The organism is Corynebacterium curieae (assembly GCF_027570035.1).
GTDB classification, from domain to species: Bacteria; Actinomycetota; Actinomycetes; order Mycobacteriales; family Mycobacteriaceae; genus Corynebacterium; species Corynebacterium curieae.
Genome location: NZ_JAKMUU010000003.1, coordinates 1 through 115,343, shown reverse-complemented (window position 1 = coordinate 115,343; position 115,343 = coordinate 1). Strand labels below are relative to the sequence as shown.

Below are 115,343 nucleotides of genomic sequence, written 5' to 3'. Positions count from 1 at the left end.
GGCGTAGGATTCGTCCGCTACCTGGGTGTGCAGGGCACCAGCGTCCGCTTCGGAGTAAATGGCGATGGACTTAATGCCTAGGTCACGAGCGACGCGGGCGATACGCACGGCAATCTCGCCGCGGTTAGCAATGAGGACGGTTTTAATCTGCATTCTGTTCTCCAGTGTTTAAGGCTTGGGGTGCTACGAGTTCAAAATTCACGCGTGCGCCGGGTGGCAGCTGCGCGGCAATATCAATATCTTCTTCCAAGACGGTGGCGATAACGGGGTAGCCGCCGGTCACGGCATGATCGCGCAGGAAGACCACGGGCTTGCCATTGGGTGGGATTTGGATGGAGCCGGCGACCATACCCTCGGAGGGAAGCTCGCCGTCTTTAACGCGCTCAATCGGCTCTTCGCTATCGAGGCGCAGGCCCACGCGGTTGGAATCCGAGGTGACGGTCCACTCGGTATCCAGGAAGGCGGAGACATTATCGCCAAACCAGTTGTCGCGGGGGCCGAGCACGCAGCGCAGGGTGGCGCGGGTTTTCCCATCGGAGCTTTCAGAAACGCGCAGTGGGTTAGACAGCTGGGCGTCGGTCATGCCGGTGGAGCGCGGTAGGACGCCGATGACATCGCCGGTAGTGACTGGGTCTGGGCCTAAGCCGGAAAGGACGTCGGTGGCGGCCGAACCGAGTTCGGATTCGGCGATAATGCCGCCGCGGATGGCCACGTAATTGCGCATGCCTACCGTCGCAGGATCTACCGTGACGGTTTGCCCAGCCGTGACAAGCACGGGGCGGGCGAGGTGGACCGGCATTTCGCCTAGGCACACACGGGCGGTCGCGCCGGTGACGCAAATGACGGTATCGGTGAGCGCGTGGAGCTTGATGCCGCCAATATTTTCCAGCACCGTTGCCCCGCGCGGGTTGCCCACGGCCACATTGGCGGTAGCGGCGGCTGCGCGGTCGGCGGCACCGGACGGGGTTACGCCGAGGTCGCCCACGCCTGGGCGGCCCAAGTCTTGATAGAGGGTGAGCAAGCCGGCGTCGATAACCTCCATGCGAGGAAGCCGCGCAGGAGAGCGCTTCGATCGGGCAGAATGATCCACTAGATCCGGCAGCTTATCCACGCTGCGGTAGCGCACGCGGTCACCGGGCTGCACCAAAGCCGGCGGGTTGGCATTGGAATCCCACATCGGCGTATTGGTGGTGCCCAGCAGCTGCCAGCCGCCTGGGGAAACACGTGGGTAGACGGCAGAAAACTCACCTGCAATGCCCACAGCACCGGCCGGCACCGCGGTGCGGGGGCTGGAGCGGCGCGGTACGGCGCGGGCATGGGCGGGATCCGAAGGCGCGCAGTAGGTAAAGCCTGGGGCAAAGCCACCGAACGCTGCTGTCCACTCGGTGGAGGTATGCCAGCTAATGAGTGCCTCGCGCGAGAGGCCAAGCAGATCTGCAGCCTCGTCCACATCCTCGCCGTCATAGAGCACATCGATTTCTACCGTGCGCGCCTCCGCAGCCGTCGCGGTGGCAGGGGAGAAGTCGTGCAAAAATTCTGCCGCATCGCGGGCCGAATCGGGCGCTTCAAAGGTCAGCAGCAAGGTGGTGGCGGCCGCGATGCAGTCCACCTGATTCTTCAATGGCTTGGCAGAAAGCGCTGCGTGCCAGTCCATGACTTGGTTTAATCCATCCAAGTCAATCAGCAACGCGCGCGTGCCCACAAAGTTGATGTGCATTAGATAAAGCTCCGAATCTCGATGCCTTCTGCGCGCAGGCGCTCCACCACGCCGCGCAGCAGTTTCACCGCGCCGGGCGAATCACCGTGGGTGCATACGGATTGCGCATCTACTTCGAGCTTTGTTCCATCTACGGCCGTAATCGAACCGGTCTGTGCTACCTCCAGTACTCGCTGCACCACCTCATCAGCGCTGCCTAGAACCGCATTGGCCTCCTTGCGTGAGACTAGCGTGCCATCGGGGTTGTAATTGCGGTCCGCAAAGGCCTCACGGATGACGGTAAGCCCGCTGTGCTTAGCGACGTCCACCGCAACGCCCCCAGGCAGCAACATCACCGGCAAGTCCCCAAAGGCCTTAATGCCCTTGATGACGCCCTCTGCCTGCGCCTTATCCTTTACAATTGCGTTGTACATTGCACCGTGCGGTTTTACATAGGCGACCTTGGTGCCATTGGCGCGAGCCAAAGCGTCGAGCGCGCCAATTTGGTAGGTCACCTCGTCAGCGAGTTCGTCCGGGTTGTAATCGATAAAGCGGCGGCCGAATCCTGCGGCGTCGTTATAACCCACATGTGCGCCCACGGTCACGCCTGCCTCCGCGGCCGCTTTAAGCGTGCCAGCAATGGAGTGGGGATCGCCTGCGTGGAAGCCGGTAGCCACGTTTGCCGAGGACACCATTTCCAGCATTGCTGCGTCATCTGCGACCGGATTGCCCGTAGTCGTCTCTCCCAAGTCCGCGTTCAAATCAATATGGAGCGAGGACATTCAACACCGTCCTTTAAGATTGTTGAACAATTCGAATGCCCTCAAGTGTAACCCTCGCCACTGCCATTTGTGAAGCTGGTTACGTTTGTATTACCCGCGTGTACACCCCCACCCCGTATGCGACGGGCTGTTCCTCTCTGGAAGCAGACCAAGCGTATCGGCTAGGCGGGGCTCTGGGGCGTGGCGTTCTACGCGTTTAGCGGCCGTAGTTTTGGACAGCGTAGAGCTTGCCTTCAGAGTTAATGGCAACGCCGACTCCGATGGTCTTGGCGCGTGGGTCCAGCATAATCTTGCGGTGGCCCGGGGATTCGTACCAAAGCTTGACTAGGAGGGCATCGGAATAGTCGCTCCACGCCTGCAGGACATTCTCGCCACCAGCTGGGATATTGGCGGGATAGTGGTTCCAGTGCTGCGGGCGGTGGCTGAGCTTATCGGCGCGCACCAGCTGGTCGGCCCAATCTTGAGCTAGTCCATTGAGTGCGGCATTAGCGCGAACCGGGCGCAGTCCATGCGCCTGGCGGTACTCGTTGGTGTGGTTGATGATGTTCTGCACGCGATTGGAAACTGGAGCGGTGGGTTTTGCTGCTGTAGCCGGCGCGGCGGGAAGGTTTAGTGTCGGTACCGGAAGGTTCGCGCCTTTAAAGTTGCTCGAGGAACTTAGGGAGCTGGAGGCTTCGGCAGGTGCAACGCAAATTCCCAAAGCGATGGCTGCCGCAAGGGTGGGGGCTACAAATTTTTTGGTGGAGAAGCGAACAGTGGGGGTGAACATGAGCGGAACCTTTCTTTTGGAACCTGGCGGAGAATCAGGCGGGAAATTCGGAGCGTCAACAGCAAAACTCCGTTCCCCTTGTTTAAAAGTTAATCAATTCCAGGGAATAAAATCGACTTGAACAGAAATTATTAGAATATTTGAAGTTGATGTCCCGTATAACTAATTACTTCTTAGTTATTTCTCGAATTGAGCTAGGAAACTCCTAAAATCCCTCAGTTGGTTGCGCATTTCCCCCTCCCCAACGGGGTGGTTTCTAGTCAGCGTCTTAGATTCTCGGAGAAGCAGTAAGTACTTGAGTCGTGAGGGTGGAGTTTTAAGTCAGGCGTAGGGAAACTCGTCCGTTTCTTGGTAGAACCTATAAAGATCGTGAGATTTACTAGGTTGCCTGACCTCTCCCTGCCCTTTGCTTCTATGGGTGTTGCCCAGCAGTTGTTTCTCGGCGTCGTTGTGTGCTCGGTGAGCGGGGTTTAGAAAGGTATAAGAAAAGCGCCCGGCGATGAATCGCCGAGCGCCACATTGAACGAAGTATTATGCCTTTGCGGGCGTCGCTGTTCCTTGAGAAGCTGGGGCTGGAGAAAGGGCCGAGGAAATGATCTCGGCCGCTTCCTTGCGGGTTTGTGCGCCATAAAGCTGGTTGCGGAAGTCTTCCTTCATAATGCTGCGCGCCAGCTTGGAGAGCAGCTTGAGGTGTTGCTTGCCGGCATTATCAGGCACAGCGATAAGGAAGGCAAGGTTAGTCGGTTCCTCGCCTTCTCCCCATGTAATGCCTTCGGGTAGGCGGGCAAAGGCAAGGGTGGGCACTTTCACGCCGGCCGAGCGTGCGTGTGGAATGGCTACGCCGTGGCCTACTCCGGTAGAATGGGTCGACTCGCGCTTTAAGGCAGCCTCAATTACCGCTTCCATATCGGACATGCGGGAAGAAGTAAGCTTCACCATGGAGCGGATTACCTCCTCACTGGTAGAGCCCAAATCCTTATCCAAGCTGATGGTATCGACAGCAACCAGTGGCTTTTCTTTGCGCTGGGTGAGGCCCACCAACAGGAGGATAAGGCCGGCACAGACTGCGACGCCGGCAAGCATGGCGATAAAGAATCCTGCGACATTGTCTACCGCGCCGAGCACCGCGACGATGGGGCCGCCGTGCATGACGTGATCCTGAGCCCCAAATGCGCCAGCAAGTGCGCCGGCTACTGCGCCTCCAGCAACATTGGCAGGGATAACTTGCAGAGGGCGTGCGGCCGCGAGTGGAATGGCACCCTCGGTGATGCCGAAGAATCCCATAAACAGCGCCGCGATGCCGGCATCATTTTCCGCCTTGGTAAACCAGCTGCGGCGCAGCACCGTAGCTATGCCCACGGCGAGGGGAGGTACGGCAATGGCACACGCCGCCATGCCCATCGGTGCTGCGTTGCCGGCCGCGATCATGCCGCCGCCAAAGAGAAAGGCCGTCTTATTGAAGGGGCCACCCATGTCGAAGGCAATCATTGCACCAATGATTAGACCTAACACGATAACAGAGGAGCCTTGCATGCCGGCGAGGTACTCGGTCATAGTCTCGAAAGCAGCCGAGACCGGCGCACCAATGAGCAAGATGAAAATCAGGCCGACGATGAGCGTGGTGAAAATCGGAATGACGATGATGGGCCAAATGGGTGCAATGAATTTATGCACCGGGATCTTTTTAATGGCTAGTGCTACGTAACCGGACAAAATACCGGTGACAATGCCGCCTAGGAATCCGGCGCCAGCCTCCGAACCGTAGAGCGAGCCGGTGGTGGCAATAAGACCGGTGATAAGGCCGGGCGCGAGGCCTGGTCGGTCCGCGATGCCTACCGCGATGTAGCCAGAGAGAACCGGAACCATCAATGAGAACGCCAAAGCGCCGAGTTCATTGACTGTATTCCAGAAGCTATCTTCTGGAATTGCCATGCCTTCAGGCGTAGGGGTGCCGCCAATGGACAGTGCCACCGCAATGAGCAGGCCACCGGTGACCACGAACGGAATCATGTGCGAGACGCCGTTCATCAGGGCTTTATACAAGGTCTGGCCAAAACTATCTTTACGGGGCGCTTCTTCTTCCTTGCTGTCTGCGGAGCCTTCCCAGCGCGAGGCGCTCAAGGATCTGCTCAGCAGTTCCTTCGGATGCTTGATGGCCTCGTCCACGCCGGTGGCTTCGAGGCGTTTGCCGTGGAAGCGGTCTTTAGAAATTACCGTATCAGCGCCAATGACGATAGCATTGGCTTCTTCGATATCTTGCTTGCTAAAGGTTCCCTCGACGCCGATGGAACCGTGAGTTTCAATCTTGATGCGATAGCCCAACTCTTGGGCTGCGGCTTCAAGGTTCTCGGCCGCCATGTAGGTATGCGCGATGCCCGTCGGACACGCCGTGATGGCGAGAATGAGGGGCGATGACTCTGAAGTACTCATGACTCTCATTAAACGGCAATCGTTTGCGTGTGCACAAGAGGGAGTGGCCTCCCTTATGACCTGTAGGCTGGAAGCACTCAACTACAGAAAGGGAAAGCCATCTCGTGAGCGCAGCATCGCCGGATAATATCCTGCTCTACCTGCCGGAAAAGCAGGAGGATCAGGTACGCGAGATCTTTGCGGGGCTTGCTGAGCGCGGCTTTCCTATCCAGCATCAACGACCGCACATCACGATCACTTTCTCCCCAGAAATGCGGCCTGAGGTTGTGGACTTGGCCGCGCAGTTGCTGCCGCCTGTTATTCCAGCGGATTTCCAGCGAGTAGGAAACGTCATTTTTGGTACCAAGCGCAAGCAGACCGTGGCTTGGCTCCTTGAGACCACTGATGAGTTAGAAATCGCTGCGAGAAAAATTAGTGCCGCCAACCCAGACGGGCGAGGGCCGCGGTGGACCCCGCACCTGACTATGGGCTTGCGCCTGCCGCGCGAGGAGATCCCCGGCTATATCCAAGCGATGGACGAGCTCACCTCAGCGCACTTTAAGGAGTTTACTGCCATTGAAGCCGCCTACTGGCGGCCGCGTACCCAAGAAAAGACCGTGCTAGCAGGGATCTAGGTCCACACTGGGCTTAGAGCAGGGCCTGCAGCGCGTGGGCAACGCGCAGGACGGTCAGGTCTTCGCCCGGCTTGCCGACGACTTGCACAGCATCACCCACTCCTTCTTCCTCTTCGCCGCGTAGCGGCACGGTAATAGCTGGCCATCCGAGCACGTTGAAAGGCTCGGTCCACCGCCGCAGGCTCGCAGCCGATTCCGCGGCATTGTCTGGTGTGATATCGGACCACTTGAGGGGGCCGGAATCGAGGGTAGGGGTGAGGATAATGGAGGCATCGCCAAGCAGAGCAAGCGCTTCCTCGCGCAGCTTCTCTACGCCCTGTGCGGCCGCATCATAGCTTTCCTGGCTGATATCTTCTCCACCCAGAACGCGCTGCAAGATAACGTCTTGGTACTTATCGCGCTGATCTAGCAGCGGCCGGTGAACGTCATAGACTTCCTTCAAACGCATCGGCTCATAGAGCTTCGCCGTAGCGGCGATGGTTTCTTCCAAATCCACGTCCTCGCTGAGTCCAAAGTCCGAGTTTTCCAGCTTCGCCAATAGCTCAGCAAAGCGTTCGCCTTTGGCCTTAAGCGCGGTGACATCGATAGATGAAATGTCCTGTGCCGCGGCTGGTTCCTCATCTACAGTGGCGATAAAAGCCTGCTCAATCAGGTCAACGGAGCTGGCAAAGAAACCAATGCAATCGAAGCTGGGGGCAAAGGGGAAGACCCCTTCTACCGGAATCAGCCCGAAGGTGGGCTTGAAACCCAAGACTCCTTGGCAAGCGGCCGGTACGCGCACCGAGCCAGCGCTATCGGTACCGACTGTCAGATCGAGCGCGCCGCATGCCACCAAGGCGGCGGACCCGGAGCTAGACCCACCGCCGCATACTTCAGGATCGCGCGGGTTGATAACGCGTCCATACGCGGAGGCATCGCCCAAAATGCCATAGGAAAATTCCTGTAGATTCGCCTTCGCCACCGGCAGCGCGCCCTGGGCCGTGAGACGCTGTACCACCGGCGCGTCCTTTACCGGTGTGCGGACAGCTTTGACGTTGGAGCCACAGGTGGTTGCTACGTACGCCACATCCACAATGTCCTTGAACGCCACCGGCAGTCCCTTGAGGGTCGGCGAAAGATCCACCGCGTGTTCATCAAACGGGATGATGGTAATCACCGCATTATGATTCTGCTGGGCGCGGTTTAGGCGATCAGAAACAGTAGGCATAAGGGAGCTAAGTCCTTTCAGCATCGAAGACTAGCGATGCTAGCGAGGTAGATAGAAAATGCAGATGTTACTACCGTACATCAGAAACTGGTGAACAATTTTCCAAGTCTAGGCAAAACACCGTCTGCGTGGTGTCACTTAGCAAATATCCCCAGTGCATCCCACGCCAGCCAGCCTCCTTCGCGGAGGGTGAAGACCAGCTGGTTTTCTCCTTCCTTTAGGGTATCTTCGGCGAGATCAAACTCGATTGCTGCGGGGCGCAGGGGGGTCGGATCCCCGCTGGCATCGCCTTGGCGCGAACCTTGCGTTGCGCCCTGTGGGAGCTCTATTTGTTTATGAAAGTCATTAATCGTGACGTCGAGAATGCCGCCGAGCTTGGTGGTATCAATGAGCCACAGTGCCAGTGCCGCCTTCCCGGTGGGCCTATCCAATTTCACCGTCCACTTCAGCGTGTAGGCCTTGCTTCCCGCCCACTTATCGCCGGGGCCGGGGAGGAGATAGGGGACGTCGGAAGGCTTAGCATCCGGTCCAACAGTGATTGTCTGGTCTGGGTGCGCGGTGACGATCTTCTTATAGTCCTTTGGGGAGTACTGAAACTCCGTGCCCTTTCGGTCAAAGGAACCAATCGTGGCTAGCGCTGTGCCTGCAGTGACCGAAGGCAGGGAGGTGGACGTCGCCTTGCCAGAAGGAGAGGATTCAGCACCGGCAGCATTAACCACCTTGACATAATAAGACCACTTTTCACCGGCAACATCGCGCCGGGAGTGGCGGAAGAAGGGGAAGATGGGCTTGCCCAACAGCACGTCTACACCATTGGGATCGATTCCGATGACGCGGTAGTGATCCAAAACGACGTCCCAGGAAGCAGGCTCCCAGGTGACGTAATTTTCCATGAGCTGCGGCTCTGCCTGAACACCGGTTACGGCTGGCGGAGCAGCAACCGCACCAGGAGCTGGGGTAGAGGAATCCTGGTTAGAAGAACTCTTGCGGGAAGAACTGCGGCGAGAGGAAGAAGAGGAAAGCGAGCTAAAAAGTCCCATGATGAATTGTCCTTTCGAGGTTTAGAGGGAGCGCAGCGTGTGCTCGCCGGCATTGGTGCGGAAGGAGAAAGCAGTCTCACGCGGGGCGGTATCATCGCGCTCGATCCAGGGCACGACGACGAATTCGGAATCGAGGTGCTCGCGGGTAGCGCGCACCTTGATATAGCCACGGCGCTTATCCATGGCCTTCACATATGGCTTTTCCAGCCACTCGGTGCTCTTGGAACCAGCGAAGCCATCGCCATCGGAAGCAATGGAGGTCGCGACCAATTCCACGCCTACGGGCTGGCCGGCTTCGGATTGGATCTCCGCAGCGCAGTGTTGGTGAATATCGCCGGTGAAGACAATAGGGTCGCTGACCTTGGAGAGGGATTCGATTAGCCGGCGACGTGCAGCGGGGAAGCCGTCCCATTGGTCGGTGCTATCTGCGATCGGTACGACAACCACGCTGTTGACCACCACGTTCCACTGTGCCGGGGAAGTGGCGAGCTTATCGTTGAGCCACTGCTCCTGCTCCGCGCCCAAGATGCTGGCGTCTTCTGCAGATTCTTCGCGGTATTGGCGGGTATCGACCAGATTGAAACGCATTAGCGTGCCCACGTCGAAGGAATCATAGATGCGGTTATTGGGGCCTTCGGGAAGCGCGGGCGGGGCCACCGGAAGATTCTCATAGAAGGCACGGTAGGCTGCTGCGCGCTGGTAGAGGAAGTGTTCGGCCTTGGTGCCAATCTCGGACCAATTACCAGCGTAGTTATTTTCTACTTCGTGGTCATCCCACACAATCGCCATCGCGGCGCGCGCGTGGGCGGCCTGCAGGTGCTCATCGGACTTAAAGAGCGAGTAGCGCAGGCGATATTGCTCCAGAGTTTCCACCTTTGCCTTGAAAACATCGGGCACGCTTGCGCCTTGGCGCCAGAGATTATCGCCTTCCACAATGCCGTATTCGTAGATGTAGTCACCCACGAAAATCGTCATATCCAGGTCCGGTTCCTGCGCAATGTGCTTCCACGGGGTGAAATAGCCGTGGTACCACGCCTGACACGAAGCCACGGTGAAGGTGAAATTATCCACCTTTGTGTCTGGTGCGGGCAGAGTCTTAAACCGACCTACTGGGCTCACCTTGCCATCCACGCGGAAGCGATAAAAATACTCAGTTGCAGGCTCCAGCCCAGTCACCTGCGGGTGCACCGAGTGCGCCAGCTCGGGTTGGGCTAGTGCTTCGCCTTGCTTGACGACGTCCCCAAACCCCTCATCCTTCGCAACTTCCCAACCCACGCGAACATCGCCGCCGGTCATGCCACCATGGCCATCCTCGGCCAGCGGTTCTGGAGCCAGGCGAGTCCACAAGATCATCGAATCGTGCCGCGGTGTGCCCGCCGCTACACCTAGGCCAAAAAGCTCCGAGTCCTGCGGCAGGTCACCGCCTTGCGACGATCCCCATGAACTCAGGCTCGACTGTGCACCCGCCTTGGCCGGCGCATTAATTCCCGCGGCCACCGCTGCGGCCGAAACACCAGCAATCTGCAGGAAATTACGACGATTAAAAGAAGGACGACTATTTGAATCAGACATACAAAGCTCCACTAATGGTTTAAAAGGAACTTTTCCAGCCTAAGTAGCCGCGGTGAATCGCTGGTTAAATCTAAAAGAATTATGGAGAAAGGGGGCATGCACTAAATTGGTAGCCATGACTTCCACCACCTCCGAGCCCCCAAGGCTCCAGCCCAGCTCCTATATTCCATTGATGTTCGCACTGCTTACGGCCGTGTTCGCTTTCCAGCTCAATGCGTCGATGCTCTCGCCTGCCTTGGCGACGATGGAGGATGAGTTAGGCGCTACCACCGCACAGATCGGTTTGACACAAACTGCGTTCTTTACGGCCGCGGCATTGTTCTCGCTCTTCCTTCCACGCTGGGGCGACCTTATCGGTCGCAGGAAGGTTCTTGTTGGCATGATGGCGGTTGCTGCGCTGGGCTGCGTGGCTTCCGCCATCGCACCGAACGTCGCTGTGCTGCTTATCGGCCGCATCATCCAGGGCGTGGCTGGGCCGACCGTCCCGCTCTGCCTCATCATGCTGCGCCAGCAGGTGCTCAATGAGAAGCAATACGCACTGCTGCTGGGCATTGTGACCTCGGTAAATGGTGGTATTGCGGGCGTGGACGCCCTAGCTGGCGGCTGGCTGGCGGGCAACTTTGGCTACCGCTCGGTCTTTTGGACCATGGCAGTACTATGCGCCATCGCGGTTGTAGCGGTCCAGGTATTTACCAAAGAGTCCACGGCCACCGAAACCCCGCGCATGGACTGGGCGGGAGTTGTGCCACTGGCCGTGGCGCTGGGTTGCGTTCTCACCGCGTTCAACGAGGCCGGCAAGCTTGCCGAGGCCAATTGGTTCCTCGTCATCATCCTCATCCTCATTGGCGCCGCCGGCTTCTGGGCCTTCTGGAACGTGGAGAAGAAGGTCGCCGACCCGCTCGTTCCGGTGGCTTACCTCAAGCAGCGCCGCACGTGGGCACTGCTTTCTACCACGCTGTTGACCATGACCGGTGTCTTCGCCGTGATGAACGGGCTCATCCCTAACCTCGGCCAGGACGCAGACGCCGGCGCCGGCATTTCTGCCAGTACCATTTCTTGGGTCACACTGACCCCGTACGCCCTCGCTGGCCTGGTCTTTGGTCCGATAGCTGGTTGGATGGCCTCCAAGCTGGGCTATAAATACGTCCTGCAAACCGGCCTCATCGGCACCGTCGTAGGCCTGGTTAGCTCCATTTTCGTGGTGGGCGTTCCGAACGCGTGGACCTTGCTTTTCGTCTCTATTTTCTTGGGCGTGACCTACGCGGGCATTGCCAATATCATGCTCAACGGCTTGGGTATTGTGCTTTCGCCAGCCGATAACCAGGGCTACCTGCCCGGTATGAACGCGGGCGCCTTCAACCTAGGCGCGGGCCTGTCCTTCGCCGTGCTCTTTGCGGTTTCCGGTTCCTTCGAGCACGGCTACCGCGCGGGCATGGTCGCCGGCGTCATTATCCTGCTTGCGGCCCTTGCCCTGTCCTTCCTCATTCCGCGCCCGGAGTCCATCGATGACACCGTGGCGGCCGTCAACGCCCGAAAGTAGGCTCGTGGCATGACGCGAAAAATCATTCTGGACTGCGACCCCGGCCACGATGATGCGGTGGCCCTGCTCCTAGCCATGGGAAACCCGACCATTGACCTGCTGGGCATTACCACCGTCGGCGGCAACCAGACCTTGGATAAGGTTTCCCGCAATGCCCTGGTGGTCAAGGAAATCGCTGGACACCCGGAGGTTCCGGTTTATGCCGGCTGCGATCGCCCGCTCGTGCGCCCAGTCGAGGTCGCCGAGGCCATCCACGGCTCCACCGGCATGGACGTCGAGGGCGTCCAACTTCCGGAGCCAAGCACCGCGCTTGCCGACGCCCACGCCGTCGACTTCATCATCGACACCGTCATGTCCCACGAGCCCGGCACCATCACCCTGGTTCCCACCGGCCCGCTTACCAATATCGCGATGGCCGCGCGCAAAGAGCCGCGCATCGTCGAGCGCGTTAAGGAAGTAGTCCTCATGGGTGGCGGCTATCACGAGGGCAATTGGTCCCCAGTCGCCGAATTCAATATCAAGATCGATCCCGAGGCCGCGCACATCGTCTTCGAAGAGCCTTGGCCCGTCACCATGGTGGGCCTCGATCTCACTCACCAGGCGCTTGCCACCCCAGAAGTCGAAGCTGAGATCAAGGCTCTGGGTACCCCAGTTTCCGAGTTCGTCATCGGTCTCTTCGGTTTCTTCCGCAAGGCCTATCAGGCCAATCAGGGGTTTGATAATCCACCGGTCCACGACCCGTGCACTATTGCCTACCTCATCGATCCGGACATCGTCCAGACCCGCAAGGCTCCCGTGCACGTCGAACTCGCCGGTGCACTGACCACCGGCATGACAGTCACGGATCTGCGCGAGCCTGCCGACGCCTCCTGCCACACCCAAGTCGCCACCACTCTCGACCACGCCGGCTTCTGGCGCCTTGTCGCCGACGCCCTCAAGAACCTCGCCTAGGCCACCTTCGCCTCGCGAGCAACCCAACTTTCAGCCACGTTATCGCCCTTGAACCACCAGTTTGAGGCAATAACGTGGCTGTTTTCTATCTTGAGAGAAATTTCGGTTTCGACACTAGGCGCGTAACCTAACCCGCGCTCATGGGACTCAGCCTAAACTCGAGGGGGAGAACCCCAACCCCAAGGAGCCACCATGAACCAGCACAGTTTCCGCCACATCGTCGTCATGGGAGTATCCGGCTCGGGTAAGACAACGGTGGGGGAGGCGCTGTCTCCGTTAGTAGGGCTGGAGTATCGCGATGGCGATGATATGCATCCGCAGGCCAATATCGACAAGATGGCTGCGGGTATACCGCTCAATGATGCGGACCGGGAACCGTGGCTGAAACAGATTGGTCAGTGGCTTGCAGATAGGCCAGCAGGCGCGATGGTGGGGTGCAGCGCGCTGAAGCGCAAGTATCGGGATTTGATTCGCGAGTACTGCCCGGCCGTGGTGTTTGTACATGTGCATGGCGACTTTGATGTGTTGCATGAGCGGATGCAGCACCGGCCGGGGCATTTTATGCCGGCGTCATTATTGCAGTCGCAGTTCGATACCTTGGAGCCGCTGGAAGAAGACGAAACTGGCCGCGTCTTTGATGTGACGCGGCCAGTCGAAGAGATTGCCGAAGAAGCAGCTGCCTGGATAAAGGCAGGCGCCTAAAAGACTGCAGCTACTGCGTAGAGCACCAAAACTAGGACAAAGCCGATAACGGAGATCAGCATCTGGTTGACGGTCCAGGTCTTCAGCGTGGTGACCGTATCCATGCCCATGAGGCGGCCGACGAGCCAGAAGCCGGAGTCGTTGACGTGGGAACCGAAAACCGAGCCGGCGGCGGTAGCCACGACGATAAGTGCGAGCTGCAGCTCATTGAACCCACCGGTTTCCACGGCGGGAACCATGAGGGCGGCGGCCGTGGTCAGCGCCACGGTGGCCGAGCCTTGGGCTAGGCGCAGCGCCACGGCGATGAGGTAGCAGGCAAGGATGACGGGGATGCCGAGGCCAGAGAGGGAGTCGGCCAGGGCGTCGCCAATGCCGGAGGTACGCAAAACACCGCCGAACATACCGCCGGCACCGGTGATCAGCACGACGGAGCAGATGGGGCCGAGCGAGGAATCAATGAGTTTTTCCAGTGCGGTCTTGTCCACGCCGCGGCGACGCCCCAAGACCACCAGTGCGACGAGCACGGTAATAAGCAACGCGATAGGTGTTTGGCCAAGCATGACGAAGAACCGCACCCATGCGGCGTCGGCATCGATGGTGCCATAGGACGCCAGCGCATTAAGACCGGTATTGAAGAAGATGAGCACCATCGGGATGAGCAGGAGGGAAATCACCGTTGGGGCAGAAGCCGGTTTTAATGGCAGTTCCTCCTCCGGCACCACCGGTCCGGCGATGGCATCAGTAACCTTGAGCGGGAATTTCTTTCCGGCAAATAGCCCAAAGCGGTAGCCGGAGATATACCAGGTAGGCAGTGCAAGCAGCAGGCCGACGAGCAGGACGAGGCCTAGGTCGGCGCCGTAGAACTCGCTCGCCGCGACGGGGCCCGGGTGCGGCGGCAGGTAGACGTGCATAACAGAAAACGCACCAGCGGCCGGCAGGCCAAAGGCCAAGACCGGACCGTCCAAGCGGCGAGCAACGGCGAAGATAACCGGCAGCATCACAATCAGGCCGGCGTCGAAGAAGATAGGAAAGCCCATGATCAGCGAAGCCAGGCCGAGCGCAAGGGGTGCTTTGGACTCACCGAAGCGGTGAACCATGGCGTCGGCAAGCGATTTGGCGCCGCCGGAAGCCTCCACGAGCCGGCCGATCATGGCGCCTAGGCCCACCAGCAGCGCCACCGAGCCTAGGGTGGAGCTAAAGCTTTCGGTCATGGTGGGGACGATGCCCTCGAGCGGAATGCCTGCGGCTAGCGCCGTAAGGGCCGACACCACCAGCAGGGTGAGAAAAGCGTGGAGCTTGAAATAGATGACCAGCACCAAAATTACGGCGATGGCGGCAACCGCAATGCCTAGTAGCGGGCCGGTCGACAGGGTGGGTTCCCACGTATCCATAGAGCAGGGTCCTTTTCTATCGCAAACCTTTGAATATCGGCAACGTTAGCAGTAGCCCTGCTTGCCGACGCCCCCTTCTCCCAAATGCGACCAACCCGACACCCCTGATGGCGGATTCTAGGGGTCGTTGCAACGATGATGGTTAGTTTGGTTTGATGCTACCGGTTTGTGTGAGGGCGTTGGTCATGACTTCGGCTGGGGTGCGCCAGTTGAGTGCTTTGCGTGGTTTGTGGTTGTGAATGTTGGCGATCATTTCTAGGTCCTCGGCGCTGTAGATGGACAGGTCGCTGTTTTTGGGAAGGTTTCTTCTGAGCCTGCCGTTGGTGTTTTCGTTGCTGCCGCGTTCCCATGGTGATCCTGGATGGCAGAAGTAGATGGGAATGTCAGTGGCCATGGTAAAAGCTTTATGACCAGCCATTTCGCTTCCTTGGTCCCAGGTAATTGATGACCAGATAGCTTTATCGATTCCTGTAACTGCCTTGTGCAGGGCTGTGAATACTTCTTTGCTGGTATGCCTTCCCGGTAAGTGGCCAAGGACAACAAATCGGCTGACGCGTTCTACTAGCGTGATTACCGCTGATTGGTTGTTTTTACCGAGGATGAGGTCGCCTTCCCAGTGGCCTGGCAAAATACGTTCACTTACCTCATCTGGCCGGTCGTCTATGAGGATCATGTCGTCGACGAAGCGTTGCTGGGCAGGTGTGCTGGAGCGGGTTTGGCGTTTCTTGCGTTTCTTTCTACCGGTCGGCAAGTCCAGGCCAAGGTCTTTGAGTCTTCCTTTGGCCTGCAGGTAAAAGGCGTCATAAATCGTTTCGTGACTAATGCGCATGTCCTTATCAGTGGGGTAGTCGATGGGCAGGCGATTAGAAATCTCCTCAGGTGACCATTGTGCCCGCAATTGTGCGCATACATAGTCCCATAGTCTTTTGTTGGCTAGTAGTTTCGGTATTTTCGGCCGCAACCTCCGCGCACAGGCCTTTAACTGGGCTGTTTCTGCACGATACGGGCCTTCCGCACTGTGGTTTCTGCGTACTTCACGCTGAATTGACGATGCACTTCGCCCTAAACGGCGCCCAATCTCACGCAGTGGCACATCTTCGCGGAGAAGATCGGCGATGATGACGCGTTCTTCGAAGCAAATGTAGCGATTGCTGATGCGTTTATACGGATCTACCCCGCTAGGTAAGGCGGGAGGGGCAAGCCTTCCGGATTCGATGACATCATGGCGTTGGCGCAGCGCTTTCATAAGTCTGTTATACGTGCTGGCGTCTTCGCCGACGGGTATGAACTCTTCTCGTCGACCCTGGGATTTGGTGAGTCCTTTTTCGAAATCTAAACGCAGTCGACGATCAATTCCTACTGCCGTGCCAGCATCACCACCAGGCAGGCTCGCCAGCCGAAGGCGCAGGTATTCCACTCTTAACTGCGTCTGGCGGACTTTCCGAGCATACTGACTTAACCGGATATGGCACCCAGCTTCCGTAGCTACGGCATACGCAGCGGTAAGATGCATCCCACATCTTTTAGCAGCTTGGCGTACCGACAGTCCGCTTCGGACTAGCTCTACAAGCTGGACAGCCTGGCTGCCGCGGCGATCAACTCGTTTGGCTTTATACACGACTGGCAATCCAAAGGCATGGCAAAAATTCAAAGCATGCCCGTAATGACAGCCAAGCTCACCAGCCGCCGAACGGACACTACGCCCACTGCCAACCAAGGCAACTAAGCCACGACGATCCGATTCAGACAACGAATGAAACGGGCCAACAACCCCAGACACAACAACACCCTCCTAAGGGAAAGTGTTGCAACGACCCTCTGAACTCAAGGATGGGGTTGGCATATAAAAATCCCCTGGGTGCCAATGATGGACCCAGGGGAAGGGACAAGGGACTTAGTCGAACTGGCCCTGGACGATAGCTGCCGCATCCAGCGGGGTTACGTGATAGGAGATGGGGTTCTGGTTGGCGCCGGCCATAAGCGCGCCGGCACAGGAGTGGCCCGCGCCCATCATGTGGCCTAGCTCGTGGGCGATGGTGCCCTGGAGTGCCTCTGGGTACATCGCGTTAGGCATCTTGATGAAGACCATCTTGTGGTCTGGGTAGGCAGAGCCCTGCACGTAGCCGTTTGGGTCGGGCTTGTAGATGATGGCGATGGTGTCGTTATCGGCCTCAGAAGGCTTAACTTCCTTCAGCGAAGCCTTGCCCTTGAGCGCCTTGTTCCACTCGGCAACGGCAGCGTCAAGCTGCTTGCGGTATGGGAAGTTATCGGCCACTTTGTACTTCAGTACGCCATCTTTGAAATAGGGCTTTACGGAGTCTTCATCGTGGAGGATGGACGGATCCGGAACCGGCTTTCCTTCATTGGCCAGCTTGGTGATGGACTTGCACGTGCCCGGAGAGATAATGGAACGAACTGGGTCGCTCTTGGCGCTGGCGGCAGGTGCGGCAATGGTGCCGAGGATTGCGGCAGCAGCCACAGCGGTGGCGGACAGCTTCTTGAAGGAAGGCATGGGCAGTTAGTTACCTTTCAATTGATTTTAAGGTTCTCAGTGTGCATTTTTGCCAACAATGACCGTGGTTAGCGGCATTGTGTGAGCATCTTATGCGAGCGAGCATATATCAGGTTCTTATTATCCGCAAAGGGAAAAATAAGAATTGAAGGGACTAACTGCCTTCTTATCGTTTTAGTTCAGGCGTTCACCGGTGGTGGTGCTAAATAGATGCACTCGTTCTGGATCCGGGGAAACATAGAAAGAATCGCCCACCGCATAGCGGCTGCGGGCATTGACAAGGATTCCGGTCTGCCCACCCATGCGGGTTGAGGATTTGAGCACGCCGTCGGCGGAGCTCTTTCCCGTGGCGTCGCTAAGATCGCCGTAAACGTAGGTCTGATTGCCTAGCTCCTCGATGTGGGCGATTGTGAACTTCGCTCCGCTATTGCCGGTATCGCTTAGCCGCCAATCTTCAGGACGTATGCCCACGGTAACGGTTTCGACGCCATCGAAGTTGTAGTTGGACAGATTGATGCGGGTAGAACCGATGGTCAGCTCGGAGGAGTTATGAGTCAGGTCGTAGATATTCATCGCCGGGGAGCCAATGAAACCGGCCACGAAGACGTTCTGCGGGCGGTCATAAATGGCGCGAGTGGTATCCACCTGTTGCAGAACGCCAGCATTGAGGACGGCGACGCGGTCGCCCATGGTCATCGCCTCAGTCTGGTCGTGGGTGACATAAACAGTGGTGGTACCGAGTCGGCGCTGCAGGTTAGATATCTGCGCGCGGGTGGATACGCGCAGCTTGGCATCCAAATTAGAAAGCGGCTCGTCCATACAGAAAACTGCCGGCTCGCGGACGATGGCGCGTCCCATAGCTACGCGCTGGCGCTGGCCACCGGATAAATTTGCTGGTTTGCGGTCAAGTAGGTCTTCCATCTGCAAGATTTTTGCTGCTTCCTGCACGCGCGTCTTGATCTCGTTCTTGGGGACCTTTCGGTTTTCCAGCGCAAAGGACATATTCTGAGCCACGGACATATTGGGGTAGAGCGCATAGTTCTGAAAGACCATGGCCACGTCGCGGTCCGATGGGCTTACCCCAGTGACGTCCTTACCGCCGATGCGAATGGAGCCGCGGTCGGTGGGCTCGAGGCCCGCTAGCATGCGCAGGCTGGTGGACTTGCCACAGCCGGAAGGACCGACGAGAACCAAAAATTCGCCATCTGCAATATCCAGATTGAGGCGGTCAACGGCGGGACGTTCCGCGTCCTTGGAATAGATGCGGCTTGCGCCATCAAAAGTGACAGTAGCCATGGTTACCTTTCAGAATCTTTAGGGGAGTGGGGCGGCTGCGAGAGCCTACTTATTGATGACTGGCTTGACCTGGTTGTCGTAAATAGACTGCAGAGTCTTTTGCAGATCGGTAAGCACCTTGGTGACGTCATCGCGGTTGGTCACGATCTTTTCAAAAGCACCGCCGATTTCCTGGTCCGCGCCGGGGAGGAATACGCGGGCATTATCCTGCGGCCGGGTTTCTGGAAGCTGCTTGATAGCCGTTTCGAAGTTCGGGTTGTCCTTCATGAACTTCTTCTGGTCCTCGTTGTCCACCGCGGTGGAGCGCACCGGCATGTAGCCCACGTTCTGGGACCAGTAGCAGGTGTTTTCCTCATTGGTGATGAAGTCAATGAGCTTGATAGCAGCCAGCTGGCGGTTCTTGCTAATGCCGGCTGGGATTGCCAAACCTGCACCACCGGTGGGGCAGGCCCCGTCACCAGTCGGGTTAGGCAGGAAAGCGGTGCCGAGCTCGAATTTGGCGGTATCGGTAAGACCTGCTAGGTCACCGGTGGAGAGAACAGTGGCGGCAGCGCGGCCGGTGCCGAACTCCATGGCCATATCGTTGCCCACGTAGGAGTAGCCCTTCTTTTCATCGGTGATGTTCTTGAGCCACTCGACGGCCTTGATCGTCTTGTCATCGGTGAACTTCAGGTCCCACTCATCGGAATAAGCGCCGCCCTTGGACCATAGTGGGCCCTGGAAGATCCACCCCAGGTAGTCCACGGCATCGCCCCAGCCAAAGGGCTTCATCTTGGAATCCGCCTCGGCTAGCTTCTTGGACCACTCATCCATCTCGTCCCAGGACTTCGGGCCGCGGTCCGGCAGACCGGCCTTCTTCCAAGCATCCTTGTTGTAGTAAAACAGCGGCGTGGAGCGGGCGAAGGGGAGAGCAAAGTGGCCGCCATCGTAGTTGTAGTCCTCGTAGAGCGGCTGCACATAGGTAGACAGGTCGATGCCTGCTTCCTTCGCAAGGTCATCCACGTTGGCGATCTGGTCGTTGATGGCAAAGTTGTACCACCAGACGTCGGAAAGCACCACGATGTCCGGTAGATCTTGGCCGGTGAGCGCGGCATTGAACTTCTGTGCCGCCTCTTCGTAGTTCTTGCCGGCATCAACGAGATTTACCTTGATGTCCGGGTTCTCCTTTTCAAAGCGGGAGATGATTTCTTTTTCAATGTCCTTAGAGGTGCCCGGATGGTTGGACCACCAGGTCAGCTCGGTGACGTCACCGTCGCCGCCTTGATCTTTGCCACCTTGCGGGTTGGTGGAAGAGGTGCCGGCGCAGGCGGCCAGAGCGGTGGCAGAAGCGGCTGTGGAAGCGAGGGCGAGGAATTTGCGGCGTAGCATGTAATTCTCCTTGTAGTGCCTGGTTGAAGGCGGAAGGTTAAGCGAGTGGAAACGGCGAGCGTGGGTGGGGAAGAAGCCTTCTAGCCCTTCACGGCGCCAGTGGTCAGACCTTGAATCATGTATTTTTGCAAGGCTAGGAAGATGATCACCATAGGAATGATGGTGAGGATGGTGGCGGCCATAACCGGGCCCCAGTTGGTCACGCCATCGTTGTTTTGCAGCATGGTCAGGCCGACCTGCAGAGGAGCAACGTCCTCGGTATCGGCCATGAGGAACGGCCATAAGTAGGTGTTCCATTCATTGACCATGGTGATTACGGAAAACGCAGTCAGAGTAGGCCAAGAGACTGGAAGCAGCACCTTGGTAAGCAAGCGGATGGGGCCGGCACCGTCCATGCGAGCGGCTTCTACCAGCTCATAGGGCAGGGACAAGAAGTGGTTGCGCATCAAGAAGGTACCGAAGGCCACGCCGGCCAGTGGCACGATAATGCCCACAAATGTATTGCGCCAGCCCAAGGAATTGACTAGGGCGTAGTTGGAGATGACGGTGATTTCGCTCGGCACCATGAGTGAGGAAATAACCAACAGGAAAACTAGGTGGCGGCCGGGGAAGCGCAGGATGGCCAGCGCATAGGCGGAGATGACGCCCAGCACAATCTTGATGATGGAAAGCACCGCGGTTATCAGTACTGAGTTGCGCAGGTAGGTCCAGAATGGCACGCGCGTGGTGGCATCAGAGTAATTTCCGGTCTCCCATACTGGTGGTAGCCAGTTGACTGGATCTGTATAAATATCGCCCTTGGCCTTGAAAGACGTCATGAGGATCCAAAAGAGCGGTAGGCCAATAAGTAATAGCACCGCGAGGATACCCAGATAGCCACCTATAAGCTTGGCGCGGCGGGCGGTGGGGGATTCATCCGTGACCATGTGAAGGGTAGAAGTAGCCATGTGGGTTAACCTCGCTTATCCATGATGCGGACTTGGATCAGGGTGATGATGAGCAAAATCAGGAACAAGATGGTGGCGGCAGTTGCACCATAGCCGGCACGGAAGTTCACAAAGGTCTCGTTATAGATCTGGAAGACCAAAGTTTGCGTGCCGTTTCCTTGCGGGCCGCCACGGGTCATGACGTTGATGATGTCGAAGACCTGCACGGAATTGAGCAGGACCGTAATGGACAGGAAAAAGGTGGTATTGCGCAGCTGCGGCATCGTCACCCGCCAGAACTTACGCCAGCGCCCAGTGCCGTCGATAGCCGCGGCCTCATCCAACTCTTTGTCTAGGCCCTGTAGCGCCGCCAAGTAGATGACAAAGGTATAGCCCAGGTTTTTCCACACAAAGGTAAAAGTCACCATGAACATTGCCCAGCCCGGCACGGCATAGAAGTTGGGGGAGTCTACGCCGAACCAGCTGAGGATTTCCTGGATCAGGCCGAAGTTGGGGTCAAAGACGAACTGGAAAGCAATGCCAATGGCCGCGCCGGAGATGGCGTAGGGGGCAAAGACCACTGATCGCGCAAAATTGCGTCCTTTGATGTTTTGATTGAGTAACAATGCCAGCGCTAGACCAATGACCATGGAGCCAATGACCGCAAAGAACGTAAACACCAACGTGTTGAGGACGATGGTCCTCGTGTCATCGCGGGTAAACCACTCCACATAGTTGTCTAGGCCCACGAACGTGGAATTGGGGCTGGAAATATTCCAATTGAAAAAGGACAAGCGGATATTATCCAGCAGCGGCCGATAGGTAAATACAGCCAGCAATATCAGATTCGGTGCGAGCAGTAGGGCTGCCAGCAGCCATTCCTTGTGGCGATTGCGCGCTGCCTTGCGCACGAGCGCCGCAGAACCACTGGTGTTTTCCGTACCGGCGGGAGAGGCGGTTGTAGTGCCGGAGTTGCCGGCACTGAGAGAGTCTTCCTGAAAAGTCACTCGGTCAATTTAGGGCGGACAGGTGAAGCCTAGATACATGGAAAACAAACAATTGGTGAATTATAAAAGTCCGATTGGTTAAGAGTGATTGCACTATCGGGGACGTAGCATAACCGCAGCTCAAAGGCATATGGCCTGCATCGCGCCATTATTGAATTATGGTAGACATTACACCTTGACCATTTGCTGATCCTGCCAAAGGGACAACACGAGGAGGAAATAATGACCGTTCGCAGTGTCTGTAGCAACTAGGACTCCGTAAAGGTTTGGCAACAGCCGCTGTATAAGGATCTGCACCAGCACCCAGAGCTTTCCATGCAGGAAGAGCGCACTCTCGGCGTCATTAAAGACAAGCTCGCTGAGATTGGTTTTCAACAGGTAGAGGTAGGCGGCGGTGTGGTCGGCGTCTTAGAAAATGGTGCTGGGCCCACCGTTATGCTGCGCGCGGATTTTGATGGATTGCCGGTGCAGGAAGCCACCGGATTGGACTATGCCTCTACGGACAGTGCGGTCGATACTGAAGGAAATGCCGTGCCCGTCATGCATGCCTGTGGTCACGATTCACACGTGGCCAGCCTACTGGGCATGGGCGCGCTCATGGCGCAGGCTACCGACCAGTGGACTGGCACTCTGCAGCTCATTTTTCAACTGGGCGAGGAAATCGCCGCTGGTGCCCAGGCCATGGTGGATGACGGCCTCGTGGACAAGGTCGCCTCACCGGACGTAGTGCTAGGCCAACATGTCTTTGCCAGCCAATTTCCTGCCGGAACTGTCGCCTTGGCTTCGGGGCCTTTCATGTCCACCGCGGTAAGCATGGACGTTAAGGTCTATGGCCAAGGTTCACACGGCTCCATGCCGCATCTCAGCGTGGATCCAGTGGTGCTGGCCAGCTCCATCGTCATGCATTTGCAGACAGTTATCTCCCGCGAGCTCAATCCTTCCGAATTTGGCGTGCTCACCGTGGGAGCTATTAACGCTGGTTCGAAGGCCAATATTATTCCCTTCGAAGCCAGCCTAAAGATAAACGTACGAGCGTATAGCGAGCAGGTGCGCGATAAAATCACCAGCGCTATCGAACGCATCGTCAATGCAGAATGCCAAGCTGCCGGTAGCCCTAAGCCGGCGGAGTTTAGTTATCACGATTCCTACCCGCTTACCAGCAATGATGAGACCACCACAGCACGGCTAAAGGAAGCCTTCACCTCCCATTTTGGTGCCGAGCGCGTCCTTAATGCAGAACCCCTGACGGCTTCCGAAGATTTCTCCACCATTGCTCGCGCCTTCGGCGCTCCTTACTGCTTCTGGGTATTTTCCGGCCGCGACGAAGGAAAGGATGTGCCCAACCACAGCCCGCACTTTGCGCCGCTGCTCCAGCCCACGCTGCGTACCGGCACCGAAGCTTTGGTGGCCGCCGCTTTGAGCTACCTCGGTACTGCTGGCAGCGATTCCTAACTCTCTGCGGATCGATGATGTGATTGCACTTGGTGGGGAGAGGCTACGGAACTCCTCCTTGTTTCAGCCCGGGATGGATAAAACAGCTCCAGCGCCCGGGCCTCGCTTGGGGCCCTGGGCGCTGGAACTGGTTCTCTCTATCTCTCTTGCGTTCTCTCAAACGCATAAAGTTAAGGTAACTTCCTAGGCTGCCATGAGCCTACATTTTCCCTGTGAGTACCGTGGCAATGCTATGGGAAATGGGCAAATGGCACGTCGAACCAGCCTATAGGTGTGGAAAGCGATGGCCTTTGGGGCAATGAGCATTATCCACAAGGGTGGGTCTCTGCGTAGGATTCTAGGTGAACCACAAATGCGCTCTCGGGTTTCGGTTGGGGTCGAGAAGTCTTTAATTGGGCGCCAAGTGCTGTGCCAAAGGAGGAGATGTGTCACAACAATTTGATCCAGAAATGCACCGGCAAATGGGCGTGGAGGCAGACGTCGTATTGCGTGTGGGAATGCTTCTAATGGGTGCTGGCACTTCTGGTTATCGCGTACTGAGGGGGATGAAACGCAGCGCGCGAGCCTTGGGGTTTGATCACCTAGATGCCACAGTGGGTCTGACGCAGATTACCTGTACGTTTCACCGCGGCGAATACTTCCGGACGGTCATTGCTCGGCAACATTCTCCCGCAGTTGATGCCTCGCGGATTGAAGCCTTAGAAGATCTGACCCACAATCGCCTCTATGCAGGGATTACTGCCCAAGAATTGGCGGAGATGCTGGATGCTGTCGAGTTTGATATCAAAAAGCGCTGGAGCGGTTTAGTTCTATCCTTTGCCGCCGCGATAGCATGCGCGGCGTTTGCCTACCTTAACTTTTTCCCATTGGAAGCGGTGGGATTGGTTGCTTTGGCGGCGTTTGCGGGCCAGTTTGTTCGCTATACGTTGCTCCACCGGCACGTTCATCAAATCGGAGGAGTAATTGCTGGCGGCGCAACGGCGAGCATCGTTTTCTTCTGCTTGACGGAGATTTTTGGGGCCATTGGTTCGGTAGAGCCGAGTGAGTTGTCCTCGGGTTTTGTGGCAGCGGTTTTATTCTTAATTCCTGGGTTTCCCCTTTTCTCTGCTTTGATTGATATAGCGCGCTTTGATTTCGATGCAGGCATTGTCAGGTTGGGGTATGCCTTTACTGTTATATTTACGGCGGCCTTCACGGTCTCTATGGTCAGCTGGCTGACCAAACTTAGCCCTGACCCGCCTGCACCTGCACAGGATATGCAGTGGTTTTTGTTGGCACCGGTGGCAAGTTTTCTGGGAATTGCTGGATTTGCCTTTCTTTTCAATTCTTCCCGTCGCATGGTCTTAGTGGCAGCGTGCGTGGGAACCGTGGCAAATGAGCTCCGTTTGGTTCTTATTCACGCGGGAACAACCATTTTTTTTGCGGCCTTCGTGGGTGGACTGCTCATTGGGCTATTGGGCGCGGTTGCATCTAAAAAGGCGCGTCTTCCCCGTATTACAACGACCGTTCCGGCTGCAGTGATTATGATTCCGGGGGTGACAATGTTCCGGGCAGTGTTTTATTTAAACGATGGTCAGATGGATCAAGCTTTGGCCAACGTAGCAACCGGAATGATGGTAGTTGGATCTATTGGTGCCGGATTGGTGTTTTCTCGCCTGCTCACTGATAAGGATTGGGCGTTGGGTCGTCTCATTGATTTTGATAAAAAGCTTCCGCAGAGGCCTTCTTCCGCATGATGTCTAGGCTATAGCTAGGAAAATGCCTGTGGCCCTCAGCTCCAGAAGGAACCGAGGGTCACAGGCGTCTCTCTCATTGTTTCCATGTATCGGCTTCAAGCCGCCCTGTGGAAACTGCAGGGGGTTCTCTCTATCTCTCTCGTATGCGCTCTCTCAAACGCACGATCTCAGTATGGGGGATTGGGCTGTAGTGCTAATGGGGCCCGGCTGTTGGATTGCTGTACGTTGCTGGGAGTTAAGTGGGGAGGGCGTCGGGAAGCGCCGGAGCAATTGTCTTGTGTAACAGCAATGCACGGAAGTGACGTAAAACATATTCAATTTCTGTAAGGTGGAAGTTATGCGCGCAGCGAGGCTGCGCCGTTTTCACATGCTTGTATAGCTACAGAATTGAGGTGAGGAGCATGTCTCCTCTCACAGCCCGACCCCCAGCCAACGATGCCGTGCCGGCGCAGTCGGCCGAGGAAGCAGCAGAGGCCAAGCATCAACACCGCTCCGCCATTAAGGCGGCGTTTATTGGCACCTTCATCGAGTGGTTTGATTATGCGGCCTATATTTATATGTCCGCGATTATCTCTCGCGTATTCTTCCCTGAAATGGAGGGGCGCCGCGCGCTGATTATGACGTTTGCGCTGTTCGCGCTTTCCTTCCTGGTGCGACCACTCGGTGGCATCGTGTGGGGCCACTTTGGTGATAAGTACGGGCGTATCCACACGCTGACGGTGTCCATTGTGATGATGTCTGCAGCAACGGCCTGCATTGGTTTCCTGCCGGGCTATGCCACCATTGGCTTCGCCGCATCCCTTTTGCTGCTACTTTGCCGTATGGTCCAAGGCTTTTCCGCGGCCGGCGAATATGCCGGCGCGGCCACGCACTTGGCTGAAATTGCCCCGGCTGGAAAGCGCGGAATCTACTCCGCGGTCGTCCCGTCCGCCACGGCCTCGGGCCTGCTTTTGGGCTCGCTCATTGCAGCCCTGCTGACCGGTGTACTAGATGATGCCGCGCTGGATTCCTGGGGTTGGCGCGTGCCCTTCTTGATTGCGCTGCCGCTGGGCATGTATGGCCTGTGGATTCGCCGCCATACCGAGGAATCCTCCCGCTTTGAAGATCAAGATGCGCCGGAGAAATCGCCGCTGCGCGAGGTCCTTAAGTATCCCAAGGCTCTGGCCATTGCCTTTGCCGGTGCAGTTCTTAATGCTATTGGCTTCTACGTCATCTTGACCTACCTGCCTACCTACCTTTCGGAAGAGCTGGGTATGGCCGCAACTCCGGCTTTTATCGCCTCTTCGGTCGCGTCCGCATTCTATATAGGCTTTGCGCTGCTTACCGGTATGCTTTCGGATCGTCTGGGCCGCCGCACCACGATGCTGTGCGCAGCAGTATTTATGGGTATAAGTATCATTCCGGCCTTTATGTTGCTCGACGGCGCCGGGCTCCTCCTCGTCATCATTATTCAGGTTTGCTTGGGTGGCGTGCTGGCGCTTAACGACGGCGTCTTGCCGTCCTTTCTTTCCGAGCAATTTCCAACCCACGTGCGCCTTTCCGGCTTCGCGTTGACGTTTAATACGGCCAACGCCGTCTTTGGTGGTACGGCACCGATGATTGCTACTTGGCTTATCGACGTCACCGGTTTACAACTCGCCCCAGCCTTTTACCTTGTAGCTGCGGCGCTGGTGACCGGAACAGCGGTGCTCTTCGCTTCCAAGAAGAATAAGCTGCACGAGTAGAGAACTGGGTGGTAAAACGCCTGCGGCCCTCGGAACCGGAAGGAACCGAGGGCCGCAGGCGTCTCTCTCTACAAGGTGTTTCCATGTATCGGCTTCAAGCCGCCCTCTGGAAACTGAGGGGTTCTCTCTATCTCTCTCGTATGCGCTCTCTCAAACGCATGATTTAAGTATGGGGTATCGGGCTGCTACCGCAATGGATTGTGGCTGATAGGTCCCTGCTAGTTGCTGAAAGTTTACTGTTAGCGCCTTTTCCACCTAGTAGTCATAACTTTCGGAGGTATTCGCATCAGCCCCAATGCGCTGCAAATGGGTGCGGCGCTTTAGGCGAATGGCCGGACGGGCCGCCATGCCGAGGCTGCCGAGGAGGTAGAAGATGGTGGCGATCATCGACAACCTAGCAAGCGTCAGCACCGAACCAAGGATGAAGACTACGGAGATGGCGATATCGTTGGTGATAGAGAAAGTCTCGTATTTGTTTCTGATTTTGATTTCGTTGTTATGCCCGAGCTTTATTGTGAGGTCGGGATCCTTTTCCTGTTCTGCCATGATGACTCCCGCTCTGCCAGACAGGAAAAGCCCTTGCCGAATCATGTTTGTGGGATTATTGGAACATTCCCCAAATGGTGGCAAAGAGCACGATTAGGCCCATAATCGCCACGAAATAGTTGGTCTTCTTGCCTCGGAAGCGGGCTAGTGCCTCCACTCGGTAGATGACCCAGATGGGCAACAGGTAGGTCATGAAGGCGAAAAAGACACCACCTGCTACGGAAATCATGTCCAGGATGGAAGGGTTGAAGATGCCAACAAGGGAAGTCGCGACGAAAATGAAAAGGTAGGTCCATAGATCTAGCGTGCGCGTGGACATCTTCTTCGTAGTTTTTGGTGCCGCTAGGTGGAAAAGGTACTGGGTTCCCTCGATGGTGCCGAGCGCGTGGCCAAAGTAGGAGGAGGCCACGGTACAGATGACGACGATGGGGGCCATGTAGGCCATGAATGGGGTACCGGTTTCATTGGCGAAGTAAGACAGTACCGGCAGGTTCTTATCATTGGCTTCCTGCATGCCATCCGCGCCCATTGCTAAGGCGCAGGACCAAACAAAGAACATGGTGAAAATGGTCAGCAGAATAGCGGAATTGCGGATGACCTTATCGGACTGTGCGTGGTGGTCCGCCCCGTACTCTTTCTCCATGCCTAGGGAGAACTGGGAGATAGCGGCAACGAAGGAGAAGGAGAAAACCAATACGGGAAGGATAAGAATAATGGCTTTGATAACGCCGCCAGCGGTGTGATCGCCGGCCTCCATGAAGGACCCGAGGTCCCATTGTGGAATGAGGTAGAGCGATACTGCTGCCAGCGCCACGATGAGCGGGTAAACCACGAATTGGGCGATCTTCAACATGATGGCATTGCCAAAGGCAAGTGCCAGCGTCATCAGTCCAACGCACAGCGGCGCCAAGATGTAGCGGGAGATTTCTGGGCCGCCCAGCTGGTTGACGATGAAGCTATCGACCGTATTGGTAATGGATACGCCGTAAATGAGCACCACTGGGAAGATGGTGAACCAATAAATGATGGCTAGGATGATGCCATTGCCGCGGCCAAAGAAGTGGGTAAGCACCGCAAGGACGTCTTCGCCGTGCAGTGGCGAGTAGCTGATGATCCATGAGAAGGCGCGGTGGGCCAGGTAGGTCATCGGGAAGATGAGCAAGGTGGCTACGAGAAGCGGAATGAAGCCAAAGCTGCCCGCGGAAATAGGCAGGAAGAGGATGCCTGCACCCACGGCCGTGCCGAAGAGCGTGATGGTCCATTGGCTGTTGACGGCCTTATTGGTAGTGACCTGGCCGGTGGTGACTGTTCTTCTATTGCCGGTTGTAGGTGGACCGACCGGAGAAGCAGAAGAATCCGCAGTCTGCTGAGACATAAAATTCATCCTTGGTTGGTATGTGAACGGGATAACACATACAACCTATCCCACTGTAGTAGTGAACGAAAGTAATTTAGTGATCTAAGCCAAATAATTTTAATAGCCGCTGTACCGAGACCAGTACAGCGGCTTAAGAAAAGCGTGCAAGGGACTTTGCTCTAGTCTGCGATCAAGTTTTCTTCCTTTAAGAAGTCGAGTGCCACTGTGGTGTAATCCTCGCCATCAACGTCGACTCGGGCATTGAGTTCCTGCATCTTTTCATCGGTAAGAAGCTCCGAAAGCGGAGCGAAAAGTTCCTCAATTTCGGGATGTTCGTCCAAGACTTCGGTGCGAACAACCGGGGCAAGGTTGTATTTGGGGAAGAATAAATCAGGATCTGTAAGCACCTGTAGATTGAGCGCCTTAATGCGGCCGTCAGTGGCAAAGACAGACCCAAAGGTACACTCGCCTTTATCTAGTGCGGCATATACTGCGCCGGAGTCCATTTCCTTAATACGACTACGCGGCGGCGCTTCCACCCCGTAGCTTTCCAGCATGGGCAGGAGCCCGTCATTGCGAGCTAGAAACTCCGCATCGGTGCAAAAGGTTTGCTGCTCTGGTGGGAGCTTCTTGATATCCGCAAGAGATTCAAGGCCAGATTCTTGGTGAGATTTTCCGCTCGTGGCTAAGGCGTAGGTATTATTCATTGGCGCCGGCGACAACCAAGAAAGCCCATTTTCTTTATCAACCTTTTCCACCGCCGCATATTGTTCCTGCGAACCAGGAACCGGATTGTCGTGTCCCAAATAAGTAATCCAAGCGGTTCCTGTGTACTCAAACATCGTGTCCAAATCGCCAACCTGAAGTGCTTGGCGAGCAGAGGTGGAGCCCGGAACGTTGGTGAGATCCTTTACGTTCGCACCTGCTGATTGCAGCAAGATGGCGCCGATTTTTCCCAAGATAATCTGCTCGGTGAAGTTTTTCGAACCGATGGAAATGTTCTCGCCCGCCAGATCAATCTTGGAGAGATCGCCTTGCAGGTCACCGCTCGGGATCAATCCGCCGGCGGTCCCGAGTCCACAGCCAGCTAGGAAGAAGGTACCCGCAGCGGTAAGCGTTGCCATTAAGCGTTTCATTTGACCATTCCCTTCGGGGTAAACGCGAGTTCCAATACCCGGCCTACCCACTCGATTGCCAAGGCCAAAGCTGCTATCAGTACCGCGCCAGAAATAAGAATTGGGTTGCGATAGAGGTTGATACCGGAGGTAATCAGACCGCCGAGCCCACCGGCATCAATAAAAGTGGCGAAGGCACCTGCGCCTACTAGGAGAACGAGGGAGGTGCGTACGCCATTCATGATGACAGGCAGAGCGAGCGGAAGTTCGACCTTCATTAGCACCTGGAGCGGGGACATACTAAGCCCGTGGGCTGCCTCGATGAGCTGCTTGTCGACGCCCCTTAAACCCGCAATGACATTAGCCAATACCGGTAAGAAGGCGTAGAACCATAACCCGAGGATGGCTACCGGAGTGCCGAATCCGAGCCAGATAGCGAGGAGCACGATGACGCCTACCACGGGAGCGGCCTGACCAATGTTGGCGATTGCCGTGACTACCGGCGCGAGAAACTGGGTTGATTGCCTTGTTAGCACAATGCCTAAAGGAATAGCAGTAGCGATGACTAAAAGCGCAGACACGATGACGAGCACTAGGTGCTCCCACGCTAATGTCGCTACCGAGTTGAGTTCCAGCGTGCGGGCCTCGATCTCGTCAAGATCTGCGGTGGCATGCCAGATTAGCCATCCAACTACCGCTACGATTACAAGGACGGGGATGCCAAAAATCAGTAGGCGGTTTTCTCCGCTGAGTCGCTTAAACTTCTCCACTGGTGCCTCCCTCGCTGCGGGGATTATGTGCCTCGGAATTGATGTGGCGAATATAGTCATTGACCGTGTCGTAGAGCAGAACACCTTCAAACTTGCCGCGGCGAGTAACCAAGGCGCCGCCGTGGGAGGAAGCAAGCATTGCTGACATAGCGTCGCTAAGCGTCGAGCGTGCTTCCACTGTTGAGGCCAACTCGAGGTTCGGTTCAGGAATGACATCAAAGCGGCTGAGCTGGCGCTTAGTGATCCATTCGCGCGGATGATCGTGTTCGTCTAGGACAACGACGGTGTCTTCTCCCATATCCGCCAAGCGCTCGAGAACCTCGTTCGCTTTCTCGCCTATGCGCGCAATAGGAGGAGACCACAGCGTGAGCTCATCTGCACGCCGCAAGTTCAACTGCTTTAGCGCGGAACCAGAACCGATGAAATCCTCTACAAAGTCATTAGACGGGGCAGCAAGGATATTTTCTGGCGTATCGTACTGGCTAATTTGCGCGCCGGGCTCAAAGATAAGAATGCGGTGTCCCAGTTTTATCGCCTCATCGATATCGTGGGTAACGCACACAATAGTTTTCTTCAGTTCCGACTGGATGTTGACTAGCTGCATCCTGCAGGTGGGTGCGGGTTATCGGGTCGACTGCGCCAAAGGGCTCATCCATGAGAACCACCGGAGGATCGGCCGCGAGGCCGCGAGCTACTCCTACGCGCTGTTGCTGACCGCCCGAAAGTTCGCGGGGGAAGCGGTCTCGGTAAATTGCGGGATCGAGACCCACCATGTCCAAAAGCTCGTCGGTGCGTTGCGCGATCTTGTCTGACTTCCACTTCTTAAGCTTTGGCACGAGTGCAATATTGTCTGCTACGGACATATGAGGAATGAGACCTCCACCTTGGATGACATATCCGATATCTCGGCGCAGTTGAGTGGGGTTCTTCTTTGTAACGTCCTCGCCGTTAATGCGGATCTCACCGCTTGTGGGCTCGACAAGGCGATTAATCATTTTGAGAGAGGTAGTTTTTCCGCAGCCAGAAGGGCCTACAAATGCCACGAGTTCGCCGGCGGGAATACTGAAAGACAAATCCTTGACCGCGGGGGACTTCTGCCCAGGGTAGGATTTGGTCACGTGGTCAAAGACGATTTCAGCACCGCTGGTCTCGCGAGTGGAAGCCGAGCGTGATTGCTGTTCTTGTGTCATGCGGAAATGCCTTTCGGGGTGGTCAGTTTCTGGATACCGGCGAGAATCGCATCCACGACAAGTGCGATTACTACAACGCCGAGTGTGCCGACGAGCGTGTAGTTCAAGGCGTTGGTACCTCCAATTTGGCTTAGGCCGGAATAGATATAGCCTCCCAAGCCTGGTCCAAGTGCATAAGCTGCGATGGCGGCAACGCCCATGGACATCTGGGTAGCAACGCGGATATCTGTCATGATGATTGGCCAGGCAAGCGGCAAGCGGATGCGAAATAAGACGGCCGCTTTGCTCATGCCTTGTCCGCGTGCAGATTCAATGATGGACGGTTCCACTGTGTTTAGGCCGACGATTGCGTTGCGCAATATGGGCAGCACTGCGTAGAAGATCACGAGAACTACAGACGGCACCGTACCGATCCCAAAGAGTGGAATGGCTAGACCAAGAAGTGCAAGTGACGGGAGAGTAAGGCCGATGGAAGAAAGGGCATTGGCTAAGGCTGCGCTGCGGGGACGCTGTGCCACGAAAATTGCAATAGCAAGTGCGATTATCAGCGCTACGGTTACGGATTGAAGGACCAAGCTGGTGTGTTGATAGCTGCGGAAGAGGATGTCCTGCCAGCGCGCAGCGATAAATTCTGTCATTTCATCACCTTTAAGAAAGAAGGAGAGAAGGGGAGCAAGAGTGTTTGAGCTTCTTTAGTTCTCCCTTCTATCAGGAATGACGTACTGACTAAGGATACAAAGTTGGAAGTAGGGCGGCTAGTGGAAGAATTCAATTGGGGGTGGGGAGGTTGTTCATTAGGTATGCGAACCTATAGACGAAAAGAAGACCGCTGCACCCAAATAGTGCAGCGGTCTTCGGTCTGGAGGGTTTAGGAGATTACGTTCCTTAAGGAGAAGTTAGACGTTCCTAGAACAGGCCTTCGTTCTTCTTTCCGAAGTCATTCAGGGTGTGCTCGCGGGAGTCAACGTTCTGGTCGTTGTGCTTGGAGTCATCACCCTTGATGCGGGAGGTCTGGGTGACCTCGATGTTATTGATGAGGCGGCCTTCCTTGGTGTTGCCGTCGCCGAAGTCCAGGTTTGCGATGCGAGCTTCTTCGCCAGCGTTAATCGGGTTAGCCAGGGTTACCTCGAAGGAGCGGGTGGAGGTCTTCTCGTCAAAGCCCAAGTCACGGATGTGTGCGCCGTTGGAGGAACGCGGGGTGATGAGGCGGTCGACGCCCTTCGGGCCCTTTGCGGTCTTCACGTCCACGCGGAACTGGGTAGCTGGGAACTCGCCGTAGTAGCGCTCGGAGCCAACGTTCTTGGCACGAACTGCAACGGTGCCTGCGAAGCCAGCGTGCTTAGCGCCGGATACGGTCATATACGGCTCAAGGTCGAGCTTGTGCTTGGAGTCCTTCTTGTCCTCCTTGGCGTCAACCTCTTCCTGCTTCTTTTTGTCAGCGGCCTCTTCGTTCTTGCCCTCTGCCTCAGAAACCTTCTCGGACTCTTCCTTGGCATTGCCCTCGGAGTCCTTGATTACCTCTGCGTCAGCCTCGAGGTCCTTGTCCTCTTCAACAACCTTCGGGTCGTTGACGTCGGTGGTGTTCTGAGCGTCCTTGTTAGGAGCGTAGGAATCAGACAGCTTGTCGTACAGCTTGACGCGAACCTCGTTCTTTACCGGCTGCATTGCGTTCCAAGCAGTCGGGGTGGACCAGGTGCCGTTTGGCTTGCAGTACTGCTGGGTGCCGCTCATGTTCAGCACGCGGAAGCCGTAGGTAGCCTCACCGGTGTGGTTTGGCGGAACATCGTAAGGTCCGATGGACTGGCCAGCATCCCAGGACAGGGAGTAGGAAGCGCTAGCGCCGATCTTGGTGGCGATCTCGTGGGAGATGCCCACGGAGCCCTCAGCGCCCTTGCCGGAGCCCTTGCCGCCCAGGTTCATGGACGTGGTCTCGGTGCGGTCACCGTTGACGGAAAGGGAGATGGACTGAGACTTGGACAGATCCTGCTGCAGCGGGATGTCCTTCTTGGTCTGGTTGGTGGTGGAGATGGTGCCGGCCGGCAGGAAACGATCGGAAACTTTGTAGACCACGGTGCGGTGGTCCTCCCACGGGTTACATACCGGGCGAGGGTTCAGGATATTCGCCTTCATGTGGTCGGAACCGTGGGTGGTGTGGATGATCGGCAGATCCGGGTTCAGGGCCGGGGTCTCCGGGTAGGACTCGGTCTGGGTGGTGGCGCCAGCCAGAGGTGCCGCGAATGCGGTGCCGGTGACGATGAGGCCGGCGGTCAGGCCGGTTATGCGACGACGAATCGACATCTAGAACTTCTCCTTGCGAAGGTAGAAAATGAATGAACTTATGAATGAAATCCAGCAACTCATACTGTTGCGCTAAGAAAACGCTAAAACAGGCTCAGAATAAATTCATCTCTTAGATGTCTATATATTTATGGTTTTAGGGGCAGGTATTTTTTATATAGACCAAGCTGTTTATTAGGGGTTGGACCCGCTGAGTGGGCAATAGTGATTAAAGAAAGATTGATGAGTAGTTGTCTATACATTGCCCGGTTTAGGGGAGGGTAGGGTGCCCCTATGTGGGGGTGTTTAGCGGGGCTGAAAGGGCGCGGGACTGAAGGCTGTGGAAGTTGTGGACGTGTCACACTATGCGGTGTGCGCTGCATAAATCCGGATGGAAAGCGGTTATAAAATGCTTCACGTGAATGTTACGTGATATAAGTTACGGGCGTGTACGTGACAGAGATCGGCGCAGTTCGCAACTGGAGCGCAGGCGAAAGTTCTGTATAGGGGTGGCGGACAGGGCTAGAAGACGGCAGATTCCACTATCAGCATGAGCGCCGCAGAGATAGCTACGATGATGACAATGCGGTTGAGAAGGTTCCTATCTATAAATTGGTTGAGATGGTTGGCGGCGATGAGTCCAACGATGACCAAGGGCAAATAGGCCGCTGCTGCGCCCATCTGGGTACTGCTGATTTGGCCGCTAAAGGCCAGAATTATAAGAGAAACTAAGGTGCCAAGTACGAATGTGCCCGCTAGGGTGCCGCGGGTGCGGTCCGGATCGAAGCGCTTCATAATGAGCGCCATTGGCGGGCCGCCGATAGAGGTAGAAGTACCGAGAATCCCAGAGGCAACGCCAGCAATGAGCGTATTGAGGGTGGTGGGGCGCGGGCTCCACCCCAAACTGGACAGCGTCATGGCAAAGAGTACGGCGCAACCTATGAAGATGGAAAGGCCATTGGGGGAGAGGCTGGCAATCGCCCACGCGCCTACCAAAGAACCGGGGATGCGGGCGAGGGAAGAGATGCCCACGACGCGCCAAGATGTCTCACGGAAGGTGCGCGAGAGCGTGTAGCTAGAAATGCATAGCGCGAGCAGCAATATGAGCGTGGGTACGAGCTCGGGGCGGATGAGCGCGATGATTGGCGTGGCAATGGTGCCCAGGCCGAAGCCGATGGTGCCTTGCGTAATGGTGCCGGCGAGGATGAGTACGCCGATAAAGATATAGGACCATGCAGCGGCGGAGATTCCCAGAAACATAACTGGGTTTAAGTGTATCTGGGCCCCTGCGTGCAGCCTAAAACGACTAGAGGCGCGCGGTGGCCTTCTCGTTGTTGGCAATCTCCTCTAGGCGTTCGGCCGGACACATGCCAGCGACTACTACAGCGGAGCCGCCAGCGGCTAGAGGTTCGAGTACGGCGCGGGAGAAGGACTGGTTATCAGACCAGCCGGTAGATAGGAGGCGCTCGACAGTAGCGGGGGCATCGACAAGCTGGGGCAGTGGCGTGGTTTCACCAAAGTATTGATCGCCGTAGAAGCGCACAGTGGGGCCGAAGTCGATGGCGCCGGTAGGTAGCTCGCCGCCTGATTCCACTATGCCGCGACCAAACGGGTCCTCGCTGATGAGCACAATATCGGCTTGGGGCTGGCGCTCATGGGCGGCGGTATAGCGGGAAGGGGAGGTAAAGACGACGTCGGCAAGCGCCGGCGACTCACCAAAGCAGTAGGAAGGGCCTGAGGCGAGCGCGCCCAAGGCCACGACGGCCGCCTGCCACGAAGAGGGAAGGTCGATAGCAATGGTGGAATCGGGCTCCAAGTCGAGCTCTTCTTCCAGCATATTGGCGATTTTGGCTACCCAGTTGTCGAGCGTTTGCGCAGAAAAATCCATGCGCGCGCCGGTGGCCTCGTTATATACGGTAAGCCGCGGGGAGGCGGCATCAGCACGTAAAAGATGGGCGAGTAGTTCCATACCCGCCCATCGTAGGGGAGAAATGTTAGTTCACGCAGCGGGGGCCGTCGCCACCAGCGTCGATCTCAGGGGAGACCTTAGCGGTGCCGAAGTCATCGCCCGGGGTGCCTACCGGCTGGTTGGACTTATCTGCCTCCGGTTCCTGGGCGCTGGCTTCCTTATCGGACGGGCCTTGGTAGTCATCGGTAGCGACGACGATGAGGGTGTCATCGTCGAGCTGTGGGTTTTCTGCCACCGGCAGGCCACCCAACTTCTTAGCAAGGGCCTTGGCTTCCTTGCTAGTGGGATCTGCGGCGACAACCTGAGATTCACTGTAGATGCCTGGTTGCGCATTAGCGGAGCGCTCTACCGTGTAGCCCTTGCCCTCTAGCCATGAACCGATGCCGGAGGCCAAGCCATCAATATTGCCGGCATTGAGGATATGAATATTGATATTCGGATCGACGTCCTTATCCTTTTCCGCCTTTTCCTGCTTGTCCTTATCTTGAGCCTGGGACTCGTCAGTTGCTTCATCATGGGTTTTGGCCAGGTCATCCATAAAGCGGTGGACCTCGGAGGAATCGATGGTGACGATGGATTCGCCATAATCGCCCTGGCCATCGATAGAAGTTACCGGGATAGTGGTGAAGGTGACATTGCCGCCTGCTAGGCCAGCAAGTTGGGTGACAAAGCCCATGATGTCCCAGCCATCATCGATGACCACGGAACGCTCCACGGCCTTGGCAATCTTGGAAAGCTTGGAGGGGTTAGCCAAGGTGTCATTGTCCAGAATCTTATTGACCAGGGAAGCCATGAAGGCCTGCTGGCGCACGATGCGGTCCAAGTCGCCGCGCGGGAGGTTATAACGCTGGCGTACGAAGGCCAAGGCCTTGGCGCCATCGAGAGTTTGCTTGCCCTTACTGAATTTAGCTCCGGACATTTCGTCATCGACATCGGCGTTAAGGCAGACGTCGACTCCATTGACGGCGTCAGTAAGCAGGGTAAAGCCCAATAGGCCAACTTCGGCGTAGTGATCGATGGAAACGCCAGTCAACGTGCGCACCATATCCAGCAAACCTTCGCGGCCGGCCTCGACGCCTTGCTTTTCGATGTCCTTATCCGAATGCGGCTTCTTCTTGCCCTGTGCCTCAGCTTCTGCGTTTTCCTGCTCGAGCTCTTCCACCTTGGCATTCTTATGGGAGGCGAAGACGGCGTTCATCTTCATGTTGCCGTACTCCGGATCCTTGACATAGGTATCGCGCGGGATGGACACAGCCGTAGCGCGGGAACCATCCTCGGGGACGCGAATGAGCATCATGGTGTCGGTATTTTCCTCACCATCGGCCACACCGGCGTGTAGATCTGCCAACTCCTTGTCGGAGAGTGGATCGCCCTTGGCGTCGGTGCGCGAATCCTTGCCCACCAGCAAGATGTCTACCGCACCATCGAGCGAATCGCCAGAAAGGCCATTGCCGCCTAAGGAGAGGTCCTTGGCTGAGGACATGCCATTATCCAGCCGGCCCACGGTGGCATAGCCCACGCCAGACACCACCAGGATCAGGGCGGAGATGAACGCCACGATCGTCTTGGTGGCCGTGGAACCTTTTTGCTTTACCGCGCTGGCGGCAGAGGGTGCGGGCTGAATCGTGCGCGCCCGGCGAGTGTTCTCAGAAGTCACAAGTGGAGGCTTTCTAGATTGGTGGGGATCTGGAGACAGTTTAGGGCAGAATGGCGAAAAATTAGTGATCCGTGTCCGATTTCGCGTGTTCGGGCAGTGTCCCTGCCGTGTGCTGGCAGCGGCTGTGACTAAGCTCGGGGCCATTGTGACTACTCCAAATCGATCCCCGTTGGCCGTGATCACCGTGACTTATAGTCCCGGTGAATACCTCGGTAGTTTTTTAAACTCCTTGACGGGCGCCTGCGCCCGCGGCGTACGAGTTGTGCTTGCGGATAATGGCTCTACCGATGGTGTGCCCGAGGCGGCCGCGGGCGAGCGTGTCAACGTGGACTTTGTAGATACCGGCGGCAATATTGGCTACGGTGCCGGAATGAATGCGGGGGCCCGTTTTGCCCGCGAACAGGGCGGCGTGGACGAGGAATTCTTCCTCATTTCTAATCCCGATGTCACCTTTACTCCTGAATCTATTGACCAGCTCATCGAGTGTGCACGCCAGTGGCCCGAAGCCGCGGCCGTAGGCCCTCGCATCGTAGAGCCAGATGGCACCAATTACCCCTCTGCCCGTGCCATACCCACCGTGGCCACTGGCATCGGCCACGCGCTCTTTTCTTCAATCTGGCCTTCTAACCCATGGTCGCGCGCTTACCGCAATGAATCTGATATGACCACACAGCGCCCGGCGGGCTGGTTATCTGGTTCCTGCCTGCTCGTGCGCTGGGATGCCTTCGAAGCCATCGGCGGTTTTGATGAGCGCTATTTCATGTATCTCGAGGACGTGGATTTAGGTGACCGCTTCGCGCGCGCCGGCTACCAAAATATTTTTTGTCCAGAGGCTGTTATTAGCCACGCCAAGGGACATTCCACTCAAGCGCACGCCGGTGCCATGTTGCGCGCCCACCATGCGTCCGCCTACCGCTTTCAGGCGGACCGCCACCCGGCGTGGTGGCAGGCCCCATTGCGAGGCGCGCTGTGGTTGGGCTTGCAGGTGCGTGGGCTTATCGCCTCGGCGTCGGCGCGGTCATAGGCCGCGGCGCGCGTGCCGTTGACCTAGTTTGTGCGCCATACGCTCTACACTGTCCCTCAGAAAATCACAGAATAAAACTGTCTGCATAAAAGGATGACTATGACTGAAGCAGCCACCACCCACGGTGCCAGCACGGATGCAGTGATTCTCGTCGGTGGCCGCGGCACACGCCTGCGCCCACTTACCATTGGCACGCCAAAGCCGATGTTGCCAACGGCGAACTACCCGTTCCTACAGCACCTGCTAGCTCGTATCAAGGCCGCCGGAATCGAGCACGTGGTCATGTCTACCTCCTATAAGGCTGAGGTCTTTGAGGAGTACTTCGGCGACGGCTCCGATTTGGGCCTAGACATCGAGTACGTGGTGGAAGAGACCGCGCTGGGCACTGGTGGCGGCATCCGCAATGTCTATGACAAGCTGCGCAATGACACCGTCATGGTCTTCAACGGCGACGTCCTTTCCGGCATGGATTTGGAAGGCATCCTCACCACGCATCATGACAAGGATGCCGATGTAACGATGCACCTGCTCAACGTGGCCGATCCTCGCGCCTTTGGCTGTGTGCCTACCGATTCCAATGGTCGGGTTACCGCCTTCTTGGAAAAGACCGAAGATCCGCCCACAAACCAGATCAACGCCGGCTGCTACGTTTTCAAGCGCTCGGTCATCGAGTCGATTCCGGCCGATCGCGTCGTCTCCGTCGAGCGCGAGACTTTCCCCGGGCTGCTCGCCGATGGCCGCCTCGTTGTAGGCCACGTAGATAACTCGTACTGGCGTGACATGGGCCGCCCAGATGATTTCACTCGTGGCTCGTCCGATCTAGTGCGCGGCATTGCGCCTTCTCCGCTAATTGAAGGCCAGACCGGCGAGTCCTTGGTGGATCCGTCAGCCGGCATTGCCGGTGGTGTGTTGTTGCTATCCGGTACCGCCGTGGGCCGAGGCTCCGAGGTGGGCGCCGGCTCCCGCCTCGAGGGCACCGTAGTTTTTGATGGCGTACGCATCGAGCCAGGTGCCATTATCCACAATTCGATTATCGCTTCTGGTGCACACATTGGTGCCAACGCGGTCATTGAAAACTGCGTCATCGGCGAGGGTGCTCACGTCGGTGCACGCTGCGAGCTTCTCGACGGCATGCGTGTCTTCCCTGGCGTTTCCATTCCGGATGCAGGAGTCCGTTTTAGTTCCGACGCTTAACTTCCCGCGCAGGAGTAGAGGACCACTCTAAGGCGGGAAGGCTTAGACCGAATTGAGGGAAATGACCTCAATTCGGTCTTTATTTATTGGGAACTGGTGGGCTTGATTTGCTCCTAGCGCCTTGAAAGGCCGCGTGATCCGCCCGTCCCAGGCGGCGGATGGATCCCCTCGGCCGTGGATTGTGCGTGCGACACGCCGGGATTTCCTGAAAATTGTTGACAGAAAAACCGGCCACCACTATATGTAGTACCCCCTACCTACACCCCCGGAGGGGATCAGTTGTTAAAGATGTGACGCATGGGGATCGTGTGCTGCGTTTTTGCCGGAAAGCTCGAAGAAGCCGCCAATTCGGGTTGACGATATTTAGTGATCCGGTGTGAAATTACATCAGTGAAAGAAACGGCGGCCGACGCAGTTGCTTCCACAACATCCCAGTGGGGTCACCCAAGGGGAAGGTGGTGTACAGTCGGTCGCACTGATGAGAATTACCCAACCTCGGAGAAAGGAAAAGGCGTGGACAAAATGGCTAATAACAACGCCATTCTCCGTGGCGGTGCTGCTGCAGAGATGTCGCTCGATGAACTCTTCGGTGCCGTCGAGCAGGAGTGGCAGGATCAAGCGCTCTGTGCGCAGACGGACCCTGAGGCATTCTTCCCTGAGAAGGGAGGCTCTACCCGTGAGGCCAAGCGTATTTGCCAGGCGTGCGCGGTGCGAGACGAATGCTTGGAGTATGCGCTGGAGCACGATGAACGCTTCGGCATTTGGGGCGGACTGTCGGACCGTGAGCGCCGCCGCCTCAAGCGTGAGATTGGATAATTAAAGTGTTCGGAAGGCCCTTGGCTAGCACGTAGCGTGTGGTCGGGGGCCTTTCTGCTGCGTTCCCCCTCGCAAGTGAGCTACCAGTTATATCGCGGATCCACTTCTTCAGGGTCCAAGTTGAGGTAGTTGGCCACCAGTGCGGTGATAACCGTGCCGAGGAGTTCAGCTCTCTCTGCCGAGGTGGTGGCGCGCTGTTCGATAGGCATGCGGAAGATAACCAGGCGGGCGCGCGTAGGGTGGCCGGCCGAGTCTACACCGGCGGGAACTACGCGGCCGAGGGGGACTGGACCATCGGCGATGATCTCATCCGGAAGCACGGTCATATCGGGTGAGAGTCGCATGCGGGGGATGGTGTCTACAGCGAGATCGAGGCCGCGCAGCTGCGGGGCGAAAGCGTTTTGAATGGGGGCGTAGGCCTCGAGGGCAGCCATATCGAAGTGCTCGCGCGCGCTGCGGTAGCGCGGGGTCTGCTGCGGTAGGAGAGGTCCGCGCATGCCGTGGCCGCGGCGGTCGCGAGCGGGGCGGATATGCGGGCGAGCAGTGGTCATAACCCCGATTTTAAGACGATGACGGCTGGGGTTTAGAGGAGCCACGCCGGAGCGAGAACTATCTAAATCTCAACTAAGGGTTTAGACTTGTGTGCTGTGACTGTATCTCGCCATTGCTCCCGCCCAGGCTGCGGCCGTCCCGCCGTGGCGACATTGACCTACGCTTACGCGGACCAGACTGCCGTCGTCGGGCCGCTGGCGGAAGAGGAGAACCCGCACAGCTGGGATCTCTGCGCCACTCACCGCGATCGCATCTCCGCACCGGTGGGATGGGAGTTGGTACGCGTGGACCGCATCGAGCTGGATGAAGAAGACGATCTAATGGCTCTGGCAGAGGCCGTTAAGGAGGACGGTCGCGTGACTACCGGTCTAGTCGATGACCGCAGCGCCGGCTCGGGGACGGATCCGATCGATTATTCGGCCACCTTTGATGGCGCGGATCCCGCGAACTCGAATCATCCTGTCTTTCGCACCCGCCGGGTTGCTTATGCCAAAAAAGCTCGGCGCGCACATTTATCGGTGGTACCCGATAAACCAGCGCCGGAAGAACCAGAACAGGACTGACACGGACCCCATGGTGCGGTAGTTTCCCAGCGGGCGGGAGTACTATTGCGGATTATGCGAACTCGTGAGCATCTTGATGCAGTAATTAAGGCCTATGACGTCCGTGGTGTGGTGGGCGAAGATATCGATGAGAACTTCGTGCGCGATACGGGCGCCGCTTTTGCCGCCATCCTGCGAGAGGAAGGCGAAAATACTGTGGCGGTGGGCCACGATATGCGTCCGTCCTCGCCATCTTTGGCGCGCGCTTTTGCTGAAGGCGTAACCTCACAAGGCCTGAACGTGACCCTGCTGGGGCTAACCTCTACCGACGAGCTTTACTACGCCGCTGGTTCCTTAGAGTGTGCGGGCGCAATGTTTACCGCCTCTCATAACCCAGCCAAGTACAACGGTATTAAGCTCTGCCGCGCTGGTGCGGTACCGGTGGGTCAGGAGACTGGCTTGGAACAGATTAAGCAGATGCTTATCGAAGGAACCCCGGAGTCTACCGGCACCGAAGGTGCGATTGCTGAACAGGAGATTCTCGCTGGCTACGCGGACTTCCTGCGCAAGCTGGTGCCGCTGGAGGATTCCAAGCCGCTGGTTGTAGCCGTTGATGCCGCTAACGGCATGGGTGGCCACACCGTTCCGGCCGTCTTTGATGGCCTGCCTTTCGACGTCCGCGATTTATACTTCGAGCTCGATGGCACCTTCCCGAACCACGAGGCTAACCCGCTGGATCCGAAGAACCTGGTGGACCTGCAGAAGTTCACTCTGGATCAGAAGGCCGATATTGGATTGGCCTTCGACGGCGATGCGGACCGTTGCTTCGTGGTGGATGAAAAGGGACAACCGGTCTCGCCTTCCGCAATCTGTGCTCTGGTGGCAGAGCGCTATCTGGAGAAGTTCCCAGGCGCGACTATCATCCACAACCTGATTACCTCCAAGACCGTGCCGGAGCTCATTAAGGAAAACGGCGGCACCCCGGTGCGTACCCGCGTGGGGCACTCTTTCATTAAGGCACAGATGGCCGAGCATAAGGCTGCCTTCGGTGGCGAGCACTCCGCGCACTACTACTTCCAAGAGTTCTGGAACGCCGATTCCGGCATGCTGGCTGCGATGCACGTTCTTGCCGCACTGGGCCAGTCAGATAAGCCGCTGAGCGAGCTTATGGCGGAGTACTCCCGCTACGAAGCATCTGGCGAAATCAACTCCACCGTGGAGGACCAGAAGGCCGCTACCCAGGCGGTGCTGGATGAGCTGGCCGATAAGATCGAGTCCGTCGATGAGCTAGACGGCGTGACTGTCGAGCTCAAGGACACCGAGGCATGGTTCAACGTGCGCGCTTCCAATACGGAACCGCTGCTGCGCCTCAATGTAGAGGCGAAGACGGCCGACGAAGTTCAAGCCATCGTCGACGAAGTCCTCGCCATCATCCGCCGCTAAACCTCGGCGCGCGAGTGGGATACCATGTCCTCCCACTCCACGAACTTCTTGCGTTCGCGGCCCTCGCGCTCGCCTAGTGCGCGCTCGGCCGCGTCCAAGCGCTGCCAGTCCTTCCACGTCAGGTAGTCGATGCCGCGCTCGGCGAAGACCTCGGTGATATCTGCGGTGCTGGAGGGGGAGGGGAGGGCGCCAGAGGCGGCGTCGTCAAGCAGCATGCCAATCGTCTCCGTGGCATCGGACTTGGTATTGCCAATGAGCCCCACCGGTCCGCGCTTAATCCATCCAGTGGTGTAAAGGCCAGGCACCACTTCACCGGACTCATCAATGACATGGCCACCGTCATTATTGATGACGTTCTTCTCTTGGTTAAAGGGCACGCCATCGACCGCATCGGAGCGGTAGCCGGTGGCGAAGTAAACCGCTTGTACCGGCCATTCGGTGAATTTGCCGGTGCCGTGCACGCTGCCGTCGCCGTTGAGCGCGGTTCGCTCGGTCTTGATGCCGGTAACCTGGCCGTTCTCGCCCAGAATCTCTACCGGCTGCTCAAAAAGGTGAATCTGCAGGGTATGCGGCGCCTTTTTGGGATCGCGGATGGCGTATTGTTCAAGGACTTGGCATACCAAGTCGGTGGACTTGCTTTCCTGACGCGCGGCGAGCGAAGCCTCGTCATAGTCAATGTCTTCCGGCGAGACCACAACATTGATGGACTCGGAATGATCAAGTTCCTTGAGCTCCTGCGGGGTGAATTTGGCCTGCGCCGGGCCGCGGCGGCCGAAGACACGCACGGTCTCGGCCTGGTTCTTGGCCAAGGACTCATAGACGTTATCGGGGATTTCGGTCACCTTGAGCTCATCGCCGGTTTTGGCCAAGATGCGGGAGACGTCAAGGCCCACATTGCCTACGCCGATGACTGCCACCTCCTTTGCTGAAAGATCCCAGTGGCGCTCGAAGCGCGGGTTGCCATCGTAGAAGCCTACGAATTCTCCGGCACCGTGCACGCCATTCAAGTCTGCACCGGGAAGCTCGCGATGACGGTCGCCAACCGCCCCAGTAGCAAAGACCACGGCATCGTAGTGCTGCTGCAGCTCGTCGACGGTGATATCGCGCCCAATGTGTACGTTGGTCAACAGGCGAATCTGCTCTGTATCGAGCACACGGTGGAGGGACTTGATGATTCCCTTAATGCGCGGATGGTCCGGTGCTACGCCGTAACGGATGAGGCCGAAGGGCGCGGGCATCTGCTCTATGAGGTCGATCTGTACCTCGCCGCCGGTCTTCTTCACCAAGATATCGGAGGCGTAGATGCCCGCTGGTCCGGCGCCAATGACGGCTACTTTCAAGGGCTGATTCATTCTGTGAGGGTGCCTTTCTTTTTCCCGCGGGTCTAGACCGCTGGGTTCATTTCTTATGGATAATCTTTCTGGCAATTGAACCGTTTAGTCTAGTGTGCGGCAAGGTCTTGAATTAGATTCTAAAGCCATCCTGCCTTCATGCCAGCTCAGGGCGATTTTTCACTTGAAAATAAAAAAGACCGCTTTGTCTGCTTAGTTTAGACGGGTAGGTTGTCTTTCAATACTTTGGAAAGGCAGGTTGAGATCTACACCATGACCACCGCGACTAATACCAAGCGCAAGCCCCGCGCCAAAAAGCCCGAAGGCCAATGGAAGATTGACGGCACCGAGCCCCTCAATAATGACGAGGTAATCAAGCAAGAAGATGGCGGGCTCTCTGCCAAGCAGCGAGTCATCGATATCTATTCCAAGCAGGGATTTTCTTCGATCCCTGCGGATGACTTAGCCCCGCGCTTTAAATGGCTGGGCCTGTATACCCAGCGCAACCAGAACTTGGGTGGCGAGATGACCGCCAAGCTTTCGAACGCCGAGCTGCAGGATGAGTACTTCATGATGCGCGTGCGCTTCGACGGCGGCCGCGCCGATCCTGCCAAGCTTCGCGCCGTGGGTGAAATCTCGCGCGATTATGCCCGCTCCACCGCGGACTTTACTGACCGTCAAAATATCCAGCTGCACTGGATTCAAATCGAGGATGTGCCTACCATTTGGGACAAGCTCGAGTCGGTAGGTTTGAGCACGCTGATGGGCTGCGGCGATGTGCCGCGCGTCATCTTGGGTTCACCGGTCGCAGGTGTAGCTGAGGATGAGATTATCGATGCCACCCCAGCCATCGAAGAGATCAAAAATAACTACCTGCCGCGGGAGGAATTCCATAACCTACCGCGCAAATTTAAGACCGCCATTTCCGGCAACGCTCGCCAGGACGTTACCCACGAGATTCAAGACGTTGCCTTTGTGGGCGTAAATCACCCTGAGCACGGGCCGGGTTTCGACTGTTTTGTCGGCGGCGGCCTTTCTACTAACCCGATGCTCTCGCAATCCCTCGGCGCTTGGGTCCCGTTGGAACGCGTACCCGAGGTGTGGGCCGGGGTGGTCGGTATCTTCCGTGACTACGGTTTCCGCCGCAACCGCAACCGAGCACGCCTAAAGTTCCTCGTTGCCAAGTGGGGCATCGAAAAATTCCGCCAGGTTCTGGAAGAAGAATACCTGGATGAGCCGCTATTGGACGGTATCCCGCTCGAGGTTGAACCCGGCTCCCGCGATCACCTGGGTGTGCACCGCCAGAAGGACGGCAAGTTCTACGTCGGTGTAAAGCCCACCGTGGGCCATGCCACCGGTGAGCAGCTCATAGCCATCGCAGATGTGGCCGAGAAGTTCGGTATTAGCCGCATCCGCACCACCCCGATGAAGGAGCTACTCTTCCTCGACGTCGAAGAAGAGGACATCCCGGCGCTTTCGCGTGCGCTTGATGAAACCGGTCTGTACTCCCAACCATCGGAGTTCCGCCGAGGCGTCATTTCCTGCACCGGGCTGGAATTCTGCAAGCTCGCGCACGTGACCACCAAGGCCCGCGCCATTGAGCTGGTGGACATTCTGGAGGACACCTTGGGCGATCTGGACGTGCCGATTTCCATCGCGCTCAACGGCTGCCCCAATGCCTGCGCGCGTTCGCAGGTATCGGACATCGGCCTGAAGGGCCAGATCGTCACCGATTCCGAGGGCAACCGCGTCGAAGGCTTCCAGGTTCACCTGGGCGGCGCGCTTGGCCTCTCCCCGGACTGGGGCCGCAAGCTGCGCGGCCATAAGGTCGTGGCCGATGAGGTGCCCGATTACGTCATTCGGCTAGTCAACAAATACAAGGAGCAGCGCGAGGAAGGCGAGCAATTCCGCCACTGGGTCTTGCGTGCTAAGGAGGAGGACTTGCAGTGAATTTTCGCCGCCAGCCGAACCCGAACCGCAACCATCCCAGCTTCTGCCCTTACTGTGCTGGCACCGACCTCTTCCCAGACGAGGAAGATGACTTTGCCTGGAAGTGCCAGGAATGCCTGCGGATTTTCTCCGTGCGATTCCACGGCCAAGACGATGCCCCGGTAGCCCCTGCACCGGCCGTGTCCTCTAACGAGGCGCTGAAGCGCTCGCTTGCCCGCCGCGGCCATAGTACGGCCTCTAAGGCTTAAGGCTGTCCGATGACTGCGCTTATTACCCTGTCCCACGGCTCGCGCAAACCGGGTGCTGCGGCCGGCATTGAGCGACTTACCCAGGCCACCGGCGTGCGGCCCGCCCGTGCAGCGCACCTGGAATTCAACGAGCCTGATCTCACCACGGCCGCGCTCGAGTTCGCCCAGCTAGGGGAGACCGACGCCATTGTGGTTCCCCTTCTTTTTACCCAGGGCTACCACCAGCGCGTGGACGTCCCACGCGCGCTTGCCGACGCCTCCCAAGCCTCCCACCTTTCCCTTCATCTCACCGCAGGACTTGGCACCGGCGAGGATATCGCTCGCGTGCTCGCCTCCCGTACCCTGCCGGGCGATTCCCACGTAGTCATCTACTCCGTAGGTTCCTCTGATACCGCGGCCAACGATGCCATTCGAGAACTCGCCCACCGCACCTTCGCGCTCACCGGCGTGCCCACCACAGTGGAATTCGCTACCCGCGGTGGCCGCGAAGGGATTGTGTCCTTATGCCGCGAATATCCGGATCCTGCACGTGTTCGGGTAATCCCGCTCTTCGTGGCCGAGGGCCTGCTCCTGGATCGCTTGGCGGGCGTTCCCGCCACCGTCGACCGCCCGCTAGGAACTGACCTAGCTGGCCTCGTCGTTGACCGTTTCCGCCAGGCGCGCAATGCCGCGCAGGAGGTATTCGTGCCATGCTAACCCTGATCCTCATCGCGCTGGCAGGTGCGGCGGCCAACCTTGTGGACGGCGGCATTGGCATGGGTTTCGGCGTTACCTCTACCACTATGTTGCTGCTAGCAGGCCTTGGGCCCGCCCAAGCCTCGGCCGTCGTACACACCGCCGAGCTTGGCACCACTGCTATCTCCGGATTAAGCCACGCGCGCTTTGGCAATGTGGACTGGAAGACCGTCATCCGCCTCGGTGTGCCCGGTGGCATCGCCGCCTTCTTGGGCGCCACACTGCTTTCCACTATCTCCACCGCCGCAGCCGCTCCCGTAACCGCCCTTATCTTGGTAGGCATCGGTGCCAACCTTATCTGGCGCTTCTCCCAGCCGCGCCGCCGCGGCTCGGCGTATAAGCGCACGCACTCCACACCATTTCTCGCTTGCCTTGGCTTGGTGGGCGGATTTATCGATTCCACTGGTGGCGGTGGTTGGGGACCTGTCTCGACCTCCACCCTCATGGCGATAGGCCGCGAGCAACCACGCCGCATCGTAGGTACGGTCAATGCCGCCGAGTTCCTTGTAACCTTCGGCGCCACCGCGGGCTTCATCGTCGGGCTCTGGCACGAAATCGTCGCCAACCTCGCCGCAGTCATCGCGCTGCTCATCGGCGGGGCCATTACCGCGCCTATTGCGGCGTGGCTCATCTCCCGCATCAACCCAGTCCTGCTCGGCGGACTGGTGGGCACGGCCATCGTGGGGCTGAATATCAGCAAGGTCATTGGCGGCGCCGAAACGTACTTCGGCTGGTCAGTGCCGCCAGTAGTCACCTCGGTAGCCATCGCCGCCGTGGTCGCGGCTGGACTGGCTGCCACTATTCGAGGCGCGCTGCGCACTAGGCGCGCGCGTGCAGCGGAATTGGAAGCCGAAAACGCCGAGGAAGCAGCCCACGCCGATTTCCATGCACCGGATTTCCCAGATCGCGTCGCCGCTGCTCACCGCGTCCACGGTTCACGCAGCGCCAATGGATCGCGCAGGACTGGCGTGACCATTGTCCAGGATAAGGCGCCCGACAGCTCCGCCGCGGACCTAGCGTAGCGCTCTTAATGCAACTAATGGCCACGCTATGGGCCGAAAGTCGGCTGCGGTGGGGGTAGAACGCGGCCAGAAGTTGGCTCGCGGGACTGAGAATTCCCCGCTAGAGCCCTGCCACTTCACCGATGACGTAGACGGCCGGTGAGCTGATTTCCTGCTCGGTCATCGTTCGCGCCAGTGTATCCAGCGTGCAGCGGTAGGCGCGCTCGGTTGAAAGTGTGCCCTCTTGGATGATGGCGCAGGGGGTGGAAGGGGAGAGGGAGGCGTCGATAAGCGCGCTGGCTATGGCCGGAGCATTTTTCACTCCCATGATTACCGCTAGCGTGGCGCCCGAGCGGGCGAGCGCTTCCCAGTCCACCAGAGACTTTTCGTGGCCAGGCGGCAGGTGGCCGGAAACTACCGTGAATCCGTGGACAACGCCGCGTTGGGTTACCGGAACGCGAACGGCCGCGGGAACGGAAATAGCCGAGGTCACTCCCGGAATAACGGTGGTGGGAATCGACGCCTCTGCCAGTGCTTGGACTTCTTCAAAGCCGCGGCCAAAGACGAAGGGGTCGCCCCCCTTAAGGCGGGCTACCTTGCGGCCGGCGCGGGCATGTTTGATGAGAAGCGCATTGATCTTTTCCTGCGAGATTGACTTCTTATAGGGGAGTTTAGAGACGTCAATAAGCTCTTTGGAAGAAATATCACACAGCTTATCGAGCTGCGCCGTAGGCCCTAGGTGATCGGCGAGAATTACCTCTGCATCCTGCAGTGCGCGCATGCCGCGCACGGTAATGAGGTCCCATGCGCCGGGGCCGCCGCCAATGAGAGTGACGGGATGAATCTGTGAGGGAGTCATAGCCCTCCATCTTAGTGGGCGCCCGACTATGCTTGGACCACATGGATACCGGTAATTATGATGCCGAAACCGTGCGCTTTTTTGATGTTGCGCACGAAGGCGCTCAAATCCGCCTGCTGGCTGGAGAAGTAGAGCGCTGGGGAGAGGCACTCCGGGGGCTAAGCCCGCGCTCGCTGGTCATAATCCCCACCGATGCGATTGCCCGCCAGGCCGCACATCTCGGTGTGGGCCTAGCCGAACCCCTGCGCATCCCGCTTGTGGTCACCGAATCGCTCCCACGGTATGTGGGGGCCTTGGACGTAGTCGTCGTAGTAGGCGAGACCGGCGAATGTGATTGGGCCTCCCGAGCCCTAATCTCCGCCAGCCAGCGTGGTGCTACCACCGTGCTCATCGGCCCAGCCCGTGGCCCTCTTGTTGAGGACTGCCCGGACGATACGCTCGTCGCTCCTTGTCTTCCAACGGCCGAAGGCAGCTCGCCTGCGCGCAGCATCGCCGCGCTGCATGCACTGTGCTGTCTCTTATACCAAGATCCAGCTGCGGTAAAAGAGACCCTAGAAGAGCTTGCTGCGGCAGTAGACCGCGAGCTCGCGCAGCTTTCCCCTGAGCGCGACGCCACCACCAATCTAGGCCGCCAACTGCGCGAATTTATTGACGGCGCCCGTATCATCCATTCCTGCGTGCTCGATCCGTATTCCTATTCTGAGCGCCGCGAGCACGTGCAGCTCGATGCCCTCGTTGCCCGCATGGCCGCGACCATCTGGGCCGTTCACGGTCTGCCCAGCGCCTATGTGGATCCGGCGGAATTGCGCCGCGCGCTCGACCGTGATTCTGATAGCGGCGCGGCTGGCGATCTCTTCTATGACCCGTTCATTGATGGCGATGGTGCTGCGGGCGCTTTGGTACCCTTGAAGGTGGTTTTCTGGGGGCAGGAAGAGGCGAACCTGCCCAACTCGCTTGCAGTCCGCAGCATCGACCCGGAACCGGGCCTAGGGCATCTCGCCCGCTCACTGCAGCTCATCACGCGGAGCTATGCCGCGACCGCCTACGAGATTTCTTAAGGATAAAGACCACATGCAGCTGTTGCATAGCGCCACCCGCAACTATTCCTGGGGCTCGCGTACCCTCATCCCGCACCTGCAGGGCCAGCCAGATGCAAATAAGCCCATAGCCGAGCTTTGGTTCGGAGCCCACCCCGGCGACCCATCCACGGTGGATGGCCGCTTGCTTAATGAGGTGATTGCGGAGGATCCGGCGGGACAGCTAGGCAGCCGCGTTTCTGCCGAGTACGGCGAGCGCCTGCCCTTCCTCCTCAAGGTTCTTGCGGCCGAGGAACCGCTTTCCTTGCAAGCCCACCCGTCTAAGGCTCAAGCCGAAGAGGGGTTTGCCCGCGAAAACGCTGCCGGCATTGAGCTCACTGCGTCCAACCGTAACTACAAGGACGACAACCACAAGCCCGAGTTAATCGTCGCACTTACGGATTTCTACGCCATGGCCGGCTTCCGCCCCTTGGCGCAGACCCGCGAGCTTTTTGCCGCCCTAGGCTGCCCCGAGCTGGACCACTACGTCGCCATGCTTGACGACGACCCCTCGGCCGCCACCGAGTCCGCCAACCTCCGCGTCCTTTTCACCACGTGGATTACCATCCCATCTGCCAAGCGCAAGGAGCTTATCGGCGCCATCGTCGCCGCCGGCGAACGCCTCATCGCCGCAGACGCGGATGACTGGAAGTCCCGCGTGATGTCTACCGTGCTGGATCTCAACCAGCGCTACCCAGGCGATATTGGTGTCCTTGGCGCACTGTTGCTCAACCACATAGAACTGTCCCCCGGCGAGGCCGTCTACCTAGACGCCGGACAGCTGCACGCTTATGTTTCCGGCCTCGGCGTGGAGATCATGGCTAACTCCGATAACGTGTTGCGTGGTGGCCTTACCCCCAAGTTCGTTGACGTACCAGAGCTGGTCAAGGTCTTGACCTACGCCGCCGCCGAGGAGCCGCGCGTGCAGCAGCAGGATAAGTCCGCCCAGGACAATGTGCACGAAGCCGCAGCATGGTCTTACCCCGTTCCGATCGATGAGTTCTTGTTGGACCGCGTCGAGCTCACCGGATCTTCTTCCGTGGATCTTGACTACGACGGTCCGACCATCGCCTTGTGTACAGCAGGTTCCGTTACCTTCACCGATGCCGCGGGCGAGACCGTGACTGCCACCCCAGGCCAAGCCGTTTGGCTGCCTGCCTCCGAGGGCTTGGTTACTGCCGCGGCAGAATCCGACTCCGCCGACCTCTTCGTCGCCCGCGCCTAGGCCGCACTCGGCCCGCGCAAGCACGCTTCGCTGCCCTGAGGATTCAGCGAAGCGTGCTTTTGGGCTTCATTACGGCCGCGTTGTGGCCTCCTCCGCCCATTTCTAGGCGCACATTGTGGCTGCTTCGTTGCTTTTGCGTTCCAGGGCATACAAACAAGCACGTTTTCCGATTTTTGCCTTCAGAATCGGGGAAACGTGCTTGTTATGTTTGAGCCGGCTTAGGGTTAGCGTGTAGGAGCTGCTCTGCTTGGGGCCTGCTGGGCCGTGGCCGGTGCCTGCTTGGTGGGCACCAGGTCGGTCGGCTCTTGGTTCTGCTCGGCGGAATGCTGCTCCGCAGCGGCATGGCCGGTGAGCTTTTCTTCCTGCGCCTTTTCGGCCTCGTGTTGTTCAGTGCCAGCTTGTTCCTCGGCCGGGATGGGCTGTCGCTGGTCTGTGTTCTTACCCGCATTATCTTGTTCCGCTGGCTTTTCAGGGGAAGGTTGCGGGGTAGACGGGGCAGTGGTGGTCTGTGGAGTGGTGCCGCCATTGCCACTGTTGCCGCCCTGGTTGCCCTGTGGGGAACCGGTAGCCTGCGAGCCATTCTGATTGCTCGGGTAATCAGGCGTCAGGCGCTGATCGCCTTGGCCGGTACCTTGGCCACTCTGGGTGTTGTTATTGCCCTGCGAGGCGGTGCCTTGCGGGTAGATATTTTCAGGACGGTAGACCTTAGTGGGCTGAGTAGCTGCCTGTGGACGCATTACCGCATTAGGGGCGAGGTACGGATCATCGTTGTGAGGCTGGTGGTGCTTCGAATTTCCAGATGAAGCAGTGGAGCTGGTCGGATGCGTGGAAGGCTTCTCCGAGGAGGGAGTGTCCTTGGAGGATGTGGTTGTATCTTCAGCTGCGGTGTGGGTTGGGGAGACGGAGGTGGTCGCGGACTGATCCGCGGCGTTGGAATAGTTGGTGCTCGGCGAGCTCATGCGCCAGACAGCGAATCCGACGACGGCTGCGGTAATCAGTCCGGCCACAATGAACACGTATACACGGCGTGAATCTGGCTTCATCGTGGCTGTCCTTTCTGCGAAGCAGGCCATGGCAGGCCCTAGGCGGGAGGGGTGGTGTAGCGCCCCTGTAACAAGTTGGTAACGAGACTATCATGTTTGGGAAACACTGCGACGGCAGCGAGATTCTGTGATAGGTAAACAAAAAGGCAGTTCGCGGCCGTAAAGAGCAGTGCAAACCTTTTCGTTGCTGGCTTTCCGCGAACGGGAAAGCGTGTATAAATGGCGCTGAAAGGATCGAAGGAGTCAAAAAGTGAGTACTTGGGACGAAGATATTTTCACCACGGATATCAACGTGGATTTCTTGGAAGAGATGGCAAACCTCGACGAAGAAGGGGTAATTCGCGCAGTCGAGGACGCGTGCGAGGTGGCCCACAGCAAGCCAGAGCTCAGTGAGGAAGAGGAACAGAACGCGCAGGCGGCGGCGACCATCGCTGCTATTTGGGCTGGTGCACCATTCAGTGCGGGCGACGTTGTCGAGGATTACCCCTATATTAGGGAACTGGTGGGTTCTGGCAGCGAAACTTTGACGGAAAACGCGCTCGAAGTGCTGGAAAATGTTGAAGAAGAATATGACCTCGAGGCATTTATTGAAGCCCTGTCTTAAGTCACTTCCGTAGCCTGCACGAGCGGCCATGGTGACAAAAGTAAAAGAAGGGAAGATACCCTACACCTATGCTCATAAGCATTGAAGGCATCGATGGTGCCGGCAAGAACACATTGGTCTCCAAAATTAAAGAGGCCATGGATCAGCCCGTGGAGGTTATCGCATTCCCACGTTACGGGGAATCGATCCACGCGCAGCTGGCTCAGAAGGCGCTGTACGGGAAAATGGGGGACCTGACGGATTCGGCCTATGCGATGGCGACGCTATTCGCGTTGGACCGCTTAGGCGCCAAGGATAGGCTCCAACAAGCCAAGCGGGCAGACGCGGTGGTGCTGCTGGATCGCTATATTGCCTCCAATGCGGCGTATTCGGCGGCGCGACTTGAAGATGATGCGGTCATGGACTGGGTCTATGAACTGGAGTTTGAAACCTTGGGTCTGCCGCAAGCGGACCTGCAGGTGTATTTGGATACGGCAGTAGGGGTGGCGTCGGAAAGAGCAAAGGCGAGAGCCCACGCCGATGCCAGCCGGGAGCGCGACCGATATGAGCGCGACGGCGGACTACAGGAGCGCACTGCTGCGGCATACCGGCGGTTGGCGGAACGGAACTGGGGTGGACGCTGGATCGCCACCGCCGATGCGGATACTATTATTTCAGCGATAAAAGACCTTGTAGGAGAATAAAACGTGGCGCCCAAGATTTTGGTAGTCGATGACGATCCGGCTATCTCTGAGATGCTGACCATCGTCCTCGAGTCCGAGGGGCTCAAGCCCATCCCGGTCATGGATGGCAACGATGCTGTACCCGCTTTTGAAGAACACGAGCCCGACCTCATCCTGCTTGACCTGATGCTTCCGGGCATGAATGGGGTGGATATTTGCCGTGCCATCCGCCGCGAGTCCTCCGTGCCTATTGTGATGCTCACCGCTAAGACGGATACCGTCGACGTGGTTCTCGGCCTAGAATCCGGCGCGGACGACTACATAACCAAACCTTTTAAGCCCAAAGAGCTTATCGCGCGCATCCGTGCACGCCTGCGCCGCTCCGATTCTTCGGAATCGGAGATTTTAGAGGTAGCGGATCTCATTATTGACGTGCCGGAGCACACCGTGCACCGCACTGATGGTACCGAGTTAAACTTGACGCCGTTGGAATTTGACCTACTGCTGGAAATGGCGCGCCGTCCTGGACAGGTGCATACGCGCGAGTCCCTGCTGGAATCCGTGTGGGGCTACCGCAATGCCTCTGATACCCGCCTGGTTAACGTGCACGTGCAGCGCCTGCGCGCCAAAATCGAGCACGATCCAGAAGACCCGCAGATTGTGTTGACCGTGCGCGGCGTGGGATATAAGACCGGCAAAGCCGGTGCCGGGGAGTAAACGACCATCGGCATCATTGAGCGGTTAAGGCGCATTCGAGACGCCTTCATTACAACGTGGCGCACCTCCTTGCAGGCGCGCGTTATTGGCATGATCTTGGTGGCCTCCTCGGTGGTCATGATCATCCTGGCCTATGCGTTGGTGTCCGTGCTAACGCAGCGCCTAGTTAGCCAAAAGGAAGACGTGGCCCAGCAGGAATTGGAACGCGCCCGCACCGCTGTGGAGCAGCAGATTGATGCGACCAGTTCCGCTAACTCTGTCCAGGTGCGGATTAATTCCGCCCGTGCTGCATTGGGGCAGCTTTCAGCGCAGCAGGGCGATGCCCAGGCGGTCTATGAACCAGTCATCGTGGTAGAAAACCAGGACGGCTCGGTTACTACCTCACCGGAGAATTTCCCTGTGCCGGATCAGCTGCGCGAAATGGTGGACCAAGGCCAGATCGCGCAGCAGTATTTCCCCGCTCCACGCGAAAACGGGGACTATTACAACGCCCTGATTGTTGGCACGCCCACCGATACGGATATCCCTAATACCCAGGTCTACTTGGCGTTGTCCATGGAGTCTGAGGAATCCACCATGGCGTTGATGCGCGGCCTCCTTTCAGCTGCCGGCGTGGTGGTCGTGGTGCTGCTAGTAGGCATTGCGTGGCTAGCCACCCAGCAGGTTATTACTCCGATTCGCTCCGCCTCGCGCATTGCACAGCGTTTGGCGGCTGGGCATCTTAAGGAGCGCATGGCCGTCGATAGCGATGACGAGATGGGTCGCTTGGCCGCTTCCTTTAACAACATGGCCGATAAGCTCTCGTCCCAGATTGCCCAGCTGGAGGAGTACGGCGATTTGCAGCGGCAGTTTACCTCTGACGTCTCCCATGAGCTACGCACTCCTTTGACCACCGTGCGCATGGCCGCGGACATGATCGAGGCCGAAAGCGATAGTTTGCCCCACGGGGCCCAGCGCGCTTCCCGCCTGATGTCTAGCGAGCTAGACCGGTTCGAGGAACTGCTTGCAGATCTGCTTGAGATTTCGCGCCACGATGCAGGTGTGGCAGATTTGTCCACCGCGGCCATTGACCTGCGTTCCTGCGTGGAATCAGCCTATGGACAGGTTGAGCATCTAGCCCACGAGCTCGACGTGGACGTCCAATTCAACCTGCCGGATGAGCGCATTGCGGTAGAGGCCGATTCGCGCCGCATTGAGCGCATTTTGCGCAACCTTTTGGCAAATGCGATAGACCACTCGGAGGGCAATCCGGTGGTGGTCGACGTCGCGACCACCGACACCGCAGTGGGTGTTACCGTAACCGACCATGGCGTGGGCTTGAAGCCGGGCCAAGAAGAACTGGTATTTAACCGTTTCTGGCGAGCGGATTCCTCCCGCAAGCGCCACTCCGGCGGCACCGGCCTGGGCTTGGCTATCGCCCGCGAGGATGCAGTCCTACACGGCGGCACGTTGGATGCTAATGGCTACGAGGGCTTTGGCTCCCGCTTCCGTCTCATTATTCCCCGCACCCCAAATACAGAAGTGGGCGAGGCCCCTATTGCCCTAGAGATTCCAGGCGCTCCCGTGGAAAGCACGCAGGCAGACAGCGGCTTGCCGCCAGCCGGCATCAAGGACAGCCGTGGTGAGGGCAATGGCGACGCTGGTTCCTCTGCCGCTGCTGCTGGCTCCGCCTCTGCAACGCCCGCGATTTCTTCCGGAATGAGCTCGCCGCACATCGAAAAGAGCGAGAAGGGCGCAGAAGATGAAATAGAAGGAGATGGCATCCTGTGGCCCTCGGAGCGAGAACTTAACCGTGGTATAGACACACCAGATAGGCGAGCCTATAAGGCACCGGACTTTGAGGGGAGGAGGAAGTGAGCGTGTTCAGATACAACTACCGCCGGTGGGCGGTTCTAAGCACCGCAGCAGCGGTGCTTTTCGCCAGCGGTTGCTCCACTTTGCCCAATAACACCGGTCCGCAGGTGGTAGGAACCTATCAGAAGCAAGACGATGGACCAGAAGAGGTTATTGCACCGCAACCCGGCGATGACCCAGACCTGACCTTGCGCGATTTCTACCAAGCCTCGGCCGTGCCTGGCAATGACCACGAAGCTGCCCGTGGATTCCTTACTGATAATGCCCGCGGCGCCTGGGATGCCAGCGGCGAAGTAATGGTTGTCGATAGTTTGGACATCGTCACCGCCCCTGCCAATAAGCAAAGCTCGAAGGATAATGAGCGGGCCTTTACAGTGCGTGGAACCATCATCGGGCGACTGAAATCCGGCGGCGCTTATGTACCCGAAAATGAGGGTTACGAGGCGGTCATCTATATGAAGATGCAAGACGATAGGTGGCGCATCGATGGCCTGCCGGCCGGCGTGGTCATGGAACGCAATGAGATGCGCAATCACTACACACCCCAGTCGCTGTATTTTTATAAGCAGACCAACGATGTGCTGGTCCCGGATCGTCGCTGGCTGTATAAGGGCGGTGAACAATCGGAGTCGACGCTTATTACGTTGTTGATGGAGGGACCATCGGCAAGCATTGCTCCTGCTACCCGTCGCGCGGCGGGGGAAAATGTCACCTACGCCGGCTATGACCGCGAAGCAGGCTACCAATTCGAAGGGCTAGTTGATCTTGATGCCCATGACCGCACGCTATTTGCCGCCCAGTTGGTGTGGACGCTATCTGAGGCCGGTCACGCCGGCCCCTTCAAGGTCAAGGCCGATGGCGGTGACCTTGTAGAAGGCATGGACACCCTGAGTGTGGATGACTTCGCGGACTATAACCCGGAGGAAAGCAGCACCTCCTTGTCTAAACTCTATGCCCTCAATGAAGGGAATCTCCTAGAGGTGGATGATGGCGTGGCCGAGCCCGTCAAATCCACGCTGGGCAGCAGCGGCGACGTGCAATCTGTGGATGTGGCCGACAGTGGCCTCGTTGCGGCCGTACGCCGCAAATCTAATAAAGACTTCTCGCTGCAAATTGGTGAGATTGATGGTCAGCTGCAGGACTCGGTGGATGGTCCAACCTTGGCACGGCCAACCTTTGAGTACAACGGTCAAGCCGCATGGACCGTGGTGGATGGTGATCGTATCGTGCGCGTCGTGCGCTCCAAGACCACCGGACGTATTTCTGAGTCTGAGGTGGATGCGCGCAGTATCGACGATATTGATGGAGAGATCTCTGTTATCCGCTTGTCTCACAGCGGCGCGCGCGTAGCGATGATCATCGACGGCCACGTTTATATCGCGGCCGTGGCCCAATCCAGCAGTGGGGATAAGCGCATCGTCAACGCCCGCGAGGTAGGACCAGAAGTATCCGGTTCCGCGCTATCGCTGGATTGGAACGCAGATGGCTCGCTCATCGTTGGTACTTCCTCGAGTCAATCGCCGGTATGGCGCATTGAGCAAGATGGTTCCTCAGCATCGACCATGCCCACAGGAAATATCACCGCCCCAGTGGTAGCAGTGGCTACCTCGCCCACCAAGCTCTTTATTACTGACTCCCATGCGATGCTCGAGCTTCCCTCCACGGTGATGGATGAAACTAATTGGCGCGAGGTCTCCGGACTGCAGGGACGGCGTTCTTCACCTATCGTTTCTAATTAGCCGCTGGAAGAACTGCGCGGCTAGGGGAGGCGACAGTGAGCTTGGGGGAGCTTATTTTTCCGCGCGCGTGCGCCGGATGCGGCGCGCCGGGCGAAATTTTATGCCTTCAGTGCCGTGAGCACTTGCGCCAACCTCCCTACCTGGTGGCCCGCCCTCGCCTGCTGGGAGCGCCCGTCTATGCCCTTGGGCCCTATTCCGATATTCGCCGCCGCATCATCATCGGTATGAAAGAGCGCGGCAATCGGCCGGTCCGTGAGTTTGTGGGAGCGGTCTTTGCGGCCGGTTTGGCACACTTAAGTGCACGGGGCGATATCCCACGCGAATTCACCCTCGTTCCTGCGCCGACCCGGTCGCGCTCCGCACGGGCGCGCGGTGGCGATCCGGTTGCCATGGCCTGTCATGCTGCGGCGCGGCGGCAGCGCGTGCGCGTCGGTGAGGTCCTCACCATGGGGCAGTCTACCGCCGACCAATCCGAGCTTAATGCGCAGGATAGGTGGGCAAACCTGCAAGGGCGCGTCCGCGTGGGCACGTTTGTGGGCCAGGCGCCTGCCCTGCTTGCCGACGACGTCATTACCACCGGCGCCACCTTGGCCGCCAGCATTTCTGCCCTACAAGCGGCGGGGGTAGAAGTGTGTGGGGCATTGGTCTTTGCGGATGCCTAGATAAAGGCGGTAGCTACCCTCGAGGTAGGGGGATGGCAGAATTCTCTAGCTATCAGGTCATAACCAGTGCTACCATGAGGAGTGTCACAGGGAGATAGTTACTGTGATTGATTCTAGTCCCCACTATTCAAGGGAGGCATCTCAATGTCCCAGCCAACCAAAGCTCAGGTAACGATTACGGGCCGCAACGTCGAGGTTCCGGAACATTTCCAAGAGCGAGTCAATGACAAGCTGGCCAAGATTGAACGCCTTGACCCCACCCTGACCTTCTTCCACGTGGAGCTGCAGCACGAGCCCAACCCGCGCCGTGACTCCGAGGCGGAGCGCATCCAAATTACCGCTACGGGCAAGGGTCATATTGCCCGCGCAGAAGCCAAAGAAGATTCCTTCTACGCTGCACTCGAAACTGCCGTGGGCAAGATGGAGCGTTCTTTGCGCAAGGTGAAGGTGCGCCGCGAAAACGTCAAGAGCGGTCACCGCGCGCAGAAGGGCACCGGCGAAATTGCCGCCGAAATGGTGGCACAGGCTGAAGCGCAGCGCGCTAAGGAGGAGCGCTACGTTGACCCCTATGCTGAGACCGTTGAGGATGTTCGCCCGGGTCAAATTGTGCGTACCAAGGAGCACCCAGCTACCCCGATGAGCGTGGATGATGCCTTGAGCGAGATGGAGCTAGTGGGCCACGATTTCTTCCTCTTTGTCAACGAGGAAAATAATAAGCCTTCCGTTGTCTACCGTCGCCACGCCTTCGACTACGGCATTATCTCCCTCTCGGAGGATGCTGAAGCTTAAAGAAGCCCGTCTTAAACTTCAGGAACCCCGCTGCGACCGTGCGGCGGGGCCGTTTTATGGCCGTAGGGAAGTAAGGGGATTGCCTGCTGAGGCGTCGGCAAGCAGTGCTAGCGGCCGTAGTGAAGCCGGTTGGCTAGAGCCAGTGGCGGCATTGCTAATGCATTTTGCGCTAGGCGGGAAGTGCTTTGTGAAAGCTAGTGAGTACAATAGCGACGAGTTAACTTTATTGTCGCGACTAGAAGGACTAACTAACCGTGTTTGGACTTTCCAAGCTGCTGCGCGCGGGCGAGGGCCGTACGGTCAAGCGCCTGGGCAAAATGGCAGACGATGTAATTGCCCTTGAGGATAAGTACGCGGAGCTTTCGGACGACGAACTTAAGGCAAAGACCGACGAGTTTAAGACCCGCCTGAAAGACGGCGAAGAGATGAATGACATCTTGCTCGAGGCCTTTGCTACCGTTCGCGAGGCTGCCTGGCGCGTCCTCGATCAGAAGCACTACCGCGTGCAGATCATGGGCGGTGCGGCCTTGCACTTTGGCAACGTTGCCGAGATGCGCACTGGTGAGGGCAAGACCTTGACTTCGCTGCTGCCGGCCTACCTCAACGCTCTTGATGGCAAGGGCGTGCACATCGTGACCGTTAACGACTACCTAGCCAAGCGCGACGCCGAAATGATGGGCCGTGTCCACCGCTGGCTCGGCCTGTCCGTGGGCGTCATCCTGTCCGAGATGCGCCCGCCAGAGCGCAAGGCTGCCTACGATTGCGACATTACTTACGGCACCAATAACGAGCTGGGCTTTGACTACCTGCGCGATAACATGGTCCGCTCCCTTAATGATGTGGTTCAGCGCGGACACAACTACTGCATCGTGGACGAGGTTGACTCGATTCTTATCGATGAAGCCCGTACCCCGCTCATTATCTCCGGACCGGTAGATGGTTCCTCCCAGTTCTACGGTGTCTTCGCCCAATTGGCACCGCGCATGCGTGAAGGTATCCACTACGAAGTGGATCACAAAAAGCGGACCATCGGTGTGCTGGAAGAGGGCGTGGAATTCGTTGAGGATCAGCTTGGCATCGATAACCTCTACGCCCCTGAACACTCTCAGTTGGTGTCCTACCTGAACAACGCTCTCAAGGCCAAGGAGCTTTTCACCCGGGATAAGGACTACATTGTCCGCAACGGGGAAGTCATGATTGTGGATGGCTTTACCGGCCGCGTGCTGGCCGGCCGCCGCTACAACGAGGGCATGCACCAAGCCATTGAGGCTAAGGAGCAGGTGGAGATCAAAAACGAGAACCAGACGCTGGCTACCGTTACCCTGCAGAACTACTTCCGCCTGTATGAAAAGATCTCCGGAATGACCGGTACCGCGGAGACCGAGGCCGCGGAGCTGCACTCCATCTATGACTTGGATGTGGTGCCGATTCCTACCAATAAGCCGAACCAGCGCGCGGATCACTCTGACCGCATCTATAAGACGCAGGAAGCCAAGTTTGCCGCGGTAGTAGACGATATTGCAGAGCACGTCGAATCCAAACAACCGGTGTTGGTTGGTACCACCTCCGTGGAGCGCTCCGAGTACCTGTCTCAGCTGCTGTCCAAGCGTGGCATCAAGCACAATGTGCTCAACGCAAAGCACCATGAGGAAGAGGGTCAGATCATCGCCCGTGCCGGCCGCCCTGGCACCGTGACCGTGGCTACCAATATGGCTGGCCGTGGTACCGATATCGTGCTCGGTGGTAACCCTGAGGTCATCCTCGATGAAAAGCTGCGCGAGCGCGGCCTAGATCCGTTTGAGGATGAAGAGAAGTACCAAGAGGCCTGGGAAGCTGAAATCGATGCGGAAAGGGAGCGCTCCAAGAAGCTGGGTGACCAGGTGCGCGAGGCCGGTGGCCTATACGTGCTGGGTACCGAGCGTCACGAGTCTCGCCGTATTGATAATCAGCTGCGTGGCCGTACCGGCCGCCAGGGCGATCCGGGTGAAACCCGCTTCTACCTATCCATGCGTGATGAGCTGATGGTCCGCTTCGTTGGGCAATCCATGGAAAACATGATGAACCGCCTCAATGTCCCGGACGATGTCCCCATCGAAGCCAAGATGGTGTCCAACTCCATCAAGGGCGCTCAGGCACAGGTGGAGAACCAAAACTTTGAAATGCGCAAGAACGTCCTCAAGTATGACGAGGTGCTCAATGAGCAGCGCAAGGTGGTTTACGCTACCCGCCACGACATCCTCGATGCCGGCGATATTCAAGACAATATCCGCGGCATGATTGATGACACCGTTTCTGCGTATGTGGCCGGCGCTACCGCCACCGGCTACGTGGAGGATTGGGATCTGGACGAGCTGTGGAACGCATTGGAGTCCCTGTATGGTCCAACCATTTCCCACGAGGAACTGGTGGAAGGCTCCGAGTATGGTTCCCCGGGTGAGCTTTCGGCCGAGCAACTTCGCGACGCCCTGGTGCAGGATGCCAATAACGAATACGACAAGTTGGAAGAGTCCGTTACCGCAATTGGTGGCGAGCAACAGATGCGCAACACCGAGCGCATGGTTATCCTGCCTATTATTGACCAGAAGTGGCGCGAGCACCTCTATGAGATGGACTACCTCAAGGAAGGCATTGGCCTGCGTGCAATGGCCCAGCGCGATCCTCTGGTGGAGTATCAGAAGGAGGGCGGCGAAATGTTCAATGCCATGAATGATGGCGTGAAGGAAGAGACCGTCCGCCAGCTGTTTATGCTGCGCAAGCAGTTCAAGCAGCAGGAAGAAGAGAAGGCCAGCGAATCTGCTGTTACTGCGACCGGCAACGGTGAAGGCACCGTGGAGGCCTAAGCGTTCGCCTGCTCAGTTGATACCCGCCCGTACCCGCTTTAGCTTGCGGGAGCGGGGCGGGTTTCTTTTCAGGAAAAAATGAGTAGAATATAAGAAACTTGCCCATTCTGCTTATTTCCTGTGAGGAGCTCCACTGACAATGCGCCGCCGCTCTTTGCGTCTCGGTATTACGACGCTTTTGTCTGCCACCTTGCTCGGTGGCGCCACGCCGGCCATTGCCTATGAAATGCAGCGCGACTCTGATTCCTCGTGCCGCATTATCTTGGACTCCGGCGAAAAGCTAGAACAAGACAATGCCGCCGCGGCCATCTTGGCTATTGCTACTCAGCGTAAGAATGCACTGGTAGATGATGGAATCCTCTCGCCGGAAAAGGCGGAGGCCGCCTTTGATTATTACTTTGGCAAGGCGCGGCTCAATACCGCGCGTACCGATGGGAATATCTATTCCACACCGCTTGAGTTCCCATGGGAACCGGAAAAGCGAACCCAATCCCTAGGCGGCAAGCAGTTCACCGAGGCAGCTGTCTTGGACTACCTCGACATGTTGGGGGCGAACTATGCGCAGGCGGTAATCCGCGCCGAACTGGGCGAGTTCACCAAGGACCTGCCGCAGGTTCCCGCCGGCAAGGCTTCTACGCGCGCTGAGCTACCTCCGGCTGGTGAGACGGGGGCTACTTTTCCAGATGAGTTTCCAGACTATGCGGCGGCGCTGCGCGATATCCTTACCATTACCAAGCAGGTTAATGCGCCCTTTGAGCAATCCGCCATCCTCCACGACGATGCGGACGCCACACACGCGGGCAGCACCTCAGCGGAGAATTCTGGGCTATCCGCCCTTGAAGGCGGTCTGCTGACTACTGGGATCGCGGCTTTGGTCAGCGCGGCTAGCTTTGGGTGGTCCGCCTTGAACTGGTCCGAGATCCTCTCTCAGCTCGGCCAATTCTTTTCCTAAGTACCGCTAAATTGCTGTTCCTTGCGCTAGAGCAGGCGGAATGATGTTAAGCCTGTGCGGTCGGCGGCGCCGGTAAAGGCATGTTGCTGCTGGCCAAGGTAAGCGGAACCAAAATATTCGCCGTTCGGGCGCGCATGCAGGCTGGTCAACTGTAAACGCTCAGTGGCATAAGGGCTCTCGCGGCGGCGTAGCCACGAGCCAATGTGCAGGCGGATAGCATCTGAATAGCGCGGGGAATTGAGGTGCGCCAACGGGCGATAGCCAGCTGCTACCTCCAGCACGAAGACTACCCAGGCTTGGATGCGGTGCTGGGCGGCAACTTCTGCGGACGTCGGCAAGCGGCCATAGCGCACGCGGTGTGGTGCAATGAAGAGTTTGAGGTGCGAGTAACCAGGAATGGGCTCGTACATGGTGGGGAAGTAGTGCTCCTTGCTTAGGGCAGGAGACGGACGCGTGATAATTGTCTCATGCCTGCCGTGTGGCCGCCATTTCTGAGGGTTTCCTGAAAGCGGTGGGCGCGAATATACGCGTGGTTCGCTATACTCTCGGGGGTTAAAGAGAATTCGTTTAACAAAGGATTTAAGAACATGCGTGGTCTAATCGTTGACTATGTCGGCGTCCTTGATGGCACCGAAGAAGACAACCGCCGCTGGAAGGCACTGCTGGCCGCTGCAAAGGCCAATGGTGCGGCAACCGCCATTTTGTCCAATGACCCGGGCGGCCCTGGTGCTGAGCACATCCGCGAATGGGAATACCGCGGCAATGTGGATGCGGTGGTGCTCTCCGGGGAAGTTGGAGCGGAAAAGCCAGAGGTCGCAGCCTTCCAAGCGGCAGCGGATGCCCTTGAGTTGCCGCTCAATGATTGTGTCATGGTTGATGATTCCATTCTCAACGTTCGCGCAGCCGTCGAGGCAGGCATGGTCGGCTTCTTGTACACGAGCTTCGACCGCGTGTCCGTAGAAATCCAGGCAGTCTTCGATATTGAAGGTGAGTTTTAGTGGCTAAAGCCCGCGTCTACATCCCCGCTACGTATGCCATGCTGGCGGAGCTGGAAGAAACCGGCTCCCTTTCTGCGCGCTCTGGGTGGGGTTTCATGGTTACCCCAGCGCTGCGGGACTTTTATACCGAGGGCGATGAAGAAGAGATCGCCTACTCGGCGTTTCTAGAAGCTTCGATGGCCTCCATGCGGCTTTTGGCCATCGGCGATGAAGAGAAGTTCCCCCACCGCCGCGTGGTTATCTCGGTAGACCTGGATGATTCTGTTATCACCCCGCGCCCGGATATGGGCGAGCCAGTAGTAGAACTCCAGCCGGCACAGTTCAGCAAGGAGGATTTGGCGGCTATCCACGTAGACATCGCGGAATCTGAAGAAACCACCGCGAAGGCCATCGAGGCCATCGATACCGCAGACTTGGGCGATGAGGATGCGGAGCTGGCTGTAGGCGATGCACTGGATAAGTTCATGGCCTTTTATCACCCCACCGAGCTGCCTTTCCTCGTAGAATTGCTCTAAGACTTCAAGGAGAAAACATGACTCAGCGTTTCAAGAACGTCGCTGCGGCCACCGTTACCGCAGGCGCAGCCCTCATTGCCGCACCAGCCGCACTGGCAGATACCGTCCCGGCTGCAGATGCTGCTGCCGACGCCGTGCCCACCACCCCGTGGCTGGCGCTGCTAGAGACCTCGTCCCAAGGCACCTGGGGCCAGATCCTCGATGTATTCTTTGGCATCGTGGATGGCATCTTGGGTGTTATTGCCGATACCGGCTTCCACCTTTAATTTTCCCACTCCACGTTGGTGCGCAGGACCTCGAGGAGGCCGCGCACCGCGTCGCGCCGCCGCGCACTGGCGGTGTCAGGGGGAATAAGCGCAGGGTCATCGAGGCCGCATTCTGGATCCGCAGGTGGACCCATATGCGTACAACCGCGGGGGCAATCTTCGATGGCGGCTGCAAGATCTTCAAAGACTCCGAGCACATCATCGGCATCCACATGTGCGAGGCCAAAAGAGCGGATACCGGGGGTATCGATAATCCAGCCGCCGGAGAATGCCGCATTGGCGGGGAGGGGGAGTGCCACTGATTGGGTGGAGGTATGCCTGCCCTTGCCCACGCCCGAAACTTCCCCCGTTTCCCTATCCGCATCCGGAACCAGCCGGTTGACCAGCGTGGATTTGCCCACACCGGAGTGGCCGATGAGTGCGGTGACGTGGCCGTCGATGTGCTGGCGCACCGCCTCGAGCCCGTCTTCGACGCCGGCTTCCACGACCGTGACATCTAGATCGGCGAACTCGGCCGCGAAGGGCGCTGGATCCGTGAGATCGGTCTTGGTCAGGCACAGAATTGGGTGGATATTGCCCACAAAGGCGGCGATCAAGGCGCGCTCGACAAACCCGGAGCGCGGTGGCGGATCGGCCACGGCCGTCACGATGAGCATCTGGTCCGCATTAGCGACCACGATGCGCTCATAAGCGTCAGTGTCATCGGCGGTGCGCCGGAGGACGGAGGTGCGTTCTTCCAGCTTCACAATGCGCGCAAGGGTGTCCTTCTTACCGGAGGTATCGCCTACGACACCGACGCGGTCGCCCACCTCGATGGCGGTGCGGCCGAGCTCGCGGGCGCGCATTGCGGTAACGCGTGGGCCATCGTCTAGCGCGACGCCCCAGCGCCCGCGATCCTTGGTAATGACCATGCCAAACTTGGCATTCCTGTGCTTGGGGCGGTCTTTAGTGCGCGGCCGCGACCCCTTGCCGGGGCGCACGCGCACATCGGATTCATCAAAGGAACCAAAACGCCTAGCCATTGCTCTCCTGTTGCTCGGGGTCCAACATGGTCTCCCACATGCGGTCGAAGCCAGGCAGCGTCTTTGCGGTGGTAGAAATATCCTCGATCTCTATGCCCGGCACCTTCAGGCCGATGATGGCTCCCGTGGTGGCCATGCGGTGGTCCGCGTAGCACGGCCACTCGCCGCCGTGGAGAGGTGCGGGGTCGATGCGTAAGCCGTCGGCAAGCTCGGTGACTTTGCCGCCTAGGGCATTGATATTATCTGCCAACGCCTTGAGACGGTCCGTTTCGTGGCCGCGCAGGTGCGCAATTCCGGTGAGCGTAGAGGGGGTTTCTGCCAAGGCACAAAGCGCTGCGACGGTGGGGGTGAGCTCGCCGATGTCACCCATATTGCGCTCGATGCCCTGCAGTGCGCCGCCCTTGGTGCCCTTGGCGGTGACAAAGCCCGGCTCTTGGGTGACCATGACGCCCATATCCACCAAAATATGGCGAATGGCGTCGCCCGGCTGGGTGGTATTGGCGGGCCAGCGTTTGATGGTCACATGACCGCCGGTGACGGCAGCGGCGGCAAGAAAGGGGGTGGCATTGGACAGGTCCGGCTCGATTGCCCATTCCCGGCCGGCAATCGGGCCGGGGTGTACGGTCCACGTATTCTCGCCGGAATCCACGTGGACGCCCGCTTGGCGCAGCATGCCTACTGTCATCTCCACGTACGGCAGTGACGGCAGCGGGGCACCCTCGTGGATGACGGTGATGCCCTTCTCAAAGCGCGCACCGGCGAGCAGCAATCCTGATACGAACTGCGATGATCCAGAGGCGTCGATAGTGACTTCGCCGCCTTCCGGCACACCGTGCGAGCGCACGGTAAAGGGCAAGCTCAAGCTATCGCCATCCACCTCCACGCCGAGCTGGCGCAGCGCGTCCAGAGTGGTGGACATGGGGCGGGCGTAGGCCTGCTCGTCGCCGTCGACAAGCACGGCGCCGTCCGCCAAGGCAGCTACCGGTGGGATAAAGCGCATGACCGTGCCGGCCAGGCCGCAATCCACCGTCGCGCCCCTGAGCGGGCCTGGGGTGACGTGGATATCCTCGCCATCGTGCTCGAAGCGCGCGCCCATAGACTCCAGCGCCTTTTCCATCAGCTGCGAATCGCGCGAGACCAGCGGCGCGCGCAGGGTAGAGGGGGCATCGGCCAACGTGGCAAGAATGAAGGCGCGGTTGGTAATAGACTTCGAGCCCGGCACGTGCTGGGCCCACGCAATGGGGCCTGCCGCTTGCGGGGCGGACCATGGTTGAGACATATGGTCCATAATAGAGGGCATGTGCGGAAGATTCGTTCTTTTTACCGAGTCCCTCCTTGATGAAGTGGGCGGGCTGCCCGGAGTCACCGAAGTACATGCCCCACAGGGCACTCCAGGCCCGCGCTATAATATCGCGCCCACTCAGCCGGTGGCCATCGTGCGTGTGCGCGAGAGTCTCGCCCAAGTTGATCCTGCGCGGTGGGCGCTAGTGCCGCACTGGAAGAAGGACCTTGAGGGTCCGCCGCTGTTTAACGCCCGCGCAGAGACCGTAGCTTCCAAGCCGTCCTTCCGGCATGCCTTTAAGGGGCAGCGCTGCCTCATTCCGATGGATGGTTACTACGAATGGCGCCAGGAAGAGGGCGGCAAGCAACCCTATTTCGTGCGCGCGAAGGAAGGCTTGTTGTGGGCGGCAGGTCTTTGGGACACCGGCCTGGACCGACTATCCGCCACGATTGTCACCACCGAAGCCACCGAAGAAATGGAGTGGCTGCACCACCGCCTGCCACGCTTCTTGGCGGCCGAGGAAATGCGCACCTGGTTGGAGGGCAGCCCCGAAGAAGCTGCTGAGCTGCTCTTGCCGACGCCCCTTCGCGGCTTCCACACCCACCCCGCAGACAAGGCCGTGGGCAACGTATCCAATGATTATCCGGAGCTACTCGGCGAGTAGATCGGCAAAGCCGGCAGAGTACAGTTCCGCAAGATCCTCCGCATTGAGTTCGATATCTAGCCCGCGGCGCCCGCCGGAGATAAAGACGGTATCGAAAAGGATGGCGGTTTCCTCGATGACCGTGGGCAGCGGATTCTTCTGACCTAGCGGGGAAATTCCGCCGGGAATGTAGCCGGAAGACTTGGACGCGTCATGCGGATCAGCCATAGCTGCCTTGGATACGCCGTGGGCGGCCGCGGCTTTCTTTAGGCTCAGCTGGTGGGTGGTAGGGATGACGCAGACTGCCAGCTTGCGCTTTGGTCCCTTGCCCGCAGTTACATCGATGACCAGGGTTTTGAGCACGCGCTCCGGCTCTACCTCGAGGGCCGCGGCGGCGTGATCTCCGAAGTGATCTGTGCCCGCATCAAAGGTGTGCACGTGGTGTTTTACACCGGCATCCTCTACGACCTTGAGCGCTGGGGTAGCTGCATGCGGGGACTTTTTAGACATGACTGGGATTCTAGCCCTACGCGTTAGGATGGAAATTGTGGCTAAAGAAACAATCAGCGAAAAGGAGCTGCAGCGCCGCTTTGAATCGGAAGCGCTGCCCTTGCTTGACCAGCTTTATGGCGGTGCCTTGCGCATGACGCGCAATCCCCAAGATGCTGAGGATCTAGTGCAGGAGACCTATCTCAAGGCCTATAAGTCCTTTCATTCCTTTAAACAGGGCACGAACCTTAAGGCGTGGCTGTATCGCATTATGACCAATAACTACATCAACTCTTACCGCAAGGCGAAGCGCCGACCCGCGGAGTCTTCGGCCGATGAGTTGAGTGATTTTCAGCTTTATACCACTGCCGGCCACGATTCCACCGGCTTGGAATCCGCCGAGGTGGCTGCGCTAAAGGACATGCCAAATGACACCATTTCGGAGGCAATGAATGACTTGCCCGATGATTATCGGATGGTGGTCTATTACGCGGATGTTGAAGGCCTTGCCTATAAGGAGATTGCAGAAATCATGGATACTCCGCTAGGTACCGTGATGTCTCGTCTACATCGGGGAAGAAAATTGCTCCGAAAAGCGTTGAAGGACGTGGCACGAGAACAAGGCATTGGATTAGAACACCCAGACATGGAGGAGAAGTAATGGAACGCGCAACGGAACACAACTGTGGTGCGTGTAGCTCCCCTGAGGTACAGGCCCTCCTGTGCGAGCTTCTCGATGAATCCACCACCTATGCCCGCGCACTAGCCATCCGCGAGCACATCGCCGAGTGCGATTTCTGTCAAAAGCGCCTCGAGAGCGAGGAGATTATCCGCTCCTTGGTGCGTAATTGCTGTAACCGCCAAGCCAAGGCGCCCCAGGCGCTGCGCCGGCGCATTTCAGTAGAGATCACCCGCATCGACACAGCGTGGTAGGCACTGTTGCTCACCCGCTGTGGTGGGGTCTGGTTTCATGATCTTCAAACTTTTTGCTTAAGTCCATACTGATCGGGCCGAATTGAGGGCGGAAGGGCCGAATTGAGACCCCAATGTGTTCAATTCGGCCCGATCACATTGGACTTAAGGCACGGAGAGGTCAAGCGGGGAGCTAGGAGACGACATCGATTTGCTTCTGACATAGCAAAAGCCCGGTTCTACGGTCGAAGTGACCGAGGGAACCGGGCTTATTGTGCTGTGCGTTATGCGCCAGGACGCTTGCCGTGATTAGCGGACTTCTTGCGGCGATCCTTGCGCTTGCGACCACGCTTGCTCATTGCGCACTCCTTCGTTGAGGGTATCTGAACTTTATTCAACTGTAGCGGCTAAGGGCGCCGAAACGAAAATTGGGGGCCAGTAATTAGGCGGAAACGCGGGCGCGTCCACGGCCGCGGTTGCGGCGGCGCTTGAGGGCGCGGCGCTCCTCTTCAGACAGGCCGCCCCAGACGCCGGCGTCCAGACCGGACTCCAGTGCCCACTTCAGGCAGGAAGAAGCAACGGGGCAACGGTTGCAGACCAGCTTGGCCTTAGCGATTTGGGTAAGTGCAGGACCAGAGTTGCCTACTGGGAAGAACAGCTCGGGGTCTTCGTCGCGGCAAACAGCTTCGTGGCGCCAATCCATGATTGATGTCTCCTAACAAAAATTCGACAGCAGTAAGCACAAGCGCTTTCCGTGAAAATGAAAGCAACCAATGCCGTGGGTGGGTGGTTGTGTGAACTGGTCTGCGTGCAGTGGGGCCCGGTCTCGAGGTCGGGCCAGCGTCGCCGCCGCCAATGGTTCACAATGTGGTTACTTGAAGTTTCCTTCAAGTTAAGAAGAGGTTTACGTCCTCTTTCTTTTTGCTACCCCAGAATCATGACATGTTTACTCAGGCTCCGCTAGGGGTAGAGGCGAAATTGTGGTCAACCTCACGTGAACAAAACTGATGTGGGGGTCATTTAGCAGAGGATTTGAGTTGAAAGAAGCCTGTGAGAAACGCGCTGAACTGGCGCATTGTCCAAAAAATCTTGAGTGTGCTGACTTGGGTACCGTCAAATCTGACCGGCTAGCCCCTGCCCCCGCGAAACCTGAGTGGCGCACAAGGAAATGGTGCTGGCTGGTTAGTAGACTGTGGGTTTGTGTCTAAGCAGAGGAAAAAGCAGGTAAACAATAAGCAAAGTGCTGGAACTACGCCGCCCGTGCGTGGGGCGGAGAGGCAGAAGAGTGTGAATGGGCAGGCTTCCGCACAGGGCGCGCCTCAGCCCGTTCGCGTGGCCGCGGGACTTGCTGTGGTGCAGTCCATTGTGGTCATCTGCTTCGGAATCTTCCTTATTGTGCGAGAGCTGACTGGCGCGGAGAATGACTCGATGGTGTCGGATTCGGGCTCTGGAAGCTTCGTGGGGCTAGGTACCGCGCTGTTTATCTTTATCGTCTTCGGCTTCGTCATTGTCGGCGCTTGGGCCATGGTTAAGGGAAAGCGCTGGGGTAGGGGCGCCATTATCTTGGTGGAGCTTATTCTGGCGGCGAGCTCCTTCCAGATGTTTAGCGGCGGGTCACCGCTGCTAGGTGCCGTCACATTGTTAAGCGCCGCACTAGTCATCTTCCTGCTGATGTTCGTACGCTCCTCCACGGAGTGGGCAGCGGCGAATTTCTAAACACGCTGTACGAAAAAGAAGCCGCGCTTCCCGGTTGGCCCGAGGGCGCGGCTCCTTTGTAACGGGGGGAGCGCGGTGCTAAGTAGCGCTGAGGCCCACCACTTTATCGCCGCGGCTTTCAACGATAGTGTCACCCGCCAAGGTGAGGTAGACGGGGCCGTGATAGCTGCCGCGGTCTACCGCTATGGTGCGCTCGGTTTTGCCAGTGGACCAATCCATTACAGCAATGCCCTCTTGGGTAGGCACCAGCATGTGATCGGAAACGGCAATGGGCGTGCCGATGGCATCTTCCACGATTCGATCCACCGCGAGATCACTTGGGGTGAAAAGGTAGAGCCGGGAACCGTCAAACCAGGTCATATGGTGCGGCAGGTCTGCCGTCGCCGGAGCAAACGGGGAGGCACCGGAGTCTATGGCTGGTGAAGGCTCTGCCGAGGAGGAGTCAAGCTTTTCGCCCTTATTGTTATATGACTCAATCGTGGGGTGGGGTCCTGGGCGGTATACGGCGGCGGCTTTTTGCCCCACGGCAACAAGCCGTGCCCCGTCGTTTGCTATATCCACATCGGCGGCGATATCCGGCTCACGGGAGTCATCTGGGGTCGTGTCCTGGAAACGCAGCCAGGTTGAATCCGGTTTATCGGGGCAGGATTCAGTCAGAGCTAGGTTTTCGGTACGGGTGAGGGCAGAGCTCAACGTGCAGTCCTCGTGCGGTTGTTTGTCCGGCTCTTGCTTTGCTTCTACGGCTCCGTATTCCACTGTGCGCACCATATCGGAGCGCCACAGGCCGATGCGGTCGGTAGAGACGGTTCCTACCCGGTCATTGGAAGAGATAGGAACGACCTTTTCCGAGTTTACTGCGCTGCGAGTGCCATCGTATTCGCCTGTGGCGGCGTTAATGGCTACGGTATCCCCGCAGCCCACTCCAGTCTTATAGGAAGCTACGACTTTCCCCCAAGCGCTAGACAACGAACATAGCTCGGCGTCCGTGCGCTCATAGCTCCAAGCCTCGGAACCGTCCGGATTAGTAGCGGTGAGCGTGTGATCCGCATGCGTGATGGTCAGGCCGTGCGCCGAAACCGCTCGGTACTGGCCGGGTACAGGTTGGTTGGGGAGACTGAAAGACTCGTGGAGGCTTTCCGGGACGTCGGCAAGCACGGGCGCATCCTTTTCCCCAGGAACGGCCGCTTGGCTTAGATGGGCCTGATTGATATTGGCAGTAATTGCTGCTCCTCCAACCGCGATGGCGCAGATCGCGGCAATAATACCGGTGGCCTTCCAATCGGCGGGGGTGGAGCGCAAAATGGGAGTCTTAGTCATCGGTGTCCTCCTCGCCGGCGCCGGGATCCGCCGCGGCGCGCGGTAGTGCGGGTAGGGGATTTCTCACGGACCGGAACCTGGCCCACGACCTTGGTCTCAGGCCCGACGGTCTCGTCTACGTCGGTTGGGATATCCAGTGCTTGAGCTAATTCAGGTGAGGTGGAAAACCATTGCGGCGGCTCTGGTTCACCCAGGTCCAACTCATCGTTGATGACCTGCCATTTGGCCAGTTCATCGTATCCCACCAAGGTGATAGCGGTACCGGTATGGCCGGCGCGCCCGGTGCGGCCGATGCGGTGGACAAAAGTCATCGGATCATCCGGAACCTGATAGTTGATGACATGGGTGACATCATCCACATCGATGCCGCGGGCGGCAATATCGGTGGCGACCAAAATATCTACCTGGCCGGAGCGGAAAGCGTGAAGTGACTTCTCGCGCGATTTCTGCCCCAGATCGCCGTGGACGGCCCCCACGCGGAAGCCGCGCCGGGCTAGGTCATCGGCCAACTGGGCAGCCGCGCGCTTGGTGCGGGCAAAAATGATGGTGCGCCCGCGGCCAGCGGCTTGGAGGGCATGCGCGACGACGGCAACCTTATCCATCCGGTGGGCTTGGAAGGTGACCTTGCGGGTGGAAGAGTGGGTGAAATCCTGCTCGCCAGACTCGGCGCGGATATGGATGGGCTTATCCATAAATCGGCGGGCTAATGTCAAAATCGCGCCGGGCATCGTGGCGGAAAAGAGCATGGTCTGGTGTGCGTTTCCATCCAAGGCCTGCAGGATAGCCTCCACCGAGGGTAAAAAGCCCAGATCCAGCATCTCGTCGGCCTCATCGAGCACCAAGATGGCCACGCGGTCTAGCTGCAGATTGCCGCGCTCGTGAAGATCGATTAATCGCCCAGGCGTACCGATGACAACATCGACGCCCCTGTTGAGCTTTTTGATCTGCTCCTCGTAAGGACGGCCGCCGTAGATGGAGGCTAGGCGTACCGGCAGATGGGCGGCGGCTACCTGCAAGTCTTCCGTGACTTGCTGGGCTAATTCCCGGGTGGGAACCACCACGAGGGCGCGCGGGGTGCCATCAAGCTCTGCGATATCGGCATCATCAAAGACGCGATCCAAAAGCGGAACGCCAAAGCCATAGGTCTTGCCCATTCCGGTGCGCGCTTGGCCAATCAAGTCCTGACCGGAAAGCGCGATGGGCAGGGTTAATTCCTGGATTGCAAAAGTACGCGTGATGCCACGAGTGGCGAGACCATCACAGATTTCGGCGGCGACGCCTAGTTCCGCGAAGCTCGGTGGCTGGGATTTTATGTCAGACACACCTTGATAGTAGCCGGGATGGTTATAGTGGGGCCATTGACAATAAAACTCTAGCTAGAGGAGGAATCTTCATGGATATTAAGTTTGGCTTCGCAGATACAGCGCGCGAGCTGGTTATTAGCGCCGCTGGTGAACAAGCGGAGCTGACGCAGAAGATCAATAGTGCCTTGGCGGATAATTCCACCCTTGAACTCGAAGATGACAAGGGCCGCAAATACCTCGTGCGCACTGATCGTGTGGTCTACGTCGAGGTAGGCATTGCGAAGAAGCAGGCTGTGGGCTTCGCCGGTGCTTAAGGCGGGGCGCAAAGGATCGCTGATTCAGCTTTTTTAATTACAAACGGGTAACCTAAAGCCCCATGGGAAATAGGGAGACTCGCCACGCTCACCGGAGCCAAGGCCACACGCCGGACCACCAGAATGCGGTGGTCCGGTTTGCGCGTCAATATGGCTGGTGGCGTGTGGTGGCTATCCCCCTCATGATCGCCTTGACCATCTGGTTCATCGTCGATATTGCAACTGCCTCTTCTTCAAAAGAGGAGGCGGCTGAAACTACTGCGGCCGCCCCTTCAAGCGAGGAAATGGTCGGACCTGATCCGGCCGATGCGGCAGCGGTGAAACGAGAAATTGATGAGATGCCGCCCGGCGGTGCGTTTACCAAGGAGGGAAAAGGCACTTTTCACCAAGTAGGCGAGCCCGGTGCTGTGGCCGGTAAGGGCGGCAAGCAGAAGGTGCGCTATTCCATCGAGGTAGAAGACGGCATCAATACTGCGCCGTATGGCGGCGATGATTCTTTTGCCGCCATAGTAGAAGCTACCCTTTCTGACCCACGCGGCTGGACAGCGCACAAAGACTTCGAGTTTGAGCACGTTGCTTCCGATGCGGAACCGGATACCCGTATTCAGCTGACTTCCTTGGGCACGGCCGCAGAGCGGTGTGGCGAGAAGATCGAAACGGAAACCTCGTGTCACACTACTATTACTGGCGAGTCCACCACGATTATCAATGAAGCTCGTTGGGTGCGCGGAGCTACGCCTTTTGAAGGTGATATGGGCAATTACCGCCAGTACGTCATCAACCATGAGTTGGGCCACGCAATTGGCTATGCCTCCCACCAGCCGTGCGGCGGCCAAGGCAAGCTAGCGCCGATCATGATGCAGCAGACCTTGGATCTCAACAACAAGGAATTGCACGACCGAAAACCAAGCGAGGTCTATCCTGATGAGGACGTAACCTGTGCGTCCAACCCGTGGCCGTATCCCAACCCGGATAATAAGGATCCACAGCAACCCGAATAGGAGTTAAGGATGCCGCTTCCCCCAGAGCATGTTTTAAGCGCCTTCCACGCGGAAACCGGTGCCGCCGGTACCCGCCGCGTCCAAGGCGATCAATTGGGTCCAGTGTGGGATAACGGCATCAAGGTTGGTGACGTAGTTTATTCCCAAGCCGGCCCCTTTGCTGCATGGTCTGCCAAAGTACGCGAGCGTCTGAGCGTACAGGGCGCGCGGGTTTCCCGGCCTGTGCTGTCTAGCGATGGCCGGCATACGGCCGCGGGCTGGAAGGCTACTCAGTTTATTCCTGGCCAGGTACGTGGGCGCATTGATGAAACCGCGCAAATGGCCCTGCGGCTTGATGCAGCGATGGCGGAAGTATCCCTGCCTAACGGGCAGCGTAGCGATGACTTTGCTCGCGCTGAACGCTCCGCTTGGGAAGAAACAGGAGAGGCCTACCGTCCAGCTTTGCTTGCCGACGTCCCCCTTATCCCCGCCCACACCGCACTGCTAACCACCACGGTCTACCACGGGTCCAACCCGCCGGGGATCGTGGAATTAGTCCCTAGCGAATCCCCGCGCCCTGCCGGGTGGGGTGCCGCCCTAGTCATCGTGGATGGGCTTATCGCTCAAGCGGTAGATGATGGAATCTGTCAGCGTTTTAGCCACGTGCCTGGTATGCAGGAGCTGCTTCTGCGCGCGGTATCTTATCGGCGCCACATTAATGACCTGCACCCCACCTCTCTATCAAACACGCGTTCGCATATTGAGCGGGTGGAACAGCATCTGGTGTCGCAGGCATCTGCCATACTGGAGCGGTGACATACGATCCCCATTCCACCGCCCGCGCGGGAGTGATCCTTCCACCGTCCCCGCAGGTGCGCCTCGTTCCCCGTACTCCGTCCGCCGCGACTCGGAGCTGGCCGGTTGAGCTGCCCAAATCCGGCACCTGGAAGGTAACTGGCGCGGCGGGCACCGGTGTATCTAGCTTCCTTATCGATACCGTCATTCATGCCCTGGATAAAGCCCGGGAAACCGGCGCGGATCCCTCGGGCATACTCGTTATTGCGCCCTCGAAGGAATCCGGTGCCCGACTGCGCCGCGAGCTCTCTGAGCGCCTAGAGGACTATGCCGCGCAGAGCTCTATGGTGCGCTCCGTGCACTCCCTGGCTTTCGCGCTGCTGCGCACTGCCGCAGAGGAGGAGCTGCGGTTAATCACCGGTGCGGAACAAGATGCTGTTATCCGTGAGTTGCTTGCCGGGCAAGCAGAAGACGGTCACGGCTCTTGGCCAGCCGAGATGCGCCCCGCACTCGAATACGTGGGCTTTGCCCGGCAGCTGCGCGATTTCCTGCTTCGCTCCATCGAGCGCGGGTTGGGCCCAGAAGACCTTGAGCGCCTTGGAAGCGAATACGGACGCCCCATGTGGTCCGCCGCGGGTGAATTCCTGCGCGAGTACGAACGCGTCCAGCTTTTATCTCGCTCCCATTCTTACTCTGCGGCGGAGTTGGTTACCGCGGTTCTCCAGCGCCCTCAGCTGCTGCGCGAGCACCCCTTTCACACCATCATTGTCGATGATGCTCAATTGCTTGACCCTACCGCTGGTGAACTCATCCGCGAGTTGGCTCCTCATGCCCAGCTTGTGGTTGTAGGCGGCGATGCAGATCAATCCGTTTTTGCTTTCCGTGGTGCTAGCTCACAGTTCCTACGTGATTTCCCCGCTGAACATGAAATAGAACTGACAGAGCCACACCGCACCCCTTCACCCGCATGCATCTCTATCGTGGACTCAGAGGGCAGGCTGCGCGACGTCGTGGCTAATACCGTGCGCCGCCGCCACCTCGAAGATGGCGTGCAGTGGCGCGATATCGCGGTCATCGTACGCTCTACCGGTGATATCGGCCAGATGCGCCGTACCCTTTTGGCTGCCGGGGTCCCCGTACACATTAACCCCACGGACGTCGTCTTGGCCGAGCAGCGCTTGGTCTCTGCCGTGCTGCTTGCGCTGCGTGCACTGGAGGAGGACCTATCCAATTCCGAGCTGGAAGAACTCCTCACCGGCCCCGTGGGCGGTGCCGATCCTGTCACCCTGCGCCGCTTGATTCGTGGTTTACGTCGCTGGGATTCCAGCACCCGGGGCATCGATAGCCTCCGCGGCCTTCTGTATGGCGAGCTTCCGGACTTCAACGGCCAGCTCACCGAGCGGGAATTTTCCATTCTGGAACGAGTACGTGCGGTGCTAAGGGCCGGCCGAGAAGCACTCGCCTCTGGAGCCTCGGTGGAGGAGGTCCTCTGGGCGGTGTGGAGCGCTACCGAATTGGACAATCGTCTGCAGGCTTCGGCGCTGCGCGGCGGCGCGACTGGCTCGCAGGCTGACCGCGATTTGGATGCCATGATGTCGCTTTTTGACGCCGCTGGTGACTACGTCGAGCGCCGCCCTGACTCGCCGCTTCGCGCATTCCTGACGCATATCACCGAGCAAGAACTTCCCACTGGCGTGCGCGACCGCCGCACCGCTATTCCGCAGGCGGTAGAAATCCTGACTGCACACGGTGCCGTGGGCCGTGAATGGGATACTGTCATCGTGGCTGGCGCACAGGAAGGAATCTGGCCTTCGCTAGGGGAGACCGGCTCTATCTTTGGCCAAGAAGATCTCATTGATCTTCTCGATCACGATATTGATCCCGATACCCCGGTCAGCCATGTCGCTTCCCGCTTGGCGGAAGAGCGCCGCCTCTTCCACGTCGCTACCACCCGCCACCGAAAACGCCTGCTCATTGCCGCCGTAGAGAATCCGGAAGGCGATACGGTCTCCGAGCCATCCCGCTTTATCAACGAATTCGCCGGCCGTGGCGTAGACGTACCCGGTCAAGCAGTGCGTCGGCAAGCCAAGCGGGCGCTGCGTCGCTCCCAACTCCCGCGCGAATTGGGCCTCGATGTACCGGAACCCGCGCCCGTTTCTGTACGCGACGGTCTTGAGGTGGATCCACTCGACGTTGCTGTGCTGTCGGTGCCGTCCTTCGTCGCCCAGTTGCGCCGTGTGGTCACCAATCCGGAATCTGGCGAGGTTGAACGCAGACAAGCAGCCCGACAACTTGCCCGGCTAGCGGCCGCCGATATTCCCGGCGCCCATCCAGAACAGTGGTGGTCTGCGCGCTCTGTTGCAGCTGAGCTACCGCTTCGCAGTAGCGGCAGTTTGTCTCCCTCCCGCGTAGAAGCGCTGCTCAATTGCCCGCTTAAGGCTGTGCTCGGCAAGGTAGCTGAAGATCCCAGTACCGAGGAGCACCTGCTCCGCGGTACTTTGGCACACGCCTTCTTTGAAGCTATTGGCCGCGGCATGGATGCGGAAAAGGCCAAGCTATTGGTGATGGATGCTTTCGAGCGCATACAGGATGTACCGCAGTGGCAGTTGCGTTTTAAGCTCGATGAATTTTCTACCTTGCTGGATCGCGCCCGTGAATGGGCGCGTCAATCAGAGGTCAATCAAGAACTTGCCGGCGTGGAAGTTCCCGTGGGTGTACGCGTGAGTGCGGACGTGCGCATCGGTGGTTATATGGACCGCCTACTTCGCGATGAAAAGGGAAATTACTTGGTGGTGGATCTCAAAACAGGTAGAAGCACACCAGCCAAGAAGGAAGGCGAGGAGCACGTGCAGCTGATGACCTATCAGCTTGCGCTTGCCCACGGCGCATTCGACGGCCACCAGGTCCACGACGGCGAAGGGATGCCGCGCAAGGGAGGCGTGCTGGTTTATCCGGGCGTGGCCACTAAGAAAATTGGCGAAATCTGGCAAAGCGATAAGGCACCGGAAGCCCTTGAAGAATTCGCCGCACTGCTGCCGCCCTTGGTGGAGGAGATGCGTGGGCCACGGATTACTGCGCGCACCAATAAAGACTGCGATAAATGCCCCATTCGCTCCATCTGCCCCGTGCAGGAAGAAGGAAGGATGACCACCGATGCCTAAGAGCAACTTTTCCCCGGAGCAGATCGCTGCGGCACTGGGCAAGGCTTACCCACCTACTGGCGAGCAGGCTCACGTTATTCAAGGACCGTTTAGCCCAAAACTCGTTGTTGCTGGTGCCGGTGCCGGGAAGACGGAAACCATGGCCTCGCGCGTGGTGTATTTGGTGGCCAATGGCTATGTACGCCCTGAGCAGGTCCTTGGCCTGACTTTTACCCGCAAAGCCGCACAACAGCTGGAGCAACGCATCCGTCGGCAGCTGATTCAATTGCGCGATTCTGGCCTCATCGCCCCCGGCAGTGAGGTGGCAGAAGCCTTAGAAAACATCGCGCCGAAGGTTTCCACCTATGACTCCTATGCGGGAGAACTTGTTCGCGAATACGGGCTATTGGTTCCGGTAGAGCCCACCGCACGCATTATCACTGAGGCCGAGCGCTACTCCTTGGCCTACGATGTGGTGCGCAATTACACCGGCAAGCTAGAAGACGATCGCACCCTAGCCACGATTACCGAGACCCTCCTGAAATTCAGCCAGGACATTGAAAACGGCCTTAAAGACACGAGCCACATAGCCCAGCATGCCCGCGATTTCCGTGCGGATATCGATAACCTCGACAAATCGCAAAAGAACGGCCCCGAGTACTCAAAAACGCTGCTGGATTTTATCCAGACACAGGAACGCCGCGTGCAGTACGTGCCGCTGCTGGAGGCCCTGAAAAAGGAACAGTCCGAGCGACAAGTAATCACCTTTGGCGAGCAAATGTCTGTAGCTGCGCGGGTCGCGCGTGATCATCCTGTGGTGGGCAAGCAGCAATCCCAACGCTATAAGGTCGTCATGCTGGACGAGTACCAAGACACCTCCTATGCGCAGCGCGTGCTCCTGCGAAGTCTTTTCGGAGGAGAGCAGGAGGACCTTTCTGTTACGGCTGTGGGCGATCCAATGCAGGCCATCTACGGGTGGCGTGGCGCAACCTCCGAGAACCTCACTGCCTTCGTGGAGGATTTTCCGGTCGCGCCGGGCACCCCTGCCCCAAAGGATCAACTGACTACCTCTTGGCGCAACCCCTCTGGTGCGCTGGACTTGGCAAACGCAGTGGCGGAGGGGGTGTTCGAAGGCGTTGAACGCCCCGTAGACGAGCTTTCTGCCGCCCCGCACAAGGGCGAGGGAGAAATACAGCTCGCCTATTTCGAAAGCGAAGCCCGCGAGCGTGAGTTCGTAGCTGCACACCTGAAAAAACAGTGGGAAAAGAGCGAGCGAGATACCTTCAGTGCTGCGGTTTTGGTGCGCAAGAATAAACAGTCTGCGCCTATTGCGGCGGCCTTAGATAAAGCAGGCGTGCCGAACGAAATTATCGGTCTTGGCGGCTTGTTGTGGCAGCCAGAAATCCAGGACCTCGTAGCTATCGCCACGATGCTGGTGCGCCCGGAAGATTTGCCTGCAGCAGTGCGGGTACTAGCAGGACCTATTTGTGGCCTGGGAATTAGCGATATTCAAGCACTTGCTTCCCGCCAGCGAAACCTTGCCGGGGCTAGGGAGGAGCGCTTGCGCTGGGAGCCGGGAATGGACCCGGAAGAATACCTGCGCGCGCAGCTGGAAGATGTCACTGCTGAGGAACCGGATCAGCGCGTTGGCCTTGCCGACGCCCTAGCTGATTTAGGCGAGAGAGACCGTTATACCCCACAAGGCCTCGCCCGCATGGAAGAGGTCTCTGCCAAACTGCGGCACCTGCGTACCTATTCACTATCCAAGCCGCTGGTGGACATCTTCGCCGATATTGAAGCGTTGTTTAATATCCGCACCGAAGTCTTGGCCCGCGGAAGCGCAGGGGGAGCGACGCACCTGGATAAATTTGCCGATATCGTCGCCAGCTTCCACGGTGATTCCTTGTATGCACTTTTGGACTACTTTGCGTTGGCACTTGAAAAAGAAGACGGCCTTGATTTAGGCGAGGTTCCTGCCGCAACAGACCGCGTGCAGATTATGACTGCGCACAAGGCCAAGGGGCTGGAATGGGAACATGTCTGCGTTGTGCATGCGGATTCGTCTAGCTATAGCGCACAGGCAGAGACCTTCCTTTCCAGAATCGACAAGGTTCCAGGGGACGAAGATTATATTGAGATTCCGGAGGATGCCCACAAGCGCTCACACTTCCAAAAGGCCTGCGAGGAATTCAAGAAAGCAGATAGCGCTATCAAGGCGGAAGAATCAGCGCGCCTCTTTTATGTGGCATTGACTCGTACCGAATCCACACTGACCGTTAGTGGTTCGGGAACCAATAACGCTCCTGGGAAAAACAAGAAGGGCCCCTATGAATACTTGGAGCGCCTAAAAGAGCAATTCCCGCAGTACGTGGTGGAGTGGTCCGTCCCAGAGGAGCCTTCCGATGAAGACTTTGGTGAAAGCGCACAGTTCCCAACGCTGCAGGCAAGCCCAGAGGCCGTCGCCGGTGCTGATCTGGTGCTTGAAGCAATGGAGGAACTGCCTGAGCTAAGCCACGGGGAAACCTTTGAGTTGTGGGAGCAAGAGGCTGGGGCTCTCATTGAGGAGTACAAGGGACTGCAGCAACCCATTGTGGACGTTGAGCTTCCCAGCGAGCTGACTGCTTCTGACATGGTTGCGCTGCGGGCAGATCCGCTGCAGTTTGCGCGCAGGCAACGCCGCCCAGTGCCGTTTAAGCCCAATTCCTATGCCAAGCGCGGTACCGCCTTCCATGCGTGGCTAGAAGATCGCTTCGGCAGCCCAGCACTACTGGGAGAGGAGGAGTTGCCGGGCATTGATGAGCCAGAGGACTTCGACTTAGAAGAGCTCAAAGAGGCCTTCCTGGACTCGGAGTGGGCACAGCGTCAACCGGAGCACGTAGAGGCACCGTTTGAGATCACTATCGGCGATGCCGTGGTGCGTGGACGTATGGACGCTGTTTTCCGTTTGGATGATGGCTCTTGGATGGTGGTGGATTGGAAGACCGGCCGACCGCCTAAGGGAGAGGCTATGGATGCTGCAAAGATACAGCTAGCCGTTTACGCAGAGGCATGGCGGCGCATCCACGGCGGGCAGAACATTCGTGCTGCTTTCTACTATGTGCACGATGGATATACCTTCGAGCCCGCCCGCCTGCCGGAGGGGGAGGAGCTTAAAAGCCTCCTTGAATCGTCAGTTGAGCGCCACAAGGGCTAAGGTATGTGGGCGGTTGCGTAGATGCGCAATCTTTTGAGCAATCATCCGAGACCAGAAAAGAAGGCTGGGTAAGTGGCCAAAAAACGTGCGCAGGCGATGAAGTCACGCTTTACAAGTCGCTTCTTGCCACAGGTTGAGCTGTCCTCACAGCCAGACCACGCGCTCATTGACGTCATTACGGTACCGCGAGACGAAAACTCCAGCCCGTGGCGCCAGCTGGGCAAGCGCGTGCTGTGGGCCTTTGGCATTGTCGTCTTCGTGACCGTCGTGGTCTATTTGGATGGCGGCGGCTATAGCGAAGATATGTCACTGTTGGACTCCGCCTACTATGCGGCGGTGTCGCTGACCACTGTGGGCTATGGCGATATCGTGCCCGTGTCTCCACAGGCTAGGTTCATCAACCTAACGCTTATCACACCCGCCCGCCTGATCTTCCTTGTTTTATTGGTCGGCGCTACCTTATCCGTGCTTACGGATAAAGCCCGCCGCACTTTCCAAATCCAGAACTGGAGAAAGCAATTGCGTAACCACACCGTCGTTATCGGTTATGGCACCAAGGGCGCCGGAGCGGTGGCCGCGCTGCTGGCCGATGATGTTCCGTCCTCCCAGATCGTGGTCATCGATACCAACCGTGCCTCTTTAGCCCACGCCGAGCATCACGGTCTGGTGACTATTTTCGGCTCCGGTACCAAGCAGGATGTGCTCAAGATTGCCGGGGTAGAGCACGCCAGCTCCATTGTGGTTACCCCGTCCACGGACGATACCGCGGTGCTGTGCTGCCTATCGGTGCGCGAGCTTGCCCCCAAGGCCAAGATTGTGGCATCGGTCCGCGAGTCTGAGAACCGCCACCTACTGCGTCAATCAGGAGCAGACTCCGTGGTCACTTCCGCCGAGACCGCAGGCCGCCTGCTGGGCCTAGCCACCGTGACTCCGACGGTGGTGGAGATGATGGAAGATCTGCTTTCACCTAATGAGGGATTTTCCGTGGCCGAGCGCGCCGTGCGTGAATTTGAGGTTGGCTCCAACCCGCGCCACTTGGCAGACATCGTCCTGGCGGTTTTGCGTAATAATGAGCTGCACCGCGTGGATACCGCGGATGCTTCCGCGCTCAAGCCGGGTGACCGCTTGCTGTACATCAAGCATGAGATGGAACAGCCCATCGAGGTCATGGACGATGATGACGAGGATTAGATGTTCCTCCCAGTAACTCCGAGCGGACAGGTGCCGGTCAACGCAGTGGGGGAGCCCGTCTTGGTGGAAGGGGTTCCCGGGGGCGTCGGCAAGCAGGGCGTAGTGGACCTAGGTACTCTGCAGGCATTTCCCTGTCCGGAGGACAGCGCCCGAGAGCTGGGCCGGCTGGAAAGCGCAACTTTCTTTGCAGATCAGCCAACGATCTTGCAAGCGATAGCGCTTATTCGAAATCGACGCGAGCAACGCTTCGATCCGCGGACCGGCCACAAGCTGGAGTATCCAGCGCCCGGAATCGTGGGGCGCGATCCCCAGGACGAGCGGCGGATGGTTTTCCCGCGCCTAGATCCGGCCGTCATCGGACTTATTCGTTTAAGCGGAACCGACCGGATTTTGCTGGCGCGCAATCGCCGCCGCAATAGTTTCTTTTCTCTGATCGCCGGCTACGTTGAACCGGGCGAGACTGCGGAAGCGGCTTTTGCACGCGAAGCGCTCGAAGAAACCGGGCGTAGGGTGGACAATATTCGCTATTGGGGCTCACAGGCGTGGCCGCCGAGTGGGGCGCTTATGCTGGGATTTTGCGCAGAAACGGCTGATGTCCACCCTGCCTGCCATACTGATGGGGAACTGGAAGAAATCCGGTGGGTGGAGCGCGCCGAGCTGCCCCAGCTTAGGCTCTCCCAGCCGGGTTCGATTGCACACACGATGATTATGGAGTGGTATCACGGTGACTAAGCCGGATTTGTCCCTGTTGGATGAAGATCAGCTGCGCGCGGCCACGGCACCGCGCGGGCCCGTGTGCATCCTGGCCGGCGCGGGTACGGGCAAGACCCGCACGATTACCTACCGCATTGCTAACTTGGTCGACCAAGGCTTTGTCAGTCCGCAACGGGTACTGGCGGTGACCTTCACCGCGCGTGCGGCTGGGGAAATGCGCGACCGCCTGCGCACCATGGGAGTTGCCGGTGTGCAAGCCCAGACCTTCCACGCAGCGGCGCGCCGGCAACTAAAGTACTTTTGGCCCCAAGTGGCAGGTGATCTGCCGTGGCAGCTTCTTGATAATAAATTCCCGTTGGTTGCTCGTGCGGTGCGTTCGGTAGGGCTAGACAATTCCAAAGACATGATCCGAGATGTCCTGGCAGAGATTGAATGGGCTAAGTCTGCCCTGGTCAGTGCCGAGGATTATGAATCCGTGATTGCAGATACGGAGCGCAGCGCCCCGGCCGATCCGGCGAAGGTAGCAGAGGCCTTCCGCCGCTATGAGCAGGCCAAGGCTACCCCAGACATGATGCACTTGGATTTCGATGATCTGCTCATGCACATCGCGGGTGCCATAGAGAATGTGCCGGCCATTGCTGAGACCTTCCGGGAGCAATATCGCACCTTTGTCGTCGACGAGTACCAGGATGTTACGCCGCTGCAGCAGCGGGTGCTTAACGCATGGTTGGGCGAGCGCGATGACCTCACCGTGGTGGGCGATGCCAACCAGACCATTTATTCCTTCAACGGCGCCTCCCCGGACTACTTGCTCAATTTTTCGCGCACGTACCCGGACGGCACCGTGGTCAAGCTGCAGCGTGACTACCGCTCTACGCCGCAGGTAACTGACCTAGCCAATAGGGTCATCGGCAAGGCCACCGGCCGCGCAGCAGGCACGCGCTTGGAGCTGCAGGGCATGCGCGAGCCTGGGCCCGAGCCCACCTTTAAGGCCTATGAGTCCGAGGAGATTGAGGCTCAGGAGGTGGCCGGCCAAGTCCTCACGCTGCTGGATCAGGGCGTGCCGGCCTCCGAGATTGCCATCCTCTATCGCATCAACGCTCAGTCGGAGCAGTTTGAGCAGGCGCTTGCCGACGCCGGAGTGGTCTACCAAGTCCGCGGCGGTGAGGGCTTCTTCCGCCGCCCGGAAATTCTGGAGGCGATTCGCGTGCTTATCGCCGCGACCCGCCGCGAGGACTTGCCGGATGATCCTGTATCAATTGCCCGTGCCGCCTTTGTCCAGCTGGGACTAAGCGCCACCGAGCCGCAGGGCGCGCAGGCCCGCGAGCGCTGGCAGTCCCTCAACGCATTGGTAAGGCTCATTGAAAAGATCGTGGAATCGACTCCCGGCATCGACCTCAACGGGGTACTGGGAGAGTTGCGTCGGCGCTCCACTGATAAACAGGCCCCTGCCATGGAAGGCGTAACGCTGGCTACCGTGCACGCCGCCAAGGGGCTTGAATGGGATGCGGTATTTCTCGTGGGGCTGACAGAAAATCTCATGCCTATCAACCACGCCATCAAGGCTGGAGACGAGCAGGTGGAGGAAGAACGCCGATTGTTCTACGTCGGCATTACCCGCGCCCGTGAACACCTCGCGCTGTCGTGGGCGCTGGCGAAAACTACCGGTTCGCGTTCCTCGCGCGAGCGCACACGCTTCCTCGACGGCATCGTGCCGCCGGCTGAAGATTCTTCTGGCGGGGGTTCGCGTTCGCGCCGCCCGAAGCGCTGCCGCGTGTGCTCTGGCCTGCTGGGGACACTGGCGGAAAAGGTCCTCGGCCGCCATGAAGACTGTGAGGGTGGCGGGGATGAAGAGCTCTTTGCTGCCTTGCGCTCGTGGCGGTCTCAAATTGCACGCGAGGAGAAGGTCCCAGCCTATGTCATCTTTTCCGATGCCACTCTGCAGGCCATTTCGGAGGCTCTGCCGTCCGATGAGGCAGAGTTGCTCTCCATTTCCGGCGTAGGACCCAGCAAGCTGGAGCGCTATGGCGCCCAAGTGCTAGAGGTCATTCGTTCGGTTCGTAGCTAGCAAGGTTGGTCTTTCCCCCAAAGCACACCGGACAGCGTGGGTGCGCAATCGCCGTGCGTTGCTGGTGGTGGCCGTAGACGTCGACCTCCCATTGTTGGCCCGGTCGTGGTTTTGCCGTCGGCGCGCCTGGCGGCAGCGGCCGTCCCATCAGCCGCCGGATGATCACTTGTGTATGCGCCGTAACCGCCTCGAGCACCACGGCTTCTGGCACGCGGCGCACGCGGGTGAGCTGAGTGCTGATGATATTCCACAGTGGGTCCATATCCAGGCGAGCAAGGTGGGCGCAAAATGGGCATGGTCCGCGGCCCTGCAGGCGTACAGGGCCAATTACTCCGCGGTTGTCCAGAAGAGAGACCGGAAGCCACGTCGTGGCAGTGCCCGCTAGCGCATTCGCGCAATCCAGCGGGCAGTGCAGTTGGTCCACGGCGAGTACCGGATACATGCCGTCTAGATCGTGGATATAGGAAAAGACGTTATCTTCCTCCAACGGGATGCGCACTTGGAATCCATCTGCCTCTAGACGCCCGCGTAGGGCCGCGGCCAAGGCGGATTCTCCCATTAAGACAATGGTGTCCAGCTTCTCATTGGCCTCTTTATGAGGCCAGAGGATGCCATAGTCTAAGGCGTCCTCGATAAGGCTAAGCGCTGCGGCCTCATCAAGTCCTGCGGCGCATAGACGCCCGCACAACTCTTCTGGGGCCACTGGCTCGCGAGCGGTATTGAAAGCCCCTGCGACGGCCAGCGCGCTGCCCGTTTCTGCCACTCCAACACGGGTGGCATCCATGCCGAATTGGACCACTGTTTCCTCGCGGCAAAACACTCCGCTTCCCGGCGCCAAAACTACCCGGGTGGCAGAAACCCCCACGCCTTCACCCCTTTCCCCGATGCATGTGGAACCCATTCCACCACAGGTACAATGACCTGTCATGTCGAGCACGCAGCCCACCGCACCGCAGCCCCCAGAGGTTAGAGTCATACGCTCCGCTAAACGGAAGAAGACCGTACAGGCGCGAATGGTCTCCGGAGTGCTCGAGGTGCGCATTCCTGCCTGGATGTCCGCTCGCGACGAGCGCGAGGTAGTAGCGGACATGCTGGCGCGAGTAGAAAAGAAGCAAGGCAGTGGTCGCTGTACGGATACGCAGCTAGAAGAACGCGCACGGCGGCTTAACGCAGCCTTCTTGGACGGACATGCAACCATCGGTTCTATCCGCTGGGTGAGCAATCAAAATACGCGGTGGGGCAGCTGCACTACCTCCACCGCGGATATTCGGCTGAGCGACCGGCTACAACACGTGCCGGACTATGTATTGGATTCGGTGATTATTCACGAGCTTACCCACACTTTCATCCCGCGCCACGGACGGGAATTTTGGCAGTGGGCGGACAGGGCGCCCCACGCCGAGCGGGCGAAGGGCTATCTTGAGGCCTACCAGCGCTGGGGCTGCTAGTTTTCGTCGCCCTCGTTGCCCTTATCTTTCTTATCGTCCTTATCTTCGGTTCCCTTGTTCTCGTCCGTTGGCTTGTCAGAAGAATCTTCGCCGTTTTTCAGCATTTCTTCCAACTTGGCAAACTCCTCTTCAAAACCCTCATCAGGGCCGTCATCGAGCAGGGAGTCAATGAAGGCGGCTGGGTTATCTAAGTGCTCTGCCGTAGGCAGGAAGTCAGGGTGATCCCATGCCTTATCGCGTTTTTCTGCACCTACGGCAACGGTGGCGCGGCGCCACAGCTCTGCAGCTTCAGAAACCTTAGGGGCATTGAGCTCGATGCCGACGACCTTGCTGAAGGCGTTCTCAGCGGAACCACCGGTGCTGCGGCGGTGTGCCCATGCTTGGGTCAGCTTAGACGTGGACGGGATGCGCTCGCCAAGTGCCTCGGTAACGACGTGCTCGGCCCAGCCTTCTACCAAAGCCAGCAGCGTTTCGAGGCGGGATGCGGCCGCAGTGTTCTTGGACGTGATGCGCGGGGAGAGGTCCATGCCCTGTAGCTTGCTCATTGCGTCCTGGATTGCCTGCGGATCGCCAGACTCTAGGTTGAGCTCGCGGGTGACTTCCTCCAAATGGGAGGTGTCAATGACCAAACCGATGGCGTATTCCTCCACGGAGGAGACGATGCGCTCTACCAACCATGGCACGTGCTTAAACAGGCGCTGGCGCGCGGCCTCGCGTGCGGCAATATAAACCAGCACCTCCTGGCCAGGAATATTGAGCTCGCGGGCGACCTTCTGGATGGTCTGTGGCAGCAGTGCCACGGTATTGGCCGGAGCGATGGGCAGGCCGAAATCAGAGCCGGTCAGCGCCTGGGAGGCTAGATCACCCAAGGCGTGGCCAAGCTGCATGCCAAAGTTCATGCCAGACATCTGGCTCATCATCTTGGTCATCGGGCCCATCATTTCGCGGGCTTCTTCCGGCATCGATTCCATCTGCGCATCGTTCATATGCTCAGCCACTGGGGTCACCATGCGCTGCCAAGCGGGCATGGTTTCTTCCAGCCACTGCTTGGAGTTCCACGCCTTGGCCGTCCCCGAGGCGGTGGGCAGGTAGGTGGCATCATCGAGCCACAGCTCTGCCAGCCGTTCGGATTCCTCCACGGCCTTCGTATCATCCGCGCTCACGCTCTTAGATTGCGAGATTTGCTGCAAGGCGATGCGCTTGGCCATGTCGTAGTTAACGGGGCCGGAATTTTCCGGGGAGTTCATGGAAGAGCCCATGCCGGACAGCATCTGACCGAACTGGTTCAGCATGTCACCGAGGCCGCCACCATTAGCGCCGCCGAATGCGCCGAACGGGTTCTGGTCACGACGTCCGTCATTATCGTCGTCATCGTTATTGGGGAAAGAAAAACCGAATCCGTTGCTCATGCGTCCTAATCTACCGGCACCAACCGGCTACTTTCCATGATCGCCGCAACGCTGACAGCGAACACTACGGCAAAGGTTGTAGGGTATTGATTCGTGAATTCTCCTGCTAGCCGTCGCGTCCGCACCATCGCGTGGGGTGCTATCCCCGTCGTCCTCACCGGTGCGTTGGTATCGCTCGACCATATCCCGGGCACCGATGTGTCATTAACCGTCCCTTATGCCGCCGAAGGCCCAGGCCCCACGGTGGATACATTAGGTGAGGTGGACGGCACCGAGGTCGTAGACGTTAAGGCTCCAAAAACCTATGACACGGATGGTCATCTCAACATGACCACGGTATCCGTTCGCACCAATATGACTCTGGCGCAGGCGCTGGGGCGCTGGATGATGACGGATGACACCATCGTGCCTATTGATACCGTCATTCCGCAGAATATGAGCGATAAGGAAGTAGAAGAGTCCAATAAGCAGGCCTTTACCCAGTCCGAGTCTGCAGCCACCGTGGCGGCCATGGATTACTTGCATCTGCCGGTAAAGATCACCATCGCGGAAGTCCTAGATAAGGGCGCGGCCCAGGGCAAGTTGAAAAAGGATGATGTCATCACCGCGGTAGAAGGCAGAGATGTCTCTGAGCCGGGTGAGGTCCAAGACATCATTAAGAAAAAGAGCCCCGGCAATAAGGTCACGCTGACCGTAAAACGTGGCGGGACCAAACAAGAAGAAGAGATTGAGCTAGGGGAGAACCCGCACCAGAAGGGGCAGGCGATGCTGGGCATCGCTATGCTCTCCGTTCCGCAGGATGATATCGAGGTGAAGTACAACCTGCAGGATATTGGCGGGCCTTCCGCCGGCATGATGTTTACCTTGGCGGTCATAGATAAGCTCAGCGAAGAAGACCTCACGGGCGGTAGATTCGTGGCCGGTACTGGCACGATTCAGGAAGATGGCAAAGTGGGCCCCATTGGGGGTATCCAACATAAAATCGCCGCGGCGCACGAGGCCGGCGCGGAGCTTTTCCTCGCGCCAAAGGATAATTGCTCCGAGGCCGCCGCGAGCGACCACGGCGATATGCCCATCGCGGAAGTTTCCAGCTTGGATGAAGCGGTGTCCACGATGAAGGACTTCGCAGCTGGCAAGGAAATTAAAACCTGCCAGTAGCCGGCCTATTTAGCTAGGCCGAGCTCCTTGATCTTCTCTTCTGGGTCTTCTTGGTCGGAGGAGATCATCTGCTGCATAACCATGCCTTCTTTATTGTCCACTACGGTGATGACCGCGGTGGTTCCCAGCGTGGACCAGCCCACGACGCGGTCACCGCTATCCTCAATGACCTGCGAGCTGCGCAGCTCGGTTAATACCTGCGTGGTTTGCTTCGCCTTGGAGTGCGAGCGGAAGAACTGGAACTGGCCTACCTTCGGGCCGGAGCAGTTATAGGAATCGTCCCCTCCCGTGGAATCGCAGCGGTCGAAGTGCGCAAAAAGTTCTTGGGGCGCTACGGGGGAGAAAATCTCATAGGCTTTGGCCACGGACTTTTCCAATTTCTCGCTATTGGGCTCTTTGCTTGCCGACGCCCCCTCGGACGCCCCTTCGGATGCCGCCTCCGTGCTCGACTTAGCGCTGGATTCAGCACTGGATTCGGTACTGGACACCGCAGCGGTTTCTGCGCTGGTGGTGGCGGACTCGGTTTCGGCAGTGGTGGTTTCCACGGGGGCGTCGGCAGGCGCGGTTTCGTCCGAAGAACAACCGGCAGCGCTTACGCCCACACCCAGCAGCAGCGCTGCGGCGGTGGCGCGGACGGGGGTCAGGCGGGTGAGAGTAATGCGTCGCACGGTGGGAACATGCTCCTTAGTCGCAGGCGAGAAATGTCTTTCCAGTCTAATCTAGTTCATCCGGGTCCTGGCTCAGCCCATAGCGCAGGGCGGCAATGACCCCCGGCGCCACTTGGGGGCCACCGCGCAGCTGGATATCATCTTGCGCGAATGGTCCGGTCGCTTCCAGTTCTTCCTCTGTGGGGCGCAACTGCAGCAGCGTGGTTTCGATGCCTTCCTCACGCAGCGCACCGGAAAACAGGCGTGCCGGGCGAGGGGAGGGGTCCTCGCTGGAGGTATCGCGGAACTTGATTTCTTGGGCCAGGATCACGCCGGCCACCTCCCGCGGCCAGGCGAGGCGGGAGACATAATCGGCCAGCTGCTCAGAACCGGGCTCAATGTTTTCGGGCACATTATCCTGCACGATGAGGGTAAGCGGCGCTGCGTCCTCTTCATCGAGCGCGGCAAGCTGATCCGCTACCAAGTGGGTAGGAACCAGCGCGAAGATAGTGGGGCGGGCATCCCAGCCCTCGGCGTGGACGAATTCCACGGCTTCGGTCATCGCGCGGTTTAAAGCTGGCTGTGTTAATTCGGGGGAACTCATAAACATCCTTATTCGTTATCTGTGTATTGCTTCCTTAAGCTGGAAGAAGTCTACAGGTTTTAAATTCGCACTATTTGATTGGAGCTGGCGTTGTCCTTAGGGTCATCCACACCAGCCGCCCCGTTGAAGCGGCCCCCACGGGTCGCGACAATTATTGCGGCCGTCATTGCCGTCCTCTTGTTCATCGGCCCCATGTTGGTGGGCTTATACACGGATTGGAGGTGGTTTGGTGCGATTGAATACCGGAACGTCTTCACCACCGCGATTATTGCGCGGATAGTCCTCTTTATCATCTTCGGCCTCATCGCCGCTGCCGTGGTGTGGGCGGCCGGATTTTTCGCGTGGCGCGGGCGTCCAGATTCGCTCGACTTGGGGGACCTGAACTCGCCGGTGTACCAGTACCGTAAGTCCATTGAGAAGTCCATGGGTGTCTTCTTTAAAGTCTTCCCCGCCATCGTCGGCATTATCGCCGGTTTTATTGGACAGTCCAATTGGCGCACGGTCTTGCTGTTTCTCAACGGCCAAGAATTCGGCGAACAGGACGCCCAGTTCCACCACGACCTAGGCTTTTATGCCTTCACACTTCCAGTGCTGAAGATTGTGGTTAGTACCATTTCTATCCTGCTGATCTTGGCGTTCCTCATCGCCCTTTTCGGCCACTACATACTCGGCGGCATCCGCATAGGCAATAAGGCCGCCGGCGTGCGCGGCTCCATCTCCCGCCCAGCCCGTTTGCAGCTGGCGGTTACCGCGGGCTTGTGGATGGTTGCTCAGGTCATTGGATATTGGCTGGAGCGCTACGAGCTACTGTATACCCAGCACGATCTTTTCACCGGTGGTTCCTATACCGATATTCACGCCTACCTACCGGCGAAAATCATCTTGATGATTATTGGCGTTTTTGTGGCGGTGGCCTTGTTCATGGCTATCGTCATCAAGGACCTGCGCATTCCCGGCCTGGCCGTGGTGCTGATGTTGCTGTCCTCGCTGGTTATCGGCCAGGCATGGCCGTTGCTCATGGAGCGCTTTTCCGTGCAGCCTAACCGTCAGGCTAAGGAAGAAGAATCTATTGCCCGCAATATTGAGGCCACGCGTTTTGCTTATGGGCTAACAGATGACCACGTCACCTATGAAGACAACTGGGGCGGCGGGGATGAAGTCTCCGATGACAAGGTGGCCTCTGATAACGCCACCATCAATAACCTTCGTCTGCTGGATCCGGAGATCCTTTCTCCCACCTTTACCCAGATGCAGCAGCTGAAGAACTTCTACGGTTTCCCGGAGACGCTATCGATGGACCGCTATGAGATCGATGGCAAGAAGCGTGACTTCGTTGTGGCAGCCCGCGAGCTGGATCCGAATGAGTTGCGGGAGAACCAGTCAGACTGGATTAACCGACACACTGTCTATACCCACGGCAACGGATTTGTGGCAGCGCAGGCTAATAAGGTCGATGAGGTAGCCCGCGATGCGGGTTCCGCCCGCGGTGGCTTCCCCATTTTCACCGTTTCTGACCTGCAGACTCAGGCCGGCGAGTCAGAAGGCGAAGGCGAAACTCAGGACGCCGAGAAGTCCCTAGGCATCAAGGTAGACCAGCCGCGCATCTACTATGGCCCGGTTATTGCCGGTGCGGCCGACGGAATGGACTACGCGATCACCGGCCAGACCGGCGATAACCCGGTGGAGTATGACACCGATAGCTCTACCTACACCTACGACGGTAAGGGTGGCGTTGGCATTGGCAATATCTTTGACCGCACCATGTATGCCGCCAAGTACCGCGAGCTGAACTTCCTGCTTTCTGACCGCGTGGGTAGCGAGTCAAAGCTGCTGTATGACCGCGATCCCCGCGAGCGCGTGGAGAAGGTTGCTCCGTGGTTGACCACCGATTCTGCCACCTACCCGGCCGTGGTTGATGGCCGCTTGAAGTGGATTGTGGATGGTTATACCACTTTGGAATCCCTGCCTTACTCCCAGCGTGCCTCGCTTTCCGACGCCACCCAGGACACCCTCAATCCTGATGGCACCACCCAACGCCTTGTCAATGACAAAGTGGGCTATATCCGTAACTCGGTAAAGGCCACCGTTGATGCCTATGACGGCAGCGTGGACCTCTACGAGTTCGACAAGAATGATCCGGTGCTCAAGGCTTGGGAGGGTGTGTTCCCGGACGTCGTCAAGCCAGAAGCAGAGATCTCCGACGAGCTACGCCAGCACTTCCGTTACCCGGAGGATATGTTCAAGGTGCAGCGCGACCTGTTGGCGCGCTACCACGTGGATGACCCGAACGTCTTCTTCAATAACGATGCCTTCTGGTCCGTGCCGAACGATCCCACCGCGGAGGAATCCCGCCAGCTCAATCAGCCGCCGTACTACGTGATGGCCGCAGATCCGAAGACCGGCAAGCCGACCTTCCAGCTGACCACGTCCTACCGTGGTCTCAACCGCGAGTTCCTGTCTGCGCACATGGCTGTCTCCTCCGATCCGGAGAATTATGGTGATATCACCGTGCGCGTGCTGCCCACCAATACGCAGACCCAGGGCCCGAAGCAGGCGCAGGATGCGATGATGTCGTCCGACCAGGTCGCCCGCGACCGCACTCTGTGGGAGGGAACCAATGACCTGCATAACGGTAACCTGCTGGCCCTGCCGGTAGGTGGCGGCGAAATCCTGTACCTCGAGCCGATCTACTCCCAGCGCAAGGACCAGGCCTCTGCCTTCCCGAAGCTGCTGCGCGTACTCGTATCCTATAAGGGTCGCGTAGGCTACGCCCCGACTATTGGTGATGCCCTTGAACAAGTTGGAATCGACGCGAAGGCTGCCCAAAACATTGAGGAAGTCGAAGGCGATTCTGAGGACAAGGATGGTGCCAAGGACGACAAGGATAAGAAGGATGCCAAGGAGGACAAGCCTTCGGCCCCGGCCTCTGCACCTTCCTCTTCCGACCAGGCTGGCGCCATCGATGACATCAACAAGGCTTTGAAGGGCCTTGAGGATGCACGCGATGGTTCCTTCGAGGAATACGGACGCGCCCTAGATGAGCTCGATAAGGCTGTGGAGTCTTATCAGAAGACGGACAAGTAGTTCCGGTCCTCTAAAAGTGGTCAATAAGGCACCTGCCCAGCGGATTTGGGTAGGTGCCTTTCCGTATGTATAGTTACATGAGTCGCCAGGACAGAGCGAATACACTTTGTGTTAACGCACTGTTCAAGCGCAGATGATGGAAGTCATCTCGACGCGGGGTGGAGCAGCTCGGTAGCTCGCTGGGCTCATAACCCAGAGGTCGTAGGTTCGAATCCTGCCCCCGCTACCAACTTCCAGGCCCTCACTGGTTCGCCGGTGGGGGCCATTTTTTATTTTTGCTTACTGGGTGGAATCTAGTGAACGTGCGGCCACATGGTCTGTATCAGGAAAGTAGCAATCAGGCTCTAGACAGCAAACCCTTATCTAGGTAAGGTAAGCCTATGCAAAAGAAAGACTTCATGAATGTGCGTGCAGTTATCGCACTCGTAGCCACCTTAGCCCTAGGCGCAGGCCTTGTTGCGTGTTCTTCTGATTCTTCTTCCAAGGAAGGAAACGGAGAAAAGAAAATCGAGCGAGTTGTGGCGCTCGATTGGCGCTATGAGGAAATTCTCAAGGCCCTCGATGTGGACCCAGTGGGAATCGTGGAAATCGGTAAGTCGGAGGCACCGACCACTTTGAAAGGCCAGCTGGGTCAGGCGACCTCTGTGGGCCAGGCCAAGCAGCCGAACCTAGAGGTTATCCAGTCCTTGGAGCCGGACCTGATCCTGGCTAGCCCTACCCGTCAAGCCGATATCATGCCGCAGCTGGAAGAGATCGCGCAGACCGAATCCTACGCAGATGAGACTTATTCGGACGTCCTGGACTCGATGGATGAGATCGCGGCCAAGCTCGGTAAAGAGGAAAAGGCCAAAGAAGTCCGTCAGCGCATCGAGGATAAGATTGCTCAAACCAAGGACGCGGTAAAGCCGGGCAGCCGTGCCGTTGTGGCCGGGTGGTCCAGTGAGATGCTCTATACCTGGGTCAACCCTTCCTTCCCCCAGTCGCTACTAAGTGAGGTGGGCTATGACTATGCCTTCGAAGGTGAGAAGTCATCCATCGAATCTAAGACTGATGTAGCGGAACTGACCGGCGATAAGCTCCCTGGCATGAAGGCTGACCGAGTCTTTATGTACAAGGACGTCGATGCGTTTAAAAAGACGCCCTATGCCAAGGGCAGCGGCGACATCGTAGAGGTAGACCAAGATATCTGGTCGCGCGCCCGCGGGCCACTTTCCGCCGAGCACATGCTCGATGACATGATCGCCGCTGAAAAGTAGTGGCGCCACGAACTAAAGCCAGCGCCTGCCTGGTCCTTGCAACCGCTGCCGCCGCCTTCGTGTGGTGGTGGCGGCTTCGCCATGTTCAGGTGCCAGCTGATACTCCGTGGCTGGAAGAAGAGCTGCATAGCGTGGCCTTGGACCGTCTCCTTGCCACCACGGTCGTCGGTATCGCATTAGGGGTAGGCGGCTTATTGCTGCGCACGGCAACCGCGAATCCGCTAGCCGATCCGTCCATCACTGGTGTGAACTCGGGGGCGGCACTGGGCGCAGTCGCAACAGCAATGTTTATAGGAAACGAAGCTTCGAGTGTTGACCAGTTGCCCGGTGCGCTGTTGGGTGCGGGGATTGCTGTTGGGGTGACGGTGGGCCTCGGCAAGAGCGGTGCCATTCAGCGCATGGTGCTCGTTGGCGTTGCCGTTTCCGCGCTGTGTAGCGCCTTGACCTCCATTTTCTTGGTGATAGATGAAGCTCAACTGGCTACGGTGATGTCATGGCTTTCTGGCCGGCTTGCCGGTGTGCGCTTGGACGATATTATGCCGGCGCTGGTTGCCGTGCTGGTCGTGGTTCCCTTGACCTTAGTCGGTGCAAAAACACTGGACTTGCTCGTAGCAGGCGATGCCGTGGCCGGTGCCGTCGGCGCGAAGCCGGAGCGCATTCGGTTGGCTGCCATTGTGGCGGCGGTAGTGCTTATTGCTCCGGCCGTAGCTGCAACTGGGCCGATTGGCTTCTTGGGGTTGATGGCCGCGGCCGTAGCGTGGCGGCTGTGCGGCCCGCACCACCGCATGGGGCTGTGCATGGCTGGAATTGTTGGAGCAGCGGTGCTTTTGGTGGCCGATTCGGTTGGCCAGGCAATCTGGACGCCGGCCGAGACCCCAGTGGGCATCGTGACTTCTTTGGCTGGCATGCCATTAGTGTTGTGGTCCGTCCATGCGCTGGGGAGGAGGAAGCATGCGGCATAAGAGATTTATTGGCGTGCTAGTAGGACTCATCTTGGCCTTGGCGTTGAGCGCAATCATCGGCATGGGCGTCGGTGCGGTGATGAAACCGCCGGGCGAGGTGATCGCCTCCTTCGTTACTGGAGAGCCGCTCATCTGGAAGTACCGCGCCCCGCGGATCTTGGTGGGAATCTGCGCAGGTATTGCCATGGCCGTTTCTGGCTGTCTATTGCAGTCCGCGCTACGCAATCCTTTGGCCGCACCAGATACGGTGGGTATTACCTCCGGCGGCGGACTCGCGGCCGTTGCGGTACTCATGGGAGCAGGTGCCCTGCCGGCCCACCTGCTGACTTTCATCGCCTTTATTGGCGCGTTGGCTGGAACTGGGTTGGTTCTTCTCCTCGCCGGGCGCGGGGCAAGTGACCCAGTGCGCCTGCCTCTTACCGGGGTGGCGGTATCTTTTGGGCTGGGCGCCATCACCGAATTGCTTCTGGTGCGGGCCGCCCCAGAGGCAGGAGCGGCCATGACATGGCTGAAAGGTTCGCTTTACGCCCGCTCGCTTGGCGATGCCACCATTGTTGCCCCCTTTATCCTTCTCGCCCTAACCGTCGCGATGGTGGTGGCAAGACACCTTGATATGCTCGCGCTGGATGATTCCACAATGGCAGGCATCGGCGTGAGCACCAAGATGTGGCGCCTAATAGCAGTAGCCTTAGCCGTCATCCTCGGTGCCGCGGGAGTCGCCGCGGCCGGGACCTTGGGCTTCGCCGGACTCATCGTCCCCCATGCTGCCCGCTTGGTTGTTGGCGCGAACCTGCGCCGGCAAATACCCGTGGCGGCCTTAGGCGGTGCGGTCCTAGTGACCGCATGCGATACGCTCGGTCGCTGGGCCTTTGCCCCCACGGAAATCCCCGTTGGCGCGCTCATCGCGCTGATCGGTGCACCGTATTTCATTTTCCTATTGACTCGGCTGACCCGAGTGCGAAACGGAGGCTAGACATGACACTGACGTGTAGCGGATTAACCGTGGGCTACGGTGGCCCCGATGTGGTCAAGGATGTAAATCTTCACTTATCCAGCGGTCAAGTAACCGCTCTGATTGGGCCGAATGGCTGCGGCAAGTCGACGCTTCTCAAGACATTGGGCCGCCAACTTACGCCCAGCGCAGGTGCGGTGTACCTCTCGGACCAAAATATCAGCAAGTATTCCTCGCGTGCCTTTGCCCGTGAAGTTTCTTTTCTGCCACAACATCCCGTGGCTCCGGAAGGGGTACTGGTGCGCGACGTCATCGGTTACGGCCGCTATCCCTATACAGGGGCGCTAGCGACGATGCGGGCCGGAGATCATGTAGCGGTTGAGCGTGCTGCCTCGCGTGCTGGGGTGAGCGAGCTTCTCGACGCCCCTGCGGCGGACCTTTCCGGAGGTCAGCGCCAGCGTGTCTTCCTCGCCATGACGTTGGCCCAAGAAACACCAATCACCTTGCTTGATGAGCCAACTACTTACCTCGACCCCGCGCACCAATTGTCCATTTTGGATCTGATTCGAGACCTCAATGGCGCTGGGACCACAGTAGTCATGGTGGTCCACGATATGGTCCATGCCGCGCGTTATGCCGATCGAATCGTAGCCATGCGTGAGGGACGCATTGTGGCCGAAGGGCCCACCGAGGAGGTAATGACCGCTGAACTCGTACGCGAAACCTTCCATGTTGAGTGTTTAGAGATGACTGATCCATCCACCGGTCGACGCTTTCCCATACCCATTTCCGTGCACGCTTCTGAACTTTCTGGAACCCTAGAAGGAAGAAGATAAATCTATTTAAAGGAGTACGTAGCAATGGCAAACGATCTAGGCCACGAGGTCGACTTGGACCGCAACGAATACAAGTACCTAGCATCTGAAGACACCGCGTCTTCGGCAGCTAAATCTGGCAAGTCCTCGCAGTCCGCTGCAGCTGCAGCGGGTGCCGCAGGTGCAGCCGGCTTGTCCAAGCCGGTCGGTAAGCCGTCTGCGGACGGCAATGAGTCCGCCGCAAGCAAGTATGAGCCGCAGAACCACGTTGTCGCTGGTGCGGAGGAAGAACATGTGGGCAAGGCTCCAGAGCAGCCGGACCTGCAGGAAAAGCTGGATGAGAATAATGCGGACTACGCGCCGAGCCAGCACATCGTGGGTGAGGCAAAGGAGGAGCACATCGGAACTGCCCCACAGCAGCCAGACATTGATCTAGAGGATTCTGGCGAGACCCCAACCTCCGTTAATGATCTGGATGTAGATCCGGAGATGTCCGGCGATGACCGCAACGAGGCGGATGACGTCACCGGCGAGGCTGGCAATGAGCGTTTGGACCAGCTGAAGGGGAAGGCATCGGAGGCAGGTAGCGCCGTAGGTGACGCCTTCCAGCGCGCTAAGGGCTTTGTGGAAGACAAGGCTCACGAGTACCAAGAAGAGAGCACGAAAAAGGGTGGCTTCTTTGACCGTGTCAAGGGCGCTGTCCGTGATGCTCGCGAATCTATTGAGGATAAGCGCAAGAACTAAGAGGCGCTGATTTAAGCCGCTTTCCTGGGGTCAGGGAGGTGGCTTTTCCTATGCGTTAATGCGCCGTTAATCGTCTAAAGCGTGGAGGTATAGCCGGCTGATGAGCAGGCGCCGCGGTACGTCCACAAGGGGGCGCAGGCAGGGGAGGAAGGGCTCTGAGGCGGCGTCGATAAGCAAAAGCGTGCGGCCGTCGCGTAGGCGCTCCAGAGTGAAAGTCTCCTCACCTCGCTCTAGGTGTCCGGGGAGGGTGCCATAGGTAAACCCGCAGCGGCCATCCTCGCGGAAGACGTCTACTACGCGGCAGCGGAAATCCCACGGCCCCAAGCCGAGGGTGACCTCCGCGCCGGGCTCGACTACGGGGTGAGTTGCCCGAACGCGGAATAGCCCGCTGCGTTGGATTGTCCAGCGGAACAGACGGTGTGCGGCGGCGTCAAAGTTGGCATTGATAACCCGCGACATATGTAGCTGCGGAAAGCCAGAGGTATCGGAATAGGACAGCGGTGTGGGCATATTCTCAATGATAGGGGAGGGGTGATCACCCCCGAAGTCTGGAAGAAATATAACGGCTTGGACACAGTCACAAGAGTTTGCCGCTTCCACAATTCTTTCGTGCCAATATCGAGCTAGCAGGATGTTGACAACGGAAAGTAGGTACCTTGATGCTTCGCATACCGCACCTCAAGAAAGTCCTGGTGGGCTCGGCTTTCGCTGGTGCGTTTTTCCTGGGTTCCCCGGCCGCAGGCGCCCAGGAATTGCCCCAACCGGATTTTGACTCCGCAGGGATTATTAACCAGGTCCGAGATGGCCTGGCGGGGGTTGGTATCCAAACCCCGCAGGTGGACAAGAGCGTTACCGATGCTGTGGATTCTTCTGTACGCAATGCACACAACGCGGTGCAACAGAAAGCGCAGCAGGCTCAGTACGCAGAGCCAATGACTAACCCGAACCCTATTGGTCTGGCGGAGCAGGCCACACAACCGGAGTTTAAACCAAAGGGAACCAACCCAAACTACCAGTGGAAAAATGATGGGTTTTCCAAGGTAGCTGCGGGAAAACCACAGGCGGACTACGTATTGCACCGCGTTCCGGGCTCTATGTTTGATGCCCCACGCATCCCTGAAGAGTCCGTTGCCGCCATGAACCAAGGGGAGTCGCTCTACGGCCCAGGCACCCCGCTCTATGTCAATAAGGAGTCGATGTGCACCTTGACCGTGGCGGGCAACGATAATGCTGGCCGCAAGGTGGGCCTGACCGCCGCGCACTGCGGCAATGTGGGAGACCCTGTTACCTCCGCTGATTCTGAGCAAATCGGCCCAACCGGCACTGTCGTGTCTAAGAACGAGGACTTGGATTACGCCGTTATCGAGTTCGGCTCCAAGGCTAAGGTTTCTCGTTCCTACAACGGTGTAACCGTCAATCAATTGGGCGGTGGCGTAAAGCCGGGTCAGCAGGTGTGCAAGCAGGGTGTTGCTACCGGCAAGACCTGCGGCATGACCTATCAGCAGGCCAAGAAGATTCAGATTAACCAAGTATGCGCCATGATGGGCGATTCCGGCGCTCCATTGTTGGTCGATGGCCGCCTAGTTGGCTCGATTACCGGTGGTTTCCTGCCGGTGAATTTCCCGTGCCGTACCCCACTGCAGGGGCCGGTCCATAACCCAACCGCCGCAACCACCATGGATGCGGTCTTGGAGGATATGAATCGCCGTGGCGGCGTAGGCGCTGGTTTCGCGCTACCGCAGGACTAACCTCGTCTCTGCTCTTCGCCCGCTCCCGTTGCTACTGGGAGCGGGCACTTTTATGTCTCTGTCTAGTGCCGATAATCACAACTAATCGGCGCTTGTGTGAAACCCTTTTGCGGACTAAGGTTAGGCTTATCTAGAAGCCACTTAGGTGTGGCTAACATCACCGGCGTGAGCCGGACTGAGAGAACCGAGGTGACCCGCGATGTTGCAGCTGTCCTTATTGTCCCGCACTCGTACCCAGCAGACCTGCGAAAGGTCCGAATGTATGCGTGCCGATCAAGCCCCAGTGGACGCATTGGTAGAACTCCCTGAATGCTGCTTGCGGCATGCGATTGAGTCGCAGCCGGCGTTGGCGCTGCGTATGCGTGAACTGGGATTCCGGCCAGGGGTGCGCGTGCAGATGGGGCGCAAGGTGGCCGGCGGGGCGCGCTTGGTTACTATCGGCAGCGCCCGGTATGCGGTAGACGCGCATACGCTGCGCCAGCTCGAAGTTATCCCGGTAGCAGCATAATGGCACGCAAAACCGCAGCGCCAAGCTGCCACTCCACATCCTCCATGCGTATCGCCGCGGAGGGAACACCTGTCCTCGCCTTGGTCGGGGCTCCAAATTCCGGCAAATCTACCTTGTTCAACGCGCTGACCGGAGCGAAAGTCCAGACCGGCAACTGGCCGGGTACCTCTGTAGAAGTCAGCCGTGGTTTGTGGAAAGCGCAGCCAGAGGCCTTCGACATCATCGATCTGCCCGGTGCTTATTCCTTGGATCCAATGAGCCCGGACGAGGAATTCACCCGCGATATGCTCGTTGAGTGCCCACCGTGTGAGCGCCCAGATGTGGTTGTGGTGTTGGTGGATGCCACCGCGCCGGCGCGCGGGCTTAACCTCGCATTCCAAATTGCGGAATACCCGTATCGAGTGGTGGTGGGGGTGACCAAAGAGGACGTCGCCAAGCAGCAGGGTATAAGCATCGATACCTCCGCGCTATCGCGCGCCGTGGGCATGCCGGTAGTCAGCGTCAATGGTCGACGCCGAGAATACCTAGATGCGCTGGAGAACGCCGTTGCAAAAGCAATGCAGACGGAGCCACAGACCATCCGGTCCAACGCCGATTTGGACCAACGCTTTGCGGATCTGGATGCGGCCGAGAAAGTTGCAGTCAGCCATGAAAATGTGGGGGAGCCACTTAGCCAGCGCGTGGACCGCTTGGTATTACACCCAGTGCTCGGGCCCATTTTGTTTCTGGCCGTTATGTGGGCTGTGTTCTTCATTACCACTACGGTCGCAGGACCGCTGCAGGACGGATTGGAGGCGTTCATTACCGGCCCTGTATCCGATGCAGCGCGCAGCATCCTCCCAGACCATTGGTTGGTAACGGGCCTGCTGGTAGATGGGCTCATCGGTGGTGTGGGCATGGTGCTCACCTTTGCGCCGCTCCTTGCGCTGATGTTTCTGTGCTTGGCGGTGCTAGAGGATTCCGGTTATATGGCGCGCGCGGCGGTGGTCACTGACCGCGTCATGCGCGCCATCGGTCTGCCCGGCAAGGCCTTTATCCCCATTGTGGTGGGCTATGGCTGCAATGTCCCGGCGATTTCGGCTACGCGCGTGCTTGGCGACGTCCGCCATCGCATCCTTACCTGCCTGCTTATCCCCTTCACCTCATGTTCGGCCCGGCTCATCGTATTTATGATGCTGGCGCAGGTCTTTTTCCCCGCTCATGCTGGTTCCGCGGTATTCGCCATGTACGTGCTGTCTATCGCACTGGTGGTGTTGGTGGGCCTCGCTTTGCGCCGCACGGTGTGGCGGGCCATGCCGTCCGAAGCCCTCGTTATCGACCTTCCGGCTTATCAGCTGCCTACGTTTAAACTCACCGTGTCGGTCATGTGGGTAAGGCTCAAAGGATTTTTGCACACCGCCGGAGGCATCATTGTGGCTACAGTCGTAGTCATCTGGTTGCTGATGTCTATTCCGGTCACTGGTGGGCACTCCTTCAACGAAGAGGCGGTACCGCCGCAAGATTCCGCCTACGGTGCGGTGTCTAAAGCGATGTCCCCTGTCTTTGCGCCTGCTGGGTTTGATTCTTGGTCCCTAACCGGGCCGCTTGTCACTGGGTTCGTGGCGAAGGAGACTCTCATTTCCACTTGGGCTCAGACGTATGCGGTCGAAGACGTCACTGACGATGCACCAGAGGAGCAAGCAGAATCCCCGTTGGCTAGCCATATTCGCGCCGATTTTGATGCGGCCTCTGGTGGGCACGGGCTGGCTGCGGTGTGGGCGTATATGGTCTTCCTTCTGGCCTATACCCCTTGCGTGGCCACGGTGGCCGCACAGCGGCGAGAAATAGGTTGGAAGTGGACCCTCATCGGGTTTGCGCTGCAGCTAGCAACCGCCTGGATCCTTGCGGTAGGAGTATTTCAAATCCTCAAGGTCTTCCTATGAGCCCCACGGAGAAGGTCAAGGAGGCCATCACACAGGGAAATTCCAATCCCGCCGACATAGCGCAGGCGACGGGGTTGGGGCAGGGGACCGTGGAGGTAATCTTGGCTTACCTCGAGCGCAGTGAGGAACTAGTGAGAGAATCGCTGACCTCGTGCCCTAGCGGTGGCTGCGGGAGTTGCTCGCAGGCGGGTGGTTGCTCGGGTGCGGTTGCCGAGCGCCGCGGCCCAGTTCTGCTCCAGCTGCGGAGAAGACCCTAGCCCTGCAGTGCGGCTAGGGCGTGCTTGTGGAGCAGGCCATTAGAGGCCACGCCGGATCCGCCGTGCGGGCCGGGGTTGCCGTCAAGATCAGTGAAAGTGCCACCGGCTTCGGTCACGATGAGCGATGGTGCGGCGAGGTCCCAGAGAGAAACCTCCGGTTCAGCGGCGATGTCCACCGCGCCTTCGGCCACGAGGCAATAGGACCAGAAGTCTCCGTAGCCGCGCAGGCGCCACGTCTTATCAGTAAGCGCGAGGAATTTATCGCGCAATCCGCGCTCCGCCCAGCCGGTCAGGGAACTCATGGCCAGTGAAGAATCGGCAAGCTTTTCTACGTGGGAAACGCCCAAGCGCTTCGGTTCGCCGCCGAAGACGCGATAAGCGCCGGCTCCCTTGGCCGCGTACCAGCGGCGGCGCAGGGCAGGAGCGGAGACGACGGAAACTACAGGCTCGCCGTCTTCTAATAGAGAAATCAGCGTGGCCCACACTGGAACGCCGCGCACAAAGTTCTTGGTGCCGTCGATCGGATCGATAACCCACTGGCGGCCCTTATAGCAGGCCTCCCCGCCGTATTCCTCCCCCAGCACCTCGTCGCGCGGGCGGGAACGCTTGAGGGATTCGCGGATATGTTTCTCACAGGTGAGGTCCGCATCCGATACCGGAGTCATATCCGGTTTTTCCTTGACGGAAAGATCCGCCGCTTCGAAGCGGTGCATGGTCACCACATCGGCATGGCCCGCTAGCTCGAGCGCGAGGCCCAAGTCTTCTTTGAACTTACCCACGGAGCCAATCCTCCATTTGATCCACTACCTGTTTATTGCCGGCTAGGCACCATTCGACGCCGCCGGCTTCTACCTTGCGGGCTGCACCGCCGGCCGCCTCAACGAGAGCTTTGCCGGGGAACCAGTCCCAGTCCGCCACCGAGTGCTGCATCCATGCGCCCCATGTGCCATCGGCTACAGAGGCAAGGTCAACAGAACCGGCGCCGAGCATACGGACTGTAGCAAAGTTTTCCGCCACGCGTTGCCACGCCCCGCGGATATTCTCATCCACCAGCGAGGTTGGGTGCAAGTAGGTAGAAAGCGAAATCTGCTCGGACGGCTTATCCTCCAGACGAGCCACCTCCTTGCCATCCAGCGAAGTGGGGAAGTCGCGGCCACCGAACCACGTATAGCCCATGGCTGGGCGGTGAACGGCGCCGAGGGTGATCCCGGTGGCGTCGGCAAGCGCGAGGGCAGAGCACCAATAATCGGATCCGGAGGAGAAATTATAAGTGCCATCGACCGGATCAATGACCCACGTGCGGCCGGACTGAGACTCGCGAGCCGCGCCTTCTTCACCGAGGATGCCGTCCTCTGGGCGCACAGCTTCGAGAACGCCCGCGACAAAGCGCTCGGCTGCGCGGTCTGCATCCGTAACGACGTCCGAGATGGAAGTCTTTTGCTCTACGTCAACGCCCATTTCGCGCAGGCGCCACGCCAAGCGGCCGGCGTTATAGACAAGGGCCTGCGCCAAGTGCGCGTCCTCGTCATCTGCATGCGCGACAATGAAGGTCTTGATGACCGCGTCGATCATCTCCTGCAAGCTCGGCTTTTGATCCATGCCCACCATTGTCACCCTAAACGCGACCGATAGCTAATTGAGCCGGCCGGGTGGGTAGGATTGGGGCCTATGCGTCCCGAAGTAACAGCACGGCTCAAGCAATTGGAAACCACCCTGACCACCATCGAGAAGGTCATGGACCCGGAAGCTTTGGCTGCCCGCATTCGGGAACTAGAAGCCCAAGCCGGCGATCCATCACTCTGGGATGATCCCACCTATGCGCAAAAGATCACCTCCGAGCTTTCGGCCGCGCAGGCCAAGATGCGCAAGCTGGATGCGCTACGCGGGCGCCTCGAAGATATGCCGGTCATGTACGAGTTGGCAGAAGAGGAAGGGGACACCTCTCTGGCGGACGATGAGTTGGATTCTCTGGAATCTGCCATCGAATCGCTGGAAGTTACCACCATGCTCTCTGGCGAGTATGACCCGCGCGAGGCAGTTATCAATATCCGCTCCGGTGCCGGCGGAGTGGATGCGGCCGATTGGGCCGAGATGCTCATGCGTATGTATACCCGCTGGGCAGAAAAGCACGGCCATAAGGTGGATATCTATGACGTCTCCTATGCGGAAGAAGCCGGCATTAAATCCGCCACCTTTGTGGTCCACGGTGAATATATGTACGGCCAGCTCTCCGTGGAGCAGGGTGCGCACCGCCTCGTGCGCATCTCGCCCTTTGATAACCAGGGCCGGCGCCAGACCTCTTTTGCCGAGGTAGAAGTGCTTCCGGTGGTGGAGCAGACCGACTCGATTGAGGTGCCGGATTCCGAGGTGCGCGTGGATGTTTACCGTTCTTCTGGCCCTGGCGGGCAGTCCGTCAATACCACCGACTCCGCGGTGCGACTGACTCATATTCCCACCGGAATCGTGGTGACCTGCCAGAATGAAAAGTCCCAGATTCAGAATAAGGCCTCGGCCATGCGCGTGCTGCAGGCAAAGCTTCTCGAGCGCAAGCGCCAAGAAGAACAGGCCGAGCTCGACGCCCTAGGCGCCGGCGGAAACGCGTCTTGGGGCAACCAAATGCGTTCCTATGTGCTGCATCCATACCAAATGGTGAAGGATTTGCGCACCAACTTTGAGGTGGGTGATCCATCCAAAGTGCTCGATGGCGACATCGATGGCTTCCTAGAATCCGGCATCCGCTGGCGCATGCAGCAACAAGAAGACCAAGCTTAGGTCCAAACTGATCGGGCTGAATTGAGCGCGAAAAGGCCGAACTGAGGGGAGAAGATCCTCAGTTCGGCCTGATCTCTATGGACTTAACCCACGTAGTCCATCGGTGCGCCCGGTCCCAGCGGGATGCCGATGAGGTACCAGATGACGAAGAAGATGAACCAGCCCACCAACATGCACAGAGAGTAGGGCAGCGCCAGGGACATCAAAGTACCCACACCCGCGTGCTTGTAATAGCGCTGGAGAAAGGTCAACGCCAAGGCGAAGTACGGTGACATCGGAGTGATGATATTCGTCGGCGAGTCACCGATGCGGAAGAGCATCTGGGAGACTTCGGGGGATACGCCTACATACATCATCATCGGCACGATGACCGGAGCCATCAGGGCCCACTGGGCGGAGCCGGAGGTGATGAAGAGGTTAAGCAGTGCGACCATGGTTACCAGTGCCGCAAACATCACTAGCGGCGGCAGGGACCAGTGCTGAAGTAGTTCGGAGCCCTTGATAGCAGTCCATACACCGAGGTTGGACCACTCGAACCAGGCCAGGAACTGTGCGACGGCGAAGAAGAGTACCAGCATAGGAACGAGGGTCTCTATGCCCTTGGCCATAAACTCCGGTACATCAGCAGCTGACTTCACGGTGCCAGCTGCCAAGCCGTAGACAATGCCGCAGACCAAGAAAGCCAGCGCAATCGGCACTGCAATGGCGCTAATTAGAGGCGATTCCATGAAGCTATCCTCCTGGCTTGCCAGCGGCGAGCCAGGGATAAATAGCAGGGCGAAGAAGACCGCGAGGAAAACGGCCAAGGAAATGCCGGAGGCTATCAAACCACGCTGCTCGTTGGGCTTGATGCGCATGGCCTCTTCATCGTCGGTGAAGTCATATTCCTCATCCTCCGCTTCCCCATTAGCTGAGCCACCGGCGGCCTTGGAGAAGGACACCTCCTCATAATTGATGTGGTCGTGGTCTACTAGTTCGCGGGCCTTTTTCACCATGAGGAATTCCGTTACCGCGGTAATGATGAGCGAGAGCACGATGGCGGAAGGGATGACGAAGAAGATATTGGCTAGCGGGCTAACTTCGTATTCGGCGTCGACGAACTGCGCGGCTGGGGTAGATATGCCGGCCAGGAGGAGGTCGGTGATATTAAGAATCAATGAGGCATTAAAGCCCGCAGACGATGCCGCAAAGGCCACCATGGCACCCACGATGGGGGAGCGGCCAACCGCATGAAAGGCCATGGCGCCCAAGGGAATGAGGATGACGTAAATGGCATCGGACGCCACGGAGCCGGTTACGCCGGCCAGCGCCACCACGAATGTAAGCATTTTCGCGCTGACCTTGGTCACCATGACGCGCACCAGGGCGGAAAGCAGGCCGGATTGCTCGGCCACGGCCACGCCGAGCATCACGGCAAGGATGACGCCCAGCGGTGGGAAGCTGGTGAAATTCTCTACGGCATCAGTGACCATGCGCGAGATATTCTCGGTCGTCAGCAAGGATTGGACCTCGACGGTCTCGCCGGTTTTGGGGTCTTCGACGGTCATGCCGATGAGGTGCCCCAGCCAAGAAGTTACGGCGACAATCGCTGCGAGGATGACGAAGAGCCAAAAGGGGTCCGGCAGCTTGTTACCAATCTTTTCTACAGTGCCCAAAAAGCCGCTTGTAGAACGTGGTTTTTCTTTAGTTTCGGTTTCGGCCATAGTATCGGCACCTTCTGTCGATTGGGTCGGAACAAATTAGTGTGTTAGACCACACTACTCAAATATTGTTCACAGCGTCGTGTCAACTTTAGTTGCTACAGTGATTCGCGTGATTAGATTCGACAACGTGACTAAGGCCTATTCCGCCGAGTCTCGCCCAGCGCTCGACGGGGTGTCCTTTGAGATTGCGGATGGTGAATTCGCCTTCCTTATCGGCCCCTCTGGCTCGGGAAAGTCCACTTTCCTTGAGCTGATGGTGCGCTATAGCAACGTGACTAAAGGCGATATATATTTCGATGATTTCCACGTCAACGAGCTATCTGGCAAACAGATCAACGCACTGCGCCAGTCCATTGGCTACGTTTTCCAAGATTTTCGCCTGCTGCCCAAGCTGACGGTGTACCAAAATGTGGCATTTGCGCTAGAGGTTATTGGCAAGAGTAAGTACCGCATTTCCACGTCGGTGCCGCAGGTATTGGAGCTGGTGGGCCTGCAGGATCGCCACGACGCTTATCCGCACGAGCTATCCGGCGGCGAACAGCAGCGCGTAGCCATCGCCCGCGCCGTGGTCAATCGGCCGAAGCTTCTGCTTGCTGACGAACCCACGGGCAACCTCGATCCCTCCACCGCCGACGAGATCATGGACTTGCTGCTGGGTATTAACCGCCGTGGCACCACCGTGGTCATGTCCACCCACAACGCCCGCGCCGTCAATAGGGCCCGCAAGCGGGTGCTGGAGTTGCGCAATGGAGTACTCGTGCGCGACGAACACGAGGCGCAGTACGAGGGGGCAGCATGAAGCTAGGGTTTATTTTCCGCGAGGCTACCAAGGGTCTTGGCCGCAACCTGACCATGACCATCGCCATGATCATCACCACCGCTATTGCCGTGGGGCTCGTTGTTGCCGGCATCATGGTGACCAACCTGACTAAGGACACCAAGGAGATCTACCTCGACCGCGTCGAGGTCATGGTTCAGCTCAATGAGGATATTTCCGCCGGTGACCCGGATTGTGCAACTCCCGCCTGTGCGGATCTCCAAGAACAGCTAGATTCTGACGAGTCTGTGGAGTCTGTGGAGTATCGCAACCGCGCGGAATCCTATGAGCGGTTCAAGGAACTATTCCAAGACACTGACCCAGTCATGGTGGAGCAGACCTCGCCTGATGCACTGCCTGCCGCGTTCCACGTGCGCCTGAAGGATCCAGAAGACGCTTCTGCGATCGATGCGATTCGGGATAATCCGGCGGTAGAGGACGTCGTCGACCAGCAGCAAGAGGTCCGCGATGCCGCCAGCAACCTAGACTCCATCCGCAATGCCACCTTTGTCCTGGCCATCGTGATGTCCGTAGCGGCAATTTTCTTAGTGGCCAATATGGTGCAAATTGCCGCATTCCACCGCACCCGCGAGACGGAAATCATGCGCATGGTGGGCGCTAGCCGGTGGATGACGCAGGCGCCGTTCGTACTGGAGGCAGTGCTGGCCTCACTTATCGGCGTGGTGCTCGGCGGTGCCGGTATCTTCTTGGGCAAATCCCAAGTGGTAGATCCGTCGTTGCAGGGGCTCTACGAATCCCAGCTCCTCGCGCCCATGAAAACTGGTGACCTCTGGATTGCCCTGCCACTCGTCGGCTTGCTGGCATTGGTGGTCACGGCTCTAACTGCCCATATCACCCTGCGGTCCTATGTGCGCAAATAGACCGTTTGCCGGGCTGGTCAAAAGGGCACTACACTGGCATAACTATGGCTAAGAAGGGCAAGAAAAAGAAGAAGGCGGCATCCGGCGAAGCAACGCTTGCGACCAACCGCCGGGCCCGGCACGACTACAAAATCCTCGAGGAAATCGAGTGCGGCATCGTCCTACTCGGTACCGAGATCAAGTCCCTGCGAGAGGGCAAGATCTCGCTCAATGACGCCTTTGCCACTATCGACGATGGCGAGGTGTACCTGCGTAACCTGCATATTCCGGAGTACTCGATGGGGTCGTGGACGAACCACAGCCCGCGCCGCACCCGCAAGCTTTTGCTGCACCGCCGTGAGATTGACAAGCTTTACGGGCAGGTGCGCAATGGTAATAAGACCTTGGTTCCACTCAAGGTTTACCTAAAAAACGGCTACGCCAAGCTCTCGCTGGCATTGGCGCAAGGTAAGCAAGACTACGATAAACGTGAGGATATTAAGCGCCGCGACCAAGACCGTGAAATCTCCCGCGAGCTCGGCCGCCGCGTGAAGGGAATTAATGTTTAAGACTGCGAAAGTGCATGACGTTGTCAAGGGCGAGGACACTATCCAGGGCACCGGAGTGCTGGTAGACCGGATGTGGCCTCGGGGCGTTGCCAAGAGCGACCTTGCTTACGACGAATGGTTTAAAGACGTCGCGCCGAGCCCCGAGCTGCGCAAATGGTGGAATCACGACGAGGACAGCTTCGACGAGTTTGCCCGCCGCTACAAGGCCGAGCTCGATGACAATGATTCCGATGAGCTCACCCAACTGCTCGCGCTTTCCGACGCCACCCTGCTCTTCGCCGCAGCCAACCGAGAGATCAACCACGCGGTGGTTCTCAAAGAGTGGCTAGACGAGCACTTGAGGAAGTAAAAGCGGGTGCGGTAGTGTTGAACGAACCGTAGGGAAGATGCACTATCCCGTCCCTACAGCATGGGGTTGATTTGGTTTCGACTTCGTGCACTGCGCCAGGGGAAGCGTGCCGGTGCAGGCTAACGACCACCGTATAAGCGTCGTAGCAACCAATAAACGCAGAGAAGAACTCTCAGCGTGACTACGCCCTCGCTGCCTAATTACAGCGACGCGTGTCTGTCAGCCTAGGTTTCGTTCCTGACCTAGATCCTGGCATCGACTAAGGAACTAGCCGGCTGGCTGCGTCATCAGGACCAGTCGGGACCCTTACTGGTGACTGGGCCCATCATCCGGACGTGTTCGCCCGATCCGGAGGGCCGAGCAGAGATTCTGTGCGAACTGCGCACGGAGAAGCCCTGGCAAGGTGACGAAGGACCCGGGTTCAATTCCCGGCAGCTCCACCGGTAGGCCCCCGAGAAATCGGGGGCCTTTTTCTCGTTTAACCTCGTCCGCACCAGCCATTATGCCGTTTCGTTGGGGGTAAGGTGAACCTAACCCTTGATAATTAAGGTGAGCCTAAGTTAAGTTAGGCGGGTATTTGTTTCTCCGTCCAAAAGGAATTCATCGTGAAGAATATTCAACGCTCCCTTGTCGCCGCGGTTATCGCCGCTTCTCTGGCGGTGACTGCCTGCAGTCCCGCAGAAGATGGAGCAGCGGGGGAGGACAAGGGGGGCGTCGGCAAGCGCGCTCACGCTGCAGGACAATAACGAGGAACAGGAACTCCACCCTCCCTATGAGCGGGTAGCGGTGACTGATAACCGCGCCTTCGAGATTCTGTCGGACTGGGGCGTCAATATCGTGGCGGCTCCCCTCGGCCTGGTGCCAGATACCCTGGCCAACAACATCAACGAGGACACCGTACAAGCAAACCTCGGCTCCCACCGCGAACCGGACTTGGAAGCATTGGTGGCTGCAGAGCCAGATATTGTGGTTAACGGTCAGCGCTTCAGCCAGTATCAAGGTGACCTGGAATCCCTCGTTGATGGCACCCCGGTGGTGGATTTCACTCCACGGGACGGCGAGGATATGGCGCAAGAGCTAATCCGCCAGACAGAGGCGATGGGCAAAATTTTTGGGCACGAGGATGACGCCACAGCCCTAGTTGATGATTTCAATGCCGCCTTGGAACGCGCCAAAAAGGCCTACGATCCGGACAAGAAGATCATGGCCGTAAATACCTCCGGCGGGGAGATTAACTACATTGCCCCAGGTAAGGGACGCTTCTATGGGCCACTCTTCGATCTGGTTGGTATGACCCCAGCGCTCGAGGTAGACAATGCCAGCGATGACCACGAGGGTGACGATATTTCGGTGGAGGCAATCGCTGAATCTAACCCGGACTATATCCTATTCATGGATCGCGATGGCGCCATAGCCAAGGATGAAGAAGGATATACCCCAGGCCAAAAGCTGGTAGAAGATTCCTCCGCGCTCAAGAACGTGACCGCGGTCAAGGAAGGCCGCATCGTTACCGCTCCGCAGGACACCTACACCAACGAAAACATCATTACCTACACGGAAACGTTGAACGCGATGGCGGACGCCTTCGAAAAGAATTAACCAGCGCGCACGCCAAGGCCGGAGGGGAGGAGCCCTCCGGCCTTTGTCTGCTAGAGGAGAAAAATGGAAACTACCACGCGCCCTGCGCTGTGGGATTGGAAGCTCGGCCTTGGAGTGCTGATTGTTTTTGCCCTGCTCGCTGCCTCCTTGTTATTTGGACAGTACGACGTCTTTGGCGCGGAGGACGGGGCCGCCATGTTTGGAATCACTCGGCTTCCGCGAACCATAGCGCTCGTTCTCGCTGGTGCCGCAATGGCCATGAGCGGGCTGGTCATGCAACTGTTAACCCAAAATCGATTTGTAGAACCTTCCACTACAGGAACCACTGAGTGGGCGGGGTTAGGTTTGCTCTTTGTCTTGTGGATCGCCCCGACCTCTTCGATTCTGGTCAAAATGATGGGAGCCGTAGCGTTTTCTTTTATCGGCACCATTGTGTTCTTCCTATTTCTGCGGCGCGTGACCTTGCGATCCTCGCTCATCGTGCCCATCGTCGGCATCATGTTGGGAGCGGTGATTTCTGCAGTCTCCAGCTTCTTTGCTCTGCAGACCGATATGCTTCAGCAGCTGGGAATTTGGTTTATGGGCTCTTTTACCTCTGTGTACAAGGGGCAATATGAAGTTTTGTGGCTGGTACTAGCGGTCTTGGCCGCCGTATTCATTTATGCAGACCGGCTCACCGTTGTTGGCTTGGGTGAAGATATCGCCACCAACATAGGGCTCAACTACAACCGCATGCTTTTGCTGGGCACAAGCTTGATTGCCGTGGCTACCGGCGTCGTCACTGTCGTAGTTGGCTCTTTGCCATTCTTGGGGCTCATCGTGCCCAATGTGGTTTCGATGGTGCGTGGAGATGATCTGCGCTCTAACCTGCCGTGGGTATGCCTTTTAGGCATAGGCATCGTGACCGTTTGTGACTTAGTTGGGCGCATAATTATCGCACCGTTTGAGATGCCAGTTTCAGTGATTCTCGGGGTGCTCGGTGCAGCTGTTTTCATCGTGATGATCGTGAGGTCCACCCGTGCACGCTAAGCTCTCGCGGAAAAAATATTGGATAACTCTGGCCTGCGTATGGGGGCTGGCCTTTGCCTTTGCCTTCGCCTGGTTGGCATACGACAACCCGATGCAGTTTGGAACGCGAAAATTCTGGCTCATTGCACAGCGTCGTGCTGATGCGCTCATTGCTATGGCAATTGTGGCGGTGTGCCAAGCGATGGCTACGGTGGCTTTTCACACTGTGACGAATAATCGGATACTTACCCCATCCATCATGGGCTTTGAGTCATTGTATGTAGCGATCAATACTTCGACCGTCTTCTTTCTCGGTGCAGCAGGGCTTAACGACGCCCGCACCCTTACCACATTCCTATTTCAAATGGCGCTCATGGTGGGGCTGTCTTTGGTGCTGTATTCGTGGCTACTCACCAATAACACGCACAATATGCACGCAATGCTGCTGGTAGGCGTGGTCATCGGTGGCGGACTGGGATCCCTATCTACGTTTATGCAGCGAATCTTAACGCCTAGCGAGTTTGACGTGCTCACCGCGCGACTGTTCGGCTCCATCAACAATGCGGAATCAGATTACTATCCCATCGTCATTCCCATCGTTGCGATCGTGGCAGCGCTTCTGCTGCTCAATGCGCGTACCTTGAACGTGATTTCGCTAGGAAGCGATGTCAGTACGAATTTGGGAGTAAACCACAAAGGCCATGCAATTTATACCTTGATCTTGGTGTCCCTCTTGATGGCCACGACAACAGCCTTGGTGGGACCAATGACCTTTCTCGGTTTCTTGGTAGCCACATTGGCCTATCAATGCACTGATACCTATGACCATCGCTTTATCTTCCCGATGGCCATTGGCCTAGCCTTCCTGCTGCTTACCGCCGCATATTTTCTAATGCGGCATGTATTCGCCGCACAGGGCGTGGTTTCCATCATTATTGAGCTCGTTGGCGGCTGCGCATTTCTCTTCATCATTCTGCGAAAGGGTCGACTGTGATTGAATTAAAGAACGTATCCAAACGCTATTCTGGGGAAGTGGCTATCGGGCCGCTCAACCTGCGGATCCCAAAAGGTGGAATTACCGCAATGATTGGCCCCAACGGTGCGGGCAAGTCCACCATGCTCACAATGATTGGTCGCCTGCTGGACATGGATGAGGGCACCATCGAAATCGCCGGACAGGACGTCCAATCTACGAAATCCGGGCACTTAGCAAAAGTCGTGTCCATTCTGCGGCAAGAAAACCACTTCGTAACCAAACTGACCGTGCGGCAATTGATTGGCTTTGGCCGCTTTCCCTATACCAAAGGTCGAATTACCTCGCATGACGAGGAAGTAATCTCCAAATACATAGACTTTTTCCGTCTAGAAGAATTGCAGCATCGGTATCTTGATGAACTTTCAGGAGGCCAACGCCAGCGCGCTTATGTAGCTATGGTCCTGTGCCAAGAGACGGAATATGTCCTATTAGACGAGCCGCTTAATAATCTCGACGTAGCTCATTCTGTAGAAATGATGAGACATTTAAAAGACGCTGCCCAGTCACTTGGCCGGACCATAGTGGTGGTGCTGCATGACATAAACTTCGCAGCTCGGTATGCCGACTACATCTGTGCGTGTAAAGAAGGCCGGATCGTTGAATTTGGTCCAACAGACGAAATCATTCGAGATGAGATCCTTACTTCTATCTTTGATACCCAGGTGAAAGTAATCGAGGGGCCAAAGGGAAAGATTGCCTGCTACCACTAGAAAAATATGGGTTGTCCTGCGGGTTTGTGTTGTTTGGTTGTGGTGGGCTAGATTATTGCAGGTCGCCGCGAGGTAGCTGGGAGGTTACTTTTT

At 58.1% G+C, this 115,343-nt stretch carries 108 protein-coding genes, 1 tRNA gene, 1 other RNA gene and 1 pseudogene (1 of these 111 running past the window's edge); 66 read left to right on the top strand and 45 right to left on the bottom strand.

Going from position 1 to position 115,343, the window contains the following annotated elements:
* The 5 genes from L8V01_RS06480 to L8V01_RS06460 all read right to left on the bottom strand — a co-directional run.
* Nucleotides 1–153 carry the 5' end (the start) of an acetyl/propionyl/methylcrotonyl-CoA carboxylase subunit alpha gene (locus L8V01_RS06480; RefSeq protein ID WP_269946308.1) on the bottom strand. 1,629 nt of this gene lie to the left of the window's left edge, so only the first 153 of its 1,782 coding nucleotides appear in the window; its start codon is at nt 151–153; its stop codon lies beyond the left edge, outside the window.
* The gene (locus tag L8V01_RS06475; protein WP_269946307.1) at nt 143–1,717 is read right to left on the bottom strand and encodes a 5-oxoprolinase subunit B/C family protein; all 1,575 of its coding nucleotides are present in this window, start codon (nt 1,715–1,717) and stop codon (nt 143–145) included. Before L8V01_RS06475 ends, L8V01_RS06480 begins: the two co-directional genes overlap by 11 nt.
* Nucleotides 1,717–2,478, bottom strand: a complete 762-nt coding sequence (locus L8V01_RS06470) for a LamB/YcsF family protein (protein ID WP_269946306.1) — start codon at nt 2,476–2,478, stop codon at nt 1,717–1,719. The genes L8V01_RS06475 and L8V01_RS06470 overlap by 1 nt, the downstream gene beginning before the upstream one ends.
* 196 nt (nt 2,479–2,674) lie before the next feature.
* Nucleotides 2,675–3,247 carry a CAP domain-containing protein gene (locus L8V01_RS06465; RefSeq protein WP_269946305.1) on the bottom strand — a complete coding sequence of 191 codons (573 nt, stop codon included), beginning with the start codon at nt 3,245–3,247 and terminating at the stop codon, nt 2,675–2,677.
* 531 nt (nt 3,248–3,778) lie between these two features.
* Nucleotides 3,779–5,677: a fructose-specific PTS transporter subunit EIIC gene (locus L8V01_RS06460; protein ID WP_269946304.1), complete on the bottom strand. Its 1,899-nt coding sequence runs from the start codon at nt 5,675–5,677 to the stop codon at nt 3,779–3,781.
* Between the two features lie 104 nt (nt 5,678–5,781).
* On the opposite strand from L8V01_RS06460, the gene L8V01_RS06455 reads away from it, so the two are divergent.
* Complete coding sequence (locus L8V01_RS06455; RefSeq protein WP_269946303.1) at nt 5,782–6,291, top strand: 2'-5' RNA ligase family protein; 510 nt, start codon at nt 5,782–5,784, stop codon at nt 6,289–6,291.
* 13 nt (nt 6,292–6,304) lie between these two features.
* Here the strand turns inward: L8V01_RS06455 and L8V01_RS06450 are convergent, their stop codons facing one another.
* The 3 genes from L8V01_RS06450 to L8V01_RS06440 form a co-directional block, all read right to left on the bottom strand.
* Complete coding sequence (locus L8V01_RS06450; RefSeq protein WP_269946302.1) at nt 6,305–7,498, bottom strand: amidase; 1,194 nt, start codon at nt 7,496–7,498, stop codon at nt 6,305–6,307.
* 134 nt (nt 7,499–7,632) lie between these two features.
* On the bottom strand, nt 7,633–8,538 hold the full coding sequence (locus L8V01_RS06445) for a polysaccharide lyase family protein (protein WP_269946301.1): 906 nt from the start codon (nt 8,536–8,538) through the stop codon (nt 7,633–7,635).
* Between the two features lie 21 nt (nt 8,539–8,559).
* Entirely contained in the window at nt 8,560–10,110 is a 1,551-nt protein-coding gene (locus tag L8V01_RS06440; RefSeq protein WP_269946300.1) for an alkaline phosphatase D family protein, read from the bottom strand.
* A gap of 115 nt (nt 10,111–10,225) precedes the next feature.
* On the opposite strand from L8V01_RS06440, the gene uriT reads away from it, so the two are divergent.
* From uriT to L8V01_RS06425, 3 genes are all read left to right on the top strand, one after another.
* The gene (uriT, locus tag L8V01_RS06435; protein ID WP_269946299.1) at nt 10,226–11,650 is read left to right on the top strand and encodes a uridine transporter UriT; all 1,425 of its coding nucleotides are present in this window, start codon (nt 10,226–10,228) and stop codon (nt 11,648–11,650) included.
* A 9-nt stretch (nt 11,651–11,659) separates the two neighbouring features.
* Nucleotides 11,660–12,601, top strand: coding sequence for a uridine-preferring nucleoside hydrolase UriH (gene uriH, locus L8V01_RS06430; protein WP_269946298.1), 942 nt, complete (start codon nt 11,660–11,662; stop codon nt 12,599–12,601).
* A gap of 192 nt (nt 12,602–12,793) precedes the next feature.
* Entirely contained in the window at nt 12,794–13,303 is a 510-nt protein-coding gene (locus L8V01_RS06425; protein ID WP_269946297.1) for a gluconokinase, read from the top strand.
* Here the strand turns inward: L8V01_RS06425 and L8V01_RS06420 are convergent.
* From L8V01_RS06420 to L8V01_RS06390, 7 genes are all read right to left on the bottom strand, one after another.
* Complete coding sequence (locus L8V01_RS06420; protein WP_269946296.1) at nt 13,300–14,694, bottom strand: GntP family permease; 1,395 nt, start codon at nt 14,692–14,694, stop codon at nt 13,300–13,302. The genes L8V01_RS06425 and L8V01_RS06420 overlap by 4 nt on opposite strands.
* A 142-nt stretch (nt 14,695–14,836) precedes the next feature.
* Nucleotides 14,837–16,474 (bottom strand): IS30 family transposase, encoded by a 1,638-nt coding sequence (locus L8V01_RS06415; RefSeq protein ID WP_005325260.1) that lies wholly within the window; start codon nt 16,472–16,474, stop codon nt 14,837–14,839.
* Between the two features lie 114 nt (nt 16,475–16,588).
* Nucleotides 16,589–17,206 (bottom strand): M48 family metalloprotease, encoded by a 618-nt coding sequence (locus tag L8V01_RS06410; RefSeq protein WP_269946295.1) that lies wholly within the window; start codon nt 17,204–17,206, stop codon nt 16,589–16,591.
* Between the two features lie 174 nt (nt 17,207–17,380).
* Nucleotides 17,381–18,502 carry an ABC transporter ATP-binding protein gene (locus L8V01_RS06405; RefSeq protein WP_269946294.1) on the bottom strand — a complete coding sequence of 374 codons (1,122 nt, stop codon included), beginning with the start codon at nt 18,500–18,502 and terminating at the stop codon, nt 17,381–17,383.
* Nucleotides 18,503–18,547: 45 nt separating this feature from the next.
* The gene (locus tag L8V01_RS06400) at nt 18,548–19,870 is read right to left on the bottom strand and encodes an ABC transporter substrate-binding protein (RefSeq protein WP_269946293.1); all 1,323 of its coding nucleotides are present in this window, start codon (nt 19,868–19,870) and stop codon (nt 18,548–18,550) included.
* Nucleotides 19,871–19,950: 80 nt separating this feature from the next.
* Nucleotides 19,951–20,796 (bottom strand): carbohydrate ABC transporter permease, encoded by an 846-nt coding sequence (locus L8V01_RS06395; RefSeq protein ID WP_269946466.1) that lies wholly within the window; start codon nt 20,794–20,796, stop codon nt 19,951–19,953.
* A gap of 26 nt (nt 20,797–20,822) precedes the next feature.
* Entirely contained in the window at nt 20,823–21,803 is a 981-nt protein-coding gene (locus L8V01_RS06390; protein WP_269946292.1) for a carbohydrate ABC transporter permease, read from the bottom strand.
* 279 nt (nt 21,804–22,082) lie between these two features.
* Here L8V01_RS06390 and L8V01_RS06385 point away from each other — a divergent pair, with 279 nt between their 5' ends.
* The 3 genes from L8V01_RS06385 (at nt 22,083) to L8V01_RS06375 (ending at nt 26,715) form a co-directional block, all read left to right on the top strand.
* Nucleotides 22,083–23,255: an amidohydrolase gene (locus L8V01_RS06385; protein WP_269946465.1), complete on the top strand. Its 1,173-nt coding sequence runs from the start codon at nt 22,083–22,085 to the stop codon at nt 23,253–23,255.
* Between the two features lie 461 nt (nt 23,256–23,716).
* Nucleotides 23,717–24,991 (top strand): threonine/serine exporter family protein, encoded by a 1,275-nt coding sequence (locus tag L8V01_RS06380; protein ID WP_269946464.1) that lies wholly within the window; start codon nt 23,717–23,719, stop codon nt 24,989–24,991.
* Nucleotides 24,992–25,392: 401 nt separating this feature from the next.
* Nucleotides 25,393–26,715 (top strand): MFS transporter, encoded by a 1,323-nt coding sequence (locus tag L8V01_RS06375; RefSeq protein ID WP_269946291.1) that lies wholly within the window; start codon nt 25,393–25,395, stop codon nt 26,713–26,715.
* Nucleotides 26,716–26,970: 255 nt separating this feature from the next.
* Here L8V01_RS06375 and L8V01_RS06370 read toward each other — a convergent pair whose 3' ends face one another.
* From L8V01_RS06370 to L8V01_RS06325, 10 genes and pseudogenes are all read right to left on the bottom strand, one after another.
* Nucleotides 26,971–27,261: a YrhK family protein gene (locus L8V01_RS06370; protein ID WP_269946290.1), complete on the bottom strand. Its 291-nt coding sequence runs from the start codon at nt 27,259–27,261 to the stop codon at nt 26,971–26,973.
* 55 nt (nt 27,262–27,316) lie between these two features.
* Nucleotides 27,317–28,636 carry an amino acid permease gene (locus L8V01_RS06365; RefSeq protein WP_269946289.1) on the bottom strand — a complete coding sequence of 440 codons (1,320 nt, stop codon included), beginning with the start codon at nt 28,634–28,636 and terminating at the stop codon, nt 27,317–27,319.
* Between the two features lie 161 nt (nt 28,637–28,797).
* Nucleotides 28,798–29,754, bottom strand: coding sequence for a glycine betaine ABC transporter substrate-binding protein (locus L8V01_RS06360; RefSeq protein WP_269946288.1), 957 nt, complete (start codon nt 29,752–29,754; stop codon nt 28,798–28,800).
* Nucleotides 29,751–30,503, bottom strand: a complete 753-nt coding sequence (locus tag L8V01_RS06355; RefSeq protein WP_269946287.1) for an ABC transporter permease — start codon at nt 30,501–30,503, stop codon at nt 29,751–29,753. The genes L8V01_RS06360 and L8V01_RS06355 overlap by 4 nt, the downstream gene beginning before the upstream one ends.
* Nucleotides 30,490–31,693, bottom strand: a pseudogene (locus tag L8V01_RS06350) (ABC transporter ATP-binding protein). Before L8V01_RS06350 ends, L8V01_RS06355 begins: the two are co-directional and overlap by 14 nt.
* A complete protein-coding gene (locus tag L8V01_RS06345; RefSeq protein WP_269946286.1) occupies nt 31,690–32,331 on the bottom strand; it encodes an ABC transporter permease in 642 nt (213 codons plus the stop codon). The pseudogene L8V01_RS06350 and the gene L8V01_RS06345 overlap by 4 nt, the downstream one beginning before the upstream one ends.
* 268 nt (nt 32,332–32,599) lie before the next feature.
* Nucleotides 32,600–33,991, bottom strand: coding sequence for a hypothetical protein (locus L8V01_RS06340; protein ID WP_269946285.1), 1,392 nt, complete (start codon nt 33,989–33,991; stop codon nt 32,600–32,602).
* A 501-nt stretch (nt 33,992–34,492) separates the two neighbouring features.
* On the bottom strand, nt 34,493–35,230 hold the full coding sequence (locus L8V01_RS06335) for a sulfite exporter TauE/SafE family protein (RefSeq protein ID WP_269946284.1): 738 nt from the start codon (nt 35,228–35,230) through the stop codon (nt 34,493–34,495).
* 46 nt (nt 35,231–35,276) lie between these two features.
* Entirely contained in the window at nt 35,277–35,939 is a 663-nt protein-coding gene (locus L8V01_RS06330) for a TIGR03089 family protein (protein ID WP_269946283.1), read from the bottom strand.
* Between the two features lie 25 nt (nt 35,940–35,964).
* Nucleotides 35,965–37,596 carry an LCP family protein gene (locus tag L8V01_RS06325; protein WP_269946282.1) on the bottom strand — a complete coding sequence of 544 codons (1,632 nt, stop codon included), beginning with the start codon at nt 37,594–37,596 and terminating at the stop codon, nt 35,965–35,967.
* A 124-nt stretch (nt 37,597–37,720) separates the two neighbouring features.
* Here L8V01_RS06325 and L8V01_RS06320 point away from each other — a divergent pair, with 124 nt between their 5' ends.
* From L8V01_RS06320 to L8V01_RS06310, 3 genes are all read left to right on the top strand, one after another.
* A complete protein-coding gene (locus L8V01_RS06320; protein WP_269946281.1) occupies nt 37,721–38,620 on the top strand; it encodes a glycosyltransferase family 2 protein in 900 nt (299 codons plus the stop codon).
* 99 nt (nt 38,621–38,719) lie between these two features.
* Nucleotides 38,720–39,814, top strand: coding sequence for a mannose-1-phosphate guanylyltransferase (manB, locus tag L8V01_RS06315; protein ID WP_269946280.1), 1,095 nt, complete (start codon nt 38,720–38,722; stop codon nt 39,812–39,814).
* 567 nt (nt 39,815–40,381) lie between these two features.
* The gene (locus tag L8V01_RS06310) at nt 40,382–40,630 is read left to right on the top strand and encodes a WhiB family transcriptional regulator (protein ID WP_005528147.1); all 249 of its coding nucleotides are present in this window, start codon (nt 40,382–40,384) and stop codon (nt 40,628–40,630) included.
* A gap of 80 nt (nt 40,631–40,710) precedes the next feature.
* Here the strand turns inward: L8V01_RS06310 and L8V01_RS06305 are convergent, their stop codons facing one another.
* A complete protein-coding gene (locus tag L8V01_RS06305; protein ID WP_269946279.1) occupies nt 40,711–41,181 on the bottom strand; it encodes a metallopeptidase family protein in 471 nt (156 codons plus the stop codon).
* Nucleotides 41,182–41,277: 96 nt separating this feature from the next.
* On the opposite strand from L8V01_RS06305, the gene L8V01_RS06300 reads away from it, so the two are divergent.
* Together L8V01_RS06300 and L8V01_RS06295 are read left to right on the top strand one after the other, a co-directional pair.
* Nucleotides 41,278–41,745 carry a DUF3499 domain-containing protein gene (locus tag L8V01_RS06300; protein ID WP_269946278.1) on the top strand — a complete coding sequence of 156 codons (468 nt, stop codon included), beginning with the start codon at nt 41,278–41,280 and terminating at the stop codon, nt 41,743–41,745.
* A 54-nt stretch (nt 41,746–41,799) separates the two neighbouring features.
* On the top strand, nt 41,800–43,167 hold the full coding sequence (locus tag L8V01_RS06295; protein ID WP_269946277.1) for a phosphomannomutase/phosphoglucomutase: 1,368 nt from the start codon (nt 41,800–41,802) through the stop codon (nt 43,165–43,167).
* On the opposite strand, the gene L8V01_RS06290 is transcribed toward L8V01_RS06295, so the two are convergent.
* Nucleotides 43,164–44,519 (bottom strand): FAD-dependent oxidoreductase, encoded by a 1,356-nt coding sequence (locus tag L8V01_RS06290; RefSeq protein WP_269946276.1) that lies wholly within the window; start codon nt 44,517–44,519, stop codon nt 43,164–43,166. The genes L8V01_RS06295 and L8V01_RS06290 overlap by 4 nt on opposite strands.
* Nucleotides 44,520–44,771: 252 nt before the next feature.
* Between L8V01_RS06290 and L8V01_RS06285 the strand changes: the two genes are divergently transcribed.
* The 4 genes from L8V01_RS06285 to L8V01_RS06270 are packed head-to-tail and all read left to right on the top strand — an operon-like array spanning nt 44,772 to nt 48,453.
* Complete coding sequence (locus tag L8V01_RS06285; RefSeq protein WP_269946275.1) at nt 44,772–46,448, top strand: nitrite/sulfite reductase; 1,677 nt, start codon at nt 44,772–44,774, stop codon at nt 46,446–46,448.
* Entirely contained in the window at nt 46,445–46,696 is a 252-nt protein-coding gene (locus L8V01_RS06280) for a hypothetical protein (protein ID WP_269946274.1), read from the top strand. The genes L8V01_RS06285 and L8V01_RS06280 overlap by 4 nt, the downstream gene beginning before the upstream one ends.
* Nucleotides 46,697–46,705: 9 nt before the next feature.
* Entirely contained in the window at nt 46,706–47,392 is a 687-nt protein-coding gene (locus L8V01_RS06275) for a sirohydrochlorin chelatase (RefSeq protein ID WP_269946273.1), read from the top strand.
* Nucleotides 47,386–48,453, top strand: a complete 1,068-nt coding sequence (locus L8V01_RS06270; protein WP_269946272.1) for a sulfite exporter TauE/SafE family protein — start codon at nt 47,386–47,388, stop codon at nt 48,451–48,453. The genes L8V01_RS06275 and L8V01_RS06270 overlap by 7 nt, the downstream gene beginning before the upstream one ends.
* A 100-nt stretch (nt 48,454–48,553) precedes the next feature.
* Here L8V01_RS06270 and cobA read toward each other — a convergent pair whose 3' ends face one another.
* The gene (gene cobA / locus L8V01_RS06265) at nt 48,554–49,291 is read right to left on the bottom strand and encodes a uroporphyrinogen-III C-methyltransferase (RefSeq protein ID WP_269946271.1); all 738 of its coding nucleotides are present in this window, start codon (nt 49,289–49,291) and stop codon (nt 48,554–48,556) included.
* A 41-nt stretch (nt 49,292–49,332) separates the two neighbouring features.
* Between cobA and L8V01_RS06260 the strand changes: the two genes are divergently transcribed.
* Entirely contained in the window at nt 49,333–50,349 is a 1,017-nt protein-coding gene (locus L8V01_RS06260; protein WP_269946270.1) for a MurR/RpiR family transcriptional regulator, read from the top strand.
* Nucleotides 50,350–50,362: 13 nt separating this feature from the next.
* The gene (gene manA / locus L8V01_RS06255; protein ID WP_269946269.1) at nt 50,363–51,592 is read left to right on the top strand and encodes a mannose-6-phosphate isomerase, class I; all 1,230 of its coding nucleotides are present in this window, start codon (nt 50,363–50,365) and stop codon (nt 51,590–51,592) included.
* A gap of 224 nt (nt 51,593–51,816) precedes the next feature.
* On the opposite strand, the gene L8V01_RS06250 is transcribed toward manA, so the two are convergent.
* Nucleotides 51,817–52,635: a hypothetical protein gene (locus L8V01_RS06250; protein WP_269946268.1), complete on the bottom strand. Its 819-nt coding sequence runs from the start codon at nt 52,633–52,635 to the stop codon at nt 51,817–51,819.
* A gap of 250 nt (nt 52,636–52,885) precedes the next feature.
* Between L8V01_RS06250 and L8V01_RS06245 the strand changes: the two genes are divergently transcribed.
* From L8V01_RS06245 to L8V01_RS06205, 9 genes are all read left to right on the top strand, one after another.
* Entirely contained in the window at nt 52,886–53,239 is a 354-nt protein-coding gene (locus tag L8V01_RS06245; protein ID WP_269946267.1) for a DUF4259 domain-containing protein, read from the top strand.
* Nucleotides 53,240–53,307: 68 nt separating this feature from the next.
* Nucleotides 53,308–53,922 carry a dTMP kinase gene (locus L8V01_RS06240; protein WP_269946266.1) on the top strand — a complete coding sequence of 205 codons (615 nt, stop codon included), beginning with the start codon at nt 53,308–53,310 and terminating at the stop codon, nt 53,920–53,922.
* Nucleotides 53,923–53,925: 3 nt separating this feature from the next.
* Nucleotides 53,926–54,618 (top strand): MtrAB system response regulator MtrA, encoded by a 693-nt coding sequence (mtrA, locus tag L8V01_RS06235; RefSeq protein ID WP_259885260.1) that lies wholly within the window; start codon nt 53,926–53,928, stop codon nt 54,616–54,618.
* A 69-nt stretch (nt 54,619–54,687) separates the two neighbouring features.
* The gene (gene mtrB / locus L8V01_RS06230; protein WP_274707345.1) at nt 54,688–56,475 is read left to right on the top strand and encodes an MtrAB system histidine kinase MtrB; all 1,788 of its coding nucleotides are present in this window, start codon (nt 54,688–54,690) and stop codon (nt 56,473–56,475) included.
* Nucleotides 56,476–56,477: 2 nt separating this feature from the next.
* Nucleotides 56,478–58,211: an MtrAB system accessory lipoprotein LpqB gene (lpqB, locus tag L8V01_RS06225; protein WP_269946265.1), complete on the top strand. Its 1,734-nt coding sequence runs from the start codon at nt 56,478–56,480 to the stop codon at nt 58,209–58,211.
* 122 nt (nt 58,212–58,333) lie between these two features.
* The gene (locus tag L8V01_RS06220; protein ID WP_269946264.1) at nt 58,334–58,873 is read left to right on the top strand and encodes a ComF family protein; all 540 of its coding nucleotides are present in this window, start codon (nt 58,334–58,336) and stop codon (nt 58,871–58,873) included.
* A gap of 144 nt (nt 58,874–59,017) precedes the next feature.
* Nucleotides 59,018–59,662 carry a ribosome hibernation-promoting factor, HPF/YfiA family gene (gene hpf / locus L8V01_RS06215; protein WP_269946263.1) on the top strand — a complete coding sequence of 215 codons (645 nt, stop codon included), beginning with the start codon at nt 59,018–59,020 and terminating at the stop codon, nt 59,660–59,662.
* 254 nt (nt 59,663–59,916) lie between these two features.
* Nucleotides 59,917–62,502, top strand: a complete 2,586-nt coding sequence (gene secA, locus L8V01_RS06210; protein WP_269946262.1) for a preprotein translocase subunit SecA — start codon at nt 59,917–59,919, stop codon at nt 62,500–62,502.
* A 139-nt stretch (nt 62,503–62,641) separates the two neighbouring features.
* Nucleotides 62,642–63,454, top strand: coding sequence for a hypothetical protein (locus L8V01_RS06205; RefSeq protein WP_269946261.1), 813 nt, complete (start codon nt 62,642–62,644; stop codon nt 63,452–63,454).
* 26 nt (nt 63,455–63,480) lie between these two features.
* Here L8V01_RS06205 and L8V01_RS06200 read toward each other — a convergent pair whose 3' ends face one another.
* Nucleotides 63,481–63,864 (bottom strand): hypothetical protein, encoded by a 384-nt coding sequence (locus tag L8V01_RS06200; RefSeq protein WP_269946260.1) that lies wholly within the window; start codon nt 63,862–63,864, stop codon nt 63,481–63,483.
* 177 nt (nt 63,865–64,041) lie between these two features.
* Here L8V01_RS06200 and L8V01_RS06195 point away from each other — a divergent pair, with 177 nt between their 5' ends.
* Genes L8V01_RS06195 through L8V01_RS06185 form a run of 3 tightly spaced genes read left to right on the top strand, consistent with a single transcriptional unit; the run spans nt 64,042 to nt 65,233 of the window.
* Nucleotides 64,042–64,452: an HAD-IA family hydrolase gene (locus L8V01_RS06195; RefSeq protein WP_239278750.1), complete on the top strand. Its 411-nt coding sequence runs from the start codon at nt 64,042–64,044 to the stop codon at nt 64,450–64,452.
* The gene (locus tag L8V01_RS06190) at nt 64,452–64,967 is read left to right on the top strand and encodes a DUF6912 family protein (RefSeq protein WP_394371642.1); all 516 of its coding nucleotides are present in this window, start codon (nt 64,452–64,454) and stop codon (nt 64,965–64,967) included. The genes L8V01_RS06195 and L8V01_RS06190 overlap by 1 nt, the downstream gene beginning before the upstream one ends.
* Before the next feature lie 17 nt (nt 64,968–64,984).
* Nucleotides 64,985–65,233 (top strand): hypothetical protein, encoded by a 249-nt coding sequence (locus L8V01_RS06185; RefSeq protein WP_269946259.1) that lies wholly within the window; start codon nt 64,985–64,987, stop codon nt 65,231–65,233.
* On the opposite strand, the gene rsgA is transcribed toward L8V01_RS06185, so the two are convergent.
* Both rsgA and aroA read right to left on the bottom strand, forming a co-directional pair.
* The gene (gene rsgA / locus L8V01_RS06180; RefSeq protein ID WP_269946258.1) at nt 65,230–66,255 is read right to left on the bottom strand and encodes a ribosome small subunit-dependent GTPase A; all 1,026 of its coding nucleotides are present in this window, start codon (nt 66,253–66,255) and stop codon (nt 65,230–65,232) included. The genes L8V01_RS06185 and rsgA overlap by 4 nt on opposite strands.
* A complete protein-coding gene (gene aroA, locus L8V01_RS06175; RefSeq protein ID WP_269946257.1) occupies nt 66,248–67,555 on the bottom strand; it encodes a 3-phosphoshikimate 1-carboxyvinyltransferase in 1,308 nt (435 codons plus the stop codon). The genes rsgA and aroA overlap by 8 nt, the downstream gene beginning before the upstream one ends.
* Between aroA and L8V01_RS06170 the strand changes: the two genes are divergently transcribed.
* A complete protein-coding gene (locus L8V01_RS06170; protein ID WP_269946256.1) occupies nt 67,554–68,201 on the top strand; it encodes an SOS response-associated peptidase in 648 nt (215 codons plus the stop codon). The two genes, aroA and L8V01_RS06170, sit on opposite strands and share 2 nt — an antisense overlap.
* On the opposite strand, the gene ybaK is transcribed toward L8V01_RS06170, so the two are convergent.
* Nucleotides 68,187–68,690, bottom strand: coding sequence for a Cys-tRNA(Pro) deacylase (ybaK, locus tag L8V01_RS06165; protein WP_269946255.1), 504 nt, complete (start codon nt 68,688–68,690; stop codon nt 68,187–68,189). The genes L8V01_RS06170 and ybaK overlap by 15 nt on opposite strands.
* A 28-nt stretch (nt 68,691–68,718) precedes the next feature.
* Between ybaK and L8V01_RS06160 the strand changes: the two genes are divergently transcribed.
* Nucleotides 68,719–69,330 (top strand): sigma-70 family RNA polymerase sigma factor, encoded by a 612-nt coding sequence (locus L8V01_RS06160; RefSeq protein WP_269946461.1) that lies wholly within the window; start codon nt 68,719–68,721, stop codon nt 69,328–69,330.
* Nucleotides 69,330–69,602 (top strand): anti-sigma factor, encoded by a 273-nt coding sequence (locus L8V01_RS06155; RefSeq protein ID WP_269946254.1) that lies wholly within the window; start codon nt 69,330–69,332, stop codon nt 69,600–69,602. Before L8V01_RS06160 ends, L8V01_RS06155 begins: the two co-directional genes overlap by 1 nt.
* A 263-nt stretch (nt 69,603–69,865) precedes the next feature.
* Here the strand turns inward: L8V01_RS06155 and L8V01_RS11975 are convergent, their stop codons facing one another.
* Both L8V01_RS11975 and L8V01_RS06150 read right to left on the bottom strand, forming a co-directional pair.
* Complete coding sequence (locus L8V01_RS11975; RefSeq protein WP_100067784.1) at nt 69,866–69,940, bottom strand: 50S ribosomal protein bL37; 75 nt, start codon at nt 69,938–69,940, stop codon at nt 69,866–69,868.
* Between the two features lie 83 nt (nt 69,941–70,023).
* Entirely contained in the window at nt 70,024–70,284 is a 261-nt protein-coding gene (locus L8V01_RS06150) for a WhiB family transcriptional regulator (RefSeq protein WP_005322377.1), read from the bottom strand.
* A 497-nt stretch (nt 70,285–70,781) separates the two neighbouring features.
* Between L8V01_RS06150 and L8V01_RS06145 the strand changes: the two genes are divergently transcribed.
* Complete coding sequence (locus L8V01_RS06145) at nt 70,782–71,297, top strand: hypothetical protein (protein ID WP_269946253.1); 516 nt, start codon at nt 70,782–70,784, stop codon at nt 71,295–71,297.
* A 78-nt stretch (nt 71,298–71,375) separates the two neighbouring features.
* Here the strand turns inward: L8V01_RS06145 and L8V01_RS06140 are convergent, their stop codons facing one another.
* Nucleotides 71,376–72,614, bottom strand: a complete 1,239-nt coding sequence (locus L8V01_RS06140) for an Rv3212 family protein (protein WP_269946252.1) — start codon at nt 72,612–72,614, stop codon at nt 71,376–71,378.
* Nucleotides 72,611–73,936, bottom strand: a complete 1,326-nt coding sequence (locus L8V01_RS06135; protein WP_269946251.1) for a DEAD/DEAH box helicase — start codon at nt 73,934–73,936, stop codon at nt 72,611–72,613. Before L8V01_RS06135 ends, L8V01_RS06140 begins: the two co-directional genes overlap by 4 nt.
* A gap of 71 nt (nt 73,937–74,007) precedes the next feature.
* Between L8V01_RS06135 and L8V01_RS06130 the strand changes: the two genes are divergently transcribed.
* The 8 genes from L8V01_RS06130 to L8V01_RS06095 all read left to right on the top strand — a co-directional run bounded on the left by L8V01_RS06130 (nt 74,008) and on the right by L8V01_RS06095 (nt 86,313).
* A complete protein-coding gene (locus L8V01_RS06130) occupies nt 74,008–74,232 on the top strand; it encodes a DUF3107 domain-containing protein (RefSeq protein WP_259885233.1) in 225 nt (74 codons plus the stop codon).
* Between the two features lie 62 nt (nt 74,233–74,294).
* Nucleotides 74,295–75,233, top strand: a complete 939-nt coding sequence (locus L8V01_RS06125) for a DUF3152 domain-containing protein (RefSeq protein WP_269946250.1) — start codon at nt 74,295–74,297, stop codon at nt 75,231–75,233.
* A gap of 9 nt (nt 75,234–75,242) precedes the next feature.
* The gene (locus tag L8V01_RS06120; protein WP_269946249.1) at nt 75,243–76,028 is read left to right on the top strand and encodes a hypothetical protein; all 786 of its coding nucleotides are present in this window, start codon (nt 75,243–75,245) and stop codon (nt 76,026–76,028) included.
* A gap of 32 nt (nt 76,029–76,060) precedes the next feature.
* Nucleotides 76,061–79,168 (top strand): ATP-dependent helicase, encoded by a 3,108-nt coding sequence (locus L8V01_RS06115; protein WP_269946460.1) that lies wholly within the window; start codon nt 76,061–76,063, stop codon nt 79,166–79,168.
* The gene (locus L8V01_RS06110; RefSeq protein ID WP_269946248.1) at nt 79,161–82,340 is read left to right on the top strand and encodes an ATP-dependent helicase; all 3,180 of its coding nucleotides are present in this window, start codon (nt 79,161–79,163) and stop codon (nt 82,338–82,340) included. Before L8V01_RS06115 ends, L8V01_RS06110 begins: the two co-directional genes overlap by 8 nt.
* A gap of 72 nt (nt 82,341–82,412) precedes the next feature.
* Entirely contained in the window at nt 82,413–83,531 is a 1,119-nt protein-coding gene (locus L8V01_RS06105) for a potassium channel family protein (RefSeq protein ID WP_394371641.1), read from the top strand.
* A complete protein-coding gene (locus L8V01_RS06100; protein ID WP_269946247.1) occupies nt 83,532–84,263 on the top strand; it encodes an NAD(+) diphosphatase in 732 nt (243 codons plus the stop codon).
* Entirely contained in the window at nt 84,256–86,313 is a 2,058-nt protein-coding gene (locus L8V01_RS06095; protein WP_269946246.1) for an ATP-dependent DNA helicase UvrD2, read from the top strand. Before L8V01_RS06100 ends, L8V01_RS06095 begins: the two co-directional genes overlap by 8 nt.
* On the opposite strand, the gene L8V01_RS06090 is transcribed toward L8V01_RS06095, so the two are convergent.
* The gene (locus tag L8V01_RS06090) at nt 86,291–87,178 is read right to left on the bottom strand and encodes a hypothetical protein (RefSeq protein WP_269946245.1); all 888 of its coding nucleotides are present in this window, start codon (nt 87,176–87,178) and stop codon (nt 86,291–86,293) included. The two genes, L8V01_RS06095 and L8V01_RS06090, sit on opposite strands and share 23 nt — an antisense overlap.
* Nucleotides 87,179–87,239: 61 nt before the next feature.
* Between L8V01_RS06090 and L8V01_RS06085 the strand changes: the two genes are divergently transcribed.
* Entirely contained in the window at nt 87,240–87,761 is a 522-nt protein-coding gene (locus L8V01_RS06085; RefSeq protein ID WP_269946244.1) for a M48 metallopeptidase family protein, read from the top strand.
* Here L8V01_RS06085 and L8V01_RS06080 read toward each other — a convergent pair.
* Nucleotides 87,758–89,170 (bottom strand): zinc-dependent metalloprotease, encoded by a 1,413-nt coding sequence (locus L8V01_RS06080; protein WP_269946243.1) that lies wholly within the window; start codon nt 89,168–89,170, stop codon nt 87,758–87,760. The genes L8V01_RS06085 and L8V01_RS06080 overlap by 4 nt on opposite strands.
* 93 nt (nt 89,171–89,263) lie before the next feature.
* Between L8V01_RS06080 and L8V01_RS06075 the strand changes: the two genes are divergently transcribed.
* Nucleotides 89,264–90,328 carry a YlbL family protein gene (locus L8V01_RS06075; RefSeq protein ID WP_269946242.1) on the top strand — a complete coding sequence of 355 codons (1,065 nt, stop codon included), beginning with the start codon at nt 89,264–89,266 and terminating at the stop codon, nt 90,326–90,328.
* A gap of 5 nt (nt 90,329–90,333) precedes the next feature.
* On the opposite strand, the gene L8V01_RS06070 is transcribed toward L8V01_RS06075, so the two are convergent.
* Both L8V01_RS06070 and L8V01_RS06065 read right to left on the bottom strand, forming a co-directional pair.
* Complete coding sequence (locus tag L8V01_RS06070; protein WP_269946241.1) at nt 90,334–90,996, bottom strand: beta-N-acetylglucosaminidase; 663 nt, start codon at nt 90,994–90,996, stop codon at nt 90,334–90,336.
* A gap of 46 nt (nt 90,997–91,042) precedes the next feature.
* Nucleotides 91,043–91,579, bottom strand: a complete 537-nt coding sequence (locus L8V01_RS06065) for a PPA1309 family protein (protein WP_269946240.1) — start codon at nt 91,577–91,579, stop codon at nt 91,043–91,045.
* Between the two features lie 123 nt (nt 91,580–91,702).
* Between L8V01_RS06065 and L8V01_RS06060 the strand changes: the two genes are divergently transcribed.
* From L8V01_RS06060 to L8V01_RS06030, 7 genes are all read left to right on the top strand, one after another.
* Nucleotides 91,703–94,663, top strand: a complete 2,961-nt coding sequence (locus L8V01_RS06060; protein ID WP_269946458.1) for a UPF0182 family protein — start codon at nt 91,703–91,705, stop codon at nt 94,661–94,663.
* A 152-nt stretch (nt 94,664–94,815) separates the two neighbouring features.
* A tRNA-Met gene (locus L8V01_RS06055) sits at nt 94,816–94,892 on the top strand.
* Nucleotides 94,893–95,043: 151 nt separating this feature from the next.
* Entirely contained in the window at nt 95,044–95,919 is an 876-nt protein-coding gene (locus tag L8V01_RS06050) for an ABC transporter substrate-binding protein (RefSeq protein WP_269946239.1), read from the top strand.
* The gene (locus tag L8V01_RS06045) at nt 95,919–96,881 is read left to right on the top strand and encodes a FecCD family ABC transporter permease (RefSeq protein ID WP_269946238.1); all 963 of its coding nucleotides are present in this window, start codon (nt 95,919–95,921) and stop codon (nt 96,879–96,881) included. Before L8V01_RS06050 ends, L8V01_RS06045 begins: the two co-directional genes overlap by 1 nt.
* Nucleotides 96,871–97,854 (top strand): FecCD family ABC transporter permease, encoded by a 984-nt coding sequence (locus L8V01_RS06040; RefSeq protein ID WP_269946237.1) that lies wholly within the window; start codon nt 96,871–96,873, stop codon nt 97,852–97,854. The genes L8V01_RS06045 and L8V01_RS06040 overlap by 11 nt, the downstream gene beginning before the upstream one ends.
* A gap of 2 nt (nt 97,855–97,856) precedes the next feature.
* Nucleotides 97,857–98,669, top strand: a complete 813-nt coding sequence (locus L8V01_RS06035) for an ABC transporter ATP-binding protein (RefSeq protein ID WP_269946236.1) — start codon at nt 97,857–97,859, stop codon at nt 98,667–98,669.
* 24 nt (nt 98,670–98,693) lie between these two features.
* Complete coding sequence (locus L8V01_RS06030; RefSeq protein WP_269946235.1) at nt 98,694–99,392, top strand: kinesin; 699 nt, start codon at nt 98,694–98,696, stop codon at nt 99,390–99,392.
* Between the two features lie 66 nt (nt 99,393–99,458).
* Here the strand turns inward: L8V01_RS06030 and L8V01_RS06025 are convergent, their stop codons facing one another.
* Entirely contained in the window at nt 99,459–99,902 is a 444-nt protein-coding gene (locus tag L8V01_RS06025; RefSeq protein WP_269946234.1) for a DUF1990 domain-containing protein, read from the bottom strand.
* 149 nt (nt 99,903–100,051) lie between these two features.
* Here L8V01_RS06025 and L8V01_RS06020 point away from each other — a divergent pair, with 149 nt between their 5' ends.
* The 4 genes from L8V01_RS06020 (at nt 100,052) to L8V01_RS06005 (ending at nt 103,827) form a co-directional block, all read left to right on the top strand.
* On the top strand, nt 100,052–101,140 hold the full coding sequence (locus tag L8V01_RS06020) for a S1 family peptidase (protein ID WP_269946233.1): 1,089 nt from the start codon (nt 100,052–100,054) through the stop codon (nt 101,138–101,140).
* Nucleotides 101,141–101,402: 262 nt separating this feature from the next.
* Nucleotides 101,403–101,648, top strand: coding sequence for a FeoA domain-containing protein (locus L8V01_RS06015; RefSeq protein WP_269946232.1), 246 nt, complete (start codon nt 101,403–101,405; stop codon nt 101,646–101,648).
* Entirely contained in the window at nt 101,648–103,570 is a 1,923-nt protein-coding gene (gene feoB / locus L8V01_RS06010) for a ferrous iron transport protein B (protein ID WP_269946231.1), read from the top strand. Before L8V01_RS06015 ends, feoB begins: the two co-directional genes overlap by 1 nt.
* A complete protein-coding gene (locus tag L8V01_RS06005; RefSeq protein WP_269946230.1) occupies nt 103,567–103,827 on the top strand; it encodes a MarR family transcriptional regulator in 261 nt (86 codons plus the stop codon). Before feoB ends, L8V01_RS06005 begins: the two co-directional genes overlap by 4 nt.
* Here L8V01_RS06005 and hisN read toward each other — a convergent pair.
* Nucleotides 103,824–104,606: a histidinol-phosphatase gene (gene hisN / locus L8V01_RS06000; protein WP_259887872.1), complete on the bottom strand. Its 783-nt coding sequence runs from the start codon at nt 104,604–104,606 to the stop codon at nt 103,824–103,826. The genes L8V01_RS06005 and hisN overlap by 4 nt on opposite strands.
* The gene (locus tag L8V01_RS05995; protein ID WP_269946229.1) at nt 104,599–105,435 is read right to left on the bottom strand and encodes an inositol monophosphatase family protein; all 837 of its coding nucleotides are present in this window, start codon (nt 105,433–105,435) and stop codon (nt 104,599–104,601) included. Before L8V01_RS05995 ends, hisN begins: the two co-directional genes overlap by 8 nt.
* Nucleotides 105,436–105,495: 60 nt before the next feature.
* On the opposite strand from L8V01_RS05995, the gene prfB reads away from it, so the two are divergent.
* The gene (prfB, locus tag L8V01_RS05990; RefSeq protein ID WP_269946228.1) at nt 105,496–106,599 is read left to right on the top strand and encodes a peptide chain release factor 2; all 1,104 of its coding nucleotides are present in this window, start codon (nt 105,496–105,498) and stop codon (nt 106,597–106,599) included.
* 83 nt (nt 106,600–106,682) lie between these two features.
* On the opposite strand, the gene L8V01_RS05985 is transcribed toward prfB, so the two are convergent.
* Complete coding sequence (locus tag L8V01_RS05985; protein ID WP_269946227.1) at nt 106,683–108,302, bottom strand: AbgT family transporter; 1,620 nt, start codon at nt 108,300–108,302, stop codon at nt 106,683–106,685.
* Between the two features lie 109 nt (nt 108,303–108,411).
* Between L8V01_RS05985 and ftsE the strand changes: the two genes are divergently transcribed.
* The 10 genes from ftsE (at nt 108,412) to L8V01_RS05935 (ending at nt 115,250) form a co-directional block, all read left to right on the top strand.
* On the top strand, nt 108,412–109,101 hold the full coding sequence (ftsE, locus tag L8V01_RS05980; protein WP_269946226.1) for a cell division ATP-binding protein FtsE: 690 nt from the start codon (nt 108,412–108,414) through the stop codon (nt 109,099–109,101).
* Nucleotides 109,098–110,000 carry a permease-like cell division protein FtsX gene (gene ftsX / locus L8V01_RS05975; protein ID WP_269946225.1) on the top strand — a complete coding sequence of 301 codons (903 nt, stop codon included), beginning with the start codon at nt 109,098–109,100 and terminating at the stop codon, nt 109,998–110,000. The genes ftsE and ftsX overlap by 4 nt, the downstream gene beginning before the upstream one ends.
* Nucleotides 110,001–110,044: 44 nt before the next feature.
* Nucleotides 110,045–110,548, top strand: a complete 504-nt coding sequence (smpB, locus tag L8V01_RS05970) for an SsrA-binding protein SmpB (RefSeq protein WP_269946224.1) — start codon at nt 110,045–110,047, stop codon at nt 110,546–110,548.
* Complete coding sequence (locus L8V01_RS05965; protein ID WP_269946223.1) at nt 110,541–110,897, top strand: DUF488 domain-containing protein; 357 nt, start codon at nt 110,541–110,543, stop codon at nt 110,895–110,897. Before smpB ends, L8V01_RS05965 begins: the two co-directional genes overlap by 8 nt.
* A gap of 62 nt (nt 110,898–110,959) precedes the next feature.
* Nucleotides 110,960–111,340, top strand: a transfer-messenger RNA (tmRNA) gene (ssrA, locus tag L8V01_RS05960).
* 162 nt (nt 111,341–111,502) lie between these two features.
* Nucleotides 111,503–111,643, top strand: a complete 141-nt coding sequence (locus L8V01_RS11970) for a hypothetical protein (RefSeq protein ID WP_269946222.1) — start codon at nt 111,503–111,505, stop codon at nt 111,641–111,643.
* Between the two features lie 40 nt (nt 111,644–111,683).
* Entirely contained in the window at nt 111,684–112,496 is an 813-nt protein-coding gene (locus tag L8V01_RS05950) for a siderophore ABC transporter substrate-binding protein (RefSeq protein ID WP_269946221.1), read from the top strand.
* A 63-nt stretch (nt 112,497–112,559) separates the two neighbouring features.
* Entirely contained in the window at nt 112,560–113,525 is a 966-nt protein-coding gene (locus L8V01_RS05945) for an ABC transporter permease (protein ID WP_269946220.1), read from the top strand.
* Nucleotides 113,515–114,498 carry an iron chelate uptake ABC transporter family permease subunit gene (locus tag L8V01_RS05940; RefSeq protein WP_269946219.1) on the top strand — a complete coding sequence of 328 codons (984 nt, stop codon included), beginning with the start codon at nt 113,515–113,517 and terminating at the stop codon, nt 114,496–114,498. The genes L8V01_RS05945 and L8V01_RS05940 overlap by 11 nt, the downstream gene beginning before the upstream one ends.
* A complete protein-coding gene (locus L8V01_RS05935) occupies nt 114,495–115,250 on the top strand; it encodes an iron ABC transporter ATP-binding protein (protein ID WP_269946218.1) in 756 nt (251 codons plus the stop codon). The genes L8V01_RS05940 and L8V01_RS05935 overlap by 4 nt, the downstream gene beginning before the upstream one ends.
* The last annotated feature ends 93 nt before the right edge of the window (nt 115,251–115,343 follow it).

Bases quoted from the DNA above. Each gene is read 5' to 3' on its own strand.
- L8V01_RS06015 (WP_269946232.1), top strand. From the start codon at position 101,403: ATGCGTGCCGATCAAGCCCCAGTGGACGCATTGGTAGAACTCCCTGAA.
- L8V01_RS06065 (WP_269946240.1), bottom strand. From the start codon at position 91,579: ATGAGTTCCCCCGAATTAACACAGCCAGCTTTAAACCGCGCGATGACC.
- L8V01_RS06035 (WP_269946236.1), top strand. From the start codon at position 97,857: ATGACACTGACGTGTAGCGGATTAACCGTGGGCTACGGTGGCCCCGAT.
- L8V01_RS06335 (WP_269946284.1), bottom strand. From the start codon at position 35,230: ATGTTTCTGGGAATCTCCGCCGCTGCATGGTCCTATATCTTTATCGGC.
- L8V01_RS05995 (WP_269946229.1), bottom strand. From the start codon at position 105,435: ATGGTGGGCATGGATCAAAAGCCGAGCTTGCAGGAGATGATCGACGCG.
- L8V01_RS06130 (WP_259885233.1), top strand. From the start codon at position 74,008: ATGGATATTAAGTTTGGCTTCGCAGATACAGCGCGCGAGCTGGTTATT.
- manA (WP_269946269.1), top strand. From the start codon at position 50,363: ATGCAGCTGTTGCATAGCGCCACCCGCAACTATTCCTGGGGCTCGCGT.
- L8V01_RS06160 (WP_269946461.1), top strand. From the start codon at position 68,719: ATGGAAATTGTGGCTAAAGAAACAATCAGCGAAAAGGAGCTGCAGCGC.
- L8V01_RS06150 (WP_005322377.1), bottom strand. From the start codon at position 70,284: ATGGATTGGCGCCACGAAGCTGTTTGCCGCGACGAAGACCCCGAGCTG.
- L8V01_RS06185 (WP_269946259.1), top strand. From the start codon at position 64,985: ATGACTCAGCGTTTCAAGAACGTCGCTGCGGCCACCGTTACCGCAGGC.
- L8V01_RS06155 (WP_269946254.1), top strand. From the start codon at position 69,330: ATGGAACGCGCAACGGAACACAACTGTGGTGCGTGTAGCTCCCCTGAG.
- cobA (WP_269946271.1), bottom strand. From the start codon at position 49,291: ATGACTCCCTCACAGATTCATCCCGTCACTCTCATTGGCGGCGGCCCC.
- L8V01_RS06040 (WP_269946237.1), top strand. From the start codon at position 96,871: ATGCGGCATAAGAGATTTATTGGCGTGCTAGTAGGACTCATCTTGGCC.
- L8V01_RS06445 (WP_269946301.1), bottom strand. From the start codon at position 8,538: ATGGGACTTTTTAGCTCGCTTTCCTCTTCTTCCTCTCGCCGCAGTTCT.
- L8V01_RS06030 (WP_269946235.1), top strand. From the start codon at position 98,694: ATGGCAAACGATCTAGGCCACGAGGTCGACTTGGACCGCAACGAATAC.
- L8V01_RS06020 (WP_269946233.1), top strand. From the start codon at position 100,052: ATGCTTCGCATACCGCACCTCAAGAAAGTCCTGGTGGGCTCGGCTTTC.
- L8V01_RS06410 (WP_269946295.1), bottom strand. From the start codon at position 17,206: ATGCCTTCCTTCAAGAAGCTGTCCGCCACCGCTGTGGCTGCTGCCGCA.
- L8V01_RS06140 (WP_269946252.1), bottom strand. From the start codon at position 72,614: ATGACTAAGACTCCCATTTTGCGCTCCACCCCCGCCGATTGGAAGGCC.
- aroA (WP_269946257.1), bottom strand. From the start codon at position 67,555: ATGCCCTCTATTATGGACCATATGTCTCAACCATGGTCCGCCCCGCAA.
- ftsX (WP_269946225.1), top strand. From the start codon at position 109,098: ATGAAGCTAGGGTTTATTTTCCGCGAGGCTACCAAGGGTCTTGGCCGC.
- hpf (WP_269946263.1), top strand. From the start codon at position 59,018: ATGTCCCAGCCAACCAAAGCTCAGGTAACGATTACGGGCCGCAACGTC.
- L8V01_RS06120 (WP_269946249.1), top strand. From the start codon at position 75,243: ATGCCGCTTCCCCCAGAGCATGTTTTAAGCGCCTTCCACGCGGAAACC.
- L8V01_RS06025 (WP_269946234.1), bottom strand. From the start codon at position 99,902: ATGCCCACACCGCTGTCCTATTCCGATACCTCTGGCTTTCCGCAGCTA.
- smpB (WP_269946224.1), top strand. From the start codon at position 110,045: ATGGCTAAGAAGGGCAAGAAAAAGAAGAAGGCGGCATCCGGCGAAGCA.
- L8V01_RS06340 (WP_269946285.1), bottom strand. From the start codon at position 33,991: ATGTCGATTCGTCGTCGCATAACCGGCCTGACCGCCGGCCTCATCGTC.
- L8V01_RS05985 (WP_269946227.1), bottom strand. From the start codon at position 108,302: ATGGCCGAAACCGAAACTAAAGAAAAACCACGTTCTACAAGCGGCTTT.
- uriT (WP_269946299.1), top strand. From the start codon at position 10,226: ATGACTTCCACCACCTCCGAGCCCCCAAGGCTCCAGCCCAGCTCCTAT.
- L8V01_RS06295 (WP_269946277.1), top strand. From the start codon at position 41,800: ATGCGAACTCGTGAGCATCTTGATGCAGTAATTAAGGCCTATGACGTC.
- L8V01_RS06200 (WP_269946260.1), bottom strand. From the start codon at position 63,864: ATGTACGAGCCCATTCCTGGTTACTCGCACCTCAAACTCTTCATTGCA.
- L8V01_RS06450 (WP_269946302.1), bottom strand. From the start codon at position 7,498: ATGCCTACTGTTTCTGATCGCCTAAACCGCGCCCAGCAGAATCATAAT.
- L8V01_RS06405 (WP_269946294.1), bottom strand. From the start codon at position 18,502: ATGGCTACTGTCACTTTTGATGGCGCAAGCCGCATCTATTCCAAGGAC.
- L8V01_RS06375 (WP_269946291.1), top strand. From the start codon at position 25,393: ATGTCTCCTCTCACAGCCCGACCCCCAGCCAACGATGCCGTGCCGGCG.
- ybaK (WP_269946255.1), bottom strand. From the start codon at position 68,690: ATGTCTAAAAAGTCCCCGCATGCAGCTACCCCAGCGCTCAAGGTCGTA.
- L8V01_RS06440 (WP_269946300.1), bottom strand. From the start codon at position 10,110: ATGTCTGATTCAAATAGTCGTCCTTCTTTTAATCGTCGTAATTTCCTG.
- L8V01_RS06050 (WP_269946239.1), top strand. From the start codon at position 95,044: ATGCAAAAGAAAGACTTCATGAATGTGCGTGCAGTTATCGCACTCGTA.
- L8V01_RS06250 (WP_269946268.1), bottom strand. From the start codon at position 52,635: ATGAAGCCAGATTCACGCCGTGTATACGTGTTCATTGTGGCCGGACTG.
- L8V01_RS06195 (WP_239278750.1), top strand. From the start codon at position 64,042: ATGCGTGGTCTAATCGTTGACTATGTCGGCGTCCTTGATGGCACCGAA.
- L8V01_RS06330 (WP_269946283.1), bottom strand. From the start codon at position 35,939: ATGGAACTACTCGCCCATCTTTTACGTGCTGATGCCGCCTCCCCGCGG.
- rsgA (WP_269946258.1), bottom strand. From the start codon at position 66,255: ATGGCTAGGCGTTTTGGTTCCTTTGATGAATCCGATGTGCGCGTGCGC.
- uriH (WP_269946298.1), top strand. From the start codon at position 11,660: ATGACGCGAAAAATCATTCTGGACTGCGACCCCGGCCACGATGATGCG.
- L8V01_RS06395 (WP_269946466.1), bottom strand. From the start codon at position 20,796: ATGGTCACGGATGAATCCCCCACCGCCCGCCGCGCCAAGCTTATAGGT.
- L8V01_RS06125 (WP_269946250.1), top strand. From the start codon at position 74,295: ATGGGAAATAGGGAGACTCGCCACGCTCACCGGAGCCAAGGCCACACG.
- L8V01_RS06205 (WP_269946261.1), top strand. From the start codon at position 62,642: ATGCGCCGCCGCTCTTTGCGTCTCGGTATTACGACGCTTTTGTCTGCC.
- L8V01_RS06290 (WP_269946276.1), bottom strand. From the start codon at position 44,519: ATGAATCAGCCCTTGAAAGTAGCCGTCATTGGCGCCGGACCAGCGGGC.
- L8V01_RS06005 (WP_269946230.1), top strand. From the start codon at position 103,567: ATGAGCCCCACGGAGAAGGTCAAGGAGGCCATCACACAGGGAAATTCC.
- L8V01_RS06360 (WP_269946288.1), bottom strand. From the start codon at position 29,754: ATGAAACGCTTAATGGCAACGCTTACCGCTGCGGGTACCTTCTTCCTA.
- L8V01_RS06365 (WP_269946289.1), bottom strand. From the start codon at position 28,636: ATGTCTCAGCAGACTGCGGATTCTTCTGCTTCTCCGGTCGGTCCACCT.
- L8V01_RS06270 (WP_269946272.1), top strand. From the start codon at position 47,386: ATGCTAACCCTGATCCTCATCGCGCTGGCAGGTGCGGCGGCCAACCTT.
- L8V01_RS06240 (WP_269946266.1), top strand. From the start codon at position 53,308: ATGCTCATAAGCATTGAAGGCATCGATGGTGCCGGCAAGAACACATTG.
- L8V01_RS06275 (WP_269946273.1), top strand. From the start codon at position 46,706: ATGACTGCGCTTATTACCCTGTCCCACGGCTCGCGCAAACCGGGTGCT.
- L8V01_RS06470 (WP_269946306.1), bottom strand. From the start codon at position 2,478: ATGTCCTCGCTCCATATTGATTTGAACGCGGACTTGGGAGAGACGACT.
- L8V01_RS06080 (WP_269946243.1), bottom strand. From the start codon at position 89,170: ATGAGCAACGGATTCGGTTTTTCTTTCCCCAATAACGATGACGACGAT.
- manB (WP_269946280.1), top strand. From the start codon at position 38,720: ATGACTGAAGCAGCCACCACCCACGGTGCCAGCACGGATGCAGTGATT.
- prfB (WP_269946228.1), top strand. From the start codon at position 105,496: ATGCGTCCCGAAGTAACAGCACGGCTCAAGCAATTGGAAACCACCCTG.
- L8V01_RS06465 (WP_269946305.1), bottom strand. From the start codon at position 3,247: ATGTTCACCCCCACTGTTCGCTTCTCCACCAAAAAATTTGTAGCCCCC.
- L8V01_RS06370 (WP_269946290.1), bottom strand. From the start codon at position 27,261: ATGGCAGAACAGGAAAAGGATCCCGACCTCACAATAAAGCTCGGGCAT.
- L8V01_RS06085 (WP_269946244.1), top strand. From the start codon at position 87,240: ATGTCGAGCACGCAGCCCACCGCACCGCAGCCCCCAGAGGTTAGAGTC.
- feoB (WP_269946231.1), top strand. From the start codon at position 101,648: ATGGCACGCAAAACCGCAGCGCCAAGCTGCCACTCCACATCCTCCATG.
- L8V01_RS06475 (WP_269946307.1), bottom strand. From the start codon at position 1,717: ATGCACATCAACTTTGTGGGCACGCGCGCGTTGCTGATTGACTTGGAT.
- L8V01_RS06260 (WP_269946270.1), top strand. From the start codon at position 49,333: ATGGATACCGGTAATTATGATGCCGAAACCGTGCGCTTTTTTGATGTT.
- L8V01_RS06400 (WP_269946293.1), bottom strand. From the start codon at position 19,870: ATGCTACGCCGCAAATTCCTCGCCCTCGCTTCCACAGCCGCTTCTGCC.
- L8V01_RS06170 (WP_269946256.1), top strand. From the start codon at position 67,554: ATGTGCGGAAGATTCGTTCTTTTTACCGAGTCCCTCCTTGATGAAGTG.
- L8V01_RS06380 (WP_269946464.1), top strand. From the start codon at position 23,717: ATGGGCGTGGAGGCAGACGTCGTATTGCGTGTGGGAATGCTTCTAATG.
- L8V01_RS06425 (WP_269946297.1), top strand. From the start codon at position 12,794: ATGAACCAGCACAGTTTCCGCCACATCGTCGTCATGGGAGTATCCGGC.
- L8V01_RS06100 (WP_269946247.1), top strand. From the start codon at position 83,532: ATGTTCCTCCCAGTAACTCCGAGCGGACAGGTGCCGGTCAACGCAGTG.
- L8V01_RS06460 (WP_269946304.1), bottom strand. From the start codon at position 5,677: ATGAGTACTTCAGAGTCATCGCCCCTCATTCTCGCCATCACGGCGTGT.
- L8V01_RS06310 (WP_005528147.1), top strand. From the start codon at position 40,382: ATGTCGCTCGATGAACTCTTCGGTGCCGTCGAGCAGGAGTGGCAGGAT.
- L8V01_RS06345 (WP_269946286.1), bottom strand. From the start codon at position 32,331: ATGACAGAATTTATCGCTGCGCGCTGGCAGGACATCCTCTTCCGCAGC.
- L8V01_RS06285 (WP_269946275.1), top strand. From the start codon at position 44,772: ATGACCACCGCGACTAATACCAAGCGCAAGCCCCGCGCCAAAAAGCCC.
- L8V01_RS05945 (WP_269946220.1), top strand. From the start codon at position 112,560: ATGGAAACTACCACGCGCCCTGCGCTGTGGGATTGGAAGCTCGGCCTT.
- L8V01_RS06420 (WP_269946296.1), bottom strand. From the start codon at position 14,694: ATGGATACGTGGGAACCCACCCTGTCGACCGGCCCGCTACTAGGCATT.
- L8V01_RS05965 (WP_269946223.1), top strand. From the start codon at position 110,541: ATGTTTAAGACTGCGAAAGTGCATGACGTTGTCAAGGGCGAGGACACT.
- L8V01_RS06305 (WP_269946279.1), bottom strand. From the start codon at position 41,181: ATGACCACTGCTCGCCCGCATATCCGCCCCGCTCGCGACCGCCGCGGC.
- L8V01_RS06110 (WP_269946248.1), top strand. From the start codon at position 79,161: ATGCCTAAGAGCAACTTTTCCCCGGAGCAGATCGCTGCGGCACTGGGC.